This window comes from Quadrisphaera granulorum, from assembly GCF_003149145.1.
Lineage (GTDB): Bacteria > Actinomycetota > Actinomycetes > Actinomycetales > Quadrisphaeraceae > Quadrisphaera > Quadrisphaera granulorum.
In genome coordinates, this window is record NZ_QGDQ01000018.1 from 1 (window position 1) to 110,038 (window position 110,038).

Below are 110,038 nucleotides of genomic sequence, written 5' to 3' on the forward strand. Positions count from 1 at the left end.
CAGAGCGTTAGCAACTCCATGATGTGGAGGGCCCCGTGCCCGCTCGCAACTCCAGCGGGTCACTCGCCAAGATCGCACCTACTGGCGGACGCTCTTAACAACGAGGCGTACCGCAACGCCACCGAGGCGACCGTCTTCGGGCCCTTCTTCGTCGACGAGGCCCCGCAGGTGGAGGCCGGCGGCGACATCGCAGCGGGGGCTCCCGGCGAGCCCGCCTGGGTGGAGGGGACCGTGCGCGACGTCGACGGCAACCCCCTGCCCGGTGCGCGCATCGAGGTGTGGGAGGCCGACGAGGAGGGCCTCTACGACGTGCAGCACGACGACGGCCGCACCTACGGCCGCGGTCGGCTGGTGGCCGACGACGACGGCGGGTACCGCTTCTGGGGGCTGTTCCCCACCCCGTACCCGATCCCCGACGACGGACCGGTGGGCGACCTCCTGGCGGCCACTGGACGCTCGCCGCTGCGCGCTTCCCACCTGCACTTCATGGTCTCCGCGCCGGGCTGCCGCACCCTGGTGACGCACATCTTTGTGCGCGGTGACGAGCTGCTCGAGCGCGACTCGGTGTTCGGGGTGAAGGAGTCGCTGGTCCACGACTGGGAGCACCACTCCGCCGGCACGCCGACCCCTGACGGACGCGACCTCGACGGGCGGGGCTGGGCGAGCACGCGGTTCGACGTCGTCCTCGCCCCCCTTTGACCCGTGTACGTGGCCGCCCCCTGTCGATGGCGGGTCCGTCGTTCCGGCGACGCGATGAGGCGGCGCTGGCGCGTGCTGGTCGGGGGGTCCCTCTGGAGGGCCGCGAGGTGGTGCTCGACCCCGGCGAGCCGCACCTCAGCAGGATCCTCAGCCAGACCGGCACCGGTCCTGCGTGGGCGGTGCTGGACCGCCGCCTCGAAGTGGCGCACCGACTCCTGCGCGGCCCGGGACGGCCCGCCGTATCAGCGGTGGCCGCGCGCTGCCGCTCCGTCTCTACCTCGCACCCCTCACCGGTCTTCCGCGAGTGCTACGGGGTCCCACCGGCGGAAGCGTGCTCCGTCGGTGGTTCCTGAGGGGCGCAGTGAGCGTCCCGGGCGGTACGGCGGACGACGTCCGCGACGTGCTGGACCATTGGCGCTGGTGAGGCCCGGTGGGCGAGGGCGAGCGGCACCTCCACGGGCGCGCCGGCGAGGGGGCGGTAGACCACCCCGTCCAGGCGCAACGCCCGCACGGCGTCGGGCACCAGGCCGAAGCCCAGGCCCGCCGCCACGAGCGCCACGAGCGTGCCGGTCTCCCCCACCTCGATGACCTCCGGCTCGAAGCCGGCGGCGCGGCAGGCGTCCAGCACCAGCGGCTGCAGGGTGGACCGCCGGCCCGACGGGTGCGCGACGAGCGGCTCGCCCGCGAGGTCGCCCAACCGCACCTCCGGCTGCGCTGCCAGCCGGTGCGCCGCCGGCAGCGCCACCACGAGCGCCTCGCGGCGCATCTCCTCCACCACCAGCCCGGCGGGAGCCGGCCCGGAGGGCCGCAGGACGGCGAGGTCGAGCTCGTCGACGAGCACGCGGTCGAGCAGCGCAGGCGCGAGCACCTCTCCGCGGAGCACGAGCTCCACGCCCGGCAGCTCCGCGCGCACGCGGCGGGCGACGCTGGGGAGCAGCGCGTAGGTCGCCGTCCCCACGAACCCCAGCCTGACGCGCCCGGCCCGGCCCGCGGTCACCAGGGCGAGGTCGGCAGCGGTCCTGTCGAGGGTGGACAGCACCTGCAGCGCACGCTCCTGCAGCAGCCGGCCCGCAGCGGTCACCTCCACCCGCCGGGTGGACCTATCGAGCAGCCGGGCTCCCACCTGCTGCTCCAGCTGCTTGAGCTGCTGCGAGAGCGCGGGCTGGGCCAGGTGCAGGCGCGCGGCGGCGCGGCCGAAGTGCTGCTCCTCGGCGAGGACGACGAACGACCTCAGCAGGCGGGTCTCCACCCCTCATTGATGCACACGGCTTCTCAGTGGAGCCAGATCTCGTCTTGGACGTCTATCGATCGGCCTCCTAGCGTGGATCCATGCCCTCGGCCCACCTCTACGCCAGCGCGCGCACGCCGTTCGGCCGGTTCGGCGGCGCGCTGGCCGGCGCCCGCCCCGACGACCTCGCCGCCACGGCGCTCACCGCCGCTCTGGCCAAGGCCCCCGCCCTGGAGCCGACCCGCATCGACGAGGTCGTCTGGGGCTGCGCCAACCAGGCCGGTGAGGACAACCGCAACGTCGGCCGCATGGCCGTGCTGCTCGCCGGGCTGCCCACCTCCGTACCCGCGACCACCGTCAACCGGCTGTGCGGTTCCTCCCTGGACGCCGCCGCGCTCGCCTCGCGCGGCATCGAGACGGGAGACGCCGACGTCGTCGTGGCCGGGGGCGTGGAGTCGATGTCGCGCGCGCCGTGGGTACTGCCCAAGCCCGAGCGGGCCTACCCCGCCGGCGACGTCACGGCGTCGTCGACGACGCTCGGCTGGCGCCTGGTCAACCCGAGGATGCCGAGCGAGTGGACCGCCTCGCTCGGGGAGTGCAACGAGCAGCTGGCGCAGCGCCTCGGCATCGGCCGCGAGCGGCAGGACGCGTTCGCCGCCCGCTCCCACCAGCTCGCCGCGGCGGCGTGGGCCGACGGCTTCTTCGACGACCTCGTGGTCGGCGTGGACGGCGTGGACCTGCCGCGCGACGAGTGCGTCCGCGACGGCTCCACCCCGCAGACCCTGGCCAGGCTGACGCCGTCCTTCCGCAGTCCCGCCGACGGCGGCACCATCACCGCCGGCAACGCCAGCCCGCTGACCGACGGCGCCGCGGCCCTGCTCATCGGTTCCGAGTCCGCGGCGAGCGCCCTCGGAGTCGCTCCCCTGGCCCGCATCGCCGGCCGCGGCGCCCACGCCCTCGACCCGCAGGACTTCGGGCTCGCCCCGGTCGAGGCGGCGAACAAGGCCCTCGCCCGCGCCGGGATCACCTGGTCCGACGTCGGCGCCGTCGAGCTCAACGAGGCCTTCGCGGTGCAGTCGCTCGCCTGCCTGGACGCGTGGGACGTCGACCCCGACATCGTCAACACCCGCGGCGGCGCCATCGCCCTCGGCCACCCCCTCGGCGCCTCCGGCGCACGGCTGCTGGGAACGCTCGCCGCGGTGCTGCGCGAGCGCGACGCCCGCTGGGGCGTGGCGGCGCTGTGCATCGGCGTGGGCCAGGGCCTGGCCGTGGTGCTGGAGAACCAGGAGGCCAGCCGGTGAGCCGCACGCAGTTCCACACCGCTGCCGGTGGCACCACCGCCGCCGAGGCCGCCGACGCCGCGCTGTCCGCGTCGGGCGTCGCGTCCGGCATGACCGTGCTCGTCGGCGGGTTCGGGATGGCCGGCATGCCGGTGGCCCTGGTCGACGCGCTCATCCGCCACGGCGCCGACGAGCTCACCGTGGTCAGCAACAACGCCGGCAACGGCGACACCGGCCTGGCCGCGCTGCTCGCCGCCGGGCGGGTGCGCAAGGTCATCTGCTCCTTTCCCCGCCAGTCCGACTCGTGGGTCTTCGACGGGCTGTACCGCGCCGGCCGCCTCGAGCTGGAGGTGGTGCCGCAGGGGACGCTGGCCGAGCGGATGCGCGCCGCGGGCGCCGGGATCGGCGGCTTCTTCTGCCCCACCGGTGCCGGCACGCTGCTGGCGGAGGGCAAGGAGACGCGGGTGATCGACGGCCGCGAGCACGTGCTGGAGATGCCGCTGCGCGGCGACGTCGCCCTCATCGGGGCCCACCGCGCCGACCGCGCCGGGAACCTCGTCTACCGCAAGACCGCCCGCAACTTCGGGCCCGTCATGGCGACGGCGGCCGCCACCACCGTCGTCCAGGTGGGCGGCGTGGTCGAGGTGGGAGCGCTCGACCCGGAGGCGGTGGTAACCCCGGCGATCTACGTCGACCACGTGGTCGACCTGCGCAGCACCAGCGGCGAGGAGCACGCGGCGTGAGCACCGTCGAGCACACCGACCGCGGACCGCTGTCCCGCGAGGAGATGGCCGCCGTCGTCGCCCGCGACATCCCGGACGGCTCCTACGTCAACCTCGGCATCGGCCAGCCCACCACCGTCGCCGCGCACCTGCGCCCCGGCAGCGGCGTGGTGCTGCACACCGAGAACGGGATGCTCGGGATGGGCCCCGTCGTGACCGGCGACGACGCCGACCCCGACCTGACCAACGCCGGCAAGCAGCCCGTCTCGGAGCTGCCCGGTGCCTCCTACTTCCACCACGCCGACTCCTTCGCCATGATGCGCGGCGGTCACCTGGACGTCTGCGTGCTGGGCGCCTACCAGGTCTCCGCGAGCGGAGACCTGGCCAACTGGCACACCGGGGCCCCCGACGCGATCCCCGCCGTCGGCGGGGCCATGGACCTGGCCACCGGCGCCAAGGACGTGCTGGTGATGATGACGCTGTTCGCCAAGGACGGGAGCCCCAAGCTCGTCCCGGCGTGCACGTACCCGCTGACCGGCGTCGGCTGCGTGAGCCGCGTCTACACCGAGGTCGCGCTCTTCGACGTCAGCGGAGACGACGTCGTGGTGCTGGAAACGTGGGGGGAGAGCGTCGCAGAACTGGTTGACCGCCTCCAGCTGAGGATCGCCCGCGCGACGCGACCTCGGGGTCCTGGCCGGCTCCGGTAGGGCAGACAGGCACCGCCGACCGTTTGCCTTGGCGTACCTCGCGGCTCGACGGCGCTCGATGCCGCTGTCCGTCGCAGAGGGGATCGCTGCTCATGCCGATGACCGCCCGCCTCACTGCTCGTCACGGCGCGTCGGCGCTCGAGATCGTCATCCGTCGCAGATGGGATCGCTTTTCGAACTGGGCCGACGTCTTCTTGGAGACGTCGCGGTTGCTCATGTCCGTGGTGCTGGACCGGCAAGGGCCAGCAGGTCCCGGGCGGGACCGCTGGGGCGCTGCCCGTGCGGCCACACCGCCCGCAGCGCTCGGGCCAGGTCCACACCACTGACCGCGACCTGGGCGAGACGACCAGCCGCCACATCATCGCGCACGGCGTGCTCGCTGAGCACCGCCGGACCGGCGCCGCTGGCCACGGCCGCGCGGATCGCGCTGGCGGTGGACAGCTCCAGCAGCGGCGCCGCCCCGGCCGGCTCACCCAGGGCTGCGTGCAGCGCGGTCTCCAGGGCTGCTCGGGTGCCGGAGGTGGGCTCGCGCTGCACCAGCCGGGTCGTAGCCAGCTCAGTCGCGCCCACCGGGGAGCGGCGCCGCGCCCAGGGGTGCTCAGGAGCGACGACGACGACCAGCCGGTCGCGGGCGACCGCACGCGCGTCCAGTCCGGCGGGGACGTCGGGTCCCTCGACGAACCCCAGCTCAGCCTCCCCGGTGAGCACTGCAGCGGCGACCTCCACGGAGTTCATCGCCCGCAGGCTCACCTGCGTCTGGGGGCGCTGCTGGGCCAGACGCACCAACCATCCCGGCAGGAGGTGCTCGGCCACGGTCATGCTGGCCGCTACCCGCAGGCGGCTTGCGCCCTGCCCGCGCAGCGAGCTGGCGCCCGCGTCCAGCGCATGCGCGGCTGCGAGCACCTGCTCGGCCCAGCCCGCCACCAGCTCCCCGGCCGGGGTGAGGGTGGAGCCTCGGGGGCCGCGGACGACCAGTGGCACGCCGATGAGCTGCTCGATGGTGCGGATGCGGGCTGAGACCGCGGGCTGGCTGATGCCATGCGCAGCCGCGGCCCGTCCCAGGCTTCCGGTGGCGACCACGCGCAGCAGCAGCTGCAGGGAGTCGAGGTCAGGGACCCGTTCCAGCGCCACCCGCTCACGCTAGCCGCCCGACCGCGGACCCATCAGGCGCGCTGATGGGTGCAGCAGCACGAGCCCACTACTGCCCGACCCGGCGCCGCACCACGGTGGTGGGAACGGCGAGGACGACAGCGACAACAGCGACGACGGCGACACGGGAGCAACACCAACATGGGCACCGCAGGAGCAGGCGAGAGCGCAGGAGCAAGCAGCACCACGACCAGCACCACGACCAGCACCACGACACCGCGCAGGGGCGCGGACCTGCTGCCGGGGCTGGCCGTGGTCGCGGGCGCCACGGGACTCTCCTTCGCCGCCGCCCACGCGCTGCCGGGACTGAACGCCTCCACCGCGGCGGTGGTGCTGGGCGCGGTGCTGGCCAACGCCGGCCTGCACCGCGCGGCGCTGCGCCCAGGGACGGCGTTCGCCGCCCGGCGCCTTCTGCGGATCGCGGTGGTGCTGCTGGGCCTGCAGCTGGCCCTGCCGCAACTGGCAGCGCTGGGCCTGAGCGGGCTGGCAGTGGTCGTGGTAACCGTGGCGGTCACCTTCACCGGCACCCGCCTGATCGGCCGCTGGCTGGGGGTCCCGCCCGCCCGCGCCCTGCTGGTGGCCACCGGGTTCTCCATCTGCGGTGCCTCGGCGGTGGCAGCGATGAAGGACGTCGCCGACGGTGATGAGGACGACACCGCGGTCGCGATCGCGCTGGTGACCCTGTGCGGGAGCCTGGCGATCGTGTTGCTGCCGCTGCTGCGCGGGCCGCTGGGGCTGGACCCGGCGGCGTTCGGGTCATGGGTGGGCGCCAGCGTCCACGACGTCGGTCAGACGGTGGCCACCGCAGACCGGGTGCCGGGGGCGCTGACGGCGGCGGTGGTGGTCAAGCTCAGCCGGGTGGTGCTGCTGGCGCCGCTGGTGGCTGGTGTGGCCCTGGCGCGCAGCCGCCGGCTCGCAGCGCAGGGGGTGGTGGCCGGCGGGCGTCGTCCTCCGCTGGTGCCGCTGTTCGTGGTGGGGTTCCTGGCCGCGATCGCGCTGACCAGCACCGGGTGGGTTCCGGCCGGGGTGCTGGCGGCGGCGAAGACGGTGCAGGAGGTGCTGCTGGTGGCGGCGCTGGTGGGGTTGGGCACGGGCATCCACGTGGCGGTGCTGCGGCGCACCGGGGGACGGGCGCTGGTGCTGGGCCTGGCCTCGTGGGTGCTGGTGGCGGGGGTGGCCTACGCGGGGGTGCGTCTGCTCGGCACCTGAGCCCTGCTGTGGGCAAGCACCCAGGAGATGGCGGTGAGCCGTACGGGCGCTCGGGACGGGGGTCCTCAGGTCTCGCGGGCGAGCGTGCACCGGGCGGCAGTAGGCTTGTTGCGGCGATGGATCCCGCCGGGGCTGTGCACCAGCCCGAACCGCCACTCGGCTGATGGTTCCTGTCCGCTGGACGTGGGCAGGAGGACCATGTCTTCATCACCGATCCACACCTCGACCGACCACCGCGACCTGCGGTCCGACGTCGTCGTCGGCGTCCTTCCCGGCCAGTCCCCGCGGGTGCTGCGCGAAGCTGCAGCCCTGGCCCATGACCTCGACGGCTCGCTCCTCGCGGTGCACGTGGACACCACGCGCTACCGCCGCAGGGGCCCCGACGGCGAGGAGAACTGGTTCTCCATCGACCCCGACGGCGGTGGGGGTGAGGACGATGACGGCAGCCAGGAACGCACTGACCTCGACGACCTCGTGCGAGCGGCCGCCGGTGAGGTGCCTGTCACGACAGTGCACGTCACTGGTGACCCGGCTCGCGAGCTCGCGGCGGCGGCTGAGCGCGTCGACGCGCGAGTGGTCGTGGTAGGCGCCGGTGCGGGGGGCTGGCGAGCAGCGATGGGTGAGGTCTTCAGCGGTTCGGTCGCGGTGCGCCTGGCCCACCACCAGCGCCGCCCGGTGCTCGTGGTGCCCCGCGACGACGACGACACGCAGGATGTGGCGGCGCGGTGGTGACCCCGCCCAGCAGCCCACAGCCCCAGCCACAACCGCAGCCGGTGGACCCCGACTCGGAGGTCACCGCGGCTGAGCGGACCGCCCGGCGGCCGCTGCACCTGCAGCCACGGCTGATCGTGTGGGTCGCCTCCGGAGGTGTCCTGGGGGCCGCCGCCCGGATCGGGGTGATCCACCTGAGCCCGGCGCCGGCGGGGTTCCCCCTGGCCACCTTCGTGGTCAACGTCGTCGGCGCCTTCGTGCTGGGACTGCTGCTGCAGGGGCTGTCCGATGCCGGGCCCGATGAGGGACGCCGCCGGTTGGCGCGGCTGTGGGCGGGCACGGGGTTCTGCGGGGCGTTCACCACCTACAGCTCCTTCGCCGTGGACACCGATGAGCTGCTGCGCGCCGGCCAGCTCGGCCTGGCGCTGGCCTACGTGGCCGCCACGCTGATGCTGGGAGCGGCGGCCACCCTGGCCGGTGTGGCCGCAGCTGGGCTGCGCCGGAGGCGGTCGGTGTGACCGAGCTCCTCGCAGCGCTGGCCGGTGGGGCGGGTGCTGCTGCGCGGTTCGTCGTCGACGGCGCGTTCACCGCGTTCGTGGACCGTCGCGGTGGGTCGGTGCTGCCGTGGGCCACCACCCTGATCAACGTCACGGGGTCCTTCGCCCTGGGGGTGGTCGTGGGGCTGGTCACCGTCGGCGGCGCGCCGAGCGCGGTGGCGCTGATCTTGGGGACGGGGTTCCTGGGTGGATACACCACGTTCTCCACCGCCTCCTTCGAGACGGTGCGCCTGGCCCGGCAGGGCCGGTGGCGGGCGGCGGGGGTGCACCTCGTGGTGATGGTGTCGGGGACGCTGCTGGCGGCGGCTGCGGGACTGTCCTTGGTGGTGGTGTTCTGACATGGACGCGGTCCCGCCCCACGACGGATGCGGTCGAGCGCAGCCGTGTCAACCCGTCTCGCCTAGCGACCGCTGACCGTCCGCCTCGGCGCGCTTCGTGGTGCACCGACGGGCGAGGCGGCCGTGCGTCGCAGATGGGATCGCTATCCGAGCCGCCCTGAAGCTTGCCTTGACCGCTCTTCCGTGCAGCCGGACATGGCTGAGGACTTCACCGACCAGCCATCCGGCCGGTCGATGAAGCCCTCGCGGTCAGCGGGTGCCGGTGCCCACCAGCTGGTGCCGCCAGGCGCTCCACCCGGCGTAGCTGCCCTCCAGCTGGACCACGCGGTGACCAGCGCGGCGCAGGGCGCTGGCCACGACGGCGTTGCGCATCCCGGACTGGCAGTAGGTGACCACCGGGGTGCCGGAGGCGGGGTCGGGCAGCTCGTCGGTGTGCCACAGCGCCCGCCCACCGGACAGCTGCGTGGAACCGGGGACGTGGCCGGCGGCGTGCTCCGTGCGGTTGCGCACGTCCACGACCGCGGCGCCCGTGGCGGCGACGAAGTCCTCCAGCGCCGCGGGGCTGACGGTCTCGGCGGGGACGAGGTCGAGCCCGTCCAGGGTGGTGGTGTAGCCGGTCAGGGCGTCCACCCCGACGCGCACGAAGTGGGCGCGCAGCTCCTCGGCGGCCTGCTCGTCAGCGGCCAGGGCCACCAGCGGGCGGTGCTCTGTAGCGGGGTCGTAGACCCACGCGACGTAGCTGGCGGCCTTCGCGGGGCCGGGAACGTGCAGCGCACCTGCCGGTGAGCCGGCGCGCACGGCGGCGGCGTCGCGGGTGTCGACCAGGATCGCCTCGTCAGCGGCCAGCCTGGCGGCGAGCGCCTCACCTTCGATGCGCTCCAGCGCCGGCAGCGGGCCCAGGACGGCGGGGCCCTCGCGGTTCTCGTGCTTCATGCGGGCGAAGTAGGCGTGGGCGTCGGGCTGGCCCTCGAGCAGCTCGGCGACGAACCCGGCCTCGTCGTCCTCAGCCAGGTAGCGAGCCCACCAGGCGTACAGGCGCTCGTAGCCGACGGTGGTGGAGGCCACCGCGCCCAGGGCCTTGCCGCACGCCGAACCGGAGCCGTGGGCGGGGTGGACCTGGACGTGGTCGGGCAGGGACAGGAAGACGCGCTTGAGGCTGGCGAACAGGTCCTTGGCGCCCTGGTAGCGGGTGTCGACGCCGCCGGCGGCCTCGTCGAGCAGGTCCGGGCGCCCCAGGTCCCCGGCGAAGACGAGGTCTCCGGAGAGCAGGTAGCCGGGGGCGTCGGCGAAGGCGCCGTCGGTGAGGGTGAAGACGAGGTGCTCAGGGGTGTGCCCGGGGGTGTGGCGGGCCTGCAGGACCAGGTTGCCGATGCGCAGCTGGTCTCCGTCGTGCAGGCGCTCGGCAGCGAAGCCGTACTGCCAGTCGGTGCCGCCCTCGCCGGAGACGTGGGCGGTGGCGCCGGTGGCGGCGGCCAGCTCGCGGGTGCCGGAGAGGTAGTCGGCGTGGATGTGGGTCTCGGTGACGGCGGTGATGCGCATGCCGTGCCTGGTGGCCAGATCCAGGTAGTCGGCGATGTCGCGGCGGGGGTCGACCACGACGGCCTCGCCGGTCTTCTGGCAGCCGATGAAGTAGCTCGCCTGGGCCAGGTCCTCGTCGTAGAGCCTCTCGAGCAGCACGGGTTCCTCCTGTGGTTCCGGTCAGCGGGTGGGGCCGCTGGTTGCACTGGTCCTATCCTGTACGTACATTTGCCTCCAGCGCAAGGTGCGTACATTTCATTCCAGTCCGCACCGCCCCACCGACGAAGGGATCCGCTCCGATGACCACCCGCACCCCGGCCACCCGCCTGCACCCTGCCCACCTGCGCGCCGACGCGCTCTCCGACCACCTCGTGCTGGACGTGCGCACCGAGGCCGAGTTCGCGACCGGCAGCCTGCCCGGGGCGCACAACACCCCCCTGGACTGCCTCGAGCAGGCCCTGGCCGACCTCGAGCTGGTGCTCGACCAGCGCGACGTCGTCCTGGTCTGCCGCTCCGGGGCCCGCGCGCAGCGCGCAGCCGACGCCCTGGCGACCTCCGGTGCCAGCTCGCTGAAGGTCCTGGACGGCGGGCTGGAGGCAGCCTCCAGCGCCGTCCAGGGCGCTGGCACCTCGCAGGCGGTCCCCTCGGTCGGCTGGTCCACTCCCGCCTCCGAGGCCGGCTGGGGCATGGAGCGCCAGGTGCGTCTGGTGGCCGGCAGCGTCGTGGCCGCCAGCATCATCGCCAGCATCTGGAAGCCCAAGGCCCGCTTCGTGGCCGGTGGCATCGGCGCGGGCTTGACCTTCGCGGCGCTCAGCGGTACCTGCGCGATGGGCGCGGCCCTGGGCCGCCTGCCCTTCAACCGGCCTCGCGCGCCTCGCGCATGAGCACTCCTGCCTCGCCTTCTCGCCGTGACCAGGACGCCGTCCTTCCCGAGCGGGGCAGCGGCACCCCGGTCTGGGCCCAGGTCCAGGCCGACGTGCGCCGCCGCCTGGACGCCGGAGCCTTCGCCGACGGCGTGCCCGGTGAGAACGCCCTGGCCGAGGAGTACGGCGTCTCCCGCCAGACCGTGCGCCAGGCGCTGCGTCCCCTGCGGGAGGCCGGCGCCCTGACCGCCGAGCGCGGACGCACCTCCCGGGCGGTCGGCATCACCCAGCCCATGGGAGCGCTGTACAGCCTGTTCGCCTCCGTGCGCGCCACCGGCATGACCCAGCGCAGCCGGGTCCTGGCCCTGGACGTCGTCACCGACCCCACCGCCAGCGCCGCCCTTGGCCTGCCCACCGACGCCGAGCTGGTGCACCTGCGGCGGGTGCGCCTGGCCGACGACGTGCCCCTGGCCTTGGACGAGGCTTGGCTGCCGGCGGAGCGCACCCGCGCGCTGCTGCAGGCGGACTTCACCGAGACCGCCCTGTACGACGAGCTGGCCCGCCACTGCGGCATCCACGTGCGCGGCGGCGCCGAGCACCTGCACGCCGTGGTCCTCACCCCGGCCGAGGCGGCGCTGCTCGGCGTCGCCCCCGGCAGCGCAGCGTTCCTGGTTGAGCGCCTGGGGTGCTCTGAGGGCACGCCCGTGGAGCACCGCCGGTCCCTGGTGCGCGCGGACAGGTTCAGCGTCAGCGCCCACTTCGCGCCCAGCTCGGGCTACCAGTTCCAGTTCGACGCCGACCCCCTGGCTGACCGTCCCGACCGTCCTGACGGCCCGGCCGCCGACCCCGCCCACCACCACGCCCCCACCCTCCGAGAGGCCCTGCCATGACCGGTCCCGCCCACCGCCCCGCCCCCCAGCCGCTTGTGTCCGCGCGCACGGCCGCCGGCCTCGTGGCCGACGGCGCGCTGCTCGTCGACGTCCGCGAGGACGACGAGTGGGCCGCCGGGCACGCCCCCGACGCCGTGCACGTCCCGCTGGGGACCATCACCGCCGGTCAGCGCCCCACCCGGGTCCCCGACGGCGTCGACGTCGTCGTGGTGTGCCGCTCGGGCCGGCGCTCGGCGCAGGCCGCCGACCGCCTGGCAGCAGCCGGTGTGGTCGTGCGCGACCTCGACGGCGGCATGCAGGCCTGGCAGGACGCCGGGCTGCCCGTCCGCACCGATAGCGGCGCCCCCGGCACCGTCGCCTGAGCCACTCACCTGCGACCGCCCCGCCACACCCTCTCGACGCCTCACCAGACCGGAAGGACAGACCGATGACCGCTGCGCTGATCGCCGTCGCCCTTGGGGTGGCCGTCGGCCTGGTCCTGGGGGTGCTGGGAGGAGGCGGGGCGATCCTGACGGTGCCCGCGCTGGTGTACCTGCTGGGCATGCCCGCCGCTGAGGCCACCACCGCGAGCCTGGTCATCGTCGGGGTCGCCGCAGCCACCAGCAGCCTGACCCACGCCCGTGCCGGGGCGGTGCGCTGGGGGACAGCGCTGGTCTTCGTCGGTGTCGGTGTACCCGCCACCGTGGCGGGAGCGGCGCTGAACCACCGAGCGCCCGCGGCGGTGGTGCTGGTCAGCTTCGCGGTGGTGATGCTGGCTTCGGCGGCGGCGATGGTCCACCGGACTCTGAAGCGCCCCGCGTCCCCAGCTGTTGTTCGGCCGCTGGCCCCGGCTGGCTGGGTGAGTACCGCGGGAGGCGGGCTCGTAGCTGACGGCGCTGTCGGCGCAGAAGGCGCTGGAGGTGCGGTGGCCGTGCGCGCACCAGCAGCGCCGCCTCGCACACCTGCCCGTCAACCGCTCACGGCCCGGCGCCGCAGGGCGGTTCAGGTCGCCTTCGCGGGGCTGGTGGTCGGTCTGCTGACGGGGTTCCTGGGCGTCGGTGGGGGCTTCGTCATCGTGCCCGCGTTGGTGCTGGTGCTGGGGCTGTCGATGCCGGTGGCGGTGGGCACCTCGCTGGTGGTCGTCGCGCTGAACTCGGGGGTGTCCCTGCTAGCGCGTGCCGGCACCGCGCACTTCGACTGGACGGTCATCGTGCCCTTCACCGTGGGGGCGGTGGCGGCCTCGTTCGCGGGCCGGCCGCTGGCGGCGCGGCTTTCCCCTCGCGCCGCGAGCCTGTCCTTCGCTGGGCTGCTCGTGCTGGTCGCGGTCTACATCCTGCTGCAGTCCACGGGCGTCCTTGCCTGATCCCGGACTGCTCTGCGGGTTGCGCCCCGCCTCACCTTCGGAAACCGAAGGGTGTGTCGCACGGGGACCGCTGAGCGGGCGGGCCAGACGCCGTCGGGCCGGCTCGTCGCACCACGTGCTCAAGTCGCATTTGCCCTGTTCGGTGGTCCGTCTCACCTGGGTGCGTTGCACGACACAGCGCGAAGCGCCCGGGCCGCCTGGGTGACGGGCGCCGCCACCCAGGAACGTGCCGCTCCAGGGTCAACCCGACCGCTTGCTCCAGTTTCCCTCCGTGGCTGGTCTCCGGTGAAGGACCACCACCGATGACCCGCCTCAACCGCCGTCGGGACGCGCCCCGGGCGTCGCGTGGTGAGCCGCTGCACCAACCGGCCGACCGCGCAGGAGGCGCCGCTCCCCAGCGGGGATCGGCGCCTCATGCAGGCGTCATGACAATGGCGGCGCACTCGACTGTGGGCTCTCGTAGGGCACCAGCTGCTCGGCATCAAGCCACTGCTGCATCAGCTCCTGCCGAGGAGAGGTGTACGCGACGTAGATCTGCCAGCCGGCCCCTACCCGGCGCCGGTCCACGACGATCCCCGGGTAGTCAGCCTCCGATCCGGCCACCCACACGAACGGGTTGCCCGGCGGGCGCCGCAGGCGCATCGCCTTCTCCGCCGCCAGCCGTCGTTCGGTGTTGGCGGCGACGAGCCACGCGGGCAGCGGTGCACCCTTCTTCGCCATCCCTCCGGCCACGGGCGCGATGCTCGCCCCTGCCTCTGGCACCCAGACGGGCGCTGGAGGCGTCAGCTCTGCTCGAGGCGGTCCAGCAGCGCGTCCAGCCGCGCCACAAGCTCGTCGACCTCGGCCTGCGAGGCGGGAGTAGCCGCGCCCTTCGTCGGCGGGCTGGGCTCGGTAGTCGCGGTGGCGGTCCCGGTCATGGAGACCGCTGACTGCGGCTCCTCGCCCTCCGCTGCGGCTTCCGTGCTCGGCGACGAGGAGCCTTCGGCGGTGCGGTCACCCTCGGTCGAGGCGACGGCGTCCACGTACGCCTGCGCGGACGCGGGCATCCTCGTGTCGTCAGCGAAGAGCTGGAAGTTTCCGTCGTCCTGGGGGGCGTTGAAGAGGATCTCGTAGACCAGCTGCCCCGGCCCGTCACCGGCGTTCGCGGCGAACCAGTCGACCATCCCCGTCACGTACGCGCTCTCATCGCCCATCTCCGCGCGGCCAGACCACTCCGGCACCGCCAGCGGCACGCCCCACTCAGCGGCCTGCTCGCGGTAGGCGTCCAGCCCAATCGGAATGCCGTCCTCACCGCGGGCGTCGAGCTGGGCCTGGAACTCTTCATCGGAGGTGATGGTGGGCCAGCCGTTGTAGGTGTCCACGCCCAGCACGTCGGCCTGGCCGGCACCGGGCCAGGTGGTGCGCCAGTCCAGGTCGGTGCCTGAGCTGGTGACGTTGACGCCGTAGACGAGTCGCGCCTCAGGGAAGACCTCCTGCTGGATGGCGCGGTAACGCGCCCAGGCAGCCTTGAAGTCCTCGGCGTCTCGGGGGCCGACCGACCAGTTCCACCCGCCGAGGTTGAACTCGTGGAAGGGCCTGATGTACGTGGTGCCGCGGCCCTGGCGCAGCTCGGCCATGCGCGTCAGGGACTCTCGCCAGCGGTCGTCGTAGGCGCCGTCGGCGGCTGCGGTCCAGGTGTCGCCGTCCTGCAGCCCGCCGGGGGCGATGTCGATGGCGCCGTCGAAGTCGGCGACCTCTCCGCCGGGGGCGATGGAGTACAGCTGGGTCTGGTTGTCGCCCTGGTCGGCCCAGGTGCCGACGATGTCGACGGGGTCTCCGCGCCACTTACCGAGAGCGCCGTCGGCGGCGCCGTCGCCAGAGGCTCCGGAGAGCCAGGTCTGGCCGTCGCTCGCCTGAGCCGGGGGGACCGTCGGTTCGGTGGGTGACGCAGTTCCCGCACCCGTCGTCGTCGTGGTGCTCGTCGGCTCCGACGTCGTGTCGGATGCCGACGTCGTAGACGCGGTCGGCGCCGGATCGGACGCCGGGTTGGTCGCGGCGAGGGCGACGCCGGTGGCGCTGCACAGGAGCGTCAGCGCTCCGATCGTCACGACGACGGGCCTGGCGCGCCGTGCGGCAGGGGTGGGCTGGCGGTGTCTGGGCATGGCGATGTCTTCCTGGTCGGGTGGGGTGTGGATGGGTGGAGGTGGAGCGGTGAGGCGCTCAGGCCATGACGTGCCCGCGGCTGGCCGTCTGGGCCATCGCGGGCTGCGGTGCCGAGAGCGCCATGAGGGCCGCGGGGCGCGTGAGGAGGTCGAGCGCGGTCTCGCCGAGGGTGAGCAGCGGACCGATGCGTGGGTGGTCGAGCCGGTCGGCCCGGTGCCAGGTCTGCGCGGTCTCGTCGTGGTTCCACTGCGCGGTGAGCCAGCGACGTTCGTCGACCTGGTTGCGCACGCAGGAGCTGACCGCGTGGACGCTGTAGAGCAGCGTGGCGGTTTGGTCCGCGACGAGGTCGACCCGCTGCGGCAGCCCGCGCCGCGCCTCCGGCAGAGAGAACCCGAGGGCGCGCAGGCACTCATTGACCTGTAGCAGCGCGCGCGGATCAGCCGGTTCGATGCTGCCGATGTCCTTGCGAAGCGCCGGGGCGGCTCCCTGGAGGCTGAGGCGGAGCTCGGTGAGCCGTCGGCCCGTGTCGAAGGTGGACGGGTCGGCGGTGGCGCGCCAGAGCGCTGCGCAGTCCTTGCCGAGCGCTGCGGCGATCCGCTCCTGCCCGCGCAGCACCAGGTGCAGGTGTGCCGGGCTGACGTGCGTTCCGGCGTCGAGCAGTGACATGAGGCGTGCGAGGCCGCGGGGCACGTCGGCTGGGTTCCGCATCGGCATCACGTCGAGCCTGCGCACGGGGACGGCGACGTCGGCGCGCCAGGCCGGAAGGTCGTCGCGAGCCAGGTGACGCAGCGTGGCCTCTGCACTGGCGCGCAGGCCGTGGACGGCCTCGGAGGTGAGCGCCTTGGCGACGTCGGGTCGTCCGCTCGCCGTCGCGGCCGTCGCCAGGCGCTGGTCGAGGTGGCTGACGCTGAGCGCCAGCACGGTGGCGTCGGCGACGACGGTCCTCACCGCGGGGCCCATCGGCCTGCTCGAGCTGGCGTCCCACTGCGCCTGCACCAGGCTCGCCTGCGTGGCGACCCGCTCCCAGCGCTCCGCAGGCGACCCGGGGGCGGCCAGGCGAGCCACATCCATCGGCGATCGCGTCGCCTCGGGGGTGGGGTGACGGGCCAGGTGCCAGGCCAGGCCGTGGGCGGGCTTGGTCTCGGCGTCGACCAGCGTCGGGCGCGTGCCCTCGCGCAGCCGGGTCCCCCAGAACAGCAGGTCGCGGGTCAGGGCGATGACGGCGGAGCGGCCGTGCAGGGCCGCGTCGACGTCGAGGTCGTTCGCGACGGCCGGGCCGCGCCGTGCGTAGAGCTGCGCCAGCTGGCTGGTGAGGTCGCCGAGGGTGTCGGCGACGTTCACGGCTGCCCGCTCGGCACGTCACTCGACACGGTGCTGGGCATGTCGAGGCAGGAGGTGATGACCTCCAGCGCCATGAGTCCGCGGGCGCGCGCGTGTGCTTCCTCGGCGGTGTGGACGACGGCGACGACAGCGCTGATCGCCTCGTCGACCAGAACGGCGCCGCGGGCGCCCACGCCGTCACCGCTGGCGGGATTCGACAGCGGAAAGACGTCGTCGAGGTGAGCGAGAGCAACCTCGGCGCGAGCCTGCTCGCCCTCGCAGCGGGCGTGCTCGACGAGCGCGGCGAGGACGCCCCGAGCGGCCTGAAGGGCCTCGTCCGCGGATGGGCTCTCGGTCAGCTCGGCGGTCTCGGAGGTGGCGGGGGTCGTCATGGCGGGCCTCGGCTTTCCACAGGGTGTTTCCACAGGTGGGCAGGGCGGAGTGCGCCATCCACAGGTCGCGGTAGTCGCTGGCTGGGACGGCTCGGGGCGCGTGACATCGCCGTAGTGGCGTTGTAGCATCCGGTCATCAACTCATGTGAATGAGGTGCCTGTCTAGTGACAACCACAGTGATGACGACCGCGGCTACCGACGCCGCGGCGCCACCGATCCCCACGCCCACCGACGGCCCCAGCAGCACCCCTGCGCAGTCAGCGGCGAAGGCTCCGACGACCGACGTCGTGCTGGTCAGCGCCCACGGCGGCAGCGGCGCCAGCACCCTGGCCGCCCACCTGCCCGAGACCTACCGCGAGGTCGACCTCACCCCCGTCGCGGTGCACGGCACCGCCCACTGCGTCGTCGTCGCCACCGCGACCGTCGACGGCGTCATCGCCGCAACCCACGCCGTCCGGCGCCTGACCAGCGTCACGTCGGCACCCGCCATCCACCTCGCCCTGGTGCGCGACGGCCGCGGGCAGGAGCCCCTTGGCGCCCGAGCCCGGGTGCGCGCGCTCAGCGTCTTCGTCGCCTCCATCACCGAGGTCCCCCACGTCCAGCGGTGGCGCTACGAGGCCCACGACCAGCGCAGCCCGTCTGGCGCATACACCAAGGCCGTCACCCGCCTCGTGGCCGCCGTCGAACCGGCCCCCGTCGCTACGAGCCGAGCTCAGCGACGCCAGCAGATGGGAGCCACCGCATGAGCTGGCTGCTGACCGCCGCCATTCCGAATCCCGCACCGGTGGCCCCACCAGGGCTCGGCGAGGCGGTCAACACCCTGCTGGGCTGGCTGAAGTGGGGTGGCCTCGTCGCCGGGGTCGCCGGCCTCCTCGTCTGCGCGATCATGATGATGATCGGACGGCGCAACCGCTCCGCCGTCGCCGCCGACGGCGCCGCGGGCATCCCCTGGGTGCTCGGCGGCCTGACCGTCATCGCCTTCTCGGCCGCCATCGTCGGGGCGGTGGTCTGACGTGCCGACCCCGCTCGTGCCACCACCACGGCGAACCCCCGGGGCTCCCCGCCCCGGCTCGGTGACCTACGCCCGCGCCCACGACCCGGCCCGGCAGCGGGCCCGGCGACGGCGCACGCAGATCGCCGTCCTCGGGGTCATCGCCATCGTCTTCCCCGCCACAGCCCTATCGGCCTGGAACGTCCTGCGCGACGGCGAGAGCGCGAGCAGTGGCCCTCCGGCCATCGAGCAGAGCGCCGCGCCGGACCCCTCCGGGCAGTCCCCGGCGCCGACTTCCAGCAGTGACCTGACTTGGGTCGACCACGACGGCACACCGCTGCCCGTCTCCGCGACCGCAGGCCCGACGCGGCAGGACGGCCCCCTCGACGTCGGCTACGCCGACACCGACCTCGGCGCCGCCGTCGCCGCCCTGAACATCTCCTATGCCGCCAGCGCCGCAGCCCGACCGGAGGTCTTCCGCGCCGCGCTCGACCGCCAGGTCACCGGCCCCGGCCGCGACGCGCTCGAGGTCTACGTCGAGCGCGACTACGCCGGGTCGCGCGTCGCGGCGGGCCTACCCGATGGCGCAGTCCTGCCCGCCGGCGACGGGACCGCCGTCGGCTACCGGGTCACCGCGCTGCCTGCCGGAAACCGGCACGTCCAGCTCGTGGTCACCGCACCTGCAGCCGACGGCTCGCCGCAGGTCTTCAGCGCCGACGTCGTCATGACCTGGTCAGGCGGCGACTGGAAGCTCGTGGCCCCTACCGAGGGAACGTGGGACAGCGCCATCTCCCAGCTGTCCGAAGTCCCCGGCGACCTCGTCAGGTTCGACCCTCCCCAGCCCGCCCCTGCCTCGCTCGGCGGTGACGACTGATGGCCTGCACCCTGACCGACCCCGCCGGTTGCGTCGTCGGCGCCGTCGCGGACGCTGCCACTGCCAGCCTGGGCAACTCCTTCGCCGATGCCATGCGCGAGGGCGCCACCTGGGTCATCAAGACCACCATCGGCTGGTGGGTCGAGGTGCCGGCCATCGACGTCACGAACTCACCCGCCCTGGCCATCCGCGACGACGTCTGGTGGCTCTCGCTGGTCATCGCCGCAGCAGGCGTGACCTGGCAGGGCCTGCGCATGGCCATCACCCACCGCCTCGACCCGCTCCTGGACATCGGGCGGGGCCTGGTGACCCTCGCGCTGTGGGCCGCCGTCGGGATCACCGGCTCCGCCCTCGCGCTGCGCGCCGGGGACGACTTCTCCTCCTGGATGCTCGACCGCGCCGCCAGCGGGCAGGTCGTCGAGCGTCTGGTCTCCCTGGCTGGGCTGCAGGGCATCAACTCCGCCGGCGCGGCCATCGTCATCGGGTTGCTCGTCATGCTGGCTGGCCTCATCCAGGCGGTGCTGATGATGTTCCGCGAAGGCGCCGTCGTCGTCCTGGCCGGGCTGCTCGTGCTGGCCGCTGCCGGCAACGTCACCGGCTACGGACGCCCGTGGCTGGGCAAGGTGCTCGCCTGGATGCTGGCGCTGATCGCCTACAAGCCCGTCGCGGCCCTCGTGTACGCCGTCGCGCTACGCATGACTGCCGGACCCGAGGGGTCGACGCAGACGGGCGGTGACCCGCGCACCGTCATCGTCGGGCTGTCGATGATCGTCATGAGTGTCGTGGCGCTGCCCGTACTCATGCGCTTCTTCAGCTGGGCCACCGGCGACGGCGGCGGCCCGAGCCGCGGCCTGTCGACAACGCTGTCGCTGGCTGCCGCGGGCGCCCAGGGCATTTCGGCGCTACGGGGCTCGGGCTCGGGCTCCGGCGGTGACGCGGGCACCCATGCCACGCAGATGAAGTCCGACCTGGGTCCGGCAGCGACGTCCGTCTACGCGGCCCCCGGCAGCTCCGGTGGTGGGCCGGGCGGTGCGGCCAGCGGTGCCGCCTCCAACACCGCGGCGTCGTCCACGGCATCCGGCGCCAGCGCTGCATCCACGGCGGCGGGCGGCTCGTCGGCAGGTGCTGCCGCGGGAACCGGCGCGGCAGGGGGCGTCGCCGGTGCAGGCGTCGCCGCCACCAAGGGCGCCTACGACGCGACCGTCGCCGCCAGCCACACCGCCGGCGGCGCCATGACCAACACCTCCGCAGGAGAGAACCGATGAGCACGACCACAGCTACGCGCCCGCACACGACGACGTCGGTGTCGGTGTCGTCGGCGCAGCCACCACGCACCTACGGCGGCTGGCGCCGCACCCACGGCATCGGCCTGTTCGGCCTCGGCGCCGTCGCCACCGCCGTCGTCCTGGCCTGCGTCGTGCTTCCGCTGCTGGCGCTGAGCACGTCCGTGCGAGCCGGGCTCGTCGTCGCGCTGCCCTGCGCCCTGGTCGCGGCGCTGACGGTGGCGCGCTTCGACGGCGCGCCGCTGACCGACGTCGTCCTGCGCCGTGGGCAGTTCGCCTGGGCGCGGATGCGCGGTTACACCAGCCTGCGGTCAGGCGTCGTCGTCGAGCACCCCTCCGCCTGGCAGCTGCCAGGGGCGCTGGCCACCACGCGGCTGCTGTCGGTCGCCGACGGCCGCGGCGGGCAGTTCGGGCTGGTGCACGACGAGCGCACCGGCATGCTCACCGCCACGCTGCGCTGCGCGTCGTCCTCGACCTGGCTGGTCGACAGCGACGCCGCCGACGGCTGGGTCGCCTCCTGGCACTCCTGGCTGGCCTCGCGCGGCTTCGACCCGCTGGTGGCCTGGGTCGCCGTCACCGTCGACACCGCGCCCGAGCCGGGCTCGACGCTGGCCCGCAACGTCGCCTCCCGCTTGCACCCGGACGCCCCGGCCGACGTCCTCGCGCTGGTGCGCGAGTTGGTCCTGCGCTCGCCCGCGGCCGCTGCCGACGTCGACACCCGCGTCTCCATCACCTTCGACCCCTCCCGCGCCGGCGAGCGGCTGCCCGACCTCGCGGACCGCACGGCCGAGGTCGCGCGTGCCCTGACCGGCATGGAGGCCGCACTGGGGGAGTGCGGCGTCACCGTGCTCGGCCGGGCCAGCGCCGGCGAGCTCGCCGGCACCGTGCGCACCGCCTTCGATCCCGCCAGCCGCGGCGACGTCAACGCCCTGCTCGACGACGCCCTGCCCTCCTCCTCCGGCGTGGGCACCTGCCCGCTGCTGGCCTGGGGCGAGGCCGGCCCGGTGGCCGCCGAGGACAGCTGGGGCACCTACCGCCATGACTCCGGCACCTCGGTCTCCTGGGCCTGGCACGAGGCACCCCGCCAGCAGGTCACCGCCAACGTGCTCACCCGACTGCTCTCCCCGGGGCGGTTCCCTCGTCGGGTCACGCTGCTGTTCCGTCCGCTGCCCGCAGGTGCAGCCGCCCGCGTGCTGGAGAGCCAGGTCAACGCCGCTGCCTTCCGCGACGCCTACCGGCGCAGCCAGGGCCGCGACGCGACGGCCCGTGACGTCGCCGACCGTGAGCGCGCCGTGGCCGCCGCCCGCGAGGAGGCACTCGGCGCCGGAGTCGTGCTGGTGAGCCTGTACGTCACGACGACGGTGCTGGACAGCGACGACAAGACGACGCTGGCCGCCGCGATCGCCGACACCGAGGCCCGTGCCGACCAGTCGAAGGTCCGGCTGCGCCGGCTGTGGGGCTCCCAGGCCCTCGGCTTCGCGACCACGCTGCCCGCGGGGCTGCACCCCGCGCACGTCGCCGGGCGGGTGCTCGCATGAGCCGCGCCGTCCGTCGAGAGAGCAGGACGACGACGAGGGCGGCCCGCGCGGCAGCTCGTCCGGTGCTGCCCGACGTCGTCGCCCCCGCCTGGGGCTGGCGCGACCGCGGCGCCGGCCGCCTCGCCCACGCTGGCGTCGCCCCGGAGTACCAGGCCACCACCGTGCAGGCCTGCGGCCTGTTCCCCTTCGTCGCCGGCTCCGGGGCTCCGTCGGTCGGAGTGCCGTTCGGGCGCCACATGATGTGGGGTGAGGTCGTCTGCCTGGACCCCTTCGCCTGGCTCGAGGCCGGCCTGGTCACCAACCGCGGGCTGACCCTGCTCGGCCAGCCCGGCACCGGCAAGTCCGCCGCGCTGAAGCGTCTGGCTCGCGGGCTCATGGCCTTCGGTGTGCGGCCGCTGTTCCTCGGCGACCTGAAGCCGGACTACTCCGCCGTCGTCGAGGCCGCCGGCGGGCAGGTCATCCGCGTCGGACGCGGCCTGGACCGCATCAACCCCCTGGACGCTGGACCGCTGGGCTCTGCACTGAGCCAGCTCAGCGGGGAGGCCGCCGACCGGCTGCGCATGGAGGTCCGCGGACGGCGCCTGTCGGCGACCCTCGCACTGTGCTCCCTGGTGCGCCGCCACGGCGGGATGACCAACGGCGAGGAGGTGGTCCTGGGCGCTGCCGTCGACCTGCTCACCGACCGCAAGCCCCGCGGCCGCCTCCCCGCCGGGATGACCGCGGCGCAGCGACGCGAGCTGTCGCCGACGATCCCCGAGGTGCTGAAGGTGGTCCGGGAGGGGCCCGACCGGCTCGTGGCCGCTGCTGAGCTGGACGACCACGACGCCTACCGCGCCGAGACCAAGGAGCTGCGCCAGACGCTGGCGCTGCTGTGCGAGGGATCGCTGAAGGGCGTCTTCGACGGGCCGACGACGCAGCCCATCGACCTGGATGCACCGGCGGTCAGCGTCGACATCTCCGCAGTCGCCGCCTCCGGGGACACCCTGGTGGCCGCAGCGATGCTGTCGACCTGGTCCTACGGCTTCGCCGTCATCGACGCCTCCACGGCGCTGGCCGAGGCCGGGCTCGCGCCTCGGCGGAAGTACTTCGCCGTCATGGACGAGCTGTGGCGCGCGCTGCGCGGAGCACCCGGGCTGGTCGACCACGCCGACGCCCTGACCCGGGTCTACCGGGGCCGAGACGTCGCGCACGCGATGGCGACGCACTCCTTGGACGACCTCTCGGCGCTGCCGACTGAGGAGGACCGGGCCAAGGCCCGCGGGTTCGTCGAGCGCAACGCCGTCACCGTGCTTGCCGGGCTGCCGCCGCGCGAGCTGGACGCCGTCTCGGCGGTGGTTCCCCTGTCGGACAAGGAGCGGGCGATGGTCGCCTCCTGGTCGGCGCCGGAGTCCTGGCAGGCCGGCGCTCGCCACCCTGGGCGGGGGAAGTACCTCATCAAGACCGGGCAGCGGGTCGGCATCCCGGTGGAGTTGGAATTCGTCGGTGACGAGGCTCGGCTGTACGACACCGACAGCGCTGTCCGCCCCACCGGCAGGCCGACGTCGGTCGACGAGCCGGCGCTCCTCCGTTGAGGGCCATGTGGAGTGACCGCGGCTACTTCGAGGCCCGGGCGCGCTGCGAGCCGCTTGCCCCGCCGTTGCGCCGGACGGGCGACACGCCTCGCCGGCGCTGCACCCACGAGAGTACTGTTGCTTGCAACATGCAAATACTACGGAGGGAATCGTTTTGCACATCCACGAACTTTTCGGCGGGCTTAATGTGGCGGAGATTCCGTCTGTCAAACTCGTTGAGGTCGTCGACGACTGTGAGCACTGCGGAGGCCCGCATCTGCGTCGCTCCGCCGTCTTCACCGACCCCGTCACCGGTTCTGTGCTGTCGCAGCTTCACGATGGGGACCTGGAGCGCCACGAGCACGACATGGCGGTCGAGGCGGCTCAGGCCGTTCGCGACACGGTCGACGCCGCGTAGCGGACTCTTTGGGCGCGCGGGGGGCCATGCAGGTTCCCCGCCCACCCGGTGGCACTCGGCTCAGGGCCTCGGTGCCATAACGATCATGAGCTGCGGCGCGATGGTGTCGTGCTCAACGCCAGCGCGCCCGAGCACTCTGGGCGGCAGGGCGCTGAGAGCCTCGCACTCGTCGCAGGGTCGTGGCTGGCTGTTCGGTCGCCAGCGCGGGCTGTGCGCGTGGCTCGCGTCCTAGAGCCCCGTGGTGCCGCAGCGCCAGGGCTGGGCCTGCCGATGGCGCTGCTGGGTGTGGTGTGGGGCGTCGTCGGGCTCGCCTGGCTGGTGCGGTTGGCCGGGACATCGGCGTCTTGGCTCGCCGGGAACGGGTGGATCTCGCCGCCGTTCGGCGTCGACTTCGTACGGCTCTTGGTTGGCGACGGCGTCCAGGCCGTGTGGCCGGGGACGCCGACCTGGACCGTCGTCATCGTGAGCCTTCTGCTCATCGCCGTCGTGACTGCGGCTGGAATCGCGCTCACGGTCCTGGGGCGGCGAGTGCTCGTCCCGGCCCAGGGGCTCGCGCAGGCGCACGAGGTGTCGCCCCTCACCCCGGCTGCCGCGAAGGAACGGGCGCGGCGCCTGCGCCAGTCGCTGGCGGATCAGGCGGACCGTGACGTCGCTGCCGACGACGTCGGCCTCGCACTGGGAGTCCTGATGCCGCGCGGTCCGCGGCTGCGGGCCTCCTGGGAGGACGTGCTGCTAGCGGTCATGGCCCCCCGGGCCGGCAAGACGACGACACTGACGGTGCCGATCGTCCGCAACGCCCCCGGCCCGGTGTTGGCGACCTCGATCAAGCCGGACCTGTGGGAGGCCACCGCCGAGGAGCGCACCGCCTCGACCGGGGAGCGGGTGTGGGTTTTCGACCCGCAGGGAGTCACCGGGCGGGAGCAGGCGATGTGGTGGAACCCGCTGCGCGCAGTGACCACGGTGGAGGAGGCGACTCGGCTGGCCGGGCACTTCATCACCGAGATCCGCGGTGATAGGGACGGGCGGGACTTCTGGTCTAGCGCCGCCCATGACCTGCTGGCCAACCTCCTGCTGGCCGCCGCGCTGTCGGAGCGGTCGCTTCCGGAGGTCTATGAGTGGCTCACCGAGCCCGCTGTCCCGACGGCGGCAAACCTCCTACGCGGGCACGGCCACCACGCGGCGGCCGCTGCGATTGTGGGGCGGCAGAACGGCGCGGTCGAGACCCGCGACGGCGTCTACGAGACCGCGCGCACCGCTGCCTCGGCACTGCGGGATCCGGTCATCATGCGCTGGTTGGTGCCGCCGCGGATCAGCGGCGCCACGGGCTGTGAGGAGCTCGATACCGCGGCGTTCGTCTCCTCACGGCAGACACTGCACCTGCTGTCCAAGAACGGCGCCGGGACCGCCGCCCCGCTGGTCGCAGCCCTGGTCGATCGGCTGATGCACGACGGCATCCGCGCCGCGGAGCGCTCGCCCGGCGCGCGACTGGACCCTCCGCTCGTCGTCGTACTCGATGAGGCAGCCAACATCTGCAAGATCTCCGATCTACCCGACCTGTACTCACACCTCGGGTCGCGAGGCGTCGTACCGCTGACAGTGCTGCAGTCCTACCGCCAAGGCGTCCGGGTATGGGGTGAGGCTGGAATGGACTCGCTGTGGTCGGCTGCCACGGTGAAGCTGGTAGGCGCCGGGATCGACGACGCAAAGTTCGCCGAGGACGTCAGCCGCCTGGTAGGTGAGCACGACGTCGCGGTGCGCTCCTACGCCGACGGCAGCGGCGACGGCAGCCGACGCGCGTCGCGGTCGGTGACGACGTCATTAAGGCGACAGCGACTGCTCCCGCCAGAGGACCTGCGGGCGATGCCCAAGGGTACGGCGTTGGTGCTGGCAACAGGCCTGCGCGTAGCCCAGGTGCGCTTGGAGCCGTACTACGAAACCCCGGCTCGGCGGGGCGACAATTGAGCGGTGTGAGCAGCGAGCGGTGGCAGGCCGAGGTCGATTCTCGTTTAGCGCGGCTGGAGCTGCAGGCAGACGAGGCTGAGCTCGCCTACGAGGGCCTCAGCGTCCGTCCGAGCGCCGCGGGAAGCGATGAGACGGACTACGCTAACCTGGACGATTGGGTCAACGGCTACTTCTGCGCCACCTTCTCCCGGCCCCTAGGCGGAGAATTTCGGTGGTGCTCTCAGTGGCGAGAGCACCGTGAGGCCGTCGTGCGACTGGAGGCCCTGTGGTGCTCGTGGAGGGCGCTCCGCCGTGACCCTGCGTTGGGCATGGCCACGTGGTTACACCAGTTCCTCGACCCTCAAATAACCATGCTGATGGCTCCTCGAGGGACATTTGCTCACTGTTCTATCACTAAGCATGAAAGCTTTACCGCCTGAAGTCTGCACATGCAGGATTCGGATAGTGCTACGTCCGGATAGTTTCACTTGTCCAGGGCTGGCTGCAAGGGCGGTGCATCACTGTGAGGCGTTCGGTCGCCCTGACCGAATATTGTGGATCTGCAGGGTCCGTCGATCTGTACCTTGCCGTGAGGAGAGGTCGGAGGGCAGCCCGCAGGTTGGGTGCCTGGGCGGCGACACGTCTCTGACCAGCGCCTGACCCCGGGGGGTGTCGCGCTGCGTCCACCGGAGGCACAATGGAGCGTGGCCGCCAACCAGCACTCAGCAGCTGGTCAGGCGCTCGGGTACGTCTACCAGGTGGGATGGGGCCTACTTGAGCTGGCTCGGCCCGGGCCGGACGAACATTGGCTGCGCCTCGAAACTGTTGATGACGTGTCCTGGCACGACGACGCTGGCGACGCAATATCGCTCCTGCAGATCAAGCACCACCTAGGTGCTGGTAGTTCGCTGGCGGACATGCATGTCGATGTCTGGCGAACTGTACAAATCTGGCTGGACGACCCGTCCCTGTTGCAAGCAGGCGGCCCTCTCCTCTGCCTGGTGACGACGCAGTCTGTACCAGCAGACGGAGCGCTGGCGAGATTGAATCACAGTGGCAGAGATGTCGGTCGTGCACTACAGCTTTTAAATGAGGCGGCGGAGGAATCGACGAATAAGCAGACCGAGGCTACTCGGGCTGCATGGCTTGCTACCCCGTCTGGTGTCCGCGAAGCGATTACTGAGCGAGTTTATGTGATCGCCGACCAAGCTCCCGCGCAGAATCTCCGTGATGAGGTTCGCTCTCTGCTGAGCAACGCACTGCCGGTTGGGCGAGAAGATGCCTTCATCGAGGCTCTGACTGGCTGGTGGTGGCGGGTGGGTATCGACCTGCTTCGAGGTAATCGTCGAGGTATCCGTCGCATCGACCTTCGATTAAAAATCGACGACCTTCGTGACCAGTTTTCTAGCCGCAGTCTTCCCATCACCGTAGGCCGAGATGCTCAAGAACGGTCTCTTGACGACCATCGCGATCGAGTCTTCGCCCATCAGCTCGATTGGATCGGGGCAGGTGAAGACCTCTTGGTGGCCGCTATTCGCGACTACTACCGCGCCTATGCTCAGGCGCAGGCTTGGGTTGAAGGTGCCATGGTGGAACTTTCTGAGTTGTCAGAATACGAACACCGTGTCGTTGAAGAGTGGGAGATGCAGTTCGGGTTGATGAAGGCTTCGCTCGGCGAGGACGCCTCCGAGGGTGATCTCCGTCAGGCGGGTATGCGCCTCTTCGGCAAGGCAATGAACCAAAGCCCTGCGTTGCTCCGGCCCGGAATGACGGATGCCTTTTTCTCGCGAGGCACCCATCACCGTCTGGCCGATGAACGACGAATGGGGTGGCATCCGGAGTTTGCCCAACGACTCGAAGCCCTGCTGCAATCGCGTGCCTCGTGATTCATTGGAATGATCAGCCCGCTGCCGTCAGAGCAACCCTGAACCCGTTGCTGATCGCGGCAGTCGTGGCCTGGTCCAGTCGTGCATATGCAAAGGCTGGGGGGCATGAGGGCATGCCTTGGCCACTAGCCTTCGTGGCGCCTGCCCTGATCTTGCATCCGCCGAGCCGTCAAGCACTCCCCGGATCCACCAAAAAGCGACTGATTGCATGGCGTGACGAGAACGATTCCCTGGTTGAGGGGCTTCCGGAGCGCTGCCGCAATCTTCGGCCCTTCACCCAGGCGGGCCTCCGGGCTGGTCTGCGACACGGCTTCATCAGCGTCCAGGGTCCAGACGTCGTCGGGCGCCTGTCGCCGGGCAGGACCCCAGACGAGCTCCGAGAGGTGGCCCGGGCATCGGCCCTCCTGGGGCGCTGGCTGGCACCTCTGCCGGCATCCACCGTCCTCGGGACGCTGGGGATGACAACCTAGGTTCGTGCAGCTCGTATCCATCGTCGTGTGGGGCTGGAGCAGTCCCGAACCTCGCGTGATCGCCCTTCGGCCTGGACTGAACGTGATCACGGGCGATTCAAAGACCGGCAAAAGTGCGATCTTGGACATCGTTGACTACTGCTTCGGTCGTAGAGAAGAGTCCGTGGCGGGCGAGCGCATCCGCGAAGCTGTCTCGTGGTACGGGGTCGTTCTTCGCGTAGCAGAGTCGTTCGTATTTGTGGGCAGGCCGCGGCCAAGTCGTGGCTCGGCATCAAATCACCAGGCGCTGATTCGGGAATCTACGAGCCCTGACCTTCCCGTGTATGAAGATCTCCTTCCCAACACCGACACCGAGGGGCTTCGTCGCCGCTTAGGTCTACTTCTGGGGATTGGTGAGCACCGTGCGTTCTCGCATGAGGACGCGCTGGCTGCTGGAGGTGCGGCCTCAGCCGGAAATGCCATTGTGCTCTGCCTGCAGAAGCAGGGAGAAGTCAGCAACCAGGATTACTTGTTCCATCGACAAGCCGATAGAAACGTAGCCAACTCGTTGATCGACTCTTTGCCGTACTTCCTTGGGGCCGAGCGATGGGATCAGGCTGTTTGGCAGGCGAGGGCTCGACAGGACCGGCGCGTCGTCGACGCTCAGTCAGTTAAACTTCGGAACGCTGAGAAAAGAGCCGAGGGTGCCGAGGGGGAATTGCGGGCACTTCTTGAGGAGGCTTTTGCCGTTGGCTTATTACCGTCTACTAATTATGAGTCGAGAGAGCAAGCCGTTGCACTCCTGAAGGCGGCCGCGACACGTGGTGACGGCGGGACCGTCTCTCGCGACGGCGCGGCTCATGCGCGGCGACTTGACCTACAGGAGCGAGCGGCCATTAATCGCCGTCAGTTGCGTCACCTCATCGATCAGCGGTCGGCCTTACAGAACTTCGGCGACGATGAGGATCTCTATGGCGAGGCCCTGGCTCGTCAGAGAATCGCGCTGAGGTCGCTTGAGTTGTCCTCTGATGGGGGTGATTCGGTTACCTCATGCCCCCTCTGCAGTCAGGGCCTTGAAGTATCGGACCCTCGTATCGACGAGATGCAATCCTTTGCCGATCAGATTGGTGCTGATTTGAGTGGTCTTGTAGGAAACCGTCCGAGGCGAGCTGAGGCACTGAGCGCCCTCGGCGACCAGATTAGCGCCTTGCAAGAAGAGTTAAGCGCCATTGATGTAACTGTGGCAGCCTTACAGGCCGCCGACTCTCCTAGACTTTTCGGACAGAGTCGGGCCGAAGAGATCGCCTTCCATCGGGGGCGCATTGACGCCGCCCTAGGAGGGATCTCGCAGAGTGGCGAGGAGGCGCTGGACCGTGCGCGAGCGGCTCTCCGTGATGCTGAGCGAGCACTTGAAGTAAGTAAGGAGCGTGCCGGAGAGTCGGAGACGGACGTAGAGGCCCGACTGGTCGCAATCTCTCAGTATTTGACGGAACTTGCTGGCCGGCTGGACGTGGAACATTCCGATCGGCCAATCACGCTGGACATCAAAAAACTGACAACTATCGTGAGCACAGATTCCGGCCGGCTTCGCCTGAATCAGGTGGGTAGCGCATCAAACTACTTGGGATTGCACTTGGCTGCGCACTTGGCGCTCCATCGATTCTTCATTGAGGAGAGTCGACCGGTCCCTCGCTTTCTAATGCTCGATCAGCCCAGCCAGCCCTTTTATCCGCAGGATGATACTCAGGGTGCCGACGGTGAACTGCCCGCGGGGGACAGTGACCGTCGAGCCGTGCGTGATATGTACCGACTCCTCTTCGATTTCGCACAGGAGCGGGGGCAGGCTTTCCAGGTGATTGTCAGTGACCATGTGAACCTGCGAGACGAGCAGTGGTTCCAGGAGTCGATCGTGGAGGAGTGGCGCGACGGCAATGCCTTGATTCCTGCCGAATGGCGTAAGCAGGGTGAAGCATGATGGATTCATCTACCCGCCATGGTCGCGCTCTGTCGAAGTCATGAGTGCTGCAACTAGCGAATGTGGCCTCAGAGCTTTCTGACGGTGTCAATCGCCATCGCCAAGGCGGCGCCGTGAAAGTCGCCGTCCTCAAGTTGGTGCAGGACTATGGCAGTGCTTCTCAAGGTGCGAGCGACCGGACTGCCTAGAGTGCAGCGATTGCGCATGTCGGAGCTCGCGCCTGCCGTGTTTGCAGACCATAGATGCTGCAGTCGCGGGAGGGTTAGTTGTGGCGCTAGCTTTCCACCTCCAAACCATGGCCCAGGGCAGTCGCCAGTTGGATCTATCAAGGCCACTGAGTAGCCCGTCACTTCGCCGAAGTTGATGGTGCTGTGGCGCAGTCGAACCTGCACTTGTGCGACCTCCAGATGTCGGATGAAGCCTTGGAGGCTTCGGCTCGAAAGGGCTGCGCGTCGCACTTCGCGTCGCAGAAGTTGCCGTGTCGTCTCCGGTAGGCCCTGTCGTGCCGCTTTCTCTATCTCCGCCCGTGTCGGCCGCTTCGGCGCCGTCCGGTCTCGGGCCGGTGTCACCTTCAGCCCGTACCGCAGCTCCACGGTGCGGCACGCGGCGCCGAGCTTGGCGTAGTCATGCGAGGTCCGCGCTCGACGTCCGTCTTGTCGCGCGAGCGTGACCGCGAGGTGGATGTGGTCGTCGGCGTGCCGGACGGCGATCCAGCGGCACCCGGCGGTGTCACCACGAGGGGCGAGGCCGGTCTGGTGCAGCACCTCGGCGGCCACGTCAGCCCACTCCGCGTCTGTCAGTTGCCGATCTCCCGGGGCCGTACGCAGCGGGCAGTGCCACACCGCGGGCGAGGGTCGGCTGTCGAGCGCAGCCAGCGGCTGCTCCAGGAGGGCCGTGAGGCGCTTGAGCCGTGGGTCGCTCCTGGGTGTGTGGTCGGCAACGACGTCGTCGTCCCATGCCGCGACGACATGAGGGTTGGTGTGCTCGTTGGCCCGGCCGGGACCGAACAGGTAGCGCAGCAGCCCGCCGATGTCGTTGCCGCGGACGACCTTGCCAATCAAGCCTCCTCCCGCGCGGTCAACGTCAGCGGGGGCGCCGTCGCGGAGCGCTGGGAGCGTCGCGCGGCCTGGACCAGCTCGGCGGCTGCGTCGTCGAGGCGCTCCACAGCGCGGTTGGTGATGGCGACCGCGGCGGCCAGCCACTCCGGCGCCTCTCCCGTGGCGTTCAGCGCCCTGACGGCCTGGTTAACGTTCACCGCGAACCGGCGCACCTGCGTACGGGCGGCCATGAGCTCCACCAGTGCTTCACGGACCGGGGTCAGCGACGGCGCCCGCACGCCGCGGGCAGCGGCCAGCGCTGCCTCGGCGGCGTACCCCGACGGCGTCAGTCCCGCCGATCGAGCGGCCTCGGCCAGCAGCGCGTACTCCTCGGCTGTGGCGCGGAACTTGACCTGCCGATCACGAGCACGGGCGTACCGACGCACCCGGCCGGGACGCTGCACGACGGCGCTCACTGCGCCCACCTGCCCTGCCCGGGGCCGGCCCACGACGACGACCGCGCCCGGTCGACGACGCCCCCGCTGGGGCCCGCGATGCGCAGCGAGCGGAAGCCGGCGCGGCAGCGACGGCGCATCTGGGTACCAGATGCATATCTTGCTCCCGCCCTTCCGACCCCAGAAGGAGCCGCTGCCCACGGCCGGCCGGGCAAGACCATGAACGCCGCGAGGGCGCTCACGAGGCTTCCCGCCGGTCGAGGATCTCGCAGGCCCGGCGCAGCACCGTGGTGCGGGTCAGCGGCATGTTTTCCCGCGTCAGCTCGGCGCGGGCCTGCTGCTGCAGGGCCATCCGACCACCGTCGAGCGCCTGCAGCCGAGCCTCGAGGGCGTCGACGTCCTCGGCGCTGAGGCCCGAGGCGTGCTCGGGCTTGGAGGCTTCGTCCCACCACGGTCCCGCTTCGGCCAGGCGCATCGGGGAGCGGGTCGCGGGGTCGGCCGCGACCTTCAACAGCGCTGTGGCGGCGAAGCGCGCCGGCCACAGCCGCCGTCGCACGGCGAGCTCCAGGGCTGCGAGCAGGTGCGGTGCCTGCCAGCACGCGGTGCCGAGGCCGTTGGCGGTACGGGACGCGGCGCACATCTCGACGATCACCTCCAGTCCGCCCTGGGGATCGATGTTGAGGCTGCGGAGGAACTCCACCTCCTCCTCCCGCGCAGCGCGCTGGGAGGCGCTAGGTGCGGGGGATGGAGGGGGAGGAGGAGAACTTCTCTGGGTAAAGATCTCTGGGTCGGGCCGCACATCTGCGGCCACCCCCGCCGCAGATCCGCGGCCAGTAGCCGCAGAAGTGCGGCCACCCCCGGTGGCGACCGGCGGAGTGTCCTGCGGTGGAGCGGCCCTACAGCTGGGTGCGCGAGGAGGGGTGGCCGCAGAAGTGCGGCCACCCCCGTCGCCGTCTGGTCCGCCCGCGGTGGCCGGGGGAGCGGTGCGCAGGTAGTAGCGATTGGAGAGGTTGACCCCGCCGCGGCGTCGTCGCTCGATGACGACGAGGCCCTTCTCCTCGAGGTTGCGCAGCGCGCGGTCGACTGCGTCGGTGGAGCGGTGCAGGCGCTCGGCCAGGGTGGCGCGCGAGGGCATGCGGACGCCGCTGCCGTTGCCGTAGCGCAGCAGTAGGGCGTAGAGGCGGAAGGCCGGGTCGCTGATGTCGGCCTCGATGACCCACTCAGGGACGATCGAGAAGAGCTGGTCCTCGACGACGAGGGCGTCGACGGCGGGCTGGTTCGGTGGGGTTGGTTCGGTCGACCGGTCGGTCATGAGGGCTCCTGGCGCGGTGGGATCGGGACAGGCGTCATCGCCACCACCGACCGCGGGGGAGGGGCTCGTGCGCTCACACCGCGCCAACATCAGCCGCGGACGTGCGCGCACGAGCCGTCACCAGGTGGACCAGGCGGACGGTGGCGCGGGACGAAACCGCTGCTCAGGGACGTGCGCTGTCTGGCCGGACGTGGCCGGACACCTGGCGTCATCCCTACGGATCAGAAGGTTGCAGGTTCGAGTCCTGCCGGGCGCGCTCGTTGAGACAGCGACGTCGAAGGCCCCCGCTCTCCACAGCGGGGGCTTTTTGCGTTGTGCGGGTGCCCGCAGCGCGGTGGCGCGAGGGTAGTGATCGCTGGGCCGACACGCCGACCGGCCGCTTCAGCAGCGTCACGTCTGCTTCATGGGGGGCCGTCAGGCTGCGTCAGCACCGTGCCCCGACTGGATGGCGAGGTGCTCGACCCGCCCCGGCGATCCGCGTGAGCCTCCGGCTCTGCGCGCGGGGTCGTCAGCCCGCCTTCCGAGGAGCTCCTGTGCTCGACACCATCAACGGCCTGCCAGTCCACCCGCTGGTCGTGCACGCCGTCGTCGTCCTGTTGCCGCTGGCGGTCCTGGGGACCCTTGCCGTGGCGGCGGTCCCGCGGTGGCGCGCCCGCTACGCCGGGCTGAACGCGCTGGTCGCCGTCGTCGGCGCTGTGCTGTGCCCGGTGGCCACCAGAAGCGGCGAAGCCCTCGAACGCCGCGTCGGTGACCCGGGAGTCCACGCCGAGCTGGGTGACCAGCTGCTGTGGTTCGCGGCGCCGCTGGCCCTGCTCGCCGTGGCCCTGTGGTGGCTGCAGCGTCGACAGAGTCAGGTCGCTGGCTCGCGGCGCCCTCGGGCGATGATCGCCGCGATGGTCCTCGCCGTCGTCGCAGCACTGGCGACCGGCGTGCAGGTGTACCGCGTCGGCGACTCCGGCGCCAAGGCCGTCTGGCAGGACCAGATGACCTCCTCGGCGCCTGCATCCGGCGACCAGGGCAACAGCGACTGACTCACGCCGTAAGGCCCCTCCGCATCACGTTGCGGGGCCACTGCGTCACCGGAGACGTCACCCGAACGGGCGATCAAGCGCCCTCTCCCTCGTGCCGATGCTCATCCGGGACTTTCAGGGGAGGTGGAGAGGGCATGACCGTCATTTCGGGCGCGACACCTGGTGCGGGATCTCGTCCTGCCGGGGGCGTGCAGTCGTGGGAGAGGGCTGTCCGCGACGCTGGCAAGGCGTACGACAGGGCTTCCGAGCGCCTGCGCAACTCCGCCACCCCGACTGGGTCGGACGGCGCCACTAGCCGCGACAGCGCCGCTGCCGTGCAGCTCGCCGCCGCCCGGCTCGCGTCCGCCCAGGCGTCACTGGCCCAGGCGAGGGCGGCCGCGGCAGAGCGGCAGGCCCAGCGTCAGGACGACGCCGCACGCCCCGCCGTCGCCGAGCCCGCCCAGGCCACGCCCCAGGGGCGGCTGGACACCTACCTCTGACGAGGGGGCGCGTCAGCCCTCGGCGTCGACCAGCGCCGCCGTCGAGGGCTGGGCGCGCAGCGCGTCGCGGCGGGCCGCCACCGTGCTCTGCTCCCACTCGGGGGAGCCGTCCACGAGGCGGTACCCGTCGTGGACGAGACCGTGGGCATCGACCCATCTGACGACGGCGACGGCGCCGTCCACGGGCGCCTCGTGAACGAAGAACGCGCCGTCGACGAAGGGGTCCGGCGTCGCGAAGAGCTCGGTGCTCACCGGTAGGCGGTGGCGCAGCCTCACCGCTTCCACGGCGGCGGCGTAGCGCGCGCGTGCCCGGCGGATCACGGGAATCGGCCCCGCTTCTGGCTCTGTGCTCGTGGCAAGCACCTCGCCCGCCATCCCCACCCAGTAGCGGGGGTGTGTGTGGTCATCGCGCACGTCGATGAAGTTGGCGCCCGGGGCCTTGCTATCCGGGTGCGGCTCCAGCGGGGCGTCAGCGGGTACGTCGGGGAGTGCGTGCACTCTCCGAACCGCTTCGGCGGCCATGCGTACCGAGAGCTCGCGCGGCTCCCGGGTGGCGGTAGGGACGCCGAGGCTGGCCGCGGCGTCGAGCGACCTCTCCGTCGAGTGGCTCACGAACATCACGGTAGGTGGCTGAGTCATCACGCGAAAGGGGAAGAGTGTCCCCAAGTGGGGGCTTTGCGGCGTGGCGGAACATCTTGTTGCCGCCGACCCTCTGAGGGCGGCCCGGCGGCGACTCGTCGGCTCGTCGGCTCGTCGAGGGTGGGGATCTTCCCTCGGATGTCTCCCTCAGTTCTTGACTCGTTCAAGAAGTGTGACCAGGATCGACGACGTGCCGTCCCGAGAAGCCCGCGAGCGCGTGCTGGGTGAAGTCACCCTGCGCGACGCTGGGCTCCGCGTGACGCGGCCTCGGCTCGCGGTGCTCGACGCCGTCCACGGGCACCCGCACTCGACCACCGACGCGCTCATCGATGCAGCTCGTACCCACCTGCCGACGCTCTCGCACCAGGCCGTCTACGACGCGCTGCGCGTGCTCACCGACGCCGGTGTCGTCCGCCGCATCCAGCCTCGTGGCTCGGTGGCCCGGTACGAGGCCCGCGTCGACGACAACCACCACCACCTCGTGTGCCGCGCGTGCGGCTCCATCACCGACGTCGACTGCGTGCTCGGTGAGGCGCCGTGCCTGGTGCCCGAGCACTCGGCCGCGGAGGGCTTCGCCGTCGACGAGGCCGAGATCACCTTCTGGGGTCTGTGCCCGGCGTGCGCCGCCGGCACCACCGCCGCGGGCGGCCCCGACACCCCCACGACTTCCAGGCCAGAACAAGGTTCCGCCACCAGAGAGGTACACCGTGACTGACATCGCGCAGGAGAAGGCGAACACCGCCAGCACCAGCGAGAGCGAGAACCCGGCCATCAAGCCGCCGACCCCGGTCACCGACCACCCCCGCCGCGTGCAGGACTGGTGGCCGAACCAGGTCGACCTGTCGGTGCTCAACCGGACCGCCCGCGAGGCCGACCCGCTGGGTGAGGACTTCGACTACGCCGCCGAGTTCGCGAAGCTGGACGTCGCCGAGGTCAAGCGTGACCTCGCTGAGCTCATGAAGACTTCCCAGGACTGGTGGCCGGCGGACTGGGGCCACTACGGCCCGCTGTTCATCCGCATGTCCTGGCACGCGGCCGGCACCTACCGCATCGCCGACGGGCGCGGCGGAGGCGGCCAGGGCGCTCAGCGCTTCGCCCCCCTCAACAGCTGGCCCGACAACGCCAACCTCGACAAGGCCCGCCGCCTGCTGCTGCCGATCAAGCAGAAGTACGGCCGCAAGCTCTCCTGGGCCGACCTGCTCGTGCTCGCCGGCAACGTCGCCCACGACGACATGGGCCTGCCGACCTTCGGCTTCGCCTTCGGCCGCCGTGACGTGTGGCAGCCCGAGGAGGTCTTCTGGGGTCCGGAGGACGAGTTCCTCACCAACGACCGCTACAGCGGCCCGAACGCCCCGCTCGACCTGGAGCAGGGCGCCCTCGCCGCCGTCACCATGGGCCTGATCTACGTCAACCCTGAGGGCCCGCAGGGCAACCCCGACCCGCTGGCTTCCGCCCACGACATCCGCGTGACGTTCGGCCGCATGGGCATGAACGACGTCGAGACCGTCGCCCTCATCGCCGGTGGCCACACCTTCGGCAAGGTGCACGGCGCCGGTGACGCCGCCCTGGTCGGCAAGGAGCCCGAGGGCTGCCCCGTGCACGGCAACGGCCTGGGCTGGAAGAACCAGTTCGGCACCGGCAAGGGCGCCGACACCATCACCAGCGGTCTCGAGGGCGCCTGGACCCCGACGCCCACGAAGTGGGACAACAGCTACATCGAGACGATGTTCAGCTACGAGTGGGAGCTCACCGAGAGCCCCGCCGGTGCCAAGCAGTGGAAGCCGAAGGACGGCGCCGCGGCCGACCTCGTGCCCGACGCGCACATCCCCGGCAAGCGGAACAACCCGATCATGCTCACGAGCGACCTCGCGCTCCTGGCCGACCCGGCCTACCACGAGATCATGGTCAAGTTCCGCGACGACCACGCCTACTTCGCCGACCAGTACGCCCGTGCCTGGTTCAAGCTGCTCCACCGCGACATGGGCCCGCGCTCCCGCTACCTCGGCCCGGACGTCCCCGCCGAGGAGCTCATCTGGCAGGACCCGCTGCCTGCCGTCGACCACCCGCTCGTCACCGACGCGCAGATCGCGGACCTCAAGGCCCGCCTGCTCGACTCCGGCCTGACGGTCTCCCAGTTGGTGCACACCGCGTGGTCGGCTGCGGCGTCCTACCGCGACACCGACAAGCGCGGCGGCGCCAACGGCGCCCGCATCCGCCTGGAGCCGCAGATCGGCTGGGCCGTCAACGCCGGCGTCGCCGAGGTGCTGCCGGTGCTCGAGCGCGTCAAGGGCGAGTTCGAGGCGGCCACCGGCGCGAAGGTGTCGCTGTCCGACGTCATCGTCCTCGGTGGCACCGCGGCGGTGGAGAAGGCGGCTGCCGACGCGGGTGTTCCGGTGTCCGTGGGCTTCACCCCCGGCCGTACCGACGCCAGCCAGGAGCAGACCGACGTCGAGAACTTCGCCTGGCTCGAGCCCAAGGCCGACGGCTTCCGCAGCTGGATCGACCCCCGCACCAAGGTGCACGCCGAGCACCTCCTGGTCGACAAGGCGTACCTGCTGGGTCTGACCGCCAAGGAGATGACCGTGCTCGTCGGCGGTCTGCGCGTGCTCGGCGCCAACACCGGCGGCACGCCGCACGGCGTCTTCACCGACAAGGTCGGCGTCCTCTCGCAGGACTTCTTCACCACCCTGCTCGACCTCGGCGTGCAGTGGCGGACCTCGAAGGACGCCGAGGGCGTCTACGAGGGCGTCGGTGCGGACGGCTCCGTGGTGCGCACCGCCACCGCCGCCGACCTCGTGTTCAACTCGAACTCGATCCTGCGGGGCATCGTGGAGGTCTACTCCTCCGACGACGCGAAGGAGCTGTTCGCGGCCGACTTCGCGAAGGCGTGGCAGAAGGTCATGGAGCTCGACAGGTTCGACCTGCACGCCTGATCTCTCCGGCGGGACGTGGGCCTGCACCGCAGATCAGCAGATCAGCGGTGCAGGCCCACCTCCTCGAGGTCCAGCAGTCCGGCCACCGCGTCCGTGGCCACCTCGTGGATGGTCCGCCCCGCCGCGAAGGCGTACGCGCGCAGCCGCGCCAGCGCCTCGGCCTCGTCCAGGGCCAGCCGTGCCCGGAGCATCCCCACCAGCACCGGCAGGTCGTCGGTGGAGACGTCAGCCAAGAGGTCTCCCCGCGAGCCCCTGACGAGGATGATTCCGGCAAGGACGTCGGCCAGGCGCGTCAGCACGTCGACCTGCGCGCTCGTGAACGGGGCGACGGCGTCCCTCCCGACGGTGAGCACCCCCACGGGCGTGCCCACCGGTCCGGACCCCAGCAGCGGCAGCGACGCCGTGGAGCGCACGGGGAACCGCTCCGCGGTCGTGCTCAGCAGCAGCTGCCACGGCGCGCCGGTGGAGCGCAGGTCGTCGACGAGAACCGGCGCACCGCAGCGCAGAGCATCCAGGCACGGCCCCTGCACGAGCGTCTGCTGGAAGTTGCTGAACCGCTGCAGCGCGAGGTCGGAGCCGGCGAGCGGTAGTCGGCGCTCGGCATCCACGACGACGGACACCGCCACCCTGTCCCAGCCCACCGCCGGCCGTACGGCATCGCACAGAGCCAGCTCCGGGCAACTGGCGAGGTGGGACATTCGTTCACTCTCCCACCCGTTGTCGCGGCGGCGTGGAACGCCTACGTTGAGCACCGGTCCACGCAAGGGCCCTCGGACGACTCACCGGTGAGGGCTCCGTGCACCAGCTTCACGAGCACCATGCAGAGCACTCCGATGGCGCGCACCACCCGCCCCTCGCCACGCCGTTCCGTGCCCTGGTGCGGTGGTCCGCCACCGGGCCCGTCGTCGTCCTGAGCGGCGAAGTCGACCTCTGCTGCGCCGAGCAGCTGGGAGCCCTCCGCGACCTGCTGCAGCGCCACGGGCAGCGCGCCGTCGTCGACACCTCCGAGGTGGCGTTCATGGACGTCGGGGGCCTGCGGGCTCTGCTCGCGCTCGCGGGTGACGGCGGCTCCCTGCTCGTCCTGCGTCCCAGCGCGGCCGTGCTGAGGCTCCTCGACCTGCTCGCCGGCACCGCCACCGGTCTCTCGGTGGTGCGGGCCGGTCCGCGGGAGGAGGCACTGGTGCTGCGCGAGACCACGGTGGCGAGCGACGAGGGGCACGGGCCCCCGGGAACGCCCCGAGCGCCGCGCCCGCGAAGGGGACGCTGACCGAACTCCTCAGCGATGCTTACGCCCGACCGCCAGGTCTTCCAACCGGCGGAGCGTCTCGGTGTTGCGGGCACTGATGAGGGGGTCGCGCAGGGGCCGTGGTACCAGGCGACCCGGCCCCTCGACAGCGTCCTCGGTGAGTCGTACCAGCGTGCCACCGTCACGGGGGAGAAGGTCGAAGACCACCCGCGCCCCACCCAGCGGCCAGCTGCGCGCCGTGAGCACCAGGCGGTGCGGTGCGCCGACCTCCTCGCTGGTGGTGCGGCCTCGCCGCAGGAGGGGCCACGCACCGACCACCGGGTGGATGGAGGTGCCCGGTCGGGGCCACCCGGGGTCGACCCGTCGCACGTGGGCACTCCCCACCACGAAGTCGGCGTAGCGCCACCCGTCGGCCAGCTGCTCCCACACGGCCTCCGGCGATGCCGGCAGCCACCGTTCCCGCACGCTCACGTCGTCGTCGCCCCCGTCGTCCTGGGCCTGGCGGACCGTGGTGGCCGTGCTGTCGACCGCTCCCGACGCTAGGACGGCCGCACCGAGGGCGCACCCCGGGACGCCGATGGGGGCTGTCGGTGGAGTGGGGGTCAAGAAGCGCCCCGAGCCGCCGATGGAGGGGTGAGCGCCGCACCCGGGCCGCGTTCGACCGCAGGGAGGAAGAGGCATGGGAAAGAGCGAGCAGCGCGACGCCGCGCTCGCCGACCCTCGCCACACCGCCGCGCCGACCCCCCTCCCGGTCCCGCCGCAGACCCGAGCTGAGACTCCGCCTCTCCCCGCGGAGGCAACGTCCGTAGCCGCCGACGAGCGGGTGCAGCGGGCTCTGCTCGACTCCGCCTTCTCCTCCAGTCGCGCGAAGCTCGTCGTCGAGAGCCCGCCCGACGCTCCCGGCCTCGACCGGGCCGTGGTGCTCTGGGCGAACGGCGCCGCCGGCGAGCTGGTCCGCAGCGAGCCCCGCGGTCTCGTGGGCCGTGAGGTGGGCTCCCTGCTGGCGCCCGCAGGCCCCGGGGCCTTCCGTCCCGAGGTCCTGCGGACCTCGCGCAAGGGCAGGTCGCTGGTCGCCGTCCTCGTCGCGGGTTCCGAGCCCGTGGACGTCGAGCTCGTCGCCGTCCCCTCGCCGTCCACCGGACTGTGGGCGCTGATCATGGGCCCGTCCGGCACGCTGCCCGAGCGCCTCGCGCAGGAGCACGCCAGCGCCCAGGAACGCCGTTTCGAGACCCTCGTGCGGCACAGCCCCGTCCCGACCATCATTTCCGAGGCCGGCCTCCGCCTCGCCCACGTCAACGACGCGTTCTGCGAACTCGTCGGCGCCGACCACGAGCAGCTGCTCGGTCTGGCGTGGACCACCCACATCCTCGGCGAGGACCTGCCCGCTGTCCTGAGGTGCGTCGAGCAGGCGCTCGCGGGGGAGTCCGCACAGGCGGAGGTGCAGATCGTCAGGGTTGACGGCGAGCACCGGTGGGTGCTGGTGCGGCTCTCGCCGGCGGCCAGCCCCGGCCACGGCGCGGGCTTCGTCGGCACCGTGGAGGACTTCACCGAGCGGCGCGCGTTCGAGCTGCAGCTGGCCCACCAGGCCCGCACCGACGCGCTCACCGGGCTGCCCAACCGCGTGGCCCTGGAGGAGGACGTCGCGGCGAGGCTGCGCGCCGCGGACGGCCTCGAGCCCGACGTGTCGGTGATGACCTGCCTGTTCCTCGACCTCGACAACTTCAAGATCGTCAACGACAGTCTCGGTCACGAGACGGGCGACCAGCTGCTCGTCGCCGTGGCGGAGCGGCTGCGCAGTGCCGTGCGGCCCGGTGACCTGGTGGCCCGCTGGGGCGGTGACGAGTTCGTCGTCCTGCTCGAGGGCGCCGCCGACGACGTCGCCGCGCTCGCCCTGGGCGAGGCCGTGCTGGCTCGCCTGGGCGAGGGGCTCGTCGTCGACGGGTTGCCGTTCAGCGTCTCCGCCAGTGTCGGGGTAGCGCGCGCGACGGCGCGGCACACCGGAGCCGAGCACCTCCTGCAGGACTGCGACATCGCGATGTACCGCGCCAAGGGCGAGGGCCGCAACCGGGTCGCGCTGTGCGACGCCGCGGCCCGCGAGGAGGCGCGCGACTCCCTCGCGCTCACCCTCGACCTGCGCGAGGCGCTCAAGGCGGGCAGCCTGCGCGTGGCCTACCAGCCGGTGATCTCCGTCAGCGACCCCACCGCCCTGCCCGCCGTCGAGGCGCTGGTGCGCTGGGACCACCCGGAGCGCGGCCCGGTGTCGCCGGACCACTTCGTGAAGATCGCCGAAGCGAACGGCCTCATCGAGCAGCTCGGCCTCTTCGTGCTCGAGGAGGCGTGCTCGCAGCTGGTCCGCTGGTGCGACGAGCTGGGCACGGCCGCCCCGCAGAAGGTCAACGTCAACCTCTCGGCCATCCAGCTCAGCTCCCGCGCCGTGGTCGACGACGTCGCCCGCGTGCTGGCTCGCACCGGCCTGCCGGCCACCCGGTTGTGCCTGGAGGTCACCGAGACCGCCCTCGTGCACGACCGCGAGGCCAGCCGCGACCGGCTGCTGCGCCTGCAGGCGATGGGCGTGTCGGTGGCCCTGGACGACTTCGGCACCGGGTACTCGTCCCTGGCGTACCTGCGCCAGCTGCCCGTCAACTACCTCAAGGTCGACAGGTCCTTCGTCGAGGAGCTGCACCGCGGCCACCCGCAGGTCGCCTCCGCCGTCATCGGCCTGGCCCACAGCCTGGGGCTGTCGGCCGTGGCCGAGGGGGTGGAGCACCCCGAGCAGGTGGAGGCCCTGGCGGCGCTCGGCGCCGACCTCGTGCAGGGGTGGCTCTACGGGCGGGCCATGACCCCCGCCGACCTCGTCACGTGGCGCCGCGAGGTGCGGCCGCAGCACCCGGAGGCCGGTTCACGGTGACCGATGTGGCGGACGTGTCGGGCGCAGCGGACACAGCTGACTCGGCGGGCGCTGTCGACCGTGACGGCCTCGACGAGCGCGAGAGCGCCGAGGCGACGCTGGCCGCGCTGGTCGACGTCGTCGACGACCTCGCCTCCCGCCGTCCCGTGGCGTCACGCATCGTGGCCATGACCGCCGACAGCTCCGTCGGTTCACCCGAGCTCGCAGGTGTGCTGGCCAGCGACGTGGCGCTGACCGCGCGCGTGACCCGGCTGGCCAACAGCGTGTTCTACGGGCTCAGTGGCCGGGTCCGCACCCTGCCGTTCGCGGTCACCGTGGTGGGCTTCGCGGCTGTCCGTGCCATGGCGGCCACCGCCGCGGCGGGCGCCGACACCGAGGGTGTGCTTCCGGAGGACACCTGGGTCCGCTCCGAGGCCGTCGCGGTGGCCTGCGGCGAGCTGGCCCCCGTGTTCGGCATCCCCGCCCCCGAGGTGTTCTGCCTCGGCCTGCTGGCGGGGCTGGGGCAGGCCGTGCTCGCCCACCACGACCCGACGGGCTACCGGGCGATCCTTGACGACGACGACGTGCGCCGCGGCGGCCGCCAGGCGCTGCTCGCCGCCGAACGGACCGCCTTCGGGGTCTGCCACACCGAGGTCTCCGCCGCCGCGCTTTCCGCGTGGCACTTCCCGGACGAGCTGGCCGAAGCGCTGCACCTGGTCGACGCCCCCGGGGGCACCACGGCGTGGTCGCGCTGCCTGGGCACCGCGCTGGAGGCCGTCGAGCGCGCGGCGTCGCCGCAGGCCCCGCCGCGCGACCCGTGGTTGCTGTCCAGCGGCCGGGTGGCCGAGGACAGGTTGCGTGCGCTGGCCTCGCGGCTGCAGGTGACTGCTCCTCGCGAAGAGCCCGGGGAGACCTGAGGCGCTGCTCCGCAGTGACGCGCTGCGCCGTCCGGTCCGAGATCGGGCACCCGACGCCCTGCGTGCGGCCGACTGCGGCCACCATATGGCCCTATGACCACCAGGCCCGATGCCGACTCGACACCCGGGGCCGCGCTCGACGCGTTGCGCCGCGACATCCGCCTCGTCACCACGATGCTGGGCGAGACCCTGGTTCGCCACGAGGGCCAGGAGCTGCTCGACCTCGTCGAGCGGGTGCGCGCGCACGCCAAGGAGAACACCCTCACCGAGCTTCCGGGCTTCGACCTGGAGACGGTGACGCGACTCGTGCGGGCCTTCACCGCCTACTTCCACCTGGCCAACACCACCGAGCAGGTGCACCGCGGCCGCGCGCTGCGCGCCGAGCAGGACGCCGCCGGCGGCTGGGTGGAGCAGGCGCTCGGCCGGATCGCCGAGGCGGGCGTGGAGGCCACGGAGCTCGCCGCGATCATGGAGCACGTCGCGGTGCGCCCCGTCTTCACCGCCCACCCCACCGAGGTGGCCCGCCGCTCCACCATCGACAAGCTGCGCCGCGTGGCGTCGCTGCTCGAGGAGCCTGACAGCCCTCGCCGCACCCGGCGCCTGTCCGAGGCCGTGGAGCTGCTGTGGCTCACCGACGAGCTGCGCGTGGAGCCGCCGGAGCCGATCGACGAGGCCCGCAACATCGTCTACTACCTCGAGGGCCTGTCCCGCGCGGCGCTGCCCGACGTCCTGGAGGAACTGCGCGACCGGCTCGCCGAGCACGGCGTGGCGCTGCCGCCGTCCACCAGCCCGCTCCGCTTCGGCTCGTGGGTGGGCGGTGACCGCGACGGCAACCCCTTCGTCACCCCGAAGGTCACGCGCGAGGTGCTCGCGCTGCAGGCCAGCCACGGCATCCATCTGCTGCGCGCCAAGGTCGACCTGCTGCGCCGCGACCTGTCCGTCAGCGAGGCGGTCAGCCCGGTCTCGCCCGAGCTCGCGGCGCGCACCAAGGAGCTCATCGAGGCCCTCCCCGAGGTCGAGCCCCGCTACCGCCGTCTCAACGTGCAGGAGCCCTACCGGCTCTTCCTCACGTGCATCGACGTGCGCTTGGCGCTGACCGAGCAGCGCATCGCGGCGGGTACGGCGCACGTGCCGGGTCGGTGCTACGCCGATGACACCGAGCTGTTGTCCGACCTGCTCCTCCTGCACGAGTCGGTCAAGGCGCACCAGGGCGACCTGGTCGCCTCCGGTGAGACCGAGCGGCTCGTGCGCACCGTGGCCGCCACCGGCCTCGTGCTCGCCACCCTCGACGTGCGCGAGCACTCCGCCAAGCACCACGCCGCGGTCGGCGCGCTGCTCGACCGGCTGATCGGTCGCGACGGCGAGCCGACCCGCCCCTACGGCGAGCTGAGCCAGCCGGAGCGCCTGGAGGTGCTCTCGCGCGAGCTCGCCTCGCCGCGGCCGCTGGCGCTGCCGCCGCTGCCGCTGGAGGGCGAGACCGCCACCACGGCGGGCGCGTTCGACGCCATCCGCTGGGCGCAGGACTCCCTGGGCCGCCGCGTCGTCGAGAGCTACATCATCTCCATGACGCACGACGCCGACGACGTGTTCGCCGCCGTCGTCCTGGCCCGCGAGGCCGGCCTGGTGGACCTCACCGCCGGGGTGGCGCGGCTCGACTTCGTGCCGCTGCTGGAGACGGTGGTGGAGCTGGAGCAGACCGAGCGGATCCTCACCTCGCTGCTGTCGGACCCGTCTTACCGCGAACTCGTGCGCCTGCGCGGTGACGTGCAGGAGCTCATGCTCGGCTACTCCGACTCCAACAAGGCCGGTGGCATCGCCGCGTCGCAGTGGCAGATCCAGCTGGCGCAGCGCCGCGCCCGCGACGTGGCCCGTCGCTTCGGCGTCAAGCTGCGCTTCTTCCACGGTCGCGGGGGCTCCGTGGGCCGTGGCGGCGGTCCCACCTACGACGCGATCATGGCGTTGCCCTCGGGCACCGTCGATGGCGAGGTGAAGATCACCGAGCAGGGCGAGGTCATCAGCGACAAGTACGCGCTGCCGCAGCTGGCCCGGCAGAACCTCGAGCTGACGCTGGCCGCGACCATCGAGGCGAGCGTGCTGCACCGCACCGACCGCCGCACGCCCGAGCAGGGCCAGCGGTGGGACGCGCTGGTGGACAGCTTCGCCCGCGCCGCGCACGACAGGTACCGGTCGCTGGTCGAGGCTGACGGGCTGACCCAGTACTTCCTCACCGCCACTCCCGTCGACCTGCTCGGGGCGCTCAACGTGGGCTCGCGCCCGTCCAAGCGCCCCGGCGGCGGCGGCATCGAAGACCTGCGGGCCATCCCGTGGGTGTTCGGGTGGACCCAGTCGCGCCAGATCGTGCCGGGCTGGTTCGGCGTGGGGTCGGGTCTGAAGGCCGTCGTCGACGACGACGGCGCCGCGCTCGACGTGCTGCGCGAGATGTACGAGCAGTGGCGCTTCTTCCGCACGTTCCTCGGCAACGTGTCGATGACGCTGGTCAAGACCGACCTCGACATCGCCGCCGCGTACGTGGAGCTCGCGCCCGAGCCGCTGCGCGGGCTGCTCGACGTGGTGCGTGAGGAGTTCGACCTCACGGTGAAGCAGGTGCTCGCCGTCACCGGCGACGCCGCCTTGCTCGACCGGGAGCCGGCGTTGCGCACCACGCTGGAGGTCCGTGAGAACTACCTCGAGCCGCTGCACCACCTGCAGACCGAGCTGCTGGGCCGTTACCGCCGCGGCGAGACCGACCCGAGCCTGCAGCGCGCGCTGCTGCTCACCATCAACGGCATCGCCGCGGGGATGCGCAACACGGGCTGAGCGCCGGGTCGAGCAGCGTTTACTCCCGGGGCACCGCCGAGCCGGTGCCCCGGGAGTGCTCGAAGATGATGCTGGTCCGGGTGGAGGAGACCTCCGGCCGTGTGGACAGTCCGTCGGCCACCAGGTCGCGCAGGGCCGCCGCGTCCGCCGTCGCCACATGCAGGAGGAAGTCTTCCTCACCCCCAAGGAAGAACACGCTCAGCACGCCCGGTAGGGCCCGGGCGTGCTCGGTGAACTCCCGCAACCTGCCGCGTGCGCCGCCGCGCAGCCGCACGGAGACCATCGCCTGCAGCGACGCACCGACGGCGTCGAGGTCGATGGTGGCGTGGTACCCGGTGATGACGCCGCGGCGCTCCAGCTCGCGCAGCCGCACCGACGCCGTCGACGGCGCGACCCCCGCCTTGCGCGCCAGCTCGGCGCCCGGGGTGCGGGCGTCGCGGCGCAGTGCCTCGACGATCGTCCTGTCGACGTCGGTGAGAGCTGCCTTGGGTCGACGATTGCTCGGCACAGTGCACATTCTCGCGAAGATTCGTCACGGTCTCTCCTGACGAGCCGAGCATCCTGCGAGATTTGGCAGCGGTCAGCACCGAGCGGGTCGGTGCGTTGAGCAGGAGGTCTGGCGTGTCGTCTGCACCGCTCGTCATCGGGGTCCCCACCGAGGTCAAGGACAACGAGAACCGCGTGGCGCTCCAGCCCGACGGTGCCGCCGAGCTCGTCCACCACGGCCACCGGGTAGTCGTGCAGGCCGGCGCCGGCGCGGGGTCGCGCTTCAGCGATGCCGAGTTCGTCGCCGCGGGTGCCGAGGTCGTGGACGGCGCCGACGCCGTCTTCGCTGCGGCCGACCTCATCGTCAAGGTCAAGGAGCCCGTCCCCGCCGAGTACCACCGCTTCCGCGAGGGCCAGCAGCTGTTCACCTACCTGCACGCTGCGGCTGACCGCTCGCTCACCGACTTCCTGCTCGACAAGCGCATCGACTCCATCGCCTACGAGACGGTCCAGACCCCTGACGGTCGCCTGCCGCTGCTGACGCCCATGAGCGAGGTCGCCGGGCGCATGGCCGTGCAGGCCGCCGCGCACCACCTCGAGAGCCCCGCGGGCGGGTCGGGCGTGCTGCTGGGCGGCGTCCCAGGTACCCCGGCGGCCAAGGTCACCATCATCGGCGGCGGCGTCTCGGGCACCGAGGCCGCCAAGATCGCCGTCGGCATGCGCGCCATCGTGAGGGTCTTCGACACCAACCCGTCGCGACTGGCGTACCTGTCCGATGTCTTCGAGGGCCGCCTCGACCTCGTGACGCCCAACCGCACGCGCCTGGCCCAGTACGTCGCGGAGTCGGACGTGCTCATCGGCGCCGTCCTCGTGCCCGGTGCCAAGGCGCCCAAGCTCGTGAGCCGGGAGATGATCGCCGCCATGCGACCCGGCAGCGTCGCCGTCGACATCGCCATCGACCAGGGCGGGTGCTTCGAGACCAGCCGCCCCACCACGCACGCGAACCCGACCTACGTCGAGGAGGGTGTCGTCCACTACTGCGTGGCCAACATCCCCGGAGCCGTCGCTCGCACGTCCACCCTCGCGCTGACCTCCGCGACCCTGCCGCACCTGGTCACGGTCGCCGCCCACGGCGTACGCGGTGCCGCGAAGACCTCGCCGGTGCTGGCCAAGGGCCTGACCACGCTCGGAGGGCAGCTGGTCAGCGCGCCCGTCGCGGCAGCGCACGGTCTGCCGCTCGGTGACGCGGCGGCACTGCTCGCCTGACCCCTCAAGGGCGGGTGTCTCCCTTCCGATGGACGAGGTGCAGTGGAGACCAGCGCTGCTCCCGGTTCGTCCCCCAGGAGGGACTCCGTGCTCGCTCGCCTCGCTGATCTCAAGATCGCCACCAAGCTGTACCTCGGGTTCGGGGTGGTGTGCGCCCTGCTCCTCGTGATCAGTGGCCTTGGCCTCGTGCGACTCGGGGAGGCGCAGGCGAACCTCGAGGAGCTGGCCGCGAGCGGGGTGGTGTCGGTGGACACCGCCGGACGGACGGCGGCGGCCTTCCAGCTCGCCCGGTTCGACCTCGCCAACGCCGCTCTCGTCTCCGACACCGCGGGAACCGAGAAGTCCCTGCAGGCGCTCGACGCCGATCAGCAGGCCATCGACGAGGCCTGGCAGGGCTACCTCGCCAGCTCCCCCTCGACCACGCAGGCCCAGCGCGACGCCTTCAGCACGCCGCTGGCCGCGTGGCGCACCGGAGTGCAACAGGTCGTCCCGCTGGCGCGCGCCAAGGACCTGCAGGGCTTCGTCGAGCTGCGCGCTCGGACGGTGGTGCCCCCGGCGACGGAAGCCCTGGCTGCGCTGACCGACATCTCGAAGACCGAGCGGGAGGCCGCCGCCAGGATGGCCGCCCACGGAGCCGCGGCTCACCGCTCGGCTGTCGTCGTCGTCGTGACCTGCACCGTGCTGGCCCTCGCGCTGGCAGCTGCGATCGCGGTGATCGCCGCGCGCTCGGTGAGCCGGCCGCTGGCCAAGGTGCTCGCCGCTGTGGTCGGGCTCGCCCAGGGCCGTCTGGACCAGCGAGTCGGCTTGCGCACTCGTGACGAGGTGGGGCAGCTGGCCGCGGCGACCGACGCGTCTCTGGAATCGCTGTCGGCTGCCATGCGGGAGATCGACGCCGAGGCGCGGTCCCTGTCGGCCTCCTCCAGCACGCTGAGCGGTGTCTCCGCGCAGCTGGCCACCGGCGCGCAGGAAGCTGCCGCGCAGACGGTGGTCGTGGCCGCGGCCTCCGAGGAGGTCACCGTCTCCATCTCCACGGTCGCTGCCGCCGGTGAGGAGATGACGGCCGCCATCGCCCAGATCGCCTCTGCCACGAGCGAGGCGTCGCAGATGGCGTCCTCGGCGGTGGCGGCCGCCGGGGCCGCTGGCGGGGCGATCGAGCGGCTGGGGGTGTCCAGCAGGGAGATCGGCGACGTCGTCAAGCTCATCACGAGCATCGCCGAGCAGACCAACCTGCTGGCGCTCAACGCCACCATCGAAGCTGCCCGCGCCGGAGAGCTCGGCAAGGGCTTCGCGGTGGTGGCCGGGGAGGTCAAGGAGCTCGCGCGGCAGACTGCGCAGGCCACCGAGGACATCACCGCCAAGGTGAGCGCCACTCAGGGTGACGCGGCGGCAGCAGCCTCCGCGGTCAGCGGCATCGCGGACGTCATCGCCAGGATCGACGAGGTGCAGGCGACCATCGCGGCAGCGGTGGAGGAGCAGTCGGCCACCACGTCGGAGATGGTCAGGAACGTCACCGAGATCTCCACCGGGTCGTCGCAGATCTCCGTAAACGTGTCGGACATCGCTGCCGGTACTGAGCGCAGTCGGGAGTCCGCAGGGCACACCGCGGAGACGGCCAACTCGCTGGCAACCTCGGCGACGCGGCTCCAAGCGCTCACCGGGCGGTTCACCGTCTGAGGACGGCACGCCGGCGCCACGGTGCGTGGCGTGGCGTGGCTGGGCCGGGCTGGGCTGGGCGGGAGTTTCTCGGGGCGCTGCTCGGAGCGCTCCCGTCTAGCCTGACCAGGTGTCGACCGACCGCGCCGGGCTGATCGCCTGGTCCCAGCGCTGGTCGGTCAGCTCCGGCGCGGTCGAGGCCGTGCTCGACCGTCTCGACGCCGGTCCCGCCGTCCCGCCCTTCACCGGGCTCCCGCACGACGCCCGCCGCGAGCTCGTTCGTCTCCCGCTCGCGGCGCTGTCCCAGCTGCGCGAGCTCACCGACGCGGACCCCGCCGCTCACCGTGCCAGCGCGCTCGTACCGGGCCGCGCCCCGGCCGCGGCCTGGTCGGTGCTGGACGCGGTCGACCAGGCCGTCTGCGTCGCCGACATGCGCGCTCCCGACGCGCCGATCGTCTACGTCAACCCGGCGTTCACACGCACCACCGGCTATCACGAGGAGGAGGTGCTCGGACGCAACTGCCGCTTCCTTCACGACGGGCTGCTCGACCCCTCCGCGAACGCCGAGCTCGACGCGCTCGGCACGAGCTCCACCGAGGTGGCCGCCGCCGTGCAGCGCATCCGCGAGCTGCTGGCCGCGGGGGAGGCGGGGGAGGTCGTCCTCGTCAACCGGCACGCCGACGGGCACGTGTTCGTCAACGAGCTGGCGCTCTCACCGGTGATGGGTGCCGATGGCGCCCCGAGGCACTACGTGGCGGTGCAGCGCGACGTGACGTCGTACGCGGTGGTCCGCCGCGCCCGCGCGGCCCTGGCCGACGAGCTCGACCAGACCGCCCGCGCCGTCCAGGCCAGCCTCGTGCCGAGCACGCTGCCCGACCTGACGGGGTGGACGGTAGCCACCGGGTACCAGCCGGCCACGCGCGCCGACGGTGAGCGCGGTGCCGTCAGCGGCGACTTCTTCGACGTCTTCGCCGGCCCCGCCGGCGCGGGCGGTTCCTGGTACGCCGTCATCGGCGACGTCTCCGGCCGCGGCCCGCGTGCAGCGGCGAGCACGAGCGCCCTGCGCTGGTCGCTGCGCGGCGCGGCCACCACCCACCACGACCCCGCCGCGCTGCTGCACGCCGTGGGCGACGCCGTGCACGAGCAGCTGGGCGACAGGTTCGCCACCATGGCAGCACTCGCGCTGCCCCTTACCGAGGCTGGCGGCGAGACTCATGGCGAGATCGACGTCGTCGTCTCGCTCGCGCTGGCCGGCCACCCGCAGCCCGTCCTGCTCCCTGCCAGCGGGCCTCCGCGCCTGGTGGGGCTGGCCGGGACGCTGCTGGGGCCCTTCGCCGACATCGCGGTGGAGCAGGAGCAGCTCACGGTGGGGCCAGGGGATCAGCTCGTCCTCTACACCGACGGGGTCACCGAGGCCACGGACGCCCGTGGGCGTCAGCTGGGGGAGCAGGGTCTCCTCGAGGTGCTGGCGGGGCTCGCGGAGTCCGAGCGCACGTGCCCCGACGCTGCTCAGCGCACCGTGGCGGCGGTGACCGCTGCCGTCACCGAGCACGTCGCCGGGGGTCCCGTCGACGACCTCACGCTCCTCGTCGTCGCCAGGCCCGCCGGCTGAGCCGGGCGTCGTGACCACGGACTGGGCGCGCGACCTCGACGACCTCGACGACGAGGGCGATGATCACGACGACGACGGCGAGCGGCCTGACGGCGTGCGCCGTCGACGGTTCGTCCTGGCGGGTGCCTTGGTCGGCGCGGCGCTGCTCGGCGCCGTGCTGGGCACCGTCCACGCGAACGCGCGTGCCGAGCAGACCGAGCGAGCCCTGCGCCTGGACTCCGCGCTGCGTACGGGAGCGGTGGGTCTGGACGGAGACCTCGCGACCGTCGGCGCCGAGCGCCTGGCGACCCTGTCCGTGCCCCTGGCCAACATCTCCGCGACGACCGTCACCGCCGAGCTCGTCGCCGTCGACGCTCCGCACCTCGGGCCCCTCCGAGTCCCCGGCGGTGAGGGCGGCGGGCTCTCGGCCGTGGCCCTGGCGCCTGGCAGCAGCCTGCCCGTCACGGCGACGGCCGCGGTGCGGTGCGAGGAGGTGCCCGAGCCCGACCCCTTCGACCGTCTGCGCCCCGGCGCGCTCACGCCGGCGGCCGTCGTCGTCGACGTCGTCTCCGCAGACGACCACGTGCGTCGTGGGGTGCGCCTGGCACTCACGGACGACGAGGCGCTGCAGCTGGCGGAGGCACTGTCGTCCGCCTGCCATCCCCTGTCGTGATCACTGAAGGACGGCGGGGGCAGCCCCTAGCGGGGGTGACCTGCTGCCAGATCCACCTGAGGCGTCTCACCTTCGACGACGCCGGTGCGCAGCTAGGGTCCGGACGTGACCTCGGGGCGGCCCCGCAGCACTAACCGGCAGCCCTTCGGCAACGACGCCCTCCGCGGACTCGACGATGAACTCGATGATCTCGATGACGCCTTCGCTGCGCACGAGGAGAAGGGCGACGACGAGAGCGGCCCGCCGACACATCGGCTGCGCCTCCGCTTGCTCGCGGTCGGCGTCCTCGTGGTGGTCGCGCTGCTCGGGGCGGCGCTGGGCACCGCCCACGCGAACGCCCGCGCCGCGCAAGCCGAGAGGACCCTGAGGCTGGACACCGCGCTACGCACCGGGGAGGTGACCCTCGACGGCTCGATCTCCACCGTAGGCGCCCTGAGCCTGGCCAGCGCCTCCGTCCCGCTGGTCAACTCCTCGGCGCAGGCCGTGAGCGCCCAGCTCGTGGAGCTCGACGCGCCCCACCTCGGCAAGTTCTCCCTTTCGGGGAGCAGGCGAGAGGCGCCCGTCCCCGTGCGGCTGGCTCCCGGCAGCGCACTGTCCGTGCAGGCCGCGGTCGAGACGCAGTGCGATGACGTGCCCGCTCCAGACCCCTACGGCGGTATCCCCACGGCGGTGCCCGCGCCGGCCGCTGTCGTCGTCGAGGTGGCTCCCGGCGATGGAGATCCCAGCCACCGGGTGCGGCTCCCTCTCGCGGCGGACGAGGCACAGCAGCTGGCCGATGCGCTGGTGTGGGCCTGCCACCCCGACAGCGGGTCAGGCATGCCGCAGACCTCCTTCGCGTGGCTCCCCGACGGGCGGCTGCGCGTGGACCTTGCCTACGACTTCTCAGCCGGCGCTCCTGTGAAGATCACCGCTCGCACGTCGGGTGGGGTCGAGGTGACCTCCTCGCCCCCGCTGCCCCTCCTGCTCGCCCCTGGTGACGAGCAGCAGGTGGTGGTCACCGCCCACGTCGACTGCTCGGCGGCGGGCGACGGGTTCCAGAGCGCGGTGGTGCTGAGCAGCGAGGCGGTGGTTGACGGTGGGGCAGCCCAGGGCACCACGATCTATGACCTGAGCAGCGGCAGCAGCGGTGATGGCACGCCCTACGGCACCTCGGGGTGGCTCATGCGACAGATAGCTCTGACCTGTGGCTAACCCCCGGCATGATCACGGAGGCGGGGGCTCGGTGTGCTCGAGCGGGGCGGGAGAGTGCTCCGGCAACCGGCCCGCCTGAACCCCTACGTGATCATGGGCGGTTCGCCACCGTCCAAGAGGCTGTGGAGGTGGCGGACGCCCATGATCACGCGGGGGTGAGGGGGAGAGTCAGACGCAGGACGGCGCCCGCCCCCACGCCGTCGGGCCCCGCCCCGGGGTCGGCGGCCACAAGGTCACCGCCGTGGGCGCGGGCGATCCCCCGCGCGATGGCCAGGCCGAGCCCGGCACCGCCGGAGCCGCGGTCGCGGCCGGCGTCGAGGCGCACGAGTCGCTCGAAGACCCGTTCTCGCTGGTCAGCGGGGATGCCCGGCCCGCTGTCGCGCACCTCGAGCACGGCCGTGAGGCCATCGGAGCGCACCGACACCACCACTGAGCCGGCACCCGCCACCGCGCGGCGGGCGTTGTCGAGGACGTTGGTCAGGACCTGCCCCACCCGCCCGGCGTCGCACACGGTCACCACCGACCCGGCCGCTTCCACCGACCACGCCGTGGACGGCGCCAGCAACCGCTGCCGCTCCACCTCCTGACGGGCCAGCTCCACGAGGTCGACCTCGGCCCGCTCCAGCTCCACGCCTTCCTCCAGACGGGCGGCGGTGAGCAGGTCGCCGACCAGCCGCGAGGCGCGCCGGCTCTCACGCACCATCGCCGCGAGCGCGCGCTCGCGGTCTTCGCGGTCTGGGTCTCCGCGGAGCAGGTTCTCGGCGCTGGCCTGGAATCCCGCCAGCGGTGTCCGCAGCTCGTGGGACGCGTCGGACAGGAACGCCCGCATCTGCTCCTGGGAGCGCTCGGCGCGGGCCACGGCGGACTCCAGCTCGTCGAGCATCGCGTCGAACGCGAGCGCCGTGCGCCCCAGCTCGGTGTCGGGGCGCCCAGACCCGAGACGGCGCCCCCGGTCGCCGGCGGCGATGTCCCGCGCCACCGACGTCATGGTGTCCAGGGGCCGTAGCGCCACCCCCACCACGCGACCGAGTGCGAACCACGCCACCACCAGCGCCGCGGCGCCTCCGACGACCTCGAGGATGACGAGCCGCGAGAGCGTGTCGCTCACGGTGCTCGCGTCGACCTGCAGCGTCAGCCGCTGACCCCCCTCGAGGTTGGCCACCAGGAAAAGGGTGTCGCCGTCGCTGCGCACCTGCTGCTCGCCTGGACCGTCCTGGGCGGCCGGCCCGCGCCCCGGGCGGTCTGCCGGAGGGGTCTGCACCCCGGGGGGCGCCGGAGCGACCCGGGTGCTGGCGCAGTAGCCGCTGTCGCCGTCGCACACCTCGGCAAGCACGTTGTCACCACGCAGCTGCTGGACGAGCTGGTCGGGGTCGAGGCTGCCGGACAGCTGCTCCGCCAGGGCCACCCGGTCGGTGAGCCGGGTGCGCAGGTCGGCTTCCAGCCTGGCCTCGAGGGCGACGTCGACGGCCACGAAAAGCAGCACCAGGAGCAGCGCGAGCAGTCCGACGACGGCGACGCGGACGCGACCGCGCAGCGACGCTGGCTTCCAGCGCGCTCTCGGGCGCGATGTCCGGCGCGACAGGGGGCCCATCAGGGCCGCAGCACGTAGCCGAGCCCGCGCACCGTGTGGATGAGTCGCGGCCCGTGCGCCTCGGTCTTGCGGCGCAGGGCGCTGACGTGCACCTCGACGAGGTTGGGGTCGTAGTCCTCGTAGCCCCAGACCTGCGTGAGGATCTGGGTCTTGCTCAGGGTGCGGCCCCGGCCCGCCACGAGGTAGGCCAGCAGTCGGTGCTCGGTGCCGGTGAGGTCGAGCACGTGCCCGGCACGAGTGGCCACGGAGGAGGCTTCGTCGAGGACGAGGTCGCCCACCTGCACCGTTGAGGGCACCCGCCCCAGGCGCTGGAGCAGCGCGCGCAGACGGGCCAGCAGCTCGGCGGTGACGTACGGCTTGACCACGTAGTCGTCGGCACCGGTCGAGAAGCCGCGGAGCCTGTCGTCGACGGCGTCGCGCGCGGTGAGGAAGAGCAGGCCCGCGTCGCTGCGCTGGCGCAACGAGCGCGCCAGCGCGAACCCGTCGCGCGGGCCGGGGAGCATGACGTCGAGGACGGCGACGTCGGGCCGGAACGCATCGACGGCGCCCTCGAAGCCTTCACCGTCGGTGAGTGCCTCCACGGCGTAGCCGTCGGCCCGCAGGGCGTCGACGAGCGCCTCCCGGACGGAGGCGTCGTCCTCTACGACCAGGGCGCGGGCGGCAGGAGCAGGCACGTGACCATTGTGGTCGACCCAGCCTGAGGTGCTCCTGAAGACGTCGTGGCGCCTGTGGCGCTTCAGGTCGGCTTCAGACCCGCCGCCCAGCGTTGTCGTCAGGTCCCGCTGCAGCGGCGGGCCACGACTCCGATGGAGGACCTCGTGAACGAGCCCACCCAGCCCACCTGGATCCCCGGCGCCGACGCCTCGGACGAGCCTGTCCGAGCCGGGCGCCAGCCCCACCAGTCCCGGCGGGGGCGCCGCACCCTGGTGGCGGTCGCCCTGGCCGGTGGCCTTGCCGTGGGTGGTGCCGGCGTCGCCCTCGCCGACGGGACGCCCGCTGCGTCGTCGCCGTCGTCCTCCTCCTCCAGCGCCGCCGCCGACGGCGCCCCGCAGGGCGGACCCACTGCCGGCCCTGGCGCCGAGCAGCACGAGCACCAGCCCCACCTGGACGGCACGGTGAAGGAGGTCTCGGACTCCGGGTTCACCCTGGTCGACCGGGACGGCTTCACCCGCACGGTGAGCACCACCGGCAGCACCACCTACACCAGCGCGCCCACGCCGCCGGCGCCCCCTGCCGCCCCCTCGGGACAGCAGGGCTCGCAGCCCGAAGCGTCGGCGCAGCCGGAGGCGCCGGCGCAGCCCGCGACTGCGGACCGTTCCAGCGTGCTCGTGGTCGGCGCCCGTGTCATGGCCGAGGGCTCGGTGGCCAGCGACGGCACCACCCTGGATGCCACGACCGTCTCCACGGCCCCCGAGCCGCCCGCCGGCGGTCCCGCAGGTCCGCCGGCGTCTCCCGCGAGCAGGACAGGTCAGCAGGGCGGGCCGGCTCGCGATGGCGGCCCGCAGAAGGGCGCGAAGGGCGACAAGAGCCAGGAGGCGCCCGCCGCAGAGGCTCCCGCGGCGCCCGCTGCTCCCGCGTCCCCTGCTGCTCCCGGTGGAGGCGACCAGCCCGACGTCCAGGGTTCTTGATCTCGACATCGTGCCCGTCCCCCGCCACGGGGGACGGGCACCTCCGGCGGGGATGCACCCCATCGGCGCCGGGTGCGGTGCCCCCTGTCCGGACCCCCTACTAGATTGGGCGACCGCTCGTCGAGAACAACGGGGGGCGCACAAGCACCACGGGGGTCTGCATGTCGGTGGACGTCGCCTACGCCGAGCTGGGAAGGATCCTGCTCGACAGGACGCCGTTGAACGCCGTGCTGCAGCGGGTGGCAGAGCTCGCCCGCGACTGTGTGCCAGGAGCCGACGAGGCGTCAGTCACCCTCGTGCAGGGGCGCCGCGCCACCTCGGTCGCGTTCACCGGCAATCTGGCCGTCCAGCTCGACGAGCGCCAGTACGAGCTGGGCTTCGGCCCGTGCATGGACGCCGCGATGTCCGGCCAGAACATCGTCATTCGCGACACCGCATCCGGCGACCCCAGCTATCCCGGCTTCTCGGAGGTGGCGGCTCGCGCGGGTGTGCGCGCCACGCTGTCGGTCGGTCTGGCGGTGCCCGGACGCACGGTTGGTGCCCTCAACCTCTACGACACCGGCGGCGAGAGCGTCGTGACGTCGCAGGCGCGCGACGTCGCCACCGTCTTCGCCGGGCACGCGGCGATCGCACTGACCAACGCGCTCGCGGTGGAGAGCACGCGCGAACTCGCCGAGCAGCTGCAGCGGGCCATGGTGTCGCGGGCGGCCATCGAACAGGCCAAGGGCATCATCGCGGTACAGCGCGGGGTCTCCCCGGAGCAGGCGTTCTCTCTGCTCTCGCGGCGCTCGCAAGACAGCAACCGCAAGCTTGCCGAGCTAGCGGCCGAGGTCGTCGACGCCGTCACGCAGGGGCGCGCCACCGGGTGGTGATCTCAGCGGCGGCGCGGTCGTGCCTCCGTGAGCAAGCGGCGCTCGATGAGGTCGAGCAAGAACACGAGCGCCGCGACGAAGGGCAGGAGTCCGAGGGCGAGCAGCACGCCCCAACGGTCTCCCAGGGGCGACGCCGACGGCGTGCGACACGCCGTGGCGGAACGAGCGACGCGCCGTCAGCGCGTGCCGTGTGGTGCGTGAGGGGCTCCAGCGCCGCTCGCGCGGACCTCCCCGACGAGCTCCTCGAGCACGTCTTCCAAGGTGGCGACCCCCAGCAGCTCGCCGTCCGAGCCCTCCACGCGCGCCAGGTGAGCGCCGGTCTCCTGCATGCGGCGCAGCACGGGGCGCAGCGTGTCGAACTCCGAGACGGTCGTGAGGTCGCGCACGTAGCGCGCCGGGACGGCGGCGGCCCGTGCCTCGGGGTCGAGGGTGAGCACGTCCTTGATGTGGACGTACCCCGCGAGGCCGCCGTGGCCGTCCTCGATGGGGAAGCGCGAGTACCCGGTGCGGGCGGCGGCGTCCTGCACCTCCGCGACGGTCGCGTCTCCGGGCAGCGTCGCGAGCGAATCCAAGGGCAGCAGCACCGCTGACGCGGTGCGGTCGGCGAAACCCAGCGCAGCGGTCGCGAGCTCTTCGACATCCTCTTCGAGCAGCCCCTCAGAGCGGGCTTCAGCGACGAGCCCGGCGACCTCTTCCCGGGTGAAGGCGCTGGTCACCTCGTCCTTCGGCTCGACCTTGAACAGCCGCAGCACGTGGTTGGCGATCCAGTTCGACACGGCGATGACGGGTCGCAGCACGGTGGCGAGCGCGCGCAGCGGCGGCGCCAGGACGAGCGCCGCCCGGTCCGGTCCAGCCAGGGCGAGGTTCTTCGGCACCACCTCCCCGAGCACCACGTGGGCGTTGACCACGAGGGCCAGGGCGATGGCGAACGCCACCGGGTGCACCAGCGCGTCGGGCAGGCCGAGCGCCTCGAAGACCGGCTCCAGCTGATGGGCTACGGCCGGCTCACCGACAGCGCCCAGGCCCAGGGAGCACAGCGTGATCCCGAGCTGGGCGCACGAGAGCATCGAGGTGACGTCCTCCATGGCCCGCAACGTGGTGCGCGCCGCGCGACTGCCGCCGGCGGCGAGCAGCTCCACCGAGGAGCGGCGCGCGGAGATGACCGCGAACTCCGCGCCCACGAAGAACGCGTTGAGCGCGAGGAGCACGACGGCGAGCCAGATCGCCAGTCCGTCGCTCATCGCTCGCCCTCCGATCGCGGCGCCGTCGAACGAGGAGCCGGCTCGTCGGAGAGCAGCTGCAGGTGCACGGCATCGAGGCGAAGACCGTCGCGCGCCTCCACGCGCAGCAGCGCGGGCAGCGCGCGGGGTACGCCGTCGTCGTCGGAGTCGTCGGTGGTGACCCGCACCAGCACCTCCTCGCCCACGTCCGGGATGCGCCCGAGTTCACGCAGCACCAGCCCGGCGACGGTTTCGTAGTCGGGGTGCTCGGGAAGCTGCACACCGGTGCGCGCCGCCACCTCGTCCGGGCGCAGCAGCCCCGACACCAGCCAGCCACCCTCGCCGTCCTCGCGGACCGCCGAGGTCACCACGTCGTGCTCGTCGACCACCTCACCGACGATCTCCTCGACGAGGTCCTCGAAGGTCACCACGCCCGCGAAGCCTCCGTACTCGTCGACCACCACCGCCATCTGCAGGGGCGAGTCCTTGAGCTGGTCGAGCAGCTCGTCGAGCTCGAGGGTCTCTGGAACCAGCGCGGGTTCTTCCATGACGTCACGCAGCAGCACGCGGCCGGTCTCCTCCGGGGGCACGAGCAGTGCCTGGCGGGCGTGCACCACGCCGAGCACGTCGTCCTGGTCGGTGCCGGTCACGGGAAAGCGGGAACGCCCCGAGTCGTGGACGGCCGCGACGAGCTCGGTGAGGTCGTCGTCGGCGGACAGGGTCCGCACCCGGATCCGGGGGGTCATGACGTCGACGGCGCGGCGGTCGGAGAACGCCAGCGTGCGCTGCACGAGCGCGGCGGTCTCCTCCTCCAGGGTGCCCTGCTCCGCGGAGCGGCGGACCAGCGAGAGCAGCTCCTCCGGGGAGCGCGCCGAGGCCAGCTCCTCGGCCGGCTCGGTGCGGAACACCCCGCGCAGCAGGGCGTTGGCCATGCCGTTGAGGAGCCGGATCGGCCAGGCCATGGCCCGGGCGAATCCGCGGCTGAAGCCCTGCACCCGGTAGGCGGTGGCGTAGGGCAGCGAGATGGCGAGGTTCTTGGGCACGAGCTCGCCGAAGACCATCGTGAACAGCGTCGAGAGGGCCAGCGCCAGCGTCACCGATGTCGCCCGTGCCGCCCCACCGGTGATGCCGGCGGACTCCAGGGCGGGGGCGATGAGGTTCCCGATGGCCGGCTCGGCGAGGAAGCCGATGGCGAGGTTGGTGATGGTGATGCCGACCTGCGCCCCCGACAGCTGCGTGGAGAGGCTGCGCAGTGCCGCCAGGGTGCCCGCGGCGCGGCGATCGCCGGCGGCGGCGTCACGTTCGACGGTGGCCCTGTCAACCGTGAGCAGGGAGAACTCGGCGGCGACGAAGCCGCCGCAGGCCACGACGAGCGCGGCCGCGGTCAGCAGCAGGAGCAGCTCGGTCACGGTGCTCGCCAGGCTAGGCCCTGGCGAGCGCGCAGGAGGCCTCCAGGTCGTGGTCGGTCACGGCGATCGCTGCCAGGCCCCCGGCGCGGCACGCCGCAAGCGTGCCCTCGGCCTGCGGCGCGCTGGTCTCCAGCAGCAGCACGCCGCCGTCGGCCAGCCATGTACGGGCGCCCATGGCCACCCGGCGGTGGACGTCGAGCCCGTCGTCGCCGCCGTCCAGCGCGGTGAGCGGCTCGTGGTCACGGGCCTCCGGGGGCATGAGCGCCACCGCGGCGGTGGGCACGTAGGGCGCGTTGACGAGCAGGAGGTCCACGCGACCGCGCAGCCGCTCGGGCAGCGCGGCGTAGAGGTCTCCGGTGTGCACGCGCGCGCCGTCGACGTCGTGCAGGTTCTGGGTGGCGCAGGCCGTGGCCACCGGGTCGACGTCGGCGGCGTGCAGCTCCACACGCACGCCCTGTCGCGCTGCGGCGACCGCCACCGCCAGTCCCACCGCGCCCGTCCCGCAGCACAGGTCGACGACGACGGCGGCGCGCCCGAGCCGTGCAGCGTCCGCGCGGACTGCGCGTGAAGCCAGCGCGGCGAGGCCCTCGCGCACGAGCAGCTCACTGCGCCGCCGCGGCACGAACACCCCGGGGGCCGTACCGACGCGCAGCCCCGCGAAGGCCACCCACCCCAGCACGAGCTCCAGCGGTTCACCGGTCTCGCGGCGGAGCACCCGCTGCTCCAGCGCCGCGGGGGAGGGGCTGTCCTCCAGGAGCAGCGCGGCCTCCTCCTCGGCGAAGACGCACCCGGCCGCGCGCAGCCGCCCTACCAGGAGCTCGCTCACCCAGGGGCGCCGACGAGGCCGGTCGGGCGCCGTCGGGTCCACCCGCGCCGGCCGCGCCGCGCACCGAGGACGCGGCAGACCACGTAGATGGCGAAGGAGATCGTGGTGACGTACGGGCTGATCGGCACGGTGCCGCCGAGTGCCAGGAGGATCCCGCCGACCGCCGAGGCCATCGCGAACGTCACGGACAGCACCGGCACCCACAGCGGCGACGCCGACACGCGCGTGGCAGCGGCAGCCGGCGTGATGAGCAGCGACAGCACCAGCAGCGCGCCCACCACCTGCACCGCCATCGCCACCGACAGCCCGAGCACCACCATGAAGACGAGGGAGAGCCCCCGCACGGGCACGCCGCGTGCGGCCGCTCCGTCGGGGTCGACGCTGGCGAACAGCAGCGGCCGCCAGACCACGGCCAGCACCGCCAGAACCACGGCGGAGGTCACGAGCATGGTCGTCAGCCGGGGGTTGTCCACGGCCACCACCTGGCCCGTGAGCAGACCGAACTTGTTCGCCGAGCGTCCCGGGTAGAGCGCGAGGAACAGCACCCCCAGACCGAGCCCGAACGGCATCAGTACACCGATGATGGAGTTCCGGTCGCGCGCCCGAACCCCGAGCACGCCGATGAGCACCGCCGCGATGAGCGAGCCCACCACCGACCCGAGCACCACGTCCATCCCCACCAGGAGCGCGGCGGCCGCTCCCGCGAAGCTCAGCTCGGAGATGCCGTGGACGGCGAAGGCCATGTCGCGGGCGGCCACGAGCACACCGACCAGGCCGCCGACCAGGCCCAGCGCCGCCGCCGCCCACAGGGAGTTGGTGACCAGCGGCAGCAGGCGGGAGTAGTCGTCGAAGTTGATGATCGCGTCCCAGCTCACGCCGCGCCCTCCGCCTCGAGCAGACCGGCGGGGTGGCAGTCGTGGTCGAGGTGCGCACCCGTGGCAGCGATGAGCACGCGCCCGCCGTGGTGGAGCACCTCCACCCGCGTGCCGTACAGCTGCGACAGCGACTCCGTGGTGAGCACCTCCTCCGGCGTCCCGACGCGGTGGCCCGCGGGGGCCAGGTAGAGCACCTTGTCGACGACGTCGAGCACGGGATTGATCTCGTGGGTCACGAAGAGCACGGCCGTGCCGGCGCGGCGCCGGGCGTCGATGACGCCGACCACCTCGCGCTGATGGGCGAGGTCGAGGGAGAGCAGCGGCTCGTCGCACAGCAGCAGCGCCGGGTCGGTGGCCACCGCCTGCGCGATCCGCACGCGCTGCTGCTCACCGCCCGAGAGCAGGCCCACCGGCACGTCGCCGTACGCGGAAGCGCCGACAGCGGCCAGCAGTTCGTCCACGCGGGTGCGCATGCGGCGGCTCGGCAGGGGCACGCCCCAGCGGTGTCCGTCCAGGCCCTGGCGCACCAGGTCGCGGGCCCGCAGCGGGGTCATCGGGTCGATGAGCCGCTGCTGGGGCACATAGCCGATCTCGGGGGAGCCCGCTCGCGGCCGACGGCCGCGCACCTCGAGGCGACCACGCGTCAGGGGCTGCTGGCCGAGCACGGCCCGCACCAGGCTGGTCTTCCCCGAGCCGTTGGGGCCGAGGACGGCAACCAGCTCGCCGGGGTGGACGTCGAGGTCGAGGTCGGACCAGACCTCGTGGGTGCCGTAGCTCAGCGCCGCCCCGCGCAGGGAGAGCGCCGGAGTGCCTGCGGGGGCTGCGCTGTCAGCGTGGTCAGCGCTGTCGGCCGTGCTCACCGCGTCATCCCTGGACGGCAGCGCGGATCGCCTCGGCGTTGGCGGTCATCCACTGCGTGTAGTCCTGCCCGTCGGGGAGCGTCTCGGTGACCGGCACGACGGCGGTGCCGGCGGCCTTCGCCGCCGAGAGCACGGCCTCGGTCTCTGCTCCGGTGGTCTGCTCGTTGTACACCAGCGCCTTCACGGCGCCGCTGCTGAACAGCGCTTCGGTGTCGGCGAGGACGGCGGGGGAGACGTCGGTGCCCTCCTCGACGGCCTCGGAGAACGCCTCCGGGGTCTTCACCTCCAGGCCCATGGCCGCGAGCATGTAGTCGGGTACGGGCTCGGTGATGGCCACGCCGGTGCCCGCCGAGCTGGCCTTCACCGAAGCTTCCACCTGCTGGACCGCGGCCAGGCCGTCGGTGAAGGTCTTGGCGTTGGCCGTGAAGGTGCTCGCCTGTGCAGGGTCGACCGTCGAGAGCTGCTGGGCCAGGGCCTGCGCGACCTTGCCGGCGGTGGCGAGGTCGTACCAGACGTGCTCGTTGAACTCCCCGTGGGCGTGGCCGTGATCGTCGGCGTGCTCGTCGGTGTGAGTCTCGGCGTGGTCGCCAGCGTGATCGTCGGCGGATGCGTCCTCGGCACCCTCCAGGCCGGAGACCTCGACGGCGTCGACCACGGGGGCCGTCGTGCCTGTGGCGGAGAGCAGCTGCGTCATGAAGGGGTCGTAGCCGCCGCCGTTCATGACCACGACCTGCGCGTCCTGCACGAGCAGCTGGTCGCGCGTGCTGGCTTCGAAGGAGTGGGGGTCTTGGCTCGGATCGTTGATGATCGACGTCACCTCGACGGCGTCACCGCCCACGGCCTGCGCGACGCTGCCCCAGACGTCGGTGGAGGCCACGACGGCGATCCTGTCGCCTCCGGTGGCCGGCGCCGTGCCGGCGCTGGACGGTGCGTCGGCAGGTGGCGTCGTCCCCCCGCACGCGCTGAGCAGCAGTGCGGCCGTGAGTCCGCCGACGACGGCGAGCGGCCGCACGGGGCGGTGCGTGCGGTGGAGCGTGACGTGGGGCACGGGATGGAACGCGGGGCGGTGCACGGGCCCTCCAGGGCAGGGTGGCTCAGGTGAGAGTCAGAGTGATAACTCTTCTCACCTTAAGCCCGTGGCGGACCCTTCAGTGCGCGGCGGCGCAGACGGCGCAGGTGCCGAAGATCTCCACCACGTGGTCGACGTCGGTGAAACCGTGCGCAGCGGCGGTCTTCCGGGCCCACGCCTCGACGGCGCTGCCTTCGACTTCCTCGGCCTTCCCGCAGCGACGGCAGACCAGGTGGTGGTGGTGCCCCGTGCTGCAGCGCCGGTAGACGGCCTCGCCGTCCTCTCCCGTGCGCAGGACGTCGACCTCGCCGTCCTCGACGAGCGCCTGCAGCGCCCGGTAGACGGTGGCAAGCCCAATCGGGTTGCCCTGTTCGCGCAGGCGCGCGTACAGGTCCTGTGCGGAGGTGAAGCTCGGCTCGGAGTCGAGCATCGCGGCGACCGCCGCGCGCTGGCGTCCGGTGCGGCGCTGAGCAGGGCGGGTGCGCGGTGGAGCGGCCTCGGTCATCGCCGTCCATCATCACACGCTGGCGGCTCGTCCCGAGATGCCGACGAGCTCCACCGGGCCTACCGTCGAAAGCGCCAGAACAGGTCTCTCACCAGGGCGGTCGTCATGCTCGGAACCATCATCGGCCTCATCGTCATCGGTATCGTCGCCGGCTACATCGCCCGTCTCGTCGTCCCCGGCCGGTCCGGCCTGGGCATCGGCGGCACGCTGCTGCTGGGCGTCGCCGGGTCCTTCGTCGGCGGTTTCCTCGGATACTTCCTGCTGGGCCGCAACAGCAGCGGCGAGGGCTTCATCCAGCCCTCCAGCTGGATCGGCTCGATCATCGGCGCGATCATCGTGCTGGCGATCTACCAGGCCACCCGCGGTCGCAGCCACAGCCGCGCCTGACCACTGCAGCACAGAGCCGCATCACCTTCGAGGCCCTCTGGGATCGTCGAGCCGAGCGCGACCCCTCACCGCAGCCCCACCCGAACGGGTGGGGCTGCGGTCGTCTACGGGCCCTGCGATCACATCCGCGCCACCATGTGCCCCGGCGTGCCGATGGATAGCGTGTCGGTGGCGCCGCCGCCGATCGGCGCGGCCGAGCGGGAGGCGTGGTGGACGTGGTGGACGGGAGCGGCTCCGTGGCCAGTTCCGGTGACGGTGCCGTGGAGGCGTTCGTGGAGGACGTCGCGGGTGACCTGCTGTCGGGTCTCTCCGCCGACCGGCGCGACCTCTTCGTTCTGCGGGTCGAGCGGTGGTGGCCTGACCTGCGGGCCGGACTGGCTGCCGTGCACCGCTCCGAGGTGGTCACCGACGTCGAGCGGCGGCTGCTGCGCGCCGCCGCGGCCGGCTACGCCGAGCGCGAGGCCGATCTCCACCGCCTCGACCAGGCCCGGACGCTGCGCCCCGACTGGTTCCAGGAACCGTCGATGCTCGGCTACGCCGCCTACACCGAGAGGTACGCGGGCACGCTGGACGGCGTCCGCGGCCGCCTCGACCACCTGCGTGAGCTGGGTGTCACCTACCTCCACCTCATGCCCGTGCTGCAGCCGCGCGAGGGTGACAGCGACGGCGGCTACGCCGTCGCCGACTACCGCTCGGTCCGCTCCGACCTCGGCGACACCGGCGACCTGCGCGAGCTGGCCCGCGCGCTGCGCGCCCAGGGCACCTCGCTCGTGCTCGACCTCGTGCTCAACCACGTGGCCCGCGAGCACGAGTGGGCCCGCAAGGCCCGCGAGGGCGACCCGCGCTACCGCGCCTACTTCCACGTCTATGCCGACCGCACCGTCCCGGACGCCTACGAGCGGACGCTGCCGGAGGTCTTTCCCGACTTCGCCCCGGGCAACTTCACCTGGGACGAGGAGCTAGAGGGCTGGGTCTGGACGACCTTCAACAGCTTCCAGTGGGACGTCGACTGGTCCAACCCCGACGTGCTCGTCGAGTACGCCGACATCATCCTGTTCCTGGCCAATCTCGGCGTGGAGGTGCTGCGGCTCGACGCCATCGCCTTCATCTGGAAGCGGATGGGCACCGACTGCCAGAACCAGCCCGAGGTGCACAGCCTCACGCAGGTGCTGCGCGCGCTGACCCGCGTGGCGTGCCCCGGCGTGCTGCTCAAGGCCGAAGCGATCGTCTCCCCGCAGAAGCTCGTGGCCTACCTCGGCCAGGGCGAGCACCACGGCCGCGTCTCCGACCTGGCCTACCACAACACCCTCATGGTCCAGTTCTGGTCGATGCTCGCCTCGCAGGACGTGACCCTGGCGGCGCACACGCTGCGGTCGCTACCGCCGGCGCCCTCCAGCGCTGCCTGGATCACCTACATGCGCTGCCACGACGACATCGGCTGGGCCGTGAGCGACGAGGACGCCGAGGCCGTCGGCCTTGACGGGTTTGCGCACCGCGCGTTCCTGTCCGACTGGTTCAGCGGCGCCTTCCCGGGCTCACCCGCCCGCGGCCTCGTGTTCCAGGAGAACCCCGTCACCCGCGACCGGCGCATCTCCGGTTCCGCTGCCGCGCTGACCGGCCTCGTGGCCGCTCAGGAGGCCGGGAACGCCGCCGGCATCGAGGCGGGCATCGCCAAGGTCCTGCTCGGCCACGCGCTGGTCATGGGGTGGGGCGGCATCCCCGTGCTGTGGATGGGCGACGAGCTCGGCCTGCGGGGTGACGACGCGTGGGCCAGCGAGCCGGGGCACGAGTCCGACAACCGCTGGGCACACCGGCCGTGGATGGACGAGAGCGCCCTGGAGGCCCGTCACGACGCGGCGACGGTGCCCGGCCGCTTGTTCGCCGGCACGCGACACCTCGCGCGCGTGCGCGCCTCCCTGCCGCACCTGCACGCCGCGGTGCCCTCCCAGGTGCTCGAGCTGCACGACCCGGGCGTCCTTCCGGTGCTGCGCCGCCACCCCGTCGGTGACCTTCTGGGCCTCTACAACCCCACCGCGGGTTGGCGGACCTACCCGGGCTGGCGCCTCGCCGAGCTTGGCCTGGCCGGCGCCCACGACGCCCTCACCGGCCGCGCCGCGCACGTCGGAGATGACGGAAACGTCTGGCTCGCCCCGTGGTCGGCGGCGTGGCTGCACCGCCCCTGACCAAGCACTGCGTCACCATGTGACGCATGGGGAATCGCGCCGAGGGCCTCGCGCTCGCGCTGTTGCGCGTGGCGCTTGGCCTGCTGTGGCTGCAGGACCTCATCCTCCCGCGCCTGGCGGTGCAGAGCTGGACCGCCGGCAGTCTCGGACTCGACGCTGCGGCCGGCTGGTTGCTCCCCTCGCTCGAGGTCGGGCTGGTCGTCACGCTGCTCACCGGATTGCTCGTGCGCGTCGCGGGTGCCGTCGGGGCGGCGCTCGCCGTCACCGGGGCGGTCAACCTCGCCACGGCGGGCGGCGGTCCGGGAGCCCCGGGTGTGTGGGCGGTGGCGCTGCTGGCGGTCGTCCACGCTGTGCTGCTCGTCGGCGGGGCCGGCAGCTGGGGTGCGCTGGACGCCGTGCGGCGCACCGGCGACGCCGCGCAGGCCGCCGCACTCGGCCGCAGCTGGGGCTTGCTCGCGCTCACCGCCGGTGTGGCGGTGGCCGTGCTGGCACGCGGATCAGCGCCACTGTGGACGGCCCAGCACGTCATCGAGCTGCCGCGAGGCCTGCTCTCCCTGGGCACCTGGGACCTCCCCGGGGCCCTCGTGGCCGGCGGCGCGGGTCTCGTGCTGCTCATCGGCACCGCCCCCCGGATGTCACCGATGGTGCTGGTGGCGCTCCTCGTGGCCGGTGGGGGCGCGGTGCTCGTCGTCATCGGCGTCCTCGCCGGTGGCGTGGCGACGGCTTCCCTGCTGGCCGCCGTCGCCGTCGTCGCCGCGGTGTGTGCGCCGCACCTGCAGGGCGCCGGGGGCGGCGGGGGCGACGACGGCTGATCAGCCGCCCAGTTCCTCGCGCCGTTCGAGCTCGGGCAGCGGCAGCACCAGCTGCGGACCGTTGACGCGGGGGCTGCCCACCGCTCGTCCCACCTCGTGGGTCGCCAGGACCGGCGGCGGCACGGCGTCGAGCACCTGCCGCACGAGGTCGAGGTCGGTGAGGGACGGGTCGAGCCAGTCGCCGTGGAAGTCGGCCGGGAGCACCACCGGGCTGCGGTCGTGGATGCGCCCGGCTTCGTCGTGGGCCTGCGTGGTGATGACCGTCACCGTCCACAGCCACGGGTCGGTGCCCTCGGGCGCGGAGGGGTCGCGCCAGAGCTCGTACAGGCCCGCGAAGGTGAGCGGTCCGCTGTCGGCCGCGTGGAGGAAGTGCGGCACCTTGATCTCCTTGCCCGAGCCGTCGGGCGCGGGGCGGCGATCCCACTCGAAGTAGCCGTCGGCGGGAAGCAGGCAGCGACGACGCGCGGCGGCCCGGCGGTAGGCGGGCTTCTCGGTGACCGTCTCGACGCGGGCGTTGATCATCCGGGAGCCGACGCCCGGGTCCTTGGCCCACGAGGGCACCAGGCCCCACCGCAGCGTCCGCAACTGCCGCTGCGCGCCCTCGGGCCCATCGGCTCCGTCGCCCCCGCCCCCCTCGTCATCTCGGGGTTCCCGCTCCACCACGGCACGCACCTGCTGGGTGGGCGCGACGTTCCAGGAGGGCCCCACCTCGGGGCCGACGACGACGTCGACGGCGTAGTCCTCCACGAGCTGGGCATCGGACCTGCTGCTGGCGTAGCGACCGCACACGGCAGGCAGTCTGCCCCCGCCCACCGACCGGCCGCCCGATCGATCGCACCGCTTGCTCCGGTCGCCGGTCCACCCCCCGCGCAGGACACTGGCGACGACGTCGAGCCCACGGCGCACCACCGCGAGAAGGGCCTGGCGAGACGGTATGAGCTCCGACGTCGACCACGCGCGCACGGCGCAGAAGGCGCGCACCGCACCCGCCCCTGACGATCCGCGCAAGCCGGACGACCCCACCGACCTCACCAAGCGGTCGTGGACGTACGTGCTGCGCAAGACGGCCCGGGAGTTCACCGGTGACGGTTGCCTGGACTTGGCGGCCGCGCTCGTCTACTACGCGGTCCTGGCCCTGTTCCCGGGCCTGGTGGCCGTCATCTCGCTGGTCGGCGTGCTCGGGCAGGGACCCCAGACCACCCAGGCGCTCCTGGACATCATCCGGGGCTTCGCGCCCGCTGACGTCGCGGAGAACCTGCGACCGGTGCTGCAGCAGCTCCAGGGGAGCCAGGGGGCGGGCATCGGGCTCGTCGTCGGCATCCTCGGTGCGCTGTGGTCGGCCTCCGGCTACGTCGGTGCGTTCTCCCGGGCCATGAATCGCATCTACGGCATCACCGAGGGCCGGCCGGTCTGGGTCATGCGACCCACGCAGCTGCTCGTCACGGTGATCGCCGTCGTCCTCGTGGTCGCGGCGCTCATCATCCTGGTGGTCTCCGGGCCGGTGGCTCGGTCAATCGGTGACGTCGTCGGGCTCGGCTCCGCGGCCGTGGCCACGTGGAACATCGCGAAGTGGCCGGTGCTGGCGCTGATCGTCGTCGTCATCATCGCGGTGCTCTACCAGCTGACGCCCAACATCAAGCGGCCCAAGTGGACCTGGACGAGCGTGGGTGCCGTCACGGCGATCCTCGTGTGGGCCGTCGCGTCGGCGCTGTTCGGCGTCTACGTCTCGGGCTTCGGCAACTACGACGCCACGTACGGCACGTTCGCGACCGTCATCGTCTTCCTGCTGTGGCTGTGGATCACCAACCTCGCTTTGCTCTTCGGCGCTGAGCTCGACGCCGAGCTGGAGCGCGGGCGCGAGCTGCAGGCCGGTTTCCACGCCGAGGAGACCCTGCAGCTGCCCCCGCGCGACACCCGCAAGAGCGACAAGGCCGAGGCCAAGCACGCCGAGGACGTCGCCCGAGGGCGCCAGCTGCGGCTCACGCATGGGGCCCCCGACGGCGCGCGCGGCGGCAGTCAGGGAGCAAGCGAGCACCCCAATCAGGGGCCGGACCGACAGGCAGAGCGCGACGCCGCCGTGCGTCGGGCGGGCGGCACGCCCGTCTGACACAGGGGCTCGGCGACACGCCGTCGAGGTGCTGGCCGGACACCTCTGGTTCCTCTAAATTCTCTCAAGTCACACGAGTCACATAAGTAGCAGAGGCAACGCCAGCACCACTGCACCACGGCGTCACAGCACCACAGTGCCTCCGGGCGAACCGGGGCCGGCCTGCAAGATCGGAGTCAGGAATGTCCGCTGCACCTGCTTCACCGGTCGTCGACCTTGACGTGTGGCGCGAGCGAGCCCGCGACGTCCGCGGTGCCGAACCCTCCGCCGCCGCGATCCCCGACGAGCGACCGCCCGTCGCCGCCGCGGCCGGCGCGTCCGTCCTCCGCATGCCCGCGCCCGCCGGACCGGGTCCGATGAGCGTCTTCGGCCCGGTCATGGCGTTCGGCCTCGTGCGGCGCCCGGCGGTCGAGGGCGCGCTGCCGGCGCGGCTACGGCCTGTGCACTCGCCCCACCTCGAGGCCGGTGCCGGTCAGGACGGCGACGGCGGCCCCGATGCCGCGAGACAGCCGGCCCTGGCCGGGCCGCCCGACCTCCGCGCGCTGCCCGCGCTCTCCAGCGAGCAGGGCGTCACCTCGGCGCCCACGCCGCGGCTGCGCCTGCTGCTCGACACCCGCGGCACGCCGCGCGGGCCACGCCGCTGAGCAGCCGCTGAGCAGTCTTTGAGCAGCCGTTGAGCAGTCCCTGAGGGGCGCAACCCGCCGGGTCGGTCGCCGTATCGACGCCGTCGTGCCCCAGACTTCTCCCAGGCGGGTGAGCACACCAACCAGCACCGCCGCTCCAGCTCTGGGGCGGCGGTGCTGGCGTGCTGTCACCCAGGGGGCGGGGGATCGGTGGAGGGTACGGCTGACGAGGGCGTCGCTGGCGGTGAGACCGGGCTCGACAGGCTCGCGAAGCTCACCGCGCGCCTCGTAGGCGCGCCGTGGGCGCAGGTGTCCTTGGCCCAGGGCGACGTCCACCGCGTCGTGGCCACGGGCGGGGCGCCCGAAGGCCGCGCATCGCGCCGCCTTGACCGCGCCGCGGAGACGCTGTGCGAGATCACGCTGACCGAGGGGCGGCCGGTCGTCGTCGAGGACACCACCACCGACCCCCGCACGGCACAGCGGCCAGCCGTCACCTCCGGCCTCGTCGGTTCCTACCTCGGCGTCCCCCTCGTCCAGGACGGGCGCACCACCGGGGTTCTCTGCGCCTACGGGCCCACGCCGCGGCCGTGGGACAAGCACGACGTGGAGGTCCTCGAGCACCTCGCCGCGAGCGCCGTCGCTGAGCTCGACATGGAGCGCATCGTGGCTGACGTCACCCGAAGCCGGCTGCGGGTGGAGCTCGCCGTCGACGCCGCCGGCGTGGGCAGCTTCGTCTGGGACCTGGCGAGCGGTGAGCTGGAGTGGGACGACAGGCTGCTGGAGATCTTCGGGATCGAACGGGCCGACTTCGGCGGCACCATCACGGCCTTCAATGCGTCCCTGCACCCGGACGACCTCGAGCGCGTGACCGCCGCTCTGGAGCGGTCCATCGCCACCTGCGGTGAGTTCCGAGCCGAGTACCGCGTGCAGCGTCCCGGGGGAGGGGTGCGCTGGGTGCAGGCCCGGGGCCGGACGCTGTGCGACCCCACCGGGCGCGCCACGCGGGTGGTCGGCGCCGCCTACGACACCACCGAGGTGCACGAGGGTGAAGCGCGGGTCGCCCGCGTTCTGGAGAGCATGTCGGCGGCCTTCTACAGCCTGGACCGCGACTTCCGCTTCACCTACGTCAACGCCGAGGCCGAGCGGCTCCTCGGCCGGCCCCGCAGCGAGCTGCTGGGCGGAGTGCTGTGGGACCTGTTCCCCGCGACGCTGTCCAGCGCTTTCGAGAGCGGCTACCGCTCGGCGATGGACAGCGGCCAGCCCGCCACCTTCGAGGCGCACTACCCACCGCCGCTGGATGGCTGGTACGAGGTCCGCGTCTGGCCGGTGCCCGACGGCCTGTCCGTGTACTTCCTCGAGATCACCGAGCGGCGTCGTGCGCAGGAGCGCGCCGACGCCGCCGTCGCCCGGCTCGCGCTCATCGCGCGCACCACCGAGCAGCTCACCGAGGTGCTCGACGGGCGCACCGCGGTGGCGCGGCTCGCCTCGCTCGTGGTGCCCCAGCTGGCCGACTGGTCGCTGGTGTCGCTCGTGGACGACGGGGGCCCGCTGCGTGACGTCGGCTGGGCTCACGTCGACCCTGCGTGCACCGCACTCGTCGAGCAGTACGCGACGCAGCGGTCGAGGGGTCTTCACCCCACGGCCCCGCTGCTGCGGGCCCTGGCCACCGGCGAGCCGCAGGGCATCCCCTCGGAGGCGGCGGCAACCCTCCGCGACGTCCTCGGGGACGACGACGCACGCCGGCTCCTCACCCAGCTGGCGCCGCAGGCGTGCTGGGTGTTCCCCCTGAGTTCCCACGGGCGCACGTTCGGCGCGCTGTCCCTGTTCTGGGGCGCGCAGCGGCCTGCTCCCGGACCCGACGACCTGGCCCTCGCCCGCGAGGTCGCCGCGCGAGCGGGCACCGCGCTGGAGAACGCGCGCCTGTACGAGCGCCAGCGCGACCTCGCCGAGGAGCTTCAGCGCAGCCTCCTCACCGCCCCGCCGCGCCCGGACCACCTCGAGGTAGCGGTGCGCTACCTCCCGGCGGGGTTCGCCGCCCAGGTGGGAGGGGACTGGTACGACGCGTTCGTCCAGGCGGACGGCGGCACCGTCGTCGTCATCGGTGACGTCGTCGGGCACGACACCGCCGCCGCCGCTGCCATGGGGCAACTGCGGGGTCTGCTGCGCGGCATCGCGTACACGACGGGCGCCGGACCTGCGGACGTGCTGCAGCGACTGGACGCAGCCATCCCCGGCCTGCTGATCTCCACGACGGCCACCGCTGCCGTGGTGCGGCTGGAGCAGACCGCCTCGGACCGCGCCCGCGGCATCACGGCGCTGCGCTGGTCGAGCGCGGGGCACCCGCCACCGTTCGTGCTGCACCCCAACGGCTCCGTCGTGGCCCTGGAGGTCGACGACCCCGACCTGCTGCTCGGCATCGACCCGGCCTCCACCCGCCAGGAGCGCGTCGAGGAGGTGGGGCGAGGCACGACGGTGGTCCTGTACTCCGACGGACTGGTCGAGCGGCGCGGGCAGTCCCTCGACGTCGGGCTGGCGCGCCTGCGCGCGGTGCTGGCCGAGCTGGGCCACCTGCCGCTGCAGAAGCTCTGCGACGCGCTGCTGAGCCGCCTGGTGAGCGAACGGCCCGAGGACGACGTCGCCCTGGTCGCCGTGCGCCTGCTCCCGTAGGACCCCCACGCCTCAGCAGCAGCCCGCGCGGACCTGAGTCACAGCGCGAGCGTGACGCGGAACAGCGACCGGGGATCCTGAAGGTCGGAGGGGCGAGCGAGAGCGGCCCGGGGAATGACGTCCAGCCACCGCACCGATCGGCGGTGCGGGACAAGCGCGGCTGTGCCGGCGAAGGCGTACTCGCCGGTCACCTCGCCCAGGAGGAGCGACCTGCCCTCGTGCACCGGCACAGCGACCTCGTCGCCCACCGCCACGTCGGCCACCAGCGACTCCAGCTGGCGCAACGCCTTGCCCGGACGGCGCTTCACGCCGGTCTGTTCGCCGCGCTCGGCGAGCAGCGTCCGCAGATCACCGGGGGAGGCGAGGTCCGCGGGGACGTCGATGCCGCTGCTGGTGTCGAGCCCGACCACGCCCTGCCCGACGAGCACGCCCAGGGTGGGCGAGTCCGCGGCGCGCACCACCCACAGGCCCCGTCCGGGCAGCGGCGGGCGAGCGGGCACGTCGTCGGGTCCCGGCCACACGTAGTCGAGGTCGGTGGGCAGGTCGGTCTCGAACAAGGGGCCGTAGTGCGCCGTGTCCTTGCGCAGCAGGTTGGAGCGATGGGCGCGGTGGAACTCTGGGCGGCCCAGCCAGCTGGGGAGCTGATCTGCGCCCGCCAGCTCCTGCTCGGTCGCGTCGGCGACCTCGGGGGCGAACTCCGCGATCTGGGAAGCGGTGGAGTCCGCGTGCCCACGCGCTGTCCATTCGTGCACGCACTGGAGGCCGTAGTGCACGAGCGCGGGCGTGCGACCGCGCCACATCACGACCACCGGGTGGCGGCTCCAGCCGTACTCGGGCAGCTCCAGGGCCCGCAACACCTGCAGTACCTCCACGCGCTGCTTGCCCAGCCGGGGACCGTCCAGGACGGCCGCGCTCTCGGCGAAGCCGGGAAAGGGGAGGAAGGTCTGCATGGAGGCGCTGCTCGAGCAGGGCTACTGAGCCCGATGCCCCTGGGGCTCCTCCTCGGCGGGCTCGCTGAGGCGCCCCGTCGCGTCCATGACCTGGTCGGTCTCGTCGGGGTCGTCGGAGACCACGCGCACCTCGTCGGGCACGGAGTTGACGCCCATGGCCGCCGCGATGTCCGCCTCGGTCACCTTCGGTAGGCCCGCGGTGGGGTCGTCGTCGGTACCCGTGCCGAGGGGGGTGGCAGCGGAGTGGCTGGACTGGCTGTCGTGGGTGCTCATCGGCTCTCCTGGCGGCTCTGGTTCTCGGCGGTGTTGGAGGTCTCCTCGAGCGGGGAGTCGATGCCGAGCTCCCTGTCGACGACGACGTGGCGGCCCTGGCTCAACTCTGCGGCGGTGTCGTCCACCCACTTCTGGGGCTGCTCGGGAAACCCGCGCTCCGCGATGAGGCGCGTCAAGGCTTCCCGCACGACGTCCACGTCGCCGCCCGCGTGCTCGGCGTGCACCTCGGAGACGATGTGCTGCAGCAGGACCTGGCGGTCGTGCTGGGCTTCTGGTGCTGGTTCCGGCATGGCTCCTGCCTATCACCGCCCCGAAGGTCCAACCACTCCTGTTGAACCACTCCTGGCTCGGCTTGCCGGGGCTCCGGGGCGGTGTTCTGCTGGTCCGCGTCCCCGCCGGTGGAGCCCGGCGGTCCGTGTCGCCGCGGGCCGCTCGCCGCAGGACGACCGCGCCCGTGCGGCGAACGACGCGAGAGCACAGGAGCCCCGATGACCGCGTCCGTCGACGGCCCCACAGCTCCCAGTGCCGAGCCCAGCAGTTTGCCCAGCCCGATCAGCCCTCGCGACCAGATCACCGAGGAGCTCCTGGCCCGGGCTCACGCCGCGGCGCCCGCGGAGCGGGCCAGGCTGCTCGACGAGGTCGTCGTCCTCAACCTCCCCGTGGCCAAGGCTCTTGCCGCGCGCTTCCGCGACCGGGGCGAGCAGCTCGACGACCTCGTCCAGGTGGCCTCGCTGGCCCTCGTCAAGGCCGCCCAGGGCTACCAGCCCGGGAAGGGCCGCGGCTTCTTGCCCTATGCGGTGCCCACCATCACCGGGGAGCTGCGACGGCACTTCCGTGACCGCCAGTGGGGGGTACGCCCGCCCCGCCGGCTGCAGGAGCTGCGTCTCTCTCTCGGAGCCGCTGCCGCCGAGCTCACCCAGAAGATCGGGCGCGCACCGACGGTGGCGCAGCTGTCGGAGCACCTCGGCGTCGACCAGGAGGAGGTCATCGAGGCGCTCGCCGCCGCGCAGGACTACCACCTGGCCTCGCTGGACGCCCCCATGGACGGCGAGGCCGACGGCACGCCCCTGGGCGCCACCCTCGGCGGCGACGACGGCGCCATCGACAGGCTCGTCGACCACGTGAGCGTGGCCCCGTTGCTCGCATCGCTGCCCGAGCGCGACCGGCGGATCCTGTCGCTGAGGTTCTTCCGCGGGTGGACGCAAAGCCAGATCGCCGCCGACATCGGCGTCACGCAGATGCAGGTCTCACGCCTGCTGGCACGCACACTGCAACGGCTGCGGACGCAGCTCGAAGATGCCGAGGCCGAAGCCGCCTGAGCGTCAGACCACCCCGTAGAGCCTGTCTCCGGCGTCGCCCAAGCCCGGGACGATGTAGCCGTTCTCGTTGAGCCGCTCGTCGATGGCGGCGGTCACCACGGTGATCGGCGCGTCGGCGCCGAACGACGACGTCACCACCTCGACGCCCTCCGGCGCCGCGAGCAGGCACACCGCGGTGACGTCGGTGGCGCCGAGCTCGAAGAGGTAGCGGATCGCGGCGACGAGCGTGCCGCCGGTGGCAAGCATGGGGTCGAGCACGTAGCACTGGCGGCCGGACAGGTCGTCCGGGAGCCGGTGGGCATACGTGCTGGCCTGCAGCGTCTCCTCGTCGCGGACCATCCCCAGGAAGCCGACCTCCGCCGTCGGCAGCAGCCGGGTCATGCCGTCGAGCATGCCCAGGCCCGCCCGCAGGATGGGCACCACGAGCGGCTTGGGGCTGGCGAGCTTCACGCCCGTGGTGGGCCCCACCGGCGTGGTGATGTCGAAGGGCTCCACCCGCGCACCGCGCGTCGCCTCGTAGGCGAGCAGCGTCACGAGCTCGTCCGCGAGCCGCCGGAACGTCGGTGAGTCGGTTCGCTCGTCGCGCAGGGCGGTGAGCTTGTGGGCCACGAGGGGGTGGTCGACGACCTGCACGCGCACGGTCCCCGACCCTACCCAGTCGCAGAGCGTCGACGGCGCGCCTCTCGCCTGGCGGGCGGCTCTGCGCCACGATGGGGCCCATGTCCTACTTCACCGCGGTCCTCACTTCCGATGGGGACGGCTGGCACTCGGTTGACCTCGACGTCGAGGACGCCGTGGACGTCGAGGAGCTCGCCGACGAGGTGCGCGCCGCCATCGACGACTCCGGCGAGACGCCCGGCCCCGTCCTCGTCGTCCTCGAGCGCGAGGACGAGTGGTTCGCGCTGGTCAGGGTCGACGGCGAGGAGCCGCGTGCCTTCGTCTCCGATCTGCCGGCCGCCTCCAGCAGCCACTACGGGGAGCTGCTCTCGGTCACCGCCGACTCGCCCGCCCCCCAGCCCGCCCCCCAGGAGGACGAGGAGGAGGACAGCGCCGCCCGTGTCGCTGCCCCCACCTGGGCCGGCGATGCCGACCTCCTCGCCGACCTCGGCCTGGCCGGTGGTGAGCTCGCGGACACCGCCGAGTCCCGCGACCCCGCCGGGGCGCTCGTGGCGGTGGGCGAGAAGATCGGCTTCGTCGATCTGCTCGAGGCGCTGCGCTGACCCTCGCGAGTCCTCGCGACGACGCCCGCCTGATCCGGCTGGCACTGGCGCAGGCGCGGTCGGCGCCGTCCATCTCCGCTGACGTGCCGATCGGCGCCGTCGTCGTCGATGCTTCGGGGCTCGTGCTTGGCGTCGGCGCCAACGAGCGTGAGGCCACGGGTGACCCGACGGCCCACGCCGAGGTCCTTGCCCTGCGCCGCGCCTCCGCCGCCACCGGCTCGTGGCGCCTCGACGGCGCGACCCTGGCGGTGACGCTGGAGCCGTGCACCATGTGCGCCGGTGCGCTCGTGCTGGCGCGGGTGGCGCGGGTGGTCTTCGGCGCGTGGGACCCCAAGGCCGGAGCAGTCGGGTCGCTGTGGGACGTGGTCCGCGACCCCCGGCTGAACCACCGCCCCGAGGTGGTCGCCGGCGTGCTGGAAGAGCCCTGCGCCACGCTGCTGAGGGGTTTCTTCGAAGACCGGCGCACGACCGGGTAGTGTCTTCAGCGGTGGCGTGTCCGAGCGGCCTAAGGAGCACGCCTCGAAAGCGTGTGAGGGTGAAAGCTCTCCGTGGGTTCAAATCCCACCGCCACCGCCACGACAACGGCGGCGCCCCATCTAGGGGCGCCGCCGTTTCGTTGTCTGCCACGCCCTGTCCGTGATCATGGGCGGTCGGCCACCTGCCGACGCCTGCACCTCCGCGGTGTCACCGGCCGCGCAGGCCGGCGGTGGCCCCGCCCACCACGAGCAAGCCGCCCAGCACGATCAGCGCCACCGCCGCGACGGCCCCCGTATCGACGTGGATGTCGGTGAGGATGCTCACACCGACCAGGACGACGACCAGCAGCGCCGCCACGCCGGTCACCAGGCTCGGGACGTGGGGGCCGCCCGGGGCCGGCTCCATCGGCTCCATCGGCTGCTCGATGGGCTGGTCTGTGCTCACGCTGCGCTCCTGACGATCTCGAGCTGGCCGATGGCGGTGCGGGCGTCCACGACGAGGCGAAGCGGCTCGGACGCGCTGCCGGTCGTCGTCGTGCTCCTTGCCGTGGAGGTGGTGCTCGTGAAGAAACCGTCACCGCGTCCGCGGGTGGTCCACCCGTCCCCGCGGGCGACCACCTGGCCGATCAGGCCGCCGGTGCGGACCTCGACGTCGGCGGCGGCGGGCACGAGCACGCGCGCGTCACCGACGCCGTGCCGCAGCTCCACCTCCACGGTGCTGCCGGTCGCTCCCGGCGCATCGGCCAGAGCCCGCAGGTCCAGTGTGGAGTCTCCGGCCCACGAGGCGAAGCCGCGCTCGGCCTGGGTGATGGTCACCGGCCGCCAGTCGACGTCGCCGACAGCGCGTATGTCCGCGGTGGGTGGCACGGTGACCGCCAGGAGCGCCGTGGTCGCACCCGCGAACGCCCAGAACCCGAGCCCGTCACCGCGCCGCCCGGCGAGGCCCGCCACGAGCAGTGCGAGCGCCACCACCGCCGTCCCCGCGCCCGCCGAGAGCGCCACGAGCTGGGGTGTCGACAGGCCTCCGGCGCCGAGGGCGGGCCAGCCGCCCAGGCCCAGCGAGCTCAGGACCTCCGGTCTCGCTGCCAGCCAGGTCGCCGTGCCGGCCAGCAGCGCCAGGCCCAGCGTCACGGCGGTCAGCCACCCCGGGACCGCGGGCCGCTGCGCCCCTCGGGGAGCTCCCAGGTTGACCCTCAGGTTGCCCGTCGGGCCCGCAGGCTGCCCGTCCGGCCGGATCCCGCCGGCAGAGGCGGGCACCAGCTTCGGCAGGAGGGTCACCGCCACGGCAAGGACGACGCCGACGACGACGAGCGCCACGACGTCGCCGCCGTTGACCACCTGGCCGTCCACCGCCCACGCCCACGGGGCGGGCACCACCGTGGCCACGGCCGCCAGGCCGAGCGCGAGGATCGCGGCTGCCGAGACCTCACCTCCCACCAGCGCCCGCGCCTCGATCCGGTCGTGGCGGTCGGGCAGCAGCAGCCAGGCGACGGCGTAGAAGACCAGACCGGCTCCGCCGATCAGCCCGACGACGACGATGACGACCCGCAGGAGCACCGGGTCGACGCCGAGGCGGTCGGCAGTGCCCGCGGCCACGCCGCCGAGCCACCGCTCGTCGGAGCGACGCAGGTCCAGGCGCAGCAGCCAGTCCCAGAACGCGGTGCGCGGCGCACCGGTCGCGGGACCCGTGGAGGTCGGCGAGGAGGTCATGGCGTCGAGCGTGCTCCGGTGGTGGCCTCGGCGGATCCGGTGTCGACCCTGACCTGACCCTGGTTCCTGCGGACCCCAGGGTCAGGGGCGGGTCCGGGGTCGGGCCAGGGTCTCTCACGGGTGACCTGTGGCGCACCAGCCGCCACGATGAGCAGGTGACCGCCGCCGCCCCCGCCGGCCCGCTGCCCGGCGCGCGCCGACCGCCTGTGCGCCGACCCTTGCATCGGCCCCTGCGCGGGCGCTGGGTCGGCGGGGTGGCTGCCGGCGCCGCGGACCACCTCCGCCTGCCCGTGGCCGTGACCCGGGTGCTGTGGCTGGCCCTGGTCGCCGCCGGCGGCGCCGGCCTCGTGGGATACGTGCTGCTGTGGGTGCTGGTGCCCGTGCAGGGCGAGCGGGCACCAGGTGAGCGTTCCCCGGGGGAATCCGGCCGCGGGTTCACCGACCTGCTCACTCGCTGGAGCCCCGCCGGCGGTGCCGGCGCCCAGCTGGTCGTGGGCGCCGTGCTGCTCGGCGCAGGGGTCCAGCTGGTCCTGCAGCGAGGCGGTCTCGACGTCCCGAGCGAGCTCCTCCCGCCGGTGTTCGCGGGGCTGGCGGGCGCGGCCGTCGCCTGGGGCTGCCTCGCCCCGCAGACCCGCACCGCGCTGCTCGACCAGGTCGGCGGAGGCACCCCCGACGGCACCCGTCGTGTGGCGCTGGGCATGGCGCTGGTCGCTGCGGGGCTCGTCCTCCTGGCTTTCGGCGGCGGGCAGGCACAGGCGCTCGGACCTGCCGCCGTGGCCGCGCTCGCGGTGCTCGTCGGCGTGGCGCTCGTGGTGGCTCCCTGGGTGCTGCGGCTCGTGCGCGATCTCGCCGCCGAGCGCACCGCCCGCCTGCGGGAAGCCGAGCGCGCCGAGGTGGCCGCTCACCTGCACGACTCCGTACTGCAGACGCTGTCGCTGCTACAGCGCCACAGCAACGACCCGGCCACCGTCGCCCTCCTGGCGCGACGCCAGGAGCGCGAGCTGCGCGACTGGCTCTACGGCGGATCTTCTCGCCCGGGCGTGGAGACCGGGGCCAGCCTGGCCGACCGGGTGCGCGGTGAGGCCGCCGACGTGGAGGACGCCGTCGGCGTGCCCGTCGAGGTGGTGGTGGTGGGTGACCGGCCGGTCGGTCGCTCGGAGGAGGCTCTGGTGGCCGCGCTGCGCGAGGCGGTGCTCAACGCCGTCCGCCACGGGCGCCCGCCCGTCCAGGTCTATCTCGAGGCGGGCCCCGACGGCGCCGAGGCCTTCGTGCGCGACCACGGCGACGGCTTCGACGTGACCGCTGTCCCCGCCGACCGTCGCGGCGTCCGCGATTCGGTGCTCGGCAGGATGGCCCGCGTGGGTGGCTCGGCGCACGTGGGCCCGGCCCCCGGCGGCGGCACCGAGGTGTCGCTCCGTACGGGCGCCGGTCCAGGCCCAGGCGCCGGTCCAGACGTCGAGCAGGACGGCGGTGCGCGGTGAGCTCGCTGCGGGTGCTGCTCGTCGACGACCACGCGCTCGTGCGCTCGGGCGTGCGCGCCCTGCTCCCGCCGGACCTGCTCGTGGTGGGGGAAGCCGACGACGTCGGCTCGGCGGTCGAGTCCGTCCAGCGCCTGGCGCCCGACGTCGTCCTGCTCGACGTCCACCTGCCGGGCGGCGATGCCCCCGGGGTGGCAGGCGGCGCCGAGGTGCTGCGTCGCTGCTCCGGGGTGTTGCATCCCGACGGTCGGCCGGTGCGCTTCCTGGCGCTGAGCGTCTCCGACGCCGCGGAGGACGTCATCGCCGTCGTGAGGGCCGGGGCGCGCGGTTACGTCACCAAGTCCGTCGACGCCGCGGCGCTGGCCGATGCCGTCCGCCGTGTCGCCGAGGGCGACGCCGTCTTCTCCCCGCGCTTGGCGGGCTTCGTGCTGGACGCCTTCGGCGCGGCCGCCGGTGGCGACATCGCGACGACCGACGCCGAGCTCGACAGGCTGTCGGCCCGCGAGCGCGAGGTGATGCGCCTCATCGCGCGCGGGTACGCCTACAAGGACGTCGCGAAGATGCTGTTCATCTCCGTCAAGACGGTGGAGACCCACGTCTCGGCGGTGCTGCGCAAGCTGCAGCTGTCCAACCGTCACGAGCTGACACGCTGGGCGAGCGACCGACGCCTGCTGTGACGCCGTCCGGCGCCGGGTCCGACCAGAGCGCGGGCACGTCGTCGGGGTGGAGTGGTGGACTGACGACGCTGCCCTGTACGAGCAGGGTGCGGCCCGGGGCCAGCCCGCGCAGCAGCGCGAGGTGGACGGCGCCCTCAGCCCCCTCGGCCGTGACCGGCACCCCCAGCCCGTGACCGAGCTCCACCAGGGTGCGGACGACGACGGCGGACCGCTCGTCCACGGGCGCCCGCTCCACGAAGCGGCGGTCGATCTTGAGGCCGTCGACATGCAGCTCCGACAGGTGGCTCAGGCCAGCCGCACCGCTGCCGACGTCGTCAAGGGTCAGCGCCACGCCGAGCGCGCGCAGCGCCTCCAGCGTGGGCGCTGCTGCCCTCACGTGCGCGGCGGTGGCCACCTCCGGCAGTTCCAGGCGGAGCGTGCGGGCCCGCACACCTGCGCGCTCGAGCTCCCGGGCGACCACGGCCGGCAGGTCGGGCATGAGGAGGCCCGCCACCGTGAGGTTGACGTTGAGGTGGGCGGGCGCAGCCGGCCCGTGCTCGGCCTCCCACCGGGCCTGCTGGGCGAGCGCGGTGCGCAAGACGTGCACGTCGAGCTCGGCCGAGAAGCCGGCGGCGGCGGCGTCGTCGAGGAAGTCGCCCGGGGCCAGCAGGCCGCGCAACGGGTGCCGCCACCGCACGAGGGCTTCCAGGCTGCGCAGCCGCCCGGTGACGACCTCCACGATCGGCTGGTAGTGCACCTCCAGCTCGCCGCGCTCGGCGGCCGCGTGGAAGGCGCGGTGGTCCGGTGCGGGGGGAGTCGCGCCGCTGCACCAGGAGGCGTCGACCACCTCCGAGCGTCGTCCACCGGACTGCTTGGCGCGGTACATGGCCAGGTCGGCCTCGTGCAGCAGGGCGCTCGGCTCTGCCGGTAACGCCGTGCACATCGCCACCCCGACGCTCGCCCGGCCTGGTAGCAGACGTCCGCCCAGGTCGTGCGGCCGACTGAGTTCCGCCTGCAGAAGGATCGCCAGGTGCTGGGCGTCGGCCGGTCCGGCGCCCGGGAGCAGGACGGCGAACTCGTCGCCTCCCAGCCGCGCGACGACGCCGTCGGGGCCCCCGCAGGCGCGGAGCCGCTCGGCGGTGCGGCGCAGGAGCTGGTCACCCGTGACGTGGCCGGAGGAGTCGTTGACGGCCTTGAAGTCGTCGAGGTCGACGAAGGCGACCACCACGCTGCCCGGACCCGCGCACACCTCCCCGAGGCGCCGCATGAAGTGGGCACGGTTCGCCAGGCCGGTGAGCTGATCGGTGAGTGCTTCGACGGCCAGTTGCGCGGACAGGGCCCGGAAGACCTGCTCGGCCTCCAGCAGCCGCAGCGTCCCGTCGGGCCGTCGGACGAGGAGCTCGGAGAACCGCTGAGCGCGTTCGCGCGCCAGCAGCAGCTCGGCGGCCCGAGGCACCGACGTGTCAGCGTCGAGTACGAGTACGTCGTGCTCGGCGAGGGTGGCGATGGGACGGCGCCCGTGCAGGGAGCGTCCGTACCCGTAGCGCCCGCTCATCGCGCTGAGGAAGGCGCCGCGCGACACCAGGCCGAGCGTCCGCGGGTGCCCAGCGTCGTCGTCGTGATCGTCCTCGCCAGCGTGGTCGTCGTCGCCGATCACGGCCAGGCACAGCAGGTCGGGGTCGCTGCGGAAAGCCGCGTCCACCTGCCAGCACGCAGTGCTGCCGGAGACCCTTCTCAGCGGCACGGACAGCTCGTCCACGCAGCGCGTCAATGTGGTCTCGAGCAGGGCGCGCGGCACCTCGCTCACGCGCGACTCCCCGGGGACACGAGGCAGCAGTCTGGCAGCGCACGAGACCCTCTAGCGACCAGCGACGGCCCTTCGCGCCGTCTCCATCGGCTGTCAGTCGGGGATGACGAGCACCCTGGCGTGCAGCATGGTCCGCTGCTGCAGGGCCGCACGCAGCGCGCGGTGGAGACCGTCCTCGAGGTAGAGGCTGCCGCGCCACCGCACCACGTGGGCGAACAGGTCTCCGTAGAACGTCGAGTCCTCCGAGAGGAGGCTGCCCAGGTCGAGGGTGCGCTTGGTGGTCACCAGCTCGTCGAGGCGGACCTGCCGCGGAGGGACCTCCGCCCACTGCCGAGGGGTGTCGACGCCGTGGTCCGGGTAGGGCCGCGAGTCTCCGACGCGAGCGAAGATCACCTGGACAATCCTAGGCGGGATGGTCCGGCACTCGTCAGGCGACGACGGCGAGGCGCGGCCGGCGAACCACGGGCCTCGGCGGCCCCGCCACGATCAACGCCCCGGAACACGTGGTGCACACCAGCTCCGGGCACAGCTCGCCATGACCGTCGGAGCACGGCGGCACCTCGAACTCCCGGCGCTGCGCGCACCACGGGCAGTCACGCTCCTCCAGCACGGCGACCTCCTCCTGTCGGGCCGCCACGGCGGCGCCGCTACGACGACGGGAGCACCGTCCCAGGAGGGTCTGACAGTCCGGATGCAGCGCCCATGCGCCCATGCAGAAGGGCCCGGACGGTGTCGACCGTCCGGGCCCCGAGGGCGGAGGATGCGGGATTTGAACCCGCGAGGGCTGTTAACCCAACCCGCGTTCCAGGCGAGCGCCATAGGCCACTAGGCGAATCCTCCGTGAACGACGATACCGGACGGGTGAGCCGTCCGTGAGCAGTCCACGCCGCTCGCGGGGCGCGCGGCGCCGCCGACGGGTCGCGCTACAGTGGTCGCGGCCCCTCGTGCGGCGCCATCCTGCTGAACCCCCCCAGGGCCGGAAGGCAGCAAGGGCAGGTGGGCTCTGGCGGGTGCGCGAGGGGTCCTTCCCCGTCCGGCCCCGCTGTCCACAGGCGTCGCAGCGGAGGCCCCGGCTGTCGGAACCCGGCGGGAGGATGCTGACGTGGCTACCGCCCTGTATCGCCGCTACCGGCCCGACACCTTCGCCGAGGTCATCGGTCAGGAGCACGTCACCGACCCGCTGCGCGCCGCTCTGCGCTCCGGCAGGGTCGGTCAGGCGTACCTCTTCTCGGGGCCGCGCGGCTGCGGCAAGACGACGTCGGCGCGCATCCTCGCGCGCTGCCTCAACTGCGCCGAGGGCCCCACCGACACCCCCTGCGGCCGCTGCGATAGCTGCGTGGAACTTGCCCGCGCCGGCCCGGGCAGTCTCGACGTCGTCGAGATCGACGCAGCCAGTCACGGCGGCGTCGACGACGCGCGCGAGCTGCGCGAACGCGCCACCTTCGCCCCGGCGCGAGACCGGCAGAAGGTCTTCATCATCGACGAGGCGCACATGGTGACGCCGCAGGGCTTCAACGCCCTGCTGAAGATCGTCGAGGAGCCGCCGCCCCACATCGCCTTCATCTTCGCCACCACCGAGCCTGACAAGGTGCTCGGCACCATCCGCTCGCGCACGCACCACTACCCGTTCCGTCTCGTCCCGCCCCCTGTGCTGCAGGCGCACCTCCAGCAGGTCTGCGACGCCGAGGGCGTGCGCGTGGGACAGGGCGTGCTGCCGCTCGTCGTGCGCGCCGGCGCAGGGTCGGTGCGCGACTCGCTGTCCGTGCTCGACCAGCTCGCCGCGGGCGCCGGCGACGAGGGCATCGACTACGAGCACGCCGTGGCGCTGCTCGGCTACACACACGCGACCCTCCTGGACGACGTGACCGCCGCCTTCGCCGCTGGCGACGGCGCAGGCGTCTTCCAGGTGGTCGACAGGGTGATCTCCTCCGGACAAGACCCGCGCCGCTTCGTCGATGACCTGCTCCAGCGCCTGCGCGACCTCGTCGTCGTCCAGGCGGTGGGGGAGCGCGCCGGTCAGGTCTTCCCCGGTGTCCCGTCCGACCAGCTGGAGCGGATGGCCCTGCAAGCGGCCAGCTTCGGCGCGGCCCAGCTCTCGCGAGCGGCCGATCTGGCCAACACCGCCGCGACGGAGATGACCGGGGCGACGTCGCCGCGGCTGCACCTGGAGCTGCTCTGCGCGCGGATGCTCCTTCCAGCCGCGGACGACGGCGAGCGCGGCCTCGCGGCCCGCCTCGACCGCGTCGAGCGGCGCCTCGCCGTGCCCGGCGGGGTGCCGGCCGCGGGAGTCGGCTCCACCGTCGAGCACGAGGGAGCGGCTCAGGCGCTGCGTGCCGTTTCTGAGGACCTGCCCGCCTCGGCCCCGCGGGAAGACGGCGAGGCCCGCGGCGCCCGGCAGGTGCGCGAGGTCATGGCTCGCCGCCGCGAGGGCGGCGTCCCGGCCACAGGCACAGGCGACATGTCGGAGCCCCGGGAGTTCGGGGAGCCGCGGGAGATCCGTGACGTCCCCGAAGCGGAATCCCCGCAGCCGGAGCGCCGCGAGTTGGGACCCCACGAGCCGGCAGCCACCACCCCGGTCGCCACCCCGGTCCCTGTGGCGCCCGACCCCGTCGGGTCGGTGCCCACCGGTGCTCCCGCCGGGCCTCACTCCACCGAGGCGGTGCGCCGCATGTGGCCCGAGGTGCTCGACCACCTCGCCACCGTCAAGCGGCGCACGTGGACCCGCGTCAGCCAGGACGCCCAGGTCGTCCACGTCGACGACCAGCGCGTCGTCCTGGGGTTCGCGCGTCCCAACACCCTCCAGGCGTTCAGCATCGGCCCCCACGCCGACTTCGTCCGCGAAGCGCTGATCGCCGTCATCGGCCTCGACCGGCAGGTCGTCGCCGTCAACGCCGGCGCTCCCGTGCCGGGCGCGCCGGCCTCGTCGCCGACCGGCCGCGCCGCCGCGCCCGCCGTTCCGCCGGCTCCTGTCGCTCGCGACACGCAGGAGGGCCAGCCGCCTCCGCAGCGTCCCGCAGCCGAGCCCACGCGTCGAGAGCCTCCGCGGGAGGAGCCTGCCCGCGGCTCAGCGCCGACCGCACGACCGTCCGCCGCACGCCCTCCGGCCTCACGCCCACCGCTGACGGCGCCCGGCCCCCGTCAGCGCAGCGCGACCCCGCCGCCGTGGGAAGACATCCCCCCGCCGGAGCCCCCTGACGACAGCGAGCCTCCGCCGCCGGAGTACGACGACCCCTGGGCCGACCCGGCGCAGCTCTCGCGTCAGCGCCCTGCGCCGCCGTCTTCGGACCCAGCGCCGACCGCGAGCGCGCCGTCGTCCCCACCCGTCGCGGCTGTGGTCGCTGCAGTTGCGTCGCCGCAGCCCCCGGCCCCCAGCGCACCGACCACCGCACCGACCACCGCACCGACCACCGCGCAGCCCACCGCACCGTCACCGCGCCCGGCCGTTCCCGGCCGGCCGCTCAGCGGTGCTGAGCTGGCGCGCTCGGCCATGAGGTCGGCTGCGGGCGGTGGCGAGGGGGTTGCGAGCAACCGCCCTGTCGTGCAGGCGCCGGTCAGCTCTGACGACGAGCCGAGCCGCGACGACCCGGACGCCGAGGGCTCCGGCCAGGTGGGGCTGCCCGTGGTGCAGCGCCTGCTCGGTGGCCGGGTGCTCTCGATCGACGAGCGTCGCTGACACCAGCTGCGCATCGCCCGCCCATCACAGGGTCCACGCCGCCCGTGCCGACCGCGCCCGCGCGGTCGGTCGTGGCACGTAGGCTCGACGCGTGTACGAGGGCGCAGTCCAGGACCTCATCGACGAGCTCGGTCGGCTCCCCGGTGTGGGTCCCAAGAGCGCCCAGCGGCTGGCGTTCCACCTGCTCGCCGCCGATGAGGACGAGGTGGCCCGGCTCGTCTCAGCGTTGACCGAGGTGAAGCGGCGGGTGCGGTTCTGCGCGACGTGCGGCAACGTCGCGCAGGAGGAGCAGTGCCGCATCTGCCTCGACCCGCGGCGAGACACCACCGTGCTGTGCGTGGTGGAGGAGCCGAAGGACGTCGTCGCCATCGAGCGCACGCGCGAGTTCCGCGGTCGCTACCACGTGCTGGGTGGGGCGATCAGTCCCATCGAGGGGGTCGGGCCTGACGACCTGCGCGTGCGTGAGCTGCTGACGAGGCTCGCGTCGGGCGAGGTCACCGAGGTGATCCTCGCCACGGACCCGAACCTCGAGGGCGAGGCGACCGCCACCTACCTCGCGCGGATGCTCAAGCCGATGGGGCTGCGCACCACGCGTCTGGCGTCGGGTCTGCCCGTGGGCGGTGACCTGGAGTACGCCGACGAGGTCACCCTCGGTCGCGCCTTCGAGGGTCGCCGCCTCCTCGACGTCTGACGCGGCCCGGGAACGCGCCGAGGGGCGCCCCGCCGTGGCGGGGCGCCCCTCGGGGGAGTGGGTCGGCTCAGTCGCCGATGCGCAGTCCGTCCTTGGAGGAGAACAGGTGGATGTGGTTGGCCTTGGGCACCACGCGCACCGTGGAACCGGCCTGGGGAGGACGGCGACCGTCGACACGGGCGATGATCTGCTGCTCCGAGGAGCCCAGCTTCGCGCGGCCGTACAGGTAGGCGTCGGCGCCGAGCTCCTCGACGACGTCCACCTCGACGGGCAGGCCGTCCTCGGATAGGTCGAGGTCCTCGGGACGCACACCCAGGGTCACGGTCGAGCCGGTCTCGGAGAGCGTGTCGCGGGGCACCGGCACCGTGGTGGAGCCGAACTTCACGCCGCCGTCGACGACGTCGAGGTTGAGCAGGTTCATGGCGGGGGAGCCGATGAAGCCGGCCACGAAGACGTTGTTCGGGTGGTCGTACATGCGACGGGGGCTGTCGACCTGCTGGAGCAGACCGTCCTTGAGGACTGCCACGCGGTCACCCATCGTCATGGCCTCGACCTGGTCGTGGGTGACGTAGACGGTGGTGACGCCAAGGCGGCGCTGCAGCTGGGCGATCTGGGTGCGGGTCTGCACGCGCAGCTTCGCGTCGAGGTTCGACAGCGGCTCGTCCATGAGGAACACCTGCGGCTGGCGCACGATCGCGCGGCCCATGGCCACGCGCTGGCGCTGACCGCCGGAGAGCGCCTTCGGCTTGCGCTCGAGGTACTGGGTGAGGTCGAGGATCTTCGCGGCCTCGGCGACGCGGGTCTTGATCTCGTCCTTCTTCACACCGGCGATCTTCAGGGCGAAGCCCATGTTGTCGGCCACCGTCATGTGGGGGTACAGCGCGTAGTTCTGGAACACCATCGCGATGTCCCGGTCCTTGGGCTGCACGTCGGTGACGTCGCGGTCCCCGATGAGGATGCGACCTGCGTTGACGTCCTCCAGGCCGGCGAGCATGCGCAGCGACGTCGACTTGCCGCAGCCCGACGGGCCGACGAGCACGAGGAACTCGCCGTCGGCGATCTCCAGGTTCAGCTTGTCGACCGCGGGGCGCTCGCCGCCCGGGTACAGGCGCGTCGCGTTGTCGTAGACCACAGTGGCCATGAGAAAGAGTCCTCCCACCGGCAGGAACGTGCCGGACGATCCGAGTGAGGGACTTCGAACGACCGTCGGTGGCCGTGCGAAGGGCTACCGGCGACTGGTGCGGACGCCGATGTCCGAGGCACATCCTGCACTACGAAAAGCCCTCGCGATACCCCTGACCTCCGAAGTCACACTCTGAAAACGTTCTCAAGGTGGTGGAGAACCGCCGAAACGTCCGCGGGGGTGCCCACGCGGAACTCTGCCGCGGTGTCGCCGTCACCGACCTTGATCCCTACGTCACCGGCGGCCGGGTCCAGCACGCGGAAGGCGTTCTCGTCGGTGACGTCGTCTCCGGCGTAGAGCACGGCCGGGCGGCCCCCGGTGCGTTCACCTAGGCGGTCCCGCAGGGCCACCAGGGCGCTGCCCTTGTCGGCCTCGACCACGCTCAGCTCGACGACCTCCTTGCCCCGCAGCGCGAGCACGCCGTCCCAGCGTCCCGGCCCCTCCTCCACAGCGCGGCTCGCGTCCGCGGCGACGTCGCGAGCGGCCGTGCGGGTGTGCAGCACCGCCCCGGCGGGCTTGAGCTCCAGGGACGTCCCCGGGTGGGTCTCGACGACGGCGCGTACGGCGTCCACCACACGGGCCAGCAGCGCGCGCTGCGCCGGGTCGAGGTCGGTGGGTGCGCCGTCGCCCTCGGCGCCGTGGCTGGCCACGAGCAGCGCACCAGCGGGGGGGCCGCTCACCTGGCGCAGCGAGTCCATGGCGCGTCCGCTGACCAGCGCCACGGCCACGCCGTCCAGTGCGCCCAGTGCCGCCAGCGCTTCGGCGCTGGCGGGCAGGGCTCTCGCGGCCGAGGGCTCGTCGACGATGGGGGCCAGCACGCCGTCGAAGTCGCAGGCCACCAGCACCGACGGTGCTCCGGCCAGCGCGTCCAGCGCGGCGCGCAGGTCGCCGGGGATGCTCATCGGTCGCCCGCCAGCTCGACGGTGGGCTCGGCTGTGGCCGCCTGCTCCGCCTCAGAAACGGTGGTTCCCGACCCGCTGCCGGTGTCCAGGGCGCTGAGGAACGCCTCGGCCCAGCGAGTGACGTCGTGGGTGCGTACCCGGCGCCGCAGCTGGCGCATCCGGCGTGCCTGCTCCTTGTCCGGCATCTCCAGCGCCTGGACCATCGTGCGCTTGAGCCCGACGATGTCGTGCGGGTTGACCAGCAGCGCACCGGTCAGCTCGTCGGCGGCGCCGGTGAACTCGCTGAGCACCAGCACGCCCCGCTCGTCCAGCCGCGAGGCCGCGTACTCCTTGGCCACGAGGTTCATACCGTCCCGCAGTGCAGTGACGAGCATGACGTCGGCGGCCTGGTAGAGCGCCGACATCTCCTCGCGGGGCTGGTTGTGGTGCAGGTAGTGCACCGCGGCGCGCCCGATGGTGCCGTGCTCGCCGTTGATGCGCCCGACCGCCAGCTCGATCTCGTCGCGCAGCTGGCGGTAGCTGTCCACGCGCTCGCGGCTCGGGGTGGCGACCTGCACCAGGACGGTGTCCTCGGGGTCGACGACGCCGTCGTCGAGCAGCTCCCCGTAGGCCTTGAGCCGGTGCATGATCCCCTTGGTGTAGTCGAGCCTGTCGACCCCCAGGAGCAGCTTGCGGGGCGCCCCGAGCTCGAAGCGCACCTCGGCCACCCGCGACTGCACCGACGGGCGTGCGGCCAGCTCCTCGAACGCCGGGGTGTCGATGGAGATGGGGAACGCCGCCGCGTGCACCTCGCGGGTGCCCCCGCGGCCGTCGGCCACCTGCAGGCGGTGCCGCCTGCTGTCGATGCCGAGGAGACGGCGGCACACCCGCAGGAAGTTGTTCGCGTCGGACTGGCGTTGGAATCCCACGAGGTCCGCCCCCAGCAGCCCCTCGATCACCTGACGGCGCCAGGGCATCTGCGCGAAGAGCTCGTACGGCGGGAACGGGATGTGGTTGAAGAAGCCGATGCGCAGGTCGGGCCGCAGCTCGCGCAGCACGGCGGGCACCAGCTGGAGCTGGTAGTCCTGCACCCACACCGTCGCGCCTTCGGAGGCCTGGGCGGCAGCCGCCTCGGCGAAGCGCCGGTTCACCCGGACGTACGCCTCCCACCAGGCACGGTGGTAGGTGGGCACGGCGATGACGTCGTGGTAGAGCGGCCAGAGGGTGTCGTTGGAGAACCCCTCGTAGTAGGTGCTGACCTCCTCCTCGGAGAGCGGCACCGGCACCAGGTGCATGTCGTCGCCCTCGAAGGGGGCGGGTGCCTCGCCGGCGTCACCGCTCCACCCCACCCACGCGCCCTCGGCGCGGCGCATCACGGGCTCCAGCGCGGTGACCAGACCTCCCGGCGACGTGCGCCAGGTGACGCTTCCGTCGTCGGCTACCACGCGGTCCACGGGGAGGCGGTTGGCCACCACCACGAAGTCGTACTCGCCCACGCCCTGCGGCACTCGGCGTCAACTCCCAGCTCGTCCGAGGGCGCCCTCGGTCCGGGGTCGGCCCGATCAGACCCTAGGGGGACCGCCGGTGCGGCGCGACACCTCGGCCCCTCCGACCCTTGGCGGACGACGGCACGGCCGTCCTCCGCGTACCGTGGCCGGGTGGACGCCAGGACCTCGGGCCCGGGGCGGCCCTCCGCCGCCGCGAGCGGTCCAGCGACCCCGTCGGTCATCGGTCGCCTCGGCCCTTACCGGCTCCTGCAGCTCATCGGCGGGGGCGGCATGGGCGTGGTGCACCTCGGGCTCGACCCGGCCGGGCGCGCCGTCGCCATCAAGGTGCTCCGCCCGCACGTCGCCGCCGACCCGTCCGCACGCAGCCGCCTGGCCCGAGAGGTCGATGCCCTGCAGCGTGTCCGCTCGCCGCGGGTGGCAGAGGTGCTCGACGCCGATCCCGACGCCGAGCAGCCCTACGTCGTCACGGAGTTCGTGCCCGCCCCGCCGCTCGACGTCCTCGTGGAGCGGGAGGGACCGATGGCTGGCGCAGCACTGGGCCGCCTCGGTCTCGGACTGGGAGACGCCCTGGCGGCCATCCACCACGCCGGTGTCGTCCACCGTGACCTCAAGCCCGGCAACGTGCTCGTGGCGGACGGCGATCCGGTGGTCATCGACTTCGGCATCGCCCAGGTCGCCGACGACGTCAGGCTGACCAGCGCGGGCCTGGTCATGGGCACGCCGGGCTACCTCGCACCGGAGGTGCTCGACGGCGCACCGCCCACCACCTCCGGTGACTGGTGGGGCTGGGCTGCCACGGTCGCGTTCGCCGCGACGGGCCGCCCACCCTTCGGCACCGGCCCGTCCGAGGCGGTGCTCTCCCGGGTGCGGCGCGGCGCCGCCGACCTCACTGGGGCCCCGGCTACCCTCGTCGACCTGCTGGCCGCCGCCCTGGCCCCCGATCCGGCCGACCGTCCGCCGCCGCGCCGCCTGCGCCAGTCGGTGCAGGCGCTGATGGAGGGCGGCGCCGACTCCTGGCCGCTGGCCCGCACACCCTCTGCCGCTGCGCCCACGGCGGCGGTGCCGTCACGACGGCCGAAGGCGCCGGCGGCGGCCACGGCGGCGCTGCCCGAGGCCGCCCCGCCCCTGCCGGGAGCGCCGCCCGAGGCCGCTCCGGTGCCATGGCCCGAGCCGCCCCTGCGCTCGGCGACAGCTGCCGAGGCCGCGACCGAGGCCCTGGGCGCCGTCCCTCCCGCGGGGCAGGAAGCGCAGGACGGCGGCACGCGGGTGCTGCCCGCCGAGCCGCCGCCGAGCGCGCCCAGTCCGCCGTCCTCGAACCGGTTCCGCGACGCCACCGAGGTCGTCCCCGCTCCGGTGCCCGCCCCTGCGCGGGCGCCGCTCCCGGCGTCCGGCACTCTCCAGCCCTCGGGCGCCGGCGAGTACTTCCCGCCGGCGGGCTACGAACGCCCCGCGCCCCCCTCGCCGTACGTGCCCGTGGGGGCGCCCGGGGACGACGACGGCGGACGGCCCGCGACGAGCGCCGTCCTCCTGCTCCTCCTGCTCGTGGCGGGAGCGCTGGGGGCGGTGGCGCCGCTGGTGGCAGCGATGGGCGTCGGCGTGGCCGTGGTCCTGGCCCGCACGGTCGACAGAGCCGTGGCTGCCATGGTCCGGCGCCGCTACGAGCGAGGCCCGCGCTCCTCGGACGGCGCGGTGGTGGCCTTCGCGCTACCCGGCCAGCTGCTGCTGTCCGCGTTGGCCTCCGTACCCGCCCTGCTGCTGCCCGCGGCGATGGCCGTGAGCACCGCGTTCCTCGTGGGGTGGGCGATCGCGCCGCAGAGCACCCCCGTGCCCGGCCAGGCGCTGCCCCTCGCGGCTGCGGTGCTCGTGGGCACCGTCACCGCCTGGTGGGGACCGGGCAGCCGTACGGTGCGCCGCGGCTCGCGCACGGCGGTGCGCGGAGCCCTGCCGCGGCGGCGGGGCAGCCTCGTGGCGGTGGCTGTGCTGGCGCTCGTGCTGCTCGCGTGCGTCATCGTCGTCGTGAACAGCGGCGGCACACCGGACTGGGCGCCGCTGAGCACACCCCCACCCGGCTTGGGCTGAAGGTCCCGACCCCGACGGACGCAGGTCTTGCCGCGGCCGCGCACCAAGGGTCCTCCCAGCTAGCGCTCGTACCCTGGCGAGCCGAGAGGACACTCTGGAGGAAGCCCCGTGCCCGACCGGCCCACCACGAAGGACGCCCGCCGCGAGGCCGCGCGCGAGAAGGCCCGCCAGCTGCGCGAGGCGGAGGCCCGAAAGAAGCGTCGCAACCGCGTGCTGGCCATCTCGGCCGCAGCGGTCGCGCTGGTCCTGGTCATCGGTGTCGCTGCGATCGTCATCACGAGAGCCACCGCCGACAAGCCGGTGGTGCAGCCACCGGGTGTCACCGGCGACGGCGGCATCGTGCTCGGCAACGCGTCGGCGCCACACACGGTGACGATCTTCGAGGACTACCAGTGCCCGGCCTGCAAGGCCTATGAACCGACGGTCGTGCCCTGGCTCGACCAGCAGGTCCAGGCCGGCACCATCAAGCTCGAGTTCAGGCCACTGATCTTCCTGGACCGGCGCTTCGGGGGCGACTACTCCCTGCGCGCCGCCAACGCCGCGTTCTGCCTGGCGGGCCAGTCCGGCGTCGACTTCGTGAAGTTCAACGAGGCCATGTACGAGGCACAGCCGGAGGAAGGCACGGGCGGCCTCACCGACAGCAAGATCGTCTCTATCGCTCAGGGAGCTGGCGGAGACATCGGCACCTGCATCGCCGCGGGCACGTACGAAGGGTTCGCCCAGAAGGTCGACGCTGCGGCGTTCGCCCTCACGGACGCCCAGGGCGCCAAGGTGGTCAGTGGCACCCCGACGGTCCTCGTCGACGGCAAGCTGCTCACCGGTGACGGCGGCCAGGGTGTGCCGAGCCAGCAGCAGATCGCCGCCGCCGTCGGGATCACGGGCTGATGAGCACCCGCGGCGGCGTGCGGCCTCCGGCGGCGCGGTCGTCGTCGGCCTCGGTCCAGGAGGACGACGACGGCGGGGCGCTCCCGCCGCAGGGCCACCTCTCCGCCGACCCGGTCCCGCCGAGGCGCCTGGGCCTGCTGCTGACCATCGGTGGCGTGATCGGGTTTCTCGCGGCGTTCACGTTGACCGTGGAGCGGATCAAGCTGCTCGCGGACCCGAGCGGCTACAAGCCCTCCTGCGACATCAACCCCTTCATCTCGTGCGGCTCGGTGATGGTCACCTGGCAGGCGCGGTTGTTCGGCTTCCCGAACCCCCTCATCGGCATCGCGGCCTTCGCCGTCGCTGTGACTCTTGGTGTCCTGCTGCTGTCGGGTACCCCGCTTCCGCGCTGGGTCCGGGTGGGATGGCAGGTAGGCATCACGCTGGGCTTCGTCTTCGTCTGCTGGCTGATGACGCAGAGCCTCTACTCCATCAAGGCCCTGTGCCCATGGTGCATGGTCGCGTGGGCTGCGGTCATCCCCATGTTCTGGACCACCACGGTCGACTCCCTCGATCGTGGCCTCGTCCCCGTTCCCCGCGGGGCTCGCCGGGCCGTCGCCACGCTCGTCGAATACCGCCTGCTGCTCTCCGTCTTCACGGGCCTGGTGGTCGTCGTCCTCATCGCCCAGGCCTTCTGGAGCCAGTGGCTCTCCCTCGTCTGAGGATCGACGACGGAATCGGGGTCCCTGGCGACGAAGCACCGGCGATCCGCCACGCGAGCGGCCCAGCGATGCAGGGAATCAGCAGCGCCCGTCTGGCACTGTAGAGAGCGTCGACTCGCGTCCCGGGTCGGCCCACCGCCGGGGTGCTGACCCGGCCGCGGCGCCCGTCGGCGCCTGTTCGTGAACGGAACGTCGTTGTCTCTCGCTGTCTACCGCCGCGTGCTCGCACGCCGCGGGGTCCCCGCCGTCATCCTCATCGGGCTCTTCGCGCGCATCCCGATCACCGCCGCGCCCGTGGTGCTCACCCTCCACGTGGTGCTCGACCTCGGCCACGGGTACGGCCTCGCGGGTCTGCTGGGCGCTGCCTTCGCCGTGGGCGCTGCGGTCGGTGCACCGCTGGTGGGCCGCGCCGTCGACAGGGTGGGGCTGCGCCCCGTCGTCGTCGTGACGACCGTCGCCTCCACCGCCTTCTGGGCGGTCGCGCCGCACCTGCAGTACTCGACGCTGCTGCCCGCTGCTCTGGTCGCGGGCGTGCTGTCACTGCCGGTGTTCTCCGTGACACGCCAGGCGCTGGCGGCGTTGCTCACCCCTGAGCAGCGACGTCCCGGCTTCTCGCTGGACTCGATGGCGGTGGAGCTGAGCTTCGCCGTGGGCCCGGCCGCGGGGATCGCGCTCTACACCGCCACGACGGCCGTCACCACGCTGACCGCCATCGCCGGTCTTGTCCTCGCGGCGGGTGCCGCCCTCTTCGTGCTCAACCCGCCGGTGCGTGACGCTGAACTCACCCGCGAGCTCACCCGGACCGTCGCGGAGGGCGAGCGCGCAGAGCGCCCGCGCCTGCGCAACTGGCTGACTCGCCCGGTCGCTGCGCTCCTGCTGGTCACCGCGGCCGCAACGGTCACGGTGAGCGGCACCGACACCGCGCTCTCGGCCGTCATGACGTCCTGGAACGCCGTGCCCCACCTCGGGCTCGTCTTCGTCATCTGGTGCTTCGCCTCGCTCGCCGGTGGCTTCGTGTTCGGCGCGCTGCAGCGCCGTCCGTCGCCGCTCGTCGTGCTCCTGCTGCTGGCGGTCACCGCCCTGCCCGTCTCCCTGGCGGGCAGCTGGCCTGCGTTGGCGCTGCTCATCGTGCCGACGGGCCTGTTCTGCGCCCCCCTCATGGCCGGGACGGCGGAGGCCCTCACGCACGCCACGCCCGCCAGTGCGCGCGGGCTCGTGCTCGGCGTGCACGCCTCGGCGCTGACGCTGGGCGACGCCGTCGGTGCCCCGCTCACCGGGGTAGCTGTCGACGCCTTCGGCGCGCAGTGGGGCTTCGCCACGATCGGCCTCGCCGGTCTGGCGCTCGCGGCGCTCGCGCTGGTCGTCGGTGGGTGGCGTGTGCCGGCGGCAGCCGCGCTCCCGCCGGCCGCCTCGTCGTCGTCCCCCGAGATCGCAGCCCTCAGCCACTGAAGCCCGCGCGAGGAGCGGGCGGCGGCCTCAGAAGCGGCGAGGCGGGTGGGTGCACCCCAGCTGCTCTTCCGTGAGCCGCGTCGCCTCGGGACGGTGCGCCCACACGACGGCATTGGCCAGCACCCGGCGCACGTCCGGGTGCTGGTAGACCGGGTACTCCTGGTCGCCGGGGGAGAAGTAGAAGACCCGCCCCTGCCCGCGCTGGTAGGTGACCCCCGACCGGAACACCTCGCCCCCGGCGAAGCTGGACAGGAACACCACCTCGTCGGGGTGGGGGATCCCGAACGGCTCCCCGTACATCTCCTGCTTCTCGATGACGATCGGGTTCGGCACGCCCCGGGCGATCGGGTGCGACGGGTCGGTGGTCCACACGAGCTCGCGCTCGCCCTCGTTGCGCCACGCCAGCGAGCACGTCGTGCCGAGCAGCCGCGTGAAGATCTTCGAGTAGTGGGCCGAGTGCAGCCCGATGAAACCCATCCCGGCCAGCACGTGTCGATGCACGCGGGCCACCACCTCATCGCTGACCTGCTCGTGTGCTGCGTGCCCCCACCAGAGCAGCACGTCGGTGCCGGCCAGCACCTCCTCGGTGAGCCCGTGGTCGGGCTGCGAGGCCAGGGTCGCGGTGCGGACGACGGCGAGCTCCCCGAGGTGCTCGGAGATGCCAGCAGCGATGGCCCCGTGCATGCCCTCGGGGTAGATCTGCCCGATCCACTCCGGGTGCTGGCGTGACTCGTGCACGCCCTCGTTCCAGACGGTGACCCTGATCGCCTCACTCACAGCACGACCTCCCGGTTCTGACGCGCCGAGGCGTAGCACGCGTCGATGACACGGGCGCGGTCCAGCGCCAGCGACCCGTCATGGTCCTTCCACGCGGAAGGGTCGCCGCGGACGACGCCGACGAACGCGTCGACCACCGCCGCGTGGCCCCGCCCAGGTCGCACCGGCACCGTCCGGTCCGCGGCCTCGCCGTCGGCCGTGAGCGGGCTGTCGGTAAAGACCCGCAGGTCACCCACGGGTGCCGGTGCTCCGCGGACCACGAGCTCGGCGCCGCCGTCGGTGCCGGTGACGGTCATGCCGAGCTGGTCCTCGGTCTCCCGGAACATCGCCCACGAGGTCTCCAGTTGCAGCAGCCCGCCGCCCTCCAGCCGCAGGAAAGCGTGCGCGAGGTCCTCGACCTCGTACGCGGACGCCGCACCGGTCAGCGACTTGCTCCCGCCGCGGCTGCCCCCCAACCCGCGCGGACCTAGCTCGGAGAACGTCACCGCGCTGGCGGCCACCACGCGCGGCTCCCCGAGCACGTGGAGCGCCCAGTCGAGGCAGTGGACACCGATGTCCACCAGAGGTCCGCCCCCGGAGGCCTCCGCGTTGGTGAACCAGCTGCCGAGCATGGGGATGCCCCGGCGCCGCAGCCACCACGCCCGGGCCGCGTACGGCCTGCCCAGCTCGCCGGAGGCCACCAGCTGCCGCAGCGCCTGCACGTCACCGCGCTGCCGGTGGTTGAACACCACGTCCAGCACCCGCCCGGCGGTGCGCGCCGCCTCGACCATCGTGGCGGCCTCGGGCGCGTCGCGGGCGATCGGTTTCTCGCACAGCACGTGCAGGCCCCGCTGGAGGGCGGCGACGGCGATCGGCGCGTGCAGCGCCGTCGGTACGGCGATGCTCACGGCCTGCAGGCCCTCGACGTCGAGGAGGTCCTGCCAGCGGGCCACGAGGTGCCGCGCCCCGTGCGCCGTCCCGAGGGAGGCGAGCAGGTCCGCCTCCAGGCCCGCGAGGGCCACCACCTGGACGTCGGGCCGCGCCGCGTACGCCTCGAGGTGCTGCTGCCCGGCCCAGCCGAGCCCCACGACGCCGACCTTCACGACTCCTTCGTCTGGCACGGGCTCCGGTCTACCAGCCACGTCCCACGATCGGCGACCGCGCGCCTTACTGTGGGGGTGACGCGCCCGCACCTGGCGCGCCGGCCAGCATGGCGCAACTGGTAGCGCACCCGACTTGTAATCGGGCGGTTGCGGGTTCAAGTCCCGCTGCTGGCTCTCCTACCCGACGCCGTCGTCCCGAGGAGCGCACCCGTGATCTTCATCGCCGTCAAGTGGCGCATCAAGCCCGAGCACGCCGACAGCTGGCTCGAGACGGTGGCCGACTTCACCGCGGCGACGCGGGCCGAGCCTAAGAACCTCTTCTTCGACTGGTCCCGCAGCGTCGACGACCCGACGGAGTACGTGCTGCTGGAGGCCTTCACCGACGACGGCGCTGGCCCGCACGTCACCAGCGACCACTTCCAGCACGCCATGAGCACCCTGGGCGCCTACGTCGCGGAGCGCCCGCAGATCGTGAACTTCCAGCTCGACCAGGACGACTGGTCGCGCCTGGGCGAGCTGCAGCTGGACGACTGATCGGCGGCTGGCGTCCACACCTAGGCTCGCGGCCGTGAGCAAGGTGGTCGTGCTGGGGTCGGTCAATCTCGATCTGCACCTGCAGGTCGAGCGCCATCCGCGCGGCGGCGAGACGCTGCTCGCGGGCGATCTCGAGCGCCGCTTCGGCGGCAAGGGCGGTAACCAGGCCGTCGCTTCCGCTGGGGCGGGCGCACCGACGTCACTGGTCGGCGCGGTGGGCGACGACGAGCCCGGCCGCGAGTACCGCCGCCGCCTGGAAGCGTTCGGCGTGGACGTGGCCGCCCTCCGCGAGGCGTCTGGGGTGGCCACCGGCACCGCGGTCATCTGCGTCGACGCCCGCGGTGAGAACACCATCGTCGTCGCCCCCGGGGCCAACCACCGGGTCACCCGCGACGACCTCGCTGCGCTCGACGGCCTCGCTCCGGGAGACGTGCTCCTGGCGCAGCTCGAGCTGCCGCTCGACGTCGTCGCCGAGGGGGTGCGCCGGGCCGTCGCCCGTGGCGCGCGCGTGGTCCTCAACCTGGCACCGTTCGCGCAGCTGCCTGCGGACGTACTCGCCCTGGCCGACCCCGTCGTCGTCAACGAGCACGAGGCCGAGCTTCTGCACGAGCAGTTGGGGGACGACGACGCTGCGCCGCCGTCCCTGCTCGTGACGCTCGGCGCCGCGGGATCGCGCTGGGGCGAGCTGGAGGTGCCGGGTCAGCCCGTCGCCCACGTCGTCGACACCACCGGAGCGGGTGACTCCTTCTGTGGGGTGCTCGCGGCACGCCTCGCGGCCGGTGACGACCGTCGCGCTGCGGTCGAGGCGGCCACCGCCGCGGCGGCGCTGACCGTCCAGCACGACGGCGCGCAGCCGCCCGCACCCCGCGGCTAGGCTCGCCGCCGTGTCGGCCACGCAGACCGTCAGGGCAACGACCGCGAGCCCGACGGGCCAGACCGCTGGCGAGACCAAGCTCGAGCACGACCTGCTGGGAGACCGCGAGGTCGACGCGGTCATGCGGCCCGAGGCGCTCATCCCCACCTTGCAGCGCCGCGCGGCCACCGTCCGCGACGTCTGAGCCCGCCCCAGGAGGGCGACCTACCGGCTGGTAGGTCCATGCTGGTGTCCCGTGCCCGCTGACGAGCAGGAGCTTCGACGATGACGCGACCGATCACGCTGTTCACCGGCCAGTGGGCCGACCTGCCCTTCACCGAGGTGGCCCGGCTCGCGGGCGAGTGGGGCTTCGACGGACTGGAGATCGCCTGCTGGGGAGACCACCTCGACCCGTACCGCGTGGTGGAGGAGGACGGCTACCTCGAGGAGAAGCAGCGGATCCTCGCCGAGAACGGCCTGCAGGTCTTCGCCATCTCCAACCACCTCACCGGCCAGGCGGTCTGCGACGACCCGATCGACGAGCGCCACGAGGACATGCTTTCTCCGCGCGTGTGGGGTGATGGAGACCCCGAGGGCGTGCGCCAGCGCGCCGCGGACGCGCTGAAGATGACGGCCCGCGCCGCCGCCGCGATGGGCGTGAAGACCGTCACCGGCTTCACCGGCTCCTCGATCTGGAAGTGCGTGGCGATGTTCCCGCCGCCTCCGGCCGGCATGATCGAGCGCGGCTACGAAGACTTCGCCCGCCGCTGGAACCCGATCATCGACGTCTTCGACGAGGTCGGCGTGCGCTTCGCGCTCGAAGTGCACCCCAGCGAGATCGCCTACGACTACTGGACAGCCAAGAAGACCCTCGAGGTGCTCGACCGGCCGGGCTTCGGGCTCAACTTCGACCCGTCGCACTTCATCTGGCAGGACCTCGACCCGGTGATGTTCCTGCAGGACTTCGCCGAGAAGATTTACCACGTCCACGTCAAGGAGTCGGTGCGGCACCTCGACGGCCGCAACGGCCGCCTCGGCTCGCACCTGCCGTGGGCCGACCCGCGCCGCGGATGGGACTTCGTCACCGCCGGCCACGGTCACGTCGAGTGGGAGCCGATCTTCCGCACCCTCAACGCCATCGGCTACACCGGTCCCACGAGCGTGGAGTGGGAGGACGCCGGCATGGACCGCCTCGTCGGTGCACCGCAAGCGCTGGCGATGGTCCGCGAGCTGGCGAAGATCTCCCCGCCGGCCGCTGCCTTCGACGCGGCCTTCTCCACGCGCCGCTGACCGGGCCGCTGGTCGGGCTGCGGTCGCGGCGGGGATCAGAGGGGCGCGATGTCCTCGAAGCCCTCGTGCGACTCCAGCCAGCGCCGCACGAAGGGGCAGACGGCGGCGACCTCGCGGCGCTCCTCGCGGGTGGTCTCGAGCGCGCTGCGCACGAGAACGCTCGCGAGGCCCCGCCCGCTGAAGATCTGACCGACCTCGGTATGCACGAACACCCGGCGGGCGCCGGTCTCGAAGTACTCCACGAAGCCTGCACGGCGCCCGCCGACGTCGAGGACGAAGCGGCGGCGCTCCGGCTCGTGGCGCACGCTGATGCGCTGCTCGGGGAGGGCGGTCTCGGCGGGTGCCGGCGCCGGGACCACCGGCGGCATGCTGGTTGCGACGGTTGGCCGGGTGACGGTCATGCCCTATGGTGATCCGCTCCCGCTCGCTCTGGGGCACGTGAAACGCACTCGTCACACGCCGGTTTCCGGCGGGGCGTGCGAGCCTTCCGCGGTGAGCGAGCCCGCCACCAGTCCTGCCGCGGCAGTGCGCCCCGCGATCCTCACCGTCGACGACGACCCGTCCGTCAGTCGCGCCGTGGCCCGTGACCTGCGGCGTCGCTACGGCGAGCGGTACCGCGTGGTCCGTGCGGAGTCCGGGCCGGTGGCGCTCGAGGCACTGCGCGATCTGGCCCTGCGCGGCCATCCGGTGGCCGTGCTCCTCGCCGACCACCGGATGCCAGGCATGTCCGGCATCGAGTTCCTCGAGCAGGCGATGGACCTGCACCCTGCGGCGCGGCGCGTGCTCCTTACCGCCTACGCCGACACCAGCGCAGCCATCGACGCCATCAACGTCGTCGACCTCGACCACTACCTCCTCAAGCCGTGGGACCCGCCGGAGGAGAAGCTCTACCCGGTGCTCGACGCGCTGCTGGAGGCGTGGCGCCGTGACCGTCGCGCCAGCGAGCGCGGGCGCCCCGAGGTGAAGGTGGTGGGAGACCGCTGGTCACCCGACTTCTTCACCCTGCGTGATTTCCTGGCCCGCAACCAGGTGCCCTACCGCTCCCTGCCCTCCGACGCCGCCGAGGCTGGGCTGCTGCTCGCCGCCACGGGCGCCGAGGGGCTGGCGCTGCCGGTGGTGGTCCTTCCCGACGGCGGGTGGTTGGAGCGCCCCACCGAGGCCCAGCTCGCCGCTGCCGTCGGTCTGCACACCGCCGCCGACGCCGACTTCTACGACCTCGTGGTGGTCGGCGGCGGGCCCGCCGGCCTCGGGGCGGCCGTGTACGGCGCATCCGAGGGCTTGCGCACCGTGCTCGTGGAGCGCAGCGCCACCGGCGGTCAGGCGGGGCAGAGCTCCCGCATCGAGAACTACCTCGGCTTCCCCGACGGCATCTCCGGCGCCCAGCTCACCGACCGCGCCCGCCGCCAGGTGGACAGGTTCGGCGTGGAGGTCCTCACCGCCTGCGACGCGGTGGCGCTGGAGACCGACGGGCCGGCGCGGACGGTGGTGCTCTCGGACGGCTCGCGGGTCTCCGGGCACGCCGTGCTGCTGGCCACCGGCGTCTCCTACCGCACGCTCGACGTGCCGGGCGTCGAGGCGCTCACCGGGGCGGGGGTCTACTACGGCTCCGCCCTCACCGAGGCCGCCGGCTGCGAGGGCGTCGACGTGCACGTCGTCGGTGGTGCCAACTCCGCCGGGCAGGCGGCGGTGTTCCTCGCGGGGCGCGCTCGGTCGGTGACGATCCTCGTCCGCGGCGCCGGGCTCGAGGCGACCATGTCGGCCTACCTCATCGACCAGATCGCGGCCCTGCCCAACGTCACCGTCCGCGCGGGCACGCAGGTGGTCGAGGTCCGGGGGGAGAACAGGCTCCAGCGCCTGGTGCTGGATACCCCGCGGGGGCGCGAGGAGGTGGCCTCCGACCGGCTCTTCGTGTTCATCGGCGCCGCTCCCCGCACCGACTGGCTCGAGGGCACGGCTGTGCGCGACGAGTACGGCTACGTCGTCGCCGGACCTGACCTGATGCGTGGGGGTGACCCGCCACCCGGCTGGGACCTCCAGCGCGATCCCTACCACCTCGAGGCCTCCGTCCCCGGGGTGTTCGTGGCCGGTGACGTGCGCTCCGGGTCGGTCAAGCGCGTCGCCTCCGCTGTCGGCGAGGGAGCGATGGCCGTGACACTCGTGCACCGCTACCTCGAGCAGACCTGGAACAGCGGTGACCTTCCCCGGCGCTGAGGACGGCGTGGACACCACCGTCGGTGAGCTGCGCTGCACGCCCGAGCTCCTGAGCACCCTGTTCCTCTTCGCCGATCTGACCGATGCACAGCGCACCTGGATCTGCGAGCGCAGCACCCTGCGACGCGTGGGGCCCGGTCCGCTGTTCACCCAGGGCGAGCCCGCTCGGCTGTTCTGGGTACTCGTCGAGGGCGAGGTCGTCACCAGCCGGCGGGTCGGCACCGACGACGTCGAGATCGCGCGCACTTCCCAGCGCGGTGTCTACATGGGCGCCACGCAGGCCTACCTGGGGGAGCACGCCGCCCCGACCTATGTCAACAGCGGCCGCACCACCCGCCCGAGCGTCGTGCTGGAGCTCGACGCCTCCGTCCTCGCGACGGTGCTGCGCGAGTGGTTCCCGATGGCCGCCCACCTGCTCGAGGGCCTCTACGAGGGCATGCGGACCAGTCAGCAGCGCGTCGCCGAGCGCGAGCGGCTCCTGGCCCTGGGGGCGCTGTCCGCGGGCCTCACGCACGAGCTCAACAACCCGGCCGCGGCGGCCGTGCGCGCCGTCGAGGCGCTGCGCGACCGGGTCGCCGCGATGCGCCACAAGCTCGAGTTCATCGGCAGCGGTCGCATGGAGCCGGCCACCATCTCCGCGCTCATCCGCTTCCAGGAGGAGGCGGTCCGCCGCGCTGCCAAGGCTCCTGCGCTGGGCCCCCTCGAGGCAGGCGAGCGCGAGGACGCCGTCGCCGACTGGCTCGACGACCACGGCCTCGCCGGCTCCTGGGACGTCGCCCCGGTCTTCGTGGCGGGCGGTATCGACGTTGACTGGCTCGACACCGTGGCTGCCGCAGCCCCCGAGGGATCGCTCCCGGGCGCCGTCGGGTGGTTGCGCTACACGGTAGAGACCGAGCTGCTCCTGGGTGAGATCGCCGAGTCGGCCACCCGCATCTCCCACCTGGTGGGCGCCGCCGCCCAGTACTCCCAGCTCGACAGGGCACCGTTCCGCGACGTCGACCTGCACGAGCTGCTCGACTCCACCCTGACCATGCTCAGCGGCAAGCTCGCCGGGGTGCGGGTCGTCAAGGAGTACGACAGGTCTCTGCCGCTGGTGCCCGCCTACGGCGCCGAGCTCAACCAGGTGTGGACCAACCTCGTGGTCAACGCCGTCGCGGCGATGGCCGAGCAGCCCGAGGGATCGCGCGAGCTCGTCGTGAGGACGCTGCGCTCCGGCGAGTGCGCCGTCGTCGAGGTGCAGGACTCCGGCACCGGTATCGCCCCGCAGGTCCTGGGTCGCATCTTCGAGCCGTTCTTCACCACCAAGCCCGTGGGTGAGGGAACCGGCCTGGGCCTGGACATCTCCTGGCGCATCGTCACCCACAAGCACCGGGGCAGCCTCACGGTTCGCTCCCGGCCGGGTCAGACGGTGTTCCGCGTGGAACTGCCGCTGGTGCCGGCTCCCACCGAGTCAGACGCACGAGCCGAGCCGGCCGAGCCGGCCGACCCCGTGCTGTCGTCCCGCGTGTCGCAACCGGTCGACGGGGCCAGCGGGCGAGATCCTCGGTGGGGTGAGGGGTGACCACCAGGAGCGTGAGCAGCGCAGGGCGGCCATGGCGGCCTGGCGGGCGATGCCCCGGGCGCGCCGTCGAGCTGTCATGACGGCCGCGCAGCGGGGCCTGCACTCCCAGGACGAGCAGGCGCTTGCCGTCGCCGTGGCGGTGGCCCGCTCGGCGCGGCGGTCCCCCGGAGACGTGTGGGCGCCCGGCGGGCACCGGGTGGTGAGCTCCTGGTCGGTGGCCGGAGGTGCCTGCGTGCTGGCGGTGGAGGCCGCGGTGTTCGCCGCCCTCGATGCCGTCCCGGCGTCACTGGCCGCCGGCGTGGGTGCCGTGGCGCTGGTGCTCCTCGTCGTGGCAGCCGTCCGCGGCCGCGCGGCCCGTCGCACCAGGACACTGCTGCTGCAGGCTCGTCCGGAGGTTTCGCCCGTGCCGTGGCGAGTACCCACTCCTCGCCGGGGGGACGGGCGCCACGTGGCGGGACCGAGGGATCTGCGCGACCTGCGCACTCCCTCCGCGGCGGCCCCGCTGACCCTGCTCCTGCCCCCCACGCCCGACGCCGGGCTTGGCACAGTACGGGCGTGGACGCGGACTCAGAGCACGACCGAGGCGTAGACGCTGCGGAGGCGGGGCGCTTCGAGGAGGCCGCCGAGGCCTTCGCCCGCGCCGTCGCACTCGGAGACCGCGACGCGCTCCTCGGTCTGGGCAACGCCCTGCTCGATCTGGGCCGCGATCAGGAGGCCGAGACGGCGTTCGCTCGTGCCGTGGACCAGGGTGACCCGCTCGCGGGTCTCAACCTCGGTATCGCCCGCGAGCGGCTGGAGGACTGGGCCGGCGCGGAGCGCGCCTACCAGGAGGCGCGCCGGGCGGGGGACCCGCGGGCACTGGTCTTCCTCGCGGACGTCTGGCGCTGGCACGGCGGCGAGCCGGGGGTGGGCGGCGGCGAGGACGACGCGCGCGACCTCCTGAGGACAGCGGCCGCCGCCGGCGACGCCGAGGCCGCCGCGGTGCTGGGCACGTGGATGTTCAGCGAGCTCACCCGCGGCTCCGCCGACCAGGGCGGCGGTGACGAGGCCGTCGCCGCGCTGCCGGTGGACAGCGAGGTGGAGCAGCTGCTGCGGGCGGGGGCTGGGTACGACGACGACGCCCGCGGCGACCTCGCCTGGCTGCTGCGCGTGCGGGGCGTGCGCCGCGGTGACCGGGCCGCGCACGCCGAGGCGCTGCAGCTGCTGCGTGCGGGCGCAGCGGCGGGAGACCCGACGAGCGCGATCCGCCTGTCGCTGGCGCTGGAGGAGGACCTGGGCGACCTCGACGGCGCCGAGGCCGTGCTCCGCGCCCTCGCCGAGGGGGGCGAGCCGCGGGCGTGGAACAACCTCGGTCTGCTGCTGGAGCGCCGCGGGCGGATCGTCGAGGCGCGCCGGGTGCTGTCCCGGGGTGTGCGGGCCGGTGATGTGCTGGCCGCGAAGAACCTGCGCTCGTTCCTCGTGCGGCACCACCCCGCGCAGGTGGCCGAGGGCACCGCGCCTCTCTGATGTCGATCGGCTGACGGCGCCTCTGGGGTCAGGCGGTCTGGACCCGCAGGGCGAGCACGGCGACGTCGTCGGCAGGGTGCTCGGGCAGCAGACGCAGAAGCAGGGCATCGACGAGCATTTCCAAGTCGAGTTCGTGCGCGTGCAGGTCGGCCAGCTCGTCCTGCAGGCGCCGCAGACCGCGGTCGAGCGGTTGCCCGCGCCGCTCGACGAGGCCGTCGGTGTAGAGCAGCACCGTGGTGCCTCGCGCCAGGGGCGTGCGCAGTTCCTGGCGGGGTGCGTCGGCCTTGACACCGAGCAGGAGGTCGGTGGTCTCGCTGGTCAGGGTGCCGACGGTGCCATCCGGGGCGACGACGACCGGCGGCGGGTGGCCGGCGTTGGACCACACGAGCTCGCCGTCCTCCCAGCGCGCCACGAGCGCGGTGGCGGTGGTGTCGAGGCGCAGCACGGACATGACGCGGTCCGTGCTGGCGACCACCGCGGCCGGGCCATCGTCGCCGGCTGCGCCGAGGGCGCGGACGATGGAGCGCAGCTGCGCCATGCCGGCGGCAGCCTGGGTGTCGTGACCCATGACGTCGCCGATGGTGAGCATGGTCGCGCCGCCGGGCTGGACGAAGACGTCGTAGAAGTCCCCGCCGACCTGCGCGGCCTCCGCAGCGGCTGCGTAGCGCACCGCAAGCTCCAGGCCGTGCGGTGTGGTCGGGCTGGTGAGCGTGAGCAGTGACCGTTGCAGGCCTGCGGCGAGGTCCCGCTGCTGGCGGTACAGCCGGGCGATGTCGAGAGCCAGGCCGGCGCGGATGGCGATGTCGGCCCCGAGGTCCAGCTGGCCCTGTGTCAGCGGGGTCCGGTCGGGTCCGGTGCCGACAGTGAGCAGCCCGACCGTGCGGTCGCGTCCGCGCAACGGGAAGGTCGCCACCGAGGACAACTCCATCTGCTCGAGGAGGTCCTGCGCCTCGCCGTGCATGAGCGGCGTGAGGGCCTCGGTGGGAGAGGTCCCGGTCTGCCCGGCGGGGGCGTCGTGCCGCGGCTCGCCGTCGATCAGCATGGAGTTCAGCACCTGCCGGCCGGCGGCGGTGAGGTGGCTGAGCCTGACCTTGCAGTAGGCCTCCAGCAGAGGTTGGAGTGCCGGATCGGTGTGGGCGCAGGCGACGTCGCGCAGGTCGCGACCCGACACGCTCGCCCCGGGCGGGTGGCCCCCCGGCGTGTCGAGGCGGACAGCGGTGCCGGACAGGTCCGGGGCGTCGTCGCCGACGATCGCGAGGATGGCGAAGTCGCCCAGGTGGGGCAGCACCAGGCCGGCCAGGCGGTGCATGGCCTGCTCGCCGTCGGTGGTCGAACTGAGCTGGCGCGTGACCTCGGCGAGCAGCGCCAGTCTCTGGCGGGCCTTCTCGGCCTCGGCGCGCGCGGCGCGCTCGGCGGCGAGGGCCCGGTCGCGTTCAGCGTCGGCGGCTACGCGCCCCGACACGTCGGTCTGGATGCCCACGATGTGGGTCACCCGACCCGATGCGTCGTGCACGGGGCTGAGCGCCAGCTGGTTCCAGAAGGCGGTGCCGTCCTTGCGGTAGTTGAGCAGCGTGGCGGTGATCGACTCGCGAGCGGCGATGGCCTCGCGCAGCTCGCGGCGGACCTCCGGGTCCGTTCCGGGACCCTGGAGGAAACGGCAGTTGCGCCCCACGGTCTCCTCGAAGGAGTACCCGGTGACCGCGGTGAAGGCGGGGTTGACCCACGCCAGCGCGCAGTCAGGGTCGTCGACGTCGGCCACCGTGAAGGACAGGCCGGTCGCCAGCACCGCGGACGAGCGCAGCGCGTCACCGCTCGCGCCGTCGCGGTGTGCGGCCACCGCACGTTCCTGCAAGGCCGTGCGGTCGCGCACGGGGAGCAGCACCACGAGCGCGTGGCCGGTGAGGTTGGGGGCGTCGTCGAGGGGCAGCGCCACCACCCACAGCGGCTCGCGGCGGCTGCCCAGGTCGCTGGAGCGAGCGGCGGAGACTCCCTGCCCGGCGACCGGCTCGAAGCGGGCCACCCGGGAGAGCGGGTGCTCCGTCTCGGACAGCGGGGCACCGTCGAGGTCGCGCAGGTCTGCCCGCCGCGACCACTCCTCGGTGCTCACGGGCAGTGGGAGGTCGGGGGCGACCTGCTCGGCCACGATGTTGGCGTAGACGACGCGCTGGGTGGACAGATCCACCATGAGGACGGCGGCGGGCGCGTCGGCCCGGACCTCGGCGACGCCGCCGAGCACCGAGAGGGACGTCCGCGCCCCATCCGCGCTCCTGGAGCCGCGCACCCCGACCTCCTGCTGCATTCCCCCTGGTCCCCGCACAGCCTGACAGCTGGAACGGGCTGTTGCGAGACGTCTCGGGCGCGGCATCGAGCGTCGCTCATCTCGCGTTCGGATACCCCCCGGGGGTACCTTGGTGGTGTGGGTCAGCAGCAGCACGCACACACGAGCACCACCGGGCCGGCGGCGAGCGGGTCGATCGACCCCGTCTGCGGGATGTCGGTCGACCCTGACGGTCCGCTCACCGCCGAGCGCGACGGGCAGCGCTACGCCTTCTGCTCCGAGCACTGCCGTTCCCGGTTCCTTGCCGGTGGCACCACCGAGGACGACGGCGCCGCGAACGCCCCCGACGATCCGAGCGCGATCTACACCTGCCCGATGCACCCCGAGGTGCGCCAGCAGGGGCCCGGCAGCTGCCCCGAGTGCGGCATGGCGCTCGAGCCACTGGAGGTCACCGCCGAGGCCGGCCCCAACCCCGAGCTGGCCGACATGACGCGCCGATTGTGGGTCGCCGCAGCGCTGGCGGCGCTCGTCGTCGTCCTCGAGATGGGCTCCCACCTCGTGCCGGCGCTGCACCGGCTCCTCCCTCCGGCCACCTCCGCGTGGGTGCAGCTGGTGCTCACCACGCCGGTGGTGCTGTGGGCCGGATGGCCCTTCCTGGAGCGAGGGTGGACGTCGGTGCGCACGCGCCGACTGAACATGTTCACCCTGATCGCGCTGGGTGTCGGCGTCGCCTGGCTCTACAGCGTCGTCGCGACGGTGGCGCCCGGTGTGTTTCCGCCCGAGCTGGCGGGGGAGGGCGGCCGTCCCGCCGTCTACTTCGAGCCGGCGGCCGTCATCGTGGCGCTCGTGCTCGTCGGGCAGGTGCTCGAGCTCAGGGCGCGCGAGCGCACGTCGGGCGCAGTGCGCGCCCTCCTGCGGCTGGCGCCGCCGACGGCGCTGCGGGTCACCCCGCGCACCGCCTGCGGTCACGGGGGTGAGGAGGTCGAGGTGCCGCTGGAGCAGGTGGCCGTCGGGGATCTGCTGCGCGTGCGCCCCGGCGAGCGGGTACCTGTCGACGGCGTCGTCGTCGAGGGCCGCTCCAGCGTCGACGAGTCGATGGTCACCGGTGAGCCGATGCCGGTCACCAAGGCCGAGGGCGACACCGTGGTCGGCGGCACGACGGCCTCCGGCGGCGGCTTCCTCATGCGCGCCGAGGGGGTGGGCCGCGACACCGTGCTGGCGCGCATCGTCGCGTCCGTCCAGGAGGCACAGCGATCCAAGGCGCCCGTCCAGCGCGTCGCCGACAGGGTCTCCGCTGTCTTCGTGCCCGTCGTCGTGCTGGTGGCCGTCGTCGCCTTCGCCGTGTGGGCGCTCGCGGGGCCCGAGCCGCGGCTACCGCACGCGCTCGTCGTCGCGGTATCGGTGCTGATCATCGCGTGCCCGTGCGCCTTGGGCCTGGCCACGCCCATGTCGATCGGCGTCGGGGTGGGGCGGGGGGCCCAGCTCGGCGTGCTCGTGCGCAGCGCCGAAGCGCTCGAGCGGCTGGAGCGTGTCGACGTCGTCGTTCTCGACAAGACCGGCACCCTCACGCAGGGCCGTCCCTCCGCCGAGCTCGTCGCGACCGAGTGCGCGTTCGACGCGGACGACGTGCTCCGTTGGGCCGCGGCCGCCGAGCGTGGCAGCGAGCACCCCCTGGCGCGGGCCGTCGAGGCCGCTGCGGTGGAGCGCGGGCTCACCGCGCCGGACTCCACCGAGTTCCGGGCCCCCGCCGGCCGCGGCGTGAGCGCGCTCGTCGAAGGCCGGCGGGTACTCGTGGGCAGCCCCGCGTTCTTGGCCGAGAGCGGCGTAGAGCGAGCCGGAGCCTTCGAGCGCGACGTCGCGGCGCTACGTGCCCGGGGCGGCACCGCGGTGCTCGTTGCTGTCGACGGCGACCCCGCCGGCCTGCTCGCCGTGACCGACCTCGTGCGGGAGAGCGCGCCCGCCGCCGTGGCTGCGCTGCGCGCAGAGGGGCTGGACGTCGTCATGCTCACCGGCGACGCACGCGCCACCGCGGTGGCTGTGGCGCACAGTCTCGGGATCGAGCGCGTCGAGGCGGAGGTGCGTCCTGAGGACAAGGCCGCGCTGGTGGCCGAGTTGCGTGCGCAGGGACGCGTGGTGGCGATGGTCGGCGACGGCGTCAACGACGCGCCCGCGCTCGCGGCGGCTGATGTGGGGATCGCCATGGGGTCAGGGACCGACGTGGCGGTCGAGGGGGCGGGGATCGTCCTGCTCCACAGCGACCTGCGCGCCCTGGTCCGCGCGCGTGCACTCTCGCGCGCCACCATGCGCAACATCCGCCAGAACCTCTGGTTTGCCTTCGCCTACAACGGGGCGGGAATCCCGCTTGCGGCTGGCGCCCTATACCCGCTGGTCGGCGTCCTGCTGTCCCCTGAGCTGGCTGCTGCGGCCATGGCCCTGAGCTCGGTCAGCGTGATCGGCAACGCCCTGCGCCTACGCCGGGCGTCACTCTGACGGCTGTGCCTGTCCCTCGCACGGGGCTGCGCCGGGCTCCCTGGTGTTTGTGCTGGTCAGGGGGGCGATTTGGTGTGGGGCTGGGGTGGGGGTAATGTTTCATCTCGCTTCCGGAGGGGAAGAGCGGCCCGGGGTCTTGTGCCTGGGGTTGAGCTTCGTTACTGTAGGGAAGTTGCCCCGAGGCGGTCGTGAGGCCGTGCGTGGTGTGTGTTCGTTTCTTGAGAACTCAACAGCGTGCCGAATGTCGATGCCAGCTTTATGTTGGCTCGAGTTGGATGTCAGATGACGTCTTTTTCG

The 110,038-nt window shown here is 72.9% G+C and carries 105 protein-coding genes, 3 tRNA genes, 1 other RNA gene and 1 riboswitch; of the genes, 68 read left to right on the forward strand and 41 right to left on the reverse strand.

From position 1 onward, the window contains the following. On the forward strand, positions 1–699 hold a 699-nt coding region (locus BXY45_RS13945; RefSeq protein ID WP_109775218.1), incomplete at its 5' end, for a dioxygenase family protein. Positions 700–1,006: 307 nt separating this feature from the next. On the opposite strand, the gene BXY45_RS13955 is transcribed toward BXY45_RS13945, so the two are convergent. Next, on the reverse strand, positions 1,007–1,948 hold the full coding sequence (locus BXY45_RS13955) for a LysR family transcriptional regulator (protein ID WP_109775129.1): 942 nt from the start codon (positions 1,946–1,948) through the stop codon (positions 1,007–1,009). An 80-nt stretch (positions 1,949–2,028) separates the two neighbouring features. Between BXY45_RS13955 and BXY45_RS13960 the strand changes: the two genes are divergently transcribed. The 3 genes from BXY45_RS13960 to BXY45_RS13970 all read left to right on the forward strand — a co-directional run bounded on the left by BXY45_RS13960 (position 2,029) and on the right by BXY45_RS13970 (position 4,636). Continuing rightward, a complete protein-coding gene (locus BXY45_RS13960) occupies positions 2,029–3,228 on the forward strand; it encodes a thiolase family protein (protein ID WP_109775130.1) in 1,200 nt (399 codons plus the stop codon). Between the two features lie 62 nt (positions 3,229–3,290). Next, positions 3,291–3,950, forward strand: coding sequence for a 3-oxoacid CoA-transferase subunit A (locus tag BXY45_RS13965; protein ID WP_342799561.1), 660 nt, complete (start codon positions 3,291–3,293; stop codon positions 3,948–3,950). Positions 3,951–3,994: 44 nt separating this feature from the next. Continuing rightward, positions 3,995–4,636 (forward strand): 3-oxoacid CoA-transferase subunit B, encoded by a 642-nt coding sequence (locus BXY45_RS13970; protein ID WP_109775220.1) that lies wholly within the window; start codon positions 3,995–3,997, stop codon positions 4,634–4,636. Positions 4,637–4,849: 213 nt separating this feature from the next. Here the strand turns inward: BXY45_RS13970 and BXY45_RS13975 are convergent, their stop codons facing one another. Further along, the gene (locus BXY45_RS13975; protein ID WP_109775131.1) at positions 4,850–5,767 is read right to left on the reverse strand and encodes a LysR family transcriptional regulator; all 918 of its coding nucleotides are present in this window, start codon (positions 5,765–5,767) and stop codon (positions 4,850–4,852) included. A gap of 159 nt (positions 5,768–5,926) precedes the next feature. On the opposite strand from BXY45_RS13975, the gene BXY45_RS13980 reads away from it, so the two are divergent. The 4 genes from BXY45_RS13980 (at position 5,927) to BXY45_RS13995 (ending at position 8,600) form a co-directional block, all read left to right on the forward strand. Beyond that, positions 5,927–6,994 (forward strand): YeiH family protein, encoded by a 1,068-nt coding sequence (locus BXY45_RS13980; protein ID WP_109775132.1) that lies wholly within the window; start codon positions 5,927–5,929, stop codon positions 6,992–6,994. A gap of 103 nt (positions 6,995–7,097) precedes the next feature. After that, positions 7,098–7,174, forward strand: a riboswitch (Fluoride riboswitch). Between the two features lie 18 nt (positions 7,175–7,192). Beyond that, a complete protein-coding gene (locus BXY45_RS13985) occupies positions 7,193–7,726 on the forward strand; it encodes a universal stress protein (RefSeq protein ID WP_170131519.1) in 534 nt (177 codons plus the stop codon). Positions 7,727–7,767: 41 nt separating this feature from the next. Beyond that, a complete protein-coding gene (locus BXY45_RS13990; RefSeq protein ID WP_211319572.1) occupies positions 7,768–8,223 on the forward strand; it encodes a fluoride efflux transporter FluC in 456 nt (151 codons plus the stop codon). After that, positions 8,220–8,600, forward strand: coding sequence for a fluoride efflux transporter FluC (locus BXY45_RS13995; protein WP_109775134.1), 381 nt, complete (start codon positions 8,220–8,222; stop codon positions 8,598–8,600). The genes BXY45_RS13990 and BXY45_RS13995 overlap by 4 nt, the downstream gene beginning before the upstream one ends. Positions 8,601–8,849: 249 nt before the next feature. On the opposite strand, the gene BXY45_RS14000 is transcribed toward BXY45_RS13995, so the two are convergent. Continuing rightward, positions 8,850–10,277 carry an MBL fold metallo-hydrolase gene (locus tag BXY45_RS14000; protein ID WP_109775135.1) on the reverse strand — a complete coding sequence of 476 codons (1,428 nt, stop codon included), beginning with the start codon at positions 10,275–10,277 and terminating at the stop codon, positions 8,850–8,852. A 140-nt stretch (positions 10,278–10,417) separates the two neighbouring features. Here BXY45_RS14000 and BXY45_RS14005 point away from each other — a divergent pair, with 140 nt between their 5' ends. The 4 genes from BXY45_RS14005 to BXY45_RS14020 all read left to right on the forward strand — a co-directional run bounded on the left by BXY45_RS14005 (position 10,418) and on the right by BXY45_RS14020 (position 13,213). Next, positions 10,418–11,002 carry a rhodanese-like domain-containing protein gene (locus BXY45_RS14005; protein ID WP_109775136.1) on the forward strand — a complete coding sequence of 195 codons (585 nt, stop codon included), beginning with the start codon at positions 10,418–10,420 and terminating at the stop codon, positions 11,000–11,002. Then, positions 10,999–11,871 (forward strand): GntR family transcriptional regulator, encoded by an 873-nt coding sequence (locus BXY45_RS14010; protein WP_109775137.1) that lies wholly within the window; start codon positions 10,999–11,001, stop codon positions 11,869–11,871. The genes BXY45_RS14005 and BXY45_RS14010 overlap by 4 nt, the downstream gene beginning before the upstream one ends. Next, positions 11,868–12,233 carry a rhodanese-like domain-containing protein gene (locus BXY45_RS14015; protein ID WP_109775138.1) on the forward strand — a complete coding sequence of 122 codons (366 nt, stop codon included), beginning with the start codon at positions 11,868–11,870 and terminating at the stop codon, positions 12,231–12,233. The genes BXY45_RS14010 and BXY45_RS14015 overlap by 4 nt, the downstream gene beginning before the upstream one ends. A 65-nt stretch (positions 12,234–12,298) precedes the next feature. After that, positions 12,299–13,213: a sulfite exporter TauE/SafE family protein gene (locus BXY45_RS14020; RefSeq protein ID WP_109775139.1), complete on the forward strand. Its 915-nt coding sequence runs from the start codon at positions 12,299–12,301 to the stop codon at positions 13,211–13,213. A gap of 423 nt (positions 13,214–13,636) precedes the next feature. Here the strand turns inward: BXY45_RS14020 and BXY45_RS14025 are convergent, their stop codons facing one another. Genes BXY45_RS14025 through BXY45_RS14040 form a run of 4 tightly spaced genes read right to left on the reverse strand, consistent with a single transcriptional unit; the run spans position 13,637 to position 17,067 of the window. Then, the gene (locus tag BXY45_RS14025) at positions 13,637–13,945 is read right to left on the reverse strand and encodes a hypothetical protein (RefSeq protein WP_109775140.1); all 309 of its coding nucleotides are present in this window, start codon (positions 13,943–13,945) and stop codon (positions 13,637–13,639) included. A 50-nt stretch (positions 13,946–13,995) separates the two neighbouring features. After that, positions 13,996–15,354, reverse strand: coding sequence for a hypothetical protein (locus BXY45_RS14030; RefSeq protein WP_146211204.1), 1,359 nt, complete (start codon positions 15,352–15,354; stop codon positions 13,996–13,998). Positions 15,355–15,412: 58 nt separating this feature from the next. Continuing rightward, entirely contained in the window at positions 15,413–16,696 is a 1,284-nt protein-coding gene (locus BXY45_RS14035; RefSeq protein WP_109775143.1) for a hypothetical protein, read from the reverse strand. Continuing rightward, on the reverse strand, positions 16,693–17,067 hold the full coding sequence (locus BXY45_RS14040; RefSeq protein WP_109775144.1) for a hypothetical protein: 375 nt from the start codon (positions 17,065–17,067) through the stop codon (positions 16,693–16,695). Before BXY45_RS14040 ends, BXY45_RS14035 begins: the two co-directional genes overlap by 4 nt. A 180-nt stretch (positions 17,068–17,247) precedes the next feature. Between BXY45_RS14040 and BXY45_RS14045 the strand changes: the two genes are divergently transcribed. From BXY45_RS14045 to BXY45_RS22925, 12 genes are all read left to right on the forward strand, one after another. Then, the gene (locus BXY45_RS14045; protein ID WP_109775145.1) at positions 17,248–17,814 is read left to right on the forward strand and encodes a hypothetical protein; all 567 of its coding nucleotides are present in this window, start codon (positions 17,248–17,250) and stop codon (positions 17,812–17,814) included. Further along, positions 17,811–18,080: a hypothetical protein gene (locus BXY45_RS14050; protein WP_109775146.1), complete on the forward strand. Its 270-nt coding sequence runs from the start codon at positions 17,811–17,813 to the stop codon at positions 18,078–18,080. Before BXY45_RS14045 ends, BXY45_RS14050 begins: the two co-directional genes overlap by 4 nt. 1 nt (position 18,081) lies before the next feature. After that, on the forward strand, positions 18,082–18,933 hold the full coding sequence (locus BXY45_RS14055; RefSeq protein ID WP_146211205.1) for a DUF8175 domain-containg protein: 852 nt from the start codon (positions 18,082–18,084) through the stop codon (positions 18,931–18,933). Further along, entirely contained in the window at positions 18,933–20,198 is a 1,266-nt protein-coding gene (locus BXY45_RS14060) for a hypothetical protein (RefSeq protein WP_109775148.1), read from the forward strand. The genes BXY45_RS14055 and BXY45_RS14060 overlap by 1 nt, the downstream gene beginning before the upstream one ends. Beyond that, positions 20,195–21,754 carry an SCO6880 family protein gene (locus tag BXY45_RS14065; RefSeq protein WP_109775149.1) on the forward strand — a complete coding sequence of 520 codons (1,560 nt, stop codon included), beginning with the start codon at positions 20,195–20,197 and terminating at the stop codon, positions 21,752–21,754. Before BXY45_RS14060 ends, BXY45_RS14065 begins: the two co-directional genes overlap by 4 nt. Continuing rightward, positions 21,751–23,325: a hypothetical protein gene (locus BXY45_RS14070; protein ID WP_211319573.1), complete on the forward strand. Its 1,575-nt coding sequence runs from the start codon at positions 21,751–21,753 to the stop codon at positions 23,323–23,325. Before BXY45_RS14065 ends, BXY45_RS14070 begins: the two co-directional genes overlap by 4 nt. A 154-nt stretch (positions 23,326–23,479) precedes the next feature. Beyond that, positions 23,480–23,722, forward strand: a complete 243-nt coding sequence (locus BXY45_RS14075) for a hypothetical protein (RefSeq protein WP_146211206.1) — start codon at positions 23,480–23,482, stop codon at positions 23,720–23,722. A 216-nt stretch (positions 23,723–23,938) separates the two neighbouring features. After that, positions 23,939–25,684 carry a type IV secretory system conjugative DNA transfer family protein gene (locus BXY45_RS14080; protein ID WP_146211207.1) on the forward strand — a complete coding sequence of 582 codons (1,746 nt, stop codon included), beginning with the start codon at positions 23,939–23,941 and terminating at the stop codon, positions 25,682–25,684. 5 nt (positions 25,685–25,689) lie between these two features. Then, positions 25,690–26,103, forward strand: coding sequence for a DUF4913 domain-containing protein (locus BXY45_RS24865; protein WP_170131520.1), 414 nt, complete (start codon positions 25,690–25,692; stop codon positions 26,101–26,103). Between the two features lie 264 nt (positions 26,104–26,367). After that, complete coding sequence (locus BXY45_RS22920; RefSeq protein ID WP_146211208.1) at positions 26,368–27,549, forward strand: ABC-three component system protein; 1,182 nt, start codon at positions 26,368–26,370, stop codon at positions 27,547–27,549. Then, positions 27,546–28,019, forward strand: a complete 474-nt coding sequence (locus BXY45_RS24870) for a three component ABC system middle component (RefSeq protein WP_425468332.1) — start codon at positions 27,546–27,548, stop codon at positions 28,017–28,019. The genes BXY45_RS22920 and BXY45_RS24870 overlap by 4 nt, the downstream gene beginning before the upstream one ends. Positions 28,020–28,023: 4 nt before the next feature. After that, entirely contained in the window at positions 28,024–29,973 is a 1,950-nt protein-coding gene (locus tag BXY45_RS22925; RefSeq protein WP_146211209.1) for a DUF3732 domain-containing protein, read from the forward strand. Between the two features lie 68 nt (positions 29,974–30,041). Here BXY45_RS22925 and BXY45_RS14100 read toward each other — a convergent pair whose 3' ends face one another. The 3 genes from BXY45_RS14100 to BXY45_RS14105 form a co-directional block, all read right to left on the reverse strand. After that, positions 30,042–31,034, reverse strand: a complete 993-nt coding sequence (locus BXY45_RS14100) for a relaxase/mobilization nuclease domain-containing protein (RefSeq protein WP_170131521.1) — start codon at positions 31,032–31,034, stop codon at positions 30,042–30,044. Next, on the reverse strand, positions 31,031–31,486 hold the full coding sequence (locus BXY45_RS23345) for a plasmid mobilization protein (protein ID WP_170131522.1): 456 nt from the start codon (positions 31,484–31,486) through the stop codon (positions 31,031–31,033). Before BXY45_RS23345 ends, BXY45_RS14100 begins: the two co-directional genes overlap by 4 nt. A gap of 217 nt (positions 31,487–31,703) precedes the next feature. Further along, positions 31,704–32,777 carry a helix-turn-helix domain-containing protein gene (locus BXY45_RS14105; protein WP_170131523.1) on the reverse strand — a complete coding sequence of 358 codons (1,074 nt, stop codon included), beginning with the start codon at positions 32,775–32,777 and terminating at the stop codon, positions 31,704–31,706. A gap of 533 nt (positions 32,778–33,310) precedes the next feature. Here BXY45_RS14105 and BXY45_RS14110 point away from each other — a divergent pair. Beyond that, positions 33,311–33,808, forward strand: coding sequence for a DUF2231 domain-containing protein (locus BXY45_RS14110; protein WP_109775158.1), 498 nt, complete (start codon positions 33,311–33,313; stop codon positions 33,806–33,808). 134 nt (positions 33,809–33,942) lie between these two features. Further along, positions 33,943–34,287 carry a hypothetical protein gene (locus BXY45_RS14115; RefSeq protein WP_146211211.1) on the forward strand — a complete coding sequence of 115 codons (345 nt, stop codon included), beginning with the start codon at positions 33,943–33,945 and terminating at the stop codon, positions 34,285–34,287. Between the two features lie 12 nt (positions 34,288–34,299). Here BXY45_RS14115 and BXY45_RS14120 read toward each other — a convergent pair whose 3' ends face one another. Then, a complete protein-coding gene (locus tag BXY45_RS14120) occupies positions 34,300–34,899 on the reverse strand; it encodes a hypothetical protein (protein ID WP_146211212.1) in 600 nt (199 codons plus the stop codon). 217 nt (positions 34,900–35,116) lie between these two features. Here BXY45_RS14120 and BXY45_RS23855 point away from each other — a divergent pair, with 217 nt between their 5' ends. Beyond that, positions 35,117–35,641 carry a Fur family transcriptional regulator gene (locus BXY45_RS23855; protein ID WP_281270597.1) on the forward strand — a complete coding sequence of 175 codons (525 nt, stop codon included), beginning with the start codon at positions 35,117–35,119 and terminating at the stop codon, positions 35,639–35,641. Next, entirely contained in the window at positions 35,634–37,859 is a 2,226-nt protein-coding gene (gene katG, locus BXY45_RS14125; protein WP_177524090.1) for a catalase/peroxidase HPI, read from the forward strand. The genes BXY45_RS23855 and katG overlap by 8 nt, the downstream gene beginning before the upstream one ends. 41 nt (positions 37,860–37,900) lie before the next feature. Here katG and BXY45_RS14130 read toward each other — a convergent pair whose 3' ends face one another. After that, positions 37,901–38,557, reverse strand: a complete 657-nt coding sequence (locus tag BXY45_RS14130) for a GAF and ANTAR domain-containing protein (protein WP_109775163.1) — start codon at positions 38,555–38,557, stop codon at positions 37,901–37,903. A gap of 98 nt (positions 38,558–38,655) precedes the next feature. On the opposite strand from BXY45_RS14130, the gene BXY45_RS14135 reads away from it, so the two are divergent. Then, on the forward strand, positions 38,656–39,126 hold the full coding sequence (locus tag BXY45_RS14135) for an STAS domain-containing protein (RefSeq protein ID WP_109775164.1): 471 nt from the start codon (positions 38,656–38,658) through the stop codon (positions 39,124–39,126). Positions 39,127–39,135: 9 nt separating this feature from the next. Here BXY45_RS14135 and BXY45_RS14140 read toward each other — a convergent pair whose 3' ends face one another. Further along, positions 39,136–39,711 (reverse strand): SRPBCC family protein, encoded by a 576-nt coding sequence (locus BXY45_RS14140; protein ID WP_211319574.1) that lies wholly within the window; start codon positions 39,709–39,711, stop codon positions 39,136–39,138. Between the two features lie 73 nt (positions 39,712–39,784). Here BXY45_RS14140 and BXY45_RS14145 point away from each other — a divergent pair, with 73 nt between their 5' ends. From BXY45_RS14145 to ppc, 3 genes are all read left to right on the forward strand, one after another. Then, positions 39,785–42,013, forward strand: a complete 2,229-nt coding sequence (locus tag BXY45_RS14145) for a putative bifunctional diguanylate cyclase/phosphodiesterase (RefSeq protein WP_109775165.1) — start codon at positions 39,785–39,787, stop codon at positions 42,011–42,013. Between the two features lie 5 nt (positions 42,014–42,018). Next, entirely contained in the window at positions 42,019–42,909 is an 891-nt protein-coding gene (locus BXY45_RS14150; protein WP_146211213.1) for an HDOD domain-containing protein, read from the forward strand. Positions 42,910–43,002: 93 nt separating this feature from the next. Further along, complete coding sequence (gene ppc, locus BXY45_RS14155; protein WP_109775168.1) at positions 43,003–45,726, forward strand: phosphoenolpyruvate carboxylase; 2,724 nt, start codon at positions 43,003–43,005, stop codon at positions 45,724–45,726. A 19-nt stretch (positions 45,727–45,745) separates the two neighbouring features. Here the strand turns inward: ppc and BXY45_RS14160 are convergent, their stop codons facing one another. Then, on the reverse strand, positions 45,746–46,234 hold the full coding sequence (locus BXY45_RS14160; protein ID WP_211319575.1) for an Lrp/AsnC family transcriptional regulator: 489 nt from the start codon (positions 46,232–46,234) through the stop codon (positions 45,746–45,748). 113 nt (positions 46,235–46,347) lie between these two features. On the opposite strand from BXY45_RS14160, the gene ald reads away from it, so the two are divergent. The 5 genes from ald (at position 46,348) to BXY45_RS14185 (ending at position 52,586) form a co-directional block, all read left to right on the forward strand. After that, positions 46,348–47,478: an alanine dehydrogenase gene (ald, locus tag BXY45_RS14165; protein ID WP_109775170.1), complete on the forward strand. Its 1,131-nt coding sequence runs from the start codon at positions 46,348–46,350 to the stop codon at positions 47,476–47,478. Positions 47,479–47,565: 87 nt separating this feature from the next. Continuing rightward, the gene (locus BXY45_RS14170) at positions 47,566–49,152 is read left to right on the forward strand and encodes a methyl-accepting chemotaxis protein (RefSeq protein WP_245961828.1); all 1,587 of its coding nucleotides are present in this window, start codon (positions 47,566–47,568) and stop codon (positions 49,150–49,152) included. A gap of 109 nt (positions 49,153–49,261) precedes the next feature. Next, positions 49,262–50,743 carry a PP2C family protein-serine/threonine phosphatase gene (locus tag BXY45_RS14175; protein ID WP_109775172.1) on the forward strand — a complete coding sequence of 494 codons (1,482 nt, stop codon included), beginning with the start codon at positions 49,262–49,264 and terminating at the stop codon, positions 50,741–50,743. A gap of 10 nt (positions 50,744–50,753) precedes the next feature. Next, on the forward strand, positions 50,754–51,395 hold the full coding sequence (locus BXY45_RS14180) for a hypothetical protein (protein WP_109775173.1): 642 nt from the start codon (positions 50,754–50,756) through the stop codon (positions 51,393–51,395). A 105-nt stretch (positions 51,396–51,500) separates the two neighbouring features. Next, positions 51,501–52,586 carry a hypothetical protein gene (locus tag BXY45_RS14185; protein ID WP_109775174.1) on the forward strand — a complete coding sequence of 362 codons (1,086 nt, stop codon included), beginning with the start codon at positions 51,501–51,503 and terminating at the stop codon, positions 52,584–52,586. Positions 52,587–52,731: 145 nt separating this feature from the next. Here BXY45_RS14185 and BXY45_RS24570 read toward each other — a convergent pair whose 3' ends face one another. Both BXY45_RS24570 and BXY45_RS24250 read right to left on the reverse strand, forming a co-directional pair. Continuing rightward, positions 52,732–54,177, reverse strand: a complete 1,446-nt coding sequence (locus BXY45_RS24570; RefSeq protein WP_109775175.1) for a sensor histidine kinase — start codon at positions 54,175–54,177, stop codon at positions 52,732–52,734. Next, complete coding sequence (locus BXY45_RS24250; RefSeq protein WP_109775176.1) at positions 54,177–54,851, reverse strand: response regulator transcription factor; 675 nt, start codon at positions 54,849–54,851, stop codon at positions 54,177–54,179. The genes BXY45_RS24570 and BXY45_RS24250 overlap by 1 nt, the downstream gene beginning before the upstream one ends. Before the next feature lie 144 nt (positions 54,852–54,995). On the opposite strand from BXY45_RS24250, the gene BXY45_RS24255 reads away from it, so the two are divergent. Then, entirely contained in the window at positions 54,996–55,805 is an 810-nt protein-coding gene (locus BXY45_RS24255) for a hypothetical protein (protein ID WP_146211214.1), read from the forward strand. 161 nt (positions 55,806–55,966) lie between these two features. Next, entirely contained in the window at positions 55,967–56,677 is a 711-nt protein-coding gene (locus tag BXY45_RS14205; RefSeq protein ID WP_109775178.1) for a GAF and ANTAR domain-containing protein, read from the forward strand. Between the two features lie 176 nt (positions 56,678–56,853). Here BXY45_RS14205 and BXY45_RS14210 read toward each other — a convergent pair whose 3' ends face one another. The 7 genes from BXY45_RS14210 to BXY45_RS14240 form a co-directional block, all read right to left on the reverse strand. After that, the gene (locus BXY45_RS14210; protein ID WP_109775179.1) at positions 56,854–57,918 is read right to left on the reverse strand and encodes a hemolysin family protein; all 1,065 of its coding nucleotides are present in this window, start codon (positions 57,916–57,918) and stop codon (positions 56,854–56,856) included. Beyond that, positions 57,915–59,306, reverse strand: coding sequence for a hemolysin family protein (locus tag BXY45_RS14215; RefSeq protein WP_109775180.1), 1,392 nt, complete (start codon positions 59,304–59,306; stop codon positions 57,915–57,917). Before BXY45_RS14215 ends, BXY45_RS14210 begins: the two co-directional genes overlap by 4 nt. Before the next feature lie 13 nt (positions 59,307–59,319). Next, positions 59,320–60,132 (reverse strand): putative protein N(5)-glutamine methyltransferase, encoded by an 813-nt coding sequence (locus BXY45_RS14220; RefSeq protein WP_109775223.1) that lies wholly within the window; start codon positions 60,130–60,132, stop codon positions 59,320–59,322. After that, a complete protein-coding gene (locus BXY45_RS14225; RefSeq protein WP_109775181.1) occupies positions 60,129–61,007 on the reverse strand; it encodes a metal ABC transporter permease in 879 nt (292 codons plus the stop codon). The genes BXY45_RS14220 and BXY45_RS14225 overlap by 4 nt, the downstream gene beginning before the upstream one ends. After that, positions 61,004–61,867 (reverse strand): metal ABC transporter ATP-binding protein, encoded by an 864-nt coding sequence (locus BXY45_RS14230; RefSeq protein WP_211319578.1) that lies wholly within the window; start codon positions 61,865–61,867, stop codon positions 61,004–61,006. The genes BXY45_RS14225 and BXY45_RS14230 overlap by 4 nt, the downstream gene beginning before the upstream one ends. A 4-nt stretch (positions 61,868–61,871) precedes the next feature. After that, the gene (locus BXY45_RS14235) at positions 61,872–62,939 is read right to left on the reverse strand and encodes a metal ABC transporter solute-binding protein, Zn/Mn family (protein WP_245961829.1); all 1,068 of its coding nucleotides are present in this window, start codon (positions 62,937–62,939) and stop codon (positions 61,872–61,874) included. A 76-nt stretch (positions 62,940–63,015) separates the two neighbouring features. Continuing rightward, positions 63,016–63,441, reverse strand: a complete 426-nt coding sequence (locus BXY45_RS14240) for a Fur family transcriptional regulator (protein WP_109775183.1) — start codon at positions 63,439–63,441, stop codon at positions 63,016–63,018. Positions 63,442–63,546: 105 nt separating this feature from the next. Here BXY45_RS14240 and BXY45_RS14245 point away from each other — a divergent pair, with 105 nt between their 5' ends. From BXY45_RS14245 to BXY45_RS14255, 3 genes are all read left to right on the forward strand, one after another. Continuing rightward, positions 63,547–63,828 (forward strand): GlsB/YeaQ/YmgE family stress response membrane protein, encoded by a 282-nt coding sequence (locus tag BXY45_RS14245; protein WP_109775184.1) that lies wholly within the window; start codon positions 63,547–63,549, stop codon positions 63,826–63,828. A 215-nt stretch (positions 63,829–64,043) separates the two neighbouring features. Next, entirely contained in the window at positions 64,044–66,011 is a 1,968-nt protein-coding gene (locus BXY45_RS14250; RefSeq protein WP_425468333.1) for an alpha-amylase family protein, read from the forward strand. Between the two features lie 26 nt (positions 66,012–66,037). Further along, positions 66,038–66,823, forward strand: coding sequence for a hypothetical protein (locus BXY45_RS14255; protein WP_109775185.1), 786 nt, complete (start codon positions 66,038–66,040; stop codon positions 66,821–66,823). Here BXY45_RS14255 and BXY45_RS14260 read toward each other — a convergent pair whose 3' ends face one another. Further along, positions 66,824–67,612 (reverse strand): SOS response-associated peptidase, encoded by a 789-nt coding sequence (locus BXY45_RS14260; RefSeq protein WP_109775226.1) that lies wholly within the window; start codon positions 67,610–67,612, stop codon positions 66,824–66,826. Positions 67,613–67,757: 145 nt separating this feature from the next. Between BXY45_RS14260 and BXY45_RS14265 the strand changes: the two genes are divergently transcribed. From BXY45_RS14265 to BXY45_RS14275, 3 genes are all read left to right on the forward strand, one after another. Then, positions 67,758–68,930 carry a YihY/virulence factor BrkB family protein gene (locus BXY45_RS14265; protein ID WP_211319580.1) on the forward strand — a complete coding sequence of 391 codons (1,173 nt, stop codon included), beginning with the start codon at positions 67,758–67,760 and terminating at the stop codon, positions 68,928–68,930. A 182-nt stretch (positions 68,931–69,112) separates the two neighbouring features. Further along, the gene (locus tag BXY45_RS14270) at positions 69,113–69,574 is read left to right on the forward strand and encodes a hypothetical protein (protein ID WP_146211215.1); all 462 of its coding nucleotides are present in this window, start codon (positions 69,113–69,115) and stop codon (positions 69,572–69,574) included. A 189-nt stretch (positions 69,575–69,763) separates the two neighbouring features. Then, entirely contained in the window at positions 69,764–72,220 is a 2,457-nt protein-coding gene (locus BXY45_RS14275) for a SpoIIE family protein phosphatase (protein WP_170131524.1), read from the forward strand. A gap of 38 nt (positions 72,221–72,258) precedes the next feature. Here BXY45_RS14275 and BXY45_RS14280 read toward each other — a convergent pair whose 3' ends face one another. Genes BXY45_RS14280 through BXY45_RS14290 form a run of 3 tightly spaced genes read right to left on the reverse strand, consistent with a single transcriptional unit; the run spans position 72,259 to position 73,733 of the window. Further along, entirely contained in the window at positions 72,259–73,170 is a 912-nt protein-coding gene (locus BXY45_RS14280; protein WP_109775188.1) for an MSMEG_6728 family protein, read from the reverse strand. Between the two features lie 21 nt (positions 73,171–73,191). Next, positions 73,192–73,443: a hypothetical protein gene (locus BXY45_RS14285; RefSeq protein WP_109775189.1), complete on the reverse strand. Its 252-nt coding sequence runs from the start codon at positions 73,441–73,443 to the stop codon at positions 73,192–73,194. Continuing rightward, on the reverse strand, positions 73,440–73,733 hold the full coding sequence (locus BXY45_RS14290) for a hypothetical protein (protein ID WP_109775190.1): 294 nt from the start codon (positions 73,731–73,733) through the stop codon (positions 73,440–73,442). Before BXY45_RS14290 ends, BXY45_RS14285 begins: the two co-directional genes overlap by 4 nt. 198 nt (positions 73,734–73,931) lie before the next feature. Here BXY45_RS14290 and BXY45_RS14295 point away from each other — a divergent pair, with 198 nt between their 5' ends. Then, the gene (locus BXY45_RS14295; RefSeq protein ID WP_109775191.1) at positions 73,932–74,762 is read left to right on the forward strand and encodes a SigB/SigF/SigG family RNA polymerase sigma factor; all 831 of its coding nucleotides are present in this window, start codon (positions 73,932–73,934) and stop codon (positions 74,760–74,762) included. A 3-nt stretch (positions 74,763–74,765) separates the two neighbouring features. Here the strand turns inward: BXY45_RS14295 and upp are convergent, their stop codons facing one another. Continuing rightward, the gene (upp, locus tag BXY45_RS14300) at positions 74,766–75,401 is read right to left on the reverse strand and encodes a uracil phosphoribosyltransferase (protein ID WP_109775192.1); all 636 of its coding nucleotides are present in this window, start codon (positions 75,399–75,401) and stop codon (positions 74,766–74,768) included. An 80-nt stretch (positions 75,402–75,481) separates the two neighbouring features. On the opposite strand from upp, the gene BXY45_RS14305 reads away from it, so the two are divergent. From BXY45_RS14305 to BXY45_RS14315, 3 genes are all read left to right on the forward strand, one after another. Beyond that, the gene (locus BXY45_RS14305; protein ID WP_170131525.1) at positions 75,482–75,982 is read left to right on the forward strand and encodes a tRNA adenosine deaminase-associated protein; all 501 of its coding nucleotides are present in this window, start codon (positions 75,482–75,484) and stop codon (positions 75,980–75,982) included. Positions 75,983–76,011: 29 nt separating this feature from the next. Continuing rightward, on the forward strand, positions 76,012–76,458 hold the full coding sequence (locus tag BXY45_RS14310; protein ID WP_281270600.1) for a nucleoside deaminase: 447 nt from the start codon (positions 76,012–76,014) through the stop codon (positions 76,456–76,458). Between the two features lie 10 nt (positions 76,459–76,468). Next, a tRNA-Ser gene (locus tag BXY45_RS14315) sits at positions 76,469–76,558 on the forward strand. 108 nt (positions 76,559–76,666) lie between these two features. On the opposite strand, the gene BXY45_RS14320 is transcribed toward BXY45_RS14315, so the two are convergent. Together BXY45_RS14320 and BXY45_RS14325 are read right to left on the reverse strand one after the other, a co-directional pair. Continuing rightward, positions 76,667–76,903 carry a hypothetical protein gene (locus BXY45_RS14320; RefSeq protein ID WP_109775195.1) on the reverse strand — a complete coding sequence of 79 codons (237 nt, stop codon included), beginning with the start codon at positions 76,901–76,903 and terminating at the stop codon, positions 76,667–76,669. Then, entirely contained in the window at positions 76,900–78,168 is a 1,269-nt protein-coding gene (locus BXY45_RS14325; protein WP_109775196.1) for a PspC domain-containing protein, read from the reverse strand. The genes BXY45_RS14320 and BXY45_RS14325 overlap by 4 nt, the downstream gene beginning before the upstream one ends. A 155-nt stretch (positions 78,169–78,323) precedes the next feature. On the opposite strand from BXY45_RS14325, the gene BXY45_RS14330 reads away from it, so the two are divergent. Together BXY45_RS14330 and BXY45_RS14335 are read left to right on the forward strand one after the other, a co-directional pair. Further along, positions 78,324–79,649: an ATP-binding protein gene (locus BXY45_RS14330; RefSeq protein ID WP_109775197.1), complete on the forward strand. Its 1,326-nt coding sequence runs from the start codon at positions 78,324–78,326 to the stop codon at positions 79,647–79,649. Continuing rightward, complete coding sequence (locus BXY45_RS14335) at positions 79,646–80,323, forward strand: LuxR C-terminal-related transcriptional regulator (RefSeq protein WP_109775198.1); 678 nt, start codon at positions 79,646–79,648, stop codon at positions 80,321–80,323. Before BXY45_RS14330 ends, BXY45_RS14335 begins: the two co-directional genes overlap by 4 nt. Here the strand turns inward: BXY45_RS14335 and BXY45_RS14340 are convergent. The 4 genes from BXY45_RS14340 to BXY45_RS14355 all read right to left on the reverse strand — a co-directional run bounded on the left by BXY45_RS14340 (position 80,223) and on the right by BXY45_RS14355 (position 82,949). After that, on the reverse strand, positions 80,223–82,109 hold the full coding sequence (locus tag BXY45_RS14340; RefSeq protein WP_109775199.1) for a putative bifunctional diguanylate cyclase/phosphodiesterase: 1,887 nt from the start codon (positions 82,107–82,109) through the stop codon (positions 80,223–80,225). The two genes, BXY45_RS14335 and BXY45_RS14340, sit on opposite strands and share 101 nt — an antisense overlap. A 93-nt stretch (positions 82,110–82,202) precedes the next feature. Beyond that, positions 82,203–82,502: a type II toxin-antitoxin system VapB family antitoxin gene (locus tag BXY45_RS14345; RefSeq protein ID WP_109775200.1), complete on the reverse strand. Its 300-nt coding sequence runs from the start codon at positions 82,500–82,502 to the stop codon at positions 82,203–82,205. Positions 82,503–82,536: 34 nt separating this feature from the next. Continuing rightward, on the reverse strand, positions 82,537–82,746 hold the full coding sequence (locus BXY45_RS14350) for a hypothetical protein (protein ID WP_211319581.1): 210 nt from the start codon (positions 82,744–82,746) through the stop codon (positions 82,537–82,539). A gap of 117 nt (positions 82,747–82,863) precedes the next feature. Next, a tRNA-Ser gene (locus BXY45_RS14355) sits at positions 82,864–82,949 on the reverse strand. Positions 82,950–83,042: 93 nt separating this feature from the next. Here BXY45_RS14355 and ffs point away from each other — a divergent pair. The 3 genes from ffs (at position 83,043) to recR (ending at position 86,473) form a co-directional block, all read left to right on the forward strand. Further along, positions 83,043–83,139, forward strand: an RNA gene (ffs, locus tag BXY45_RS14360) — signal recognition particle sRNA small type. A gap of 72 nt (positions 83,140–83,211) precedes the next feature. Further along, positions 83,212–85,782, forward strand: coding sequence for a DNA polymerase III subunit gamma and tau (locus tag BXY45_RS14365; RefSeq protein WP_109775202.1), 2,571 nt, complete (start codon positions 83,212–83,214; stop codon positions 85,780–85,782). A 91-nt stretch (positions 85,783–85,873) separates the two neighbouring features. Continuing rightward, positions 85,874–86,473, forward strand: coding sequence for a recombination mediator RecR (gene recR, locus BXY45_RS14370; RefSeq protein ID WP_109775203.1), 600 nt, complete (start codon positions 85,874–85,876; stop codon positions 86,471–86,473). A gap of 67 nt (positions 86,474–86,540) precedes the next feature. On the opposite strand, the gene BXY45_RS14375 is transcribed toward recR, so the two are convergent. The 3 genes from BXY45_RS14375 to otsA form a co-directional block, all read right to left on the reverse strand. Beyond that, positions 86,541–87,614 (reverse strand): ABC transporter ATP-binding protein, encoded by a 1,074-nt coding sequence (locus BXY45_RS14375; RefSeq protein ID WP_109775204.1) that lies wholly within the window; start codon positions 87,612–87,614, stop codon positions 86,541–86,543. Positions 87,615–87,781: 167 nt separating this feature from the next. Continuing rightward, the gene (gene otsB / locus BXY45_RS14380) at positions 87,782–88,558 is read right to left on the reverse strand and encodes a trehalose-phosphatase (RefSeq protein ID WP_109775205.1); all 777 of its coding nucleotides are present in this window, start codon (positions 88,556–88,558) and stop codon (positions 87,782–87,784) included. Continuing rightward, positions 88,555–90,033, reverse strand: coding sequence for an alpha,alpha-trehalose-phosphate synthase (UDP-forming) (gene otsA / locus BXY45_RS14385; RefSeq protein ID WP_245961830.1), 1,479 nt, complete (start codon positions 90,031–90,033; stop codon positions 88,555–88,557). The genes otsB and otsA overlap by 4 nt, the downstream gene beginning before the upstream one ends. Before the next feature lie 162 nt (positions 90,034–90,195). Here otsA and BXY45_RS14390 point away from each other — a divergent pair, with 162 nt between their 5' ends. The 4 genes from BXY45_RS14390 to BXY45_RS14405 all read left to right on the forward strand — a co-directional run bounded on the left by BXY45_RS14390 (position 90,196) and on the right by BXY45_RS14405 (position 95,159). Further along, entirely contained in the window at positions 90,196–92,124 is a 1,929-nt protein-coding gene (locus BXY45_RS14390) for a serine/threonine-protein kinase (protein ID WP_109775206.1), read from the forward strand. Positions 92,125–92,232: 108 nt separating this feature from the next. Then, positions 92,233–93,009: a DsbA family protein gene (locus BXY45_RS14395; RefSeq protein ID WP_109775207.1), complete on the forward strand. Its 777-nt coding sequence runs from the start codon at positions 92,233–92,235 to the stop codon at positions 93,007–93,009. After that, positions 93,009–93,710 carry a vitamin K epoxide reductase family protein gene (locus BXY45_RS14400; RefSeq protein WP_172601953.1) on the forward strand — a complete coding sequence of 234 codons (702 nt, stop codon included), beginning with the start codon at positions 93,009–93,011 and terminating at the stop codon, positions 93,708–93,710. Before BXY45_RS14395 ends, BXY45_RS14400 begins: the two co-directional genes overlap by 1 nt. Before the next feature lie 195 nt (positions 93,711–93,905). Next, on the forward strand, positions 93,906–95,159 hold the full coding sequence (locus tag BXY45_RS14405; RefSeq protein ID WP_170131526.1) for an MFS transporter: 1,254 nt from the start codon (positions 93,906–93,908) through the stop codon (positions 95,157–95,159). Positions 95,160–95,186: 27 nt separating this feature from the next. Here BXY45_RS14405 and BXY45_RS14410 read toward each other — a convergent pair whose 3' ends face one another. Together BXY45_RS14410 and BXY45_RS14415 are read right to left on the reverse strand one after the other, a co-directional pair. Beyond that, the gene (locus BXY45_RS14410; protein ID WP_109775209.1) at positions 95,187–95,936 is read right to left on the reverse strand and encodes a ThuA domain-containing protein; all 750 of its coding nucleotides are present in this window, start codon (positions 95,934–95,936) and stop codon (positions 95,187–95,189) included. Then, on the reverse strand, positions 95,933–97,018 hold the full coding sequence (locus tag BXY45_RS14415; protein ID WP_170131527.1) for a Gfo/Idh/MocA family protein: 1,086 nt from the start codon (positions 97,016–97,018) through the stop codon (positions 95,933–95,935). Before BXY45_RS14415 ends, BXY45_RS14410 begins: the two co-directional genes overlap by 4 nt. A gap of 101 nt (positions 97,019–97,119) precedes the next feature. On the opposite strand from BXY45_RS14415, the gene BXY45_RS14420 reads away from it, so the two are divergent. The 5 genes from BXY45_RS14420 to BXY45_RS14435 all read left to right on the forward strand — a co-directional run bounded on the left by BXY45_RS14420 (position 97,120) and on the right by BXY45_RS14435 (position 99,695). After that, positions 97,120–97,192 (forward strand) — tRNA-Thr (locus BXY45_RS14420). A 36-nt stretch (positions 97,193–97,228) separates the two neighbouring features. Next, a complete protein-coding gene (locus tag BXY45_RS14425) occupies positions 97,229–97,552 on the forward strand; it encodes a putative quinol monooxygenase (RefSeq protein ID WP_109775211.1) in 324 nt (107 codons plus the stop codon). Between the two features lie 34 nt (positions 97,553–97,586). Then, the gene (locus tag BXY45_RS14430; RefSeq protein WP_109775212.1) at positions 97,587–98,426 is read left to right on the forward strand and encodes a ribokinase; all 840 of its coding nucleotides are present in this window, start codon (positions 97,587–97,589) and stop codon (positions 98,424–98,426) included. Positions 98,427–98,436: 10 nt separating this feature from the next. Beyond that, the gene (locus BXY45_RS23350) at positions 98,437–98,610 is read left to right on the forward strand and encodes a hypothetical protein (protein ID WP_170131528.1); all 174 of its coding nucleotides are present in this window, start codon (positions 98,437–98,439) and stop codon (positions 98,608–98,610) included. A gap of 80 nt (positions 98,611–98,690) precedes the next feature. After that, a complete protein-coding gene (locus BXY45_RS14435) occupies positions 98,691–99,695 on the forward strand; it encodes a sugar phosphate isomerase/epimerase family protein (protein ID WP_109775213.1) in 1,005 nt (334 codons plus the stop codon). A 35-nt stretch (positions 99,696–99,730) separates the two neighbouring features. Here the strand turns inward: BXY45_RS14435 and BXY45_RS14440 are convergent, their stop codons facing one another. Further along, on the reverse strand, positions 99,731–100,054 hold the full coding sequence (locus BXY45_RS14440) for a GNAT family N-acetyltransferase (RefSeq protein WP_170131529.1): 324 nt from the start codon (positions 100,052–100,054) through the stop codon (positions 99,731–99,733). Positions 100,055–100,187: 133 nt separating this feature from the next. Between BXY45_RS14440 and BXY45_RS14445 the strand changes: the two genes are divergently transcribed. From BXY45_RS14445 to BXY45_RS14455, 4 genes are read left to right on the forward strand one after another with little or no spacing between them, the layout of a single operon-like run. Then, positions 100,188–101,906, forward strand: a complete 1,719-nt coding sequence (locus tag BXY45_RS14445; RefSeq protein WP_245961831.1) for an NAD(P)/FAD-dependent oxidoreductase — start codon at positions 100,188–100,190, stop codon at positions 101,904–101,906. A gap of 7 nt (positions 101,907–101,913) precedes the next feature. Next, a complete protein-coding gene (locus BXY45_RS14450) occupies positions 101,914–103,467 on the forward strand; it encodes a sensor histidine kinase (protein ID WP_245961832.1) in 1,554 nt (517 codons plus the stop codon). Next, entirely contained in the window at positions 103,457–104,056 is a 600-nt protein-coding gene (locus BXY45_RS22930) for a hypothetical protein (protein ID WP_146211216.1), read from the forward strand. The genes BXY45_RS14450 and BXY45_RS22930 overlap by 11 nt, the downstream gene beginning before the upstream one ends. Next, the gene (locus BXY45_RS14455; protein ID WP_146211217.1) at positions 104,023–104,973 is read left to right on the forward strand and encodes a tetratricopeptide repeat protein; all 951 of its coding nucleotides are present in this window, start codon (positions 104,023–104,025) and stop codon (positions 104,971–104,973) included. Before BXY45_RS22930 ends, BXY45_RS14455 begins: the two co-directional genes overlap by 34 nt. A gap of 28 nt (positions 104,974–105,001) precedes the next feature. Here BXY45_RS14455 and BXY45_RS14460 read toward each other — a convergent pair whose 3' ends face one another. Beyond that, on the reverse strand, positions 105,002–107,254 hold the full coding sequence (locus BXY45_RS14460; protein WP_177524092.1) for a SpoIIE family protein phosphatase: 2,253 nt from the start codon (positions 107,252–107,254) through the stop codon (positions 105,002–105,004). 135 nt (positions 107,255–107,389) lie between these two features. Here BXY45_RS14460 and BXY45_RS14465 point away from each other — a divergent pair, with 135 nt between their 5' ends. After that, on the forward strand, positions 107,390–109,741 hold the full coding sequence (locus BXY45_RS14465; RefSeq protein ID WP_211319583.1) for a heavy metal translocating P-type ATPase: 2,352 nt from the start codon (positions 107,390–107,392) through the stop codon (positions 109,739–109,741). The last annotated feature ends 297 nt before the right edge of the window (positions 109,742–110,038 follow it).

Coding starts and splice junctions, on each gene's coding strand:
- BXY45_RS13960 (WP_109775130.1), top strand. CDS start 2,029: ATGCCCTCGGCCCACCTCTACGCCAGCGCGCGCACGCCGTTCGGCCGG.
- BXY45_RS13970 (WP_109775220.1), top strand. CDS start 3,995: ATGGCCGCCGTCGTCGCCCGCGACATCCCGGACGGCTCCTACGTCAAC.
- BXY45_RS13980 (WP_109775132.1), top strand. CDS start 5,927: ATGGGCACCGCAGGAGCAGGCGAGAGCGCAGGAGCAAGCAGCACCACG.
- BXY45_RS13985 (WP_170131519.1), top strand. CDS start 7,193: ATGTCTTCATCACCGATCCACACCTCGACCGACCACCGCGACCTGCGG.
- BXY45_RS14005 (WP_109775136.1), top strand. CDS start 10,418: ATGACCACCCGCACCCCGGCCACCCGCCTGCACCCTGCCCACCTGCGC.
- BXY45_RS14010 (WP_109775137.1), top strand. CDS start 10,999: ATGAGCACTCCTGCCTCGCCTTCTCGCCGTGACCAGGACGCCGTCCTT.
- BXY45_RS14015 (WP_109775138.1), top strand. CDS start 11,868: ATGACCGGTCCCGCCCACCGCCCCGCCCCCCAGCCGCTTGTGTCCGCG.
- BXY45_RS14020 (WP_109775139.1), top strand. CDS start 12,299: ATGACCGCTGCGCTGATCGCCGTCGCCCTTGGGGTGGCCGTCGGCCTG.
- BXY45_RS14030 (WP_146211204.1), bottom strand. CDS start 15,354: ATGCCCAGACACCGCCAGCCCACCCCTGCCGCACGGCGCGCCAGGCCC.
- BXY45_RS14040 (WP_109775144.1), bottom strand. CDS start 17,067: ATGACGACCCCCGCCACCTCCGAGACCGCCGAGCTGACCGAGAGCCCA.
- BXY45_RS14045 (WP_109775145.1), top strand. CDS start 17,248: ATGACGACCGCGGCTACCGACGCCGCGGCGCCACCGATCCCCACGCCC.
- BXY45_RS14050 (WP_109775146.1), top strand. CDS start 17,811: ATGAGCTGGCTGCTGACCGCCGCCATTCCGAATCCCGCACCGGTGGCC.
- BXY45_RS14060 (WP_109775148.1), top strand. CDS start 18,933: ATGGCCTGCACCCTGACCGACCCCGCCGGTTGCGTCGTCGGCGCCGTC.
- BXY45_RS14065 (WP_109775149.1), top strand. CDS start 20,195: ATGAGCACGACCACAGCTACGCGCCCGCACACGACGACGTCGGTGTCG.
- BXY45_RS14070 (WP_211319573.1), top strand. CDS start 21,751: ATGAGCCGCGCCGTCCGTCGAGAGAGCAGGACGACGACGAGGGCGGCC.
- BXY45_RS14105 (WP_170131523.1), bottom strand. CDS start 32,777: ATGACCGACCGGTCGACCGAACCAACCCCACCGAACCAGCCCGCCGTC.
- BXY45_RS14115 (WP_146211211.1), top strand. CDS start 33,943: ATGACCGTCATTTCGGGCGCGACACCTGGTGCGGGATCTCGTCCTGCC.
- BXY45_RS14130 (WP_109775163.1), bottom strand. CDS start 38,557: ATGTCCCACCTCGCCAGTTGCCCGGAGCTGGCTCTGTGCGATGCCGTA.
- BXY45_RS14145 (WP_109775165.1), top strand. CDS start 39,785: ATGGGAAAGAGCGAGCAGCGCGACGCCGCGCTCGCCGACCCTCGCCAC.
- ppc (WP_109775168.1), top strand. CDS start 43,003: ATGACCACCAGGCCCGATGCCGACTCGACACCCGGGGCCGCGCTCGAC.
- BXY45_RS24570 (WP_109775175.1), bottom strand. CDS start 54,177: ATGGGCCCCCTGTCGCGCCGGACATCGCGCCCGAGAGCGCGCTGGAAG.
- BXY45_RS14205 (WP_109775178.1), top strand. CDS start 55,967: ATGTCGGTGGACGTCGCCTACGCCGAGCTGGGAAGGATCCTGCTCGAC.
- BXY45_RS14210 (WP_109775179.1), bottom strand. CDS start 57,918: ATGAGCGACGGACTGGCGATCTGGCTCGCCGTCGTGCTCCTCGCGCTC.
- BXY45_RS14240 (WP_109775183.1), bottom strand. CDS start 63,441: ATGACCGAGGCCGCTCCACCGCGCACCCGCCCTGCTCAGCGCCGCACC.
- BXY45_RS14245 (WP_109775184.1), top strand. CDS start 63,547: ATGCTCGGAACCATCATCGGCCTCATCGTCATCGGTATCGTCGCCGGC.
- BXY45_RS14255 (WP_109775185.1), top strand. CDS start 66,038: ATGGGGAATCGCGCCGAGGGCCTCGCGCTCGCGCTGTTGCGCGTGGCG.
- BXY45_RS14265 (WP_211319580.1), top strand. CDS start 67,758: ATGAGCTCCGACGTCGACCACGCGCGCACGGCGCAGAAGGCGCGCACC.
- BXY45_RS14270 (WP_146211215.1), top strand. CDS start 69,113: ATGTCCGCTGCACCTGCTTCACCGGTCGTCGACCTTGACGTGTGGCGC.
- BXY45_RS14280 (WP_109775188.1), bottom strand. CDS start 73,170: ATGCAGACCTTCCTCCCCTTTCCCGGCTTCGCCGAGAGCGCGGCCGTC.
- BXY45_RS14285 (WP_109775189.1), bottom strand. CDS start 73,443: ATGAGCACCCACGACAGCCAGTCCAGCCACTCCGCTGCCACCCCCCTC.
- BXY45_RS14290 (WP_109775190.1), bottom strand. CDS start 73,733: ATGCCGGAACCAGCACCAGAAGCCCAGCACGACCGCCAGGTCCTGCTG.
- BXY45_RS14295 (WP_109775191.1), top strand. CDS start 73,932: ATGACCGCGTCCGTCGACGGCCCCACAGCTCCCAGTGCCGAGCCCAGC.
- BXY45_RS14305 (WP_170131525.1), top strand. CDS start 75,482: ATGTCCTACTTCACCGCGGTCCTCACTTCCGATGGGGACGGCTGGCAC.
- BXY45_RS14325 (WP_109775196.1), bottom strand. CDS start 78,168: ATGACCTCCTCGCCGACCTCCACGGGTCCCGCGACCGGTGCGCCGCGC.
- BXY45_RS14375 (WP_109775204.1), bottom strand. CDS start 87,614: ATGGCCACTGTGGTCTACGACAACGCGACGCGCCTGTACCCGGGCGGC.
- otsB (WP_109775205.1), bottom strand. CDS start 88,558: ATGAGCATCCCCGGCGACCTGCGCGCCGCGCTGGACGCGCTGGCCGGA.
- BXY45_RS14400 (WP_172601953.1), top strand. CDS start 93,009: ATGAGCACCCGCGGCGGCGTGCGGCCTCCGGCGGCGCGGTCGTCGTCG.
- BXY45_RS14435 (WP_109775213.1), top strand. CDS start 98,691: ATGACGCGACCGATCACGCTGTTCACCGGCCAGTGGGCCGACCTGCCC.